Consider the following 115,343-nt stretch of genomic DNA (forward strand, 5'->3'; position numbering starts at 1 on the left):
GAAGGCCTGGGTCGCGGCGGCCAGCACGGTGAGAACCGACAGGCCCGCGGCCGCCAGGGCGCTGAGCCGCGGCACCATCAGGCCGATACCGCCCGCGACCTCCACCACGCCGATGAAGATGAGCAGCCCGAAGGGGAAGCTCAGGTTCTGGGGTGCGTTCTCGATCAGCGTGTTCGGCATGACGAGCTTCGGGCCGCCGGAGGCGATGATGAAGAACAGGCCGAGCACGATCTGCAGGGTCCACAGGACACGGTTGCGGGTCTTGCCGGGGCGGTAGGTGGCGGCGGCGAAATCGGCGGAAGCGTTGGCGGTGGTCATTTCTAGTCCTTCTGGTCGGTCGCGCCGGGTTGGTAGCGCGTTCAACAGATAGGACGGACCGTCCGCCGGGAACTCATCGCTGTCCCGGAAATTTTTTGGAAACTGCTGTCACGCCATCGGTTTGGCGGCGCGCGGGCTGCGACGATACACCGAAACCGCAGGTGAGTCTGGCAGCCAGAAGCGCCACGGCTGATCTGCCGCGGTGCTCACCCCCACCCGGGGACCGCTGGCGATGTCGGCCGGGTCCAGCATTCCGTCGAGTTCGAGGCGGATGGGCGCGGACGGATCGAACAGGTCGGTGCCGTAGTCGGCCAGCGTGATACCCAGGGCGCTGCCGAGATTGCCCGGCCCCCTTGCCAAGTCGGCATCGGTGCGCGCCGTGGGACGACGGGCGCGAGCCTCGCCGATACCCGCGATCACCTCGCCGGAGCGGAGCAGGACCGCGCTGGCCGTGCCGTCCGGGCCACTGGTGACGTTCACGCATTTGTGCATGCCGTAGCTGAGGTAGACGTACAGCACGCCCGCCGGACCGAACATCGCCGCGTTGCGTTTGGTCCGCCCGCGACCGGAGTGCGAAGCGGGGTCGGGCCACGGACCGGCCGGGTCGCCGCCGTAGGCCTCGACTTCGACGATGCGCACGCCCACGGGACCGGACCAGAGGGTGGCACCGAGGACTCGACGGGCGGCTACAGGTGGTTCGACAGCTAGTTCATCAGCGGACACGGCTACCTATTGTCCCGGAACCCTCGGAGACCGGAGTCACGGTGCCCGGAGCGCACCGGGGCATCGAGAATGAGCGCGATGCGACCGCGCGGTCAGCCGAGGGTTTCCTCAGGGTCGAGGTAGAGGCCCTTGAGCTTGTTGGGGTTGACCTGGAACCGCAAATTCTGGATTCGGCCGTCGATGATGTCGTAGGTGAACGCGCCGCCGGGGTTGTCGCCGATGCCCGCCAGGGTGCCGAGCTCGCCGTTGATGTGCGCGGGCATCAGGCGGACGCCCGCGACCGTGGGTTTGGCGAGGACGCCGAGGATCCAGCGCGCCACGTGGTCCGGGCCGTACAGCGGGCGGCGCGCCGCGGTGACCACACCGCCGCCGTCGGACCAGGCGGTCACATCCGGGGCCAGCAGGTCCATCAGGGCGTTGAGGTCGCCGCCCGCGCAGGCGGCGATGAAGCGTTCGGTGACGCGGGTGCGCGCGGCGGTGTCGGTGTCGAAGCGCGGACGGCGGGACTGCACGTGCGCACGGGCGCGGTGGGCGATCTGCCGGACGGTGGCCTCGGGTTTGTCGAGGGTGTCGGCGATTTCGGCGTGCGTGTAGCCGAAGACTTCGCGCAGCACGAAGACCGCGCGTTCGATCGGGCCCAGGGTTTCCAGCACCACCAGCATCGCCGTGGAGACGGTCTCGGCCAATTCGGTGTCCTCCGCGATATTCGGGGTGGTCAGCAACGGCTCGGGCAGCCATGGGCCGACATAGGTTTCGCGCGTGGCCCGGGCGGAGGTGAGACGGTTCAGCGCCAGGTTCGTGACCGTGCGAACCAGGTAGGACTTGGGATGGCGCACGGTCGACTGGTCGGTGGCATGCCACTTGAGCCAGGTGTCCTGCAGGATGTCCTCGGCATCGGTGACCGTGCCGAGCATCCGATAGGCGGTGGCGAACAGCAGACGCCGGTGTTCGATGAAGGCGTCTGCTGTCGGCGTCTCGTCGATCATCCGCTCATGCTCCACAGTGTGCGTCGCGTTGGCAATCATCGAGCGGCGGCCCGGGTCGCTGTGCCGCCTTTGGACAACTGCACCGAGACCGTCATCTTCTTGCTCATCTTGAAGCTCAAAGGCGGTGTGCTGCTGACGCTTTCCTTGTACAGGACGGCCGCGCGCCCGGTAAGACGGAACCGGCCCGGGGTGTCGTCGGCCTTGGTGAATTGGATGACCGCGTCCTTGCGGCCCAAGCTGACCGGCTGATGGAAGTAGCCGAACCGGAAGGGGCGCACCGTCTTTCCGCGCAGCCGGCGGGCGATGGTGTCGGCGGCATAGGCCGCGGTGGGCAGGCCGGACTGGCACGTGCCGTGGATCTGGCCCCAGGCCTGGCGGACCGCGGCGGCGTCGCCGACGGCGTAGATCGCCGGATGCGAGACCGAGCGCAGTGTCGGATCGACCACGATCAAGCCATGCGCATCGGTTTCGATACCGGATTCGGTAGCCAGCGGCGAGACGCGCACGCCGGTGGTCCACAGTGTCAGATCGGCCGGAATCAGTTCACCGCCCGCGAGTTCCACCGCGTCGGGCAGCACTTTGGTGATGGCACGGCCGATCTCACGCACGATGCCCAGCCGGTCCAGTGCCTTGTTCAGGTAGGCACGGGCCGGATCGCCCATCATCGCGCCGGGGACTCCGCTGCTGATCAGCGTGACGGTCGAACCTGGGTGCTGCTCGGCGATTTCGGTCGCGGCCTCGATACCGGTGAGGCCGCCACCGCACACCGCGACGGTGCCGCCGCTGGCCTCGACGAGGGCCAGCTGTTCCGCGAAACGGCGGGCAGCGCGCGGATCGTTCAAGGTCCAAGCGTGGTCGGCGGCGCCGGGGACGCGGGAGGTGTCGGTGCTGCTGCCGAGGGCGTAGACCAGTTCGTCGTAGGGCAGCGTGGCGGTTCCGTCCACCACAACGCGCCGCGCTTCCGGATCGAGGGAAGTGACCCAACCCTGGACGAATTCGACGCCCGAGCCGTCGAGGATGGCCGGGATGCGGTAGTCGGCCAGCTCCTGACCGGCCGCGACCTGGTGCATGCGCAGGCGTTCGGTGAACCGGTCGGCGGGGTTCACCAAGGTGACCTGTACATCCAGCTTGCGGGTGCGCCGGGCCAGCCGGATCGCGGCCAGCATGCCCGTGTAGCCCGCGCCGATGACGACGATCCGGTGCGTGGTGGTGTTGGTGCTCATGATGGTGGCTCCCGATGGTGTCGTGGTTGCTGACGACCATGGGACAGGTGACCGGCACCGGACGTGACACCACCGAAAGTGACATGCGTCACATCCATGGATGGTTCAGCGTTTATCCAGCGCTTCACTTCGGATCAGTTGCAGCATGCTCGGATTGCCGGTGGTGGTAACCACGCCGACGACCTTGCGCACGAACGAACCCTCCTCCGCGAGCCGCAACAGACTCGCCGCCAAGTCGACGCGTGCGGTGAAGCGATGGTCCGCATGCCCCGCCACCATCGTGTAATCCGTGACGGCGGGCAGTTCGTACAGCCCGCTCGGCCGCACGATGGTCCAGTCGAGATCGGTGGCGGCGATCAGCGCTTCCATGCGGCGCATGTCGTCGTAGAGCGTCTTGCCCATGACGCGCGCGACATAGGGCTGCAGCACCCGGTTGAAGAAGAATCCACCGTCCGAGTAGGGCCGGGGATCGACCGCGCTGGAAGAGACCACGGCGATCCGGCGCACCTGATGCCGGCGCATAGCGGCCACGATATTCGCGCTGCCGACGGAGTAGGTGTTGATTTCCGCTTTGCCGTACGGCACCCCGAGGGTGGACAACACCGCGTCCGCTCCGGCGACGGCGGTTTCTACCGAATTACGTTGCAGCACATCGCCTTCGAAGACAGTCAGCCGATCGTGGGCGAGGGGGAACTCGTCGGGCCGGCGCGTGACCGCGACGACGTCGTGGCCCGCGTCGAGGGCTTGGCCGGCCAACAGTCGGCCGGTGGGCCCATTGGCGCCGAAAACGATGATCCGCATGACTTCCTCCAGATGAAGCGGTGTGCCAGCGACGCCGTTCGGGCGCGACGTCGTATCATATGAGAACCATAACATCTATTTTGAAAGCCATACTATATGAGTGACGTAAGGAACAGGGCACATCGGCGGGCCGCCAACGCCGTCAAGGAGTCGCTGCGCGAGCTGAATACCCAACTGGCCCTGCTAAATCGGCAGTTCGGCACAAAACTCGAACTCAAGGACGCGGACTGGAACTGCCTGGACATGATCAATCGGCACGGGCCGATCGGGCCAGGCGCCTTGGCGAAGCTGGCGGGACTGCACCCCGCGACGATGACCGGAGTGCTGGATCGGTTGCAGCGGGGCGGGTGGATCACGCGCGAACGCGATCCCGACGCCACCGATCGGCGCGCGGTTACCGTGCGTGCGGTGCGTGACCGCAACCCGGAGCTATATCGCGTGCTGTCCGGCATGAACACGCGCATGGACGGTGTGTGCGACCAGTACACCGAGGAGCAACTCGACCTGATCGCCGATTTCCTGCGCCGTACCACCGGCGCGAGCCACGACGCGGCCGAAGAACTCACTCAGGGCTAGACCAGGGGCGAAATGGGGTCGCTCCCCGATGCACCGCGGCCGCTCGGGTTTCTACCGTCGGTGCATGTCTTCGGTTTCCCGGCCACGTCGGTTGCGGCGGTTGCTCCTGAGTGTCGTATCCCTGGCGCTGCTGGTGCCCACCCTGGTCGGTGGATGCTTCGCGTGGGTGTACACCGGCGCTGCCGTATCAACGGTCGGGACAACCGATTTCCGCCATCGGCTGGCGATACCGCCCTTGGCCGAGGGCACACCCGGAACAGGCGGAAAACGGGTGTTCGACCTCGAAATGCGTTCCGGGCAAAAGGAATTCCGGCCGGGTCAGGTCACCGAAACCTGGGGTTTCAACGGCGATCACCTGGGTCCGACGCTGCGGGCGCGCCGCGGGGAACGGGTCGAGATACGGGTGCGCAACCAACTGCCCGAGGACTCGACCGTGCACTGGCACGGCATGCATGTGCCCGCGACCATGGACGGCGGCCCGCACCAGATGGTGCGGGCAGGCGGTAGTTGGACGCCGGAGTGGACTGTGGATCAGCCCGCCGCGACGCTCTGGTACCACCCGCATCCACACGGACGAACCGAACAGCACGTCCGGCGCGGGCTGGCGGGGATGTTCCTGCTCGACGACGAGAACTCCCGGTCACTCTCGCTGCCGAGCGACTACGGCGTCGACGATCTACCCGTGATCGTGCAGGACGTGACGTTCAGCGGATCCGGCTTCGACAATTCCCACAAGATATTTCGCAACGCCGGATTCCTCGGCGAGCGAATTCTGGTCAACGGCACGCTGACGCCCTACCAGGAGGTCGGCGACGAACTGGTGCGCTTGCGCCTGCTCAACGCCTCGACGGCGCGCACCTACAACTTCGCGTTCGGCGACAATCGCACCTTCGCGTTGATCGGAACCGATGGCGGCCTGGTCGAGCACCCGATCACCCTGGACCGATTGCAGTTGTCCCCCGGCGAACGCGGTGAGATCGTGGTGCGGATGCGCGCCGGCGAACGCACCGTATTGCGCAGTAACGCGCTCGAGGCCGGGTTGGACTTCTGGAATCAGCGATTCTCCGGCGGGGACGACCGATTCGACATCCTGGAACTACGGGCCGCCGCCACGCTGCGCCCGTCGCCCGATCTGTCCGCGACATTGGCCGCCCCCGCCACCCCCGACGGTTCGGACGCGGTGCTCGAGCGGCAGTTCGACCTGAAACTGGCTGGGATCAACGACATTCCGATGGCGATGGATCGGATCGATCTGACCGTTCCCCGGGGCAGCACCGAGATCTGGGCGGTCCGCAATCCCGAGGGGATGCCGCACAACTTCCATGTCCACGGCGTCCAGTTCCGCGTGCTCTCGGTGAACGGCGCCCCGCCACCAGCACAGCTCTCGGGCGCCAAGGACACGGTATTCGTCGCGCCGAACAGCACGGTGCGCCTCGCGCTGCGGTTCGACGGGCCGGCCGACCCGCAGACGCCGTACATGTATCACTGCCACCTGCTCTGGCACGAGGACCAGGGCATGATGGGCCAGTTTGTCGTGGTCGAGCCGGGCCAGAGCGCGGGGACGCCGCACCGGCACGGCCACTGAGTCTTGCGGGCGGTTCGACGGCGCGCTAAATTCATCACATAGTGAATTCAACGCTCGATGAATTGAGCGCCGCCGCAGAATCGAGGCGACCATGTCGCAAACCTCAACTCCAGCCGTCGAAGTCCGGGATCTGACCGTCCGGCGTGGAAAACGCGAAGTGCTGCACCAAATCTCGATGGGCGTGCCGGTCGGCTCGATCACCGGCCTCCTGGGTCCGTCCGGCTGCGGGAAGACCACGCTGATGCGGTCCGTCGTGGGCACCCAGATCGTGGCATCCGGCGAGGTGCGGGCCCTCGGCCTGCCCGCCGGTACCGCCGAACTGCGCCGCCGGATCGGGTACGTCACCCAGTCCCCCAGCATCTACTCCGACATCAGCGTGCGCGAGAACGTCGCCTACTACGCGGCGCTCTACGACCGTGATCGGGCCGCGGTCGATGCCGCGATCGACGCGGTCGGGCTCGGCGAGCACGCACGACAACGCGGCGACGAACTCTCCGGCGGGCAGAAGACCCGCGCCTCGCTGGCGTGCGCGCTGGTGGCGCGGCCGGATCTGCTGATCCTCGACGAACCGACCGTCGGCCTGGACCCGGTGCTGCGGGTGGACCTCTGGCGGCGGTTCCGTGAATTGGCCGCGGGCGGAACGACTCTGCTGGTGTCGAGCCATGTCATGGACGAGGCCGAACACTGCGACCGGCTGCTGCTGATGCGCGAGGGCCATGTCCTCGCCGAGTCGACCCCCGACGAGCTGCGCGAGCGCACCGGTGAACAGAACCTGGAACGCGCCTTCCTGACCCTCATCACGATGGGAAACCCCACATGACCTCCGCCCCGCCGCGTCGCGCACTGCGGCCGTATCTCGCGACGACAGAACGGATTCTGCGCCAGCTGCGCAACGATCACCGCACCGTCGCGATGATCCTGGTGGTCCCGGCCCTGCTGATGACGTTGCTGTTCTTCATCTACGCGGAAGCACCACAACCCCCGCTGTGTTCACCCACCCCGTCGGCTGCCCCTCCTGCCGTCCCCTTTTGCCCCACCCTGTTCGACAAGGTCGGAATCAGCATGCTCGGCATCCTGCCGTTCATCGTGATGTTCCTGATCACCGCGATCGCCATGCAGCGCGAACGCACCTCGGGCACGCTCGAAAGACTGCTCACCACACCGCTGTCCAAGCTCGACCTGCTCGCCGGATACGGCACCGCGTTCTCGCTGGCCGCGGCCGCCCAAGCCGGGGTGGCCTGCCTGGTGTCGTTCGGTCTACTCGGGCTCGACGCCGCCGGAAATCCGGGCTGGGTGGTGCTGATCGCCATGGTCGACGCGGTGTGCGGTGTGGCGCTCGGACTGCTGGCAAGCGCGTTCGCGCGCACCGAGTTCCAGGCGGTGCAGTCCATGCCGGTCGTGGTCGCGCCGCAGATCTTCCTGTGCGGCTTGCTGGTTCCGCGCAGCGAATTGCCGAGCTGGCTGGAGCCGATCAGCAATGTGCTGCCGCTCAGTTACGCCGTCGACGCGCTGCAAGAGGTTTCGCGCTCTCCGGAGGCGACCGGGCAGATGTGGCGAGATCTGGCGGTGGTGGCCGGTTTCGCGGTCGTCGCCCTGGGTCTGGGCGCGGTGACGCTGCGGCGGCGCACCGCATGACCGCGAAAGACGCTGGGGCGCAAGCGCGTAACGGAAGGTCCGGGCGCAGGCCCGGGCACTCCGGTGCGCGCGAGGCGATTCTGGCCGCGGCCCGGACGCGGTTCGCGGAGGCCGGTTTCGACAAGACCTCGATCCGCGGGGTCGCCACCGACGCGGGCGTGGATCCGGCGCTGGTGCACCACTACTTCGGCACCAAGCAGAAGTTGTTCGCCGCCGTGGTCGAGTTACCGGTGGACCCGGAAGCGACGCTGCGGCTGATCGAGGCCGCGCCGATCGATCGATTGGGCGCGACGATTCTGCAGGCGGTCGCGACGGTGTGGGACTCCCCGGCCGGTCCGGGCCTGATCGCGGCCGTGCGCACGCTGCTCGGCGGGGGCGATGCCGAATTGGCGCGCACCTTCCTGCTCGAGGTGGTGCTGGAGCGGGTGCGGGTGCGCATCGCGACACCCGCGGACGACGGCCGGACCAGGATCGCGCTGGTCGCCTCGCAGATGATCGGTGTTCTGGTGGCACGCAAGATCGTCGGTGTGGAGCCGATCGCATCCATGCCGATACCCGAGTTGGTCGCGGCGGTCGGACCGACGTTACAGCGCTACCTCACCGGGGAGATCGACACCGAGAGCTGACGCTCAGGCCGAGGTGTGCTGACCGGTGAAGGCCTCGTGCTCGGCGTCGGTGGTATCGCGGGCCTCGTCGATCAACAGCACCGGGATGCCGTTCTCGATCGGGTAGACGCGGCGCAGGCGCGGGTTGTACAGCAGCGATTCGCCACCCGCTCGAACCAGCAGCAGCGGGCCCTTGTCCTGCGGGCAGGCCAGCAGGCTCAACAGGGTGGCGTCCAACGCGGTTTCCTCCGGCATGTCCGAAAACTTACCCGACGGCTAATCCAGCTCCGCGGCTCGCTCGGGCTGCCGTGCCGCACGGCGGCGGCCACGGACATACATCCACTGCAGCACAGCCAGCCCGGCGACACCGGTCAGCGCGGCGGCGGCGCCGATCTTCCAACCCGGCGGTCGCCAGGTCACCACCAGCTCACCACCGTCGGTTCCAGCCGGAATCTGCACGGCGACAAAGGATTTCGCTACCACCGAAATCGGCAGCGGGCGGCCGTCGAGAGTGGCCCGGTAGCCGGGCCAGCCCAGGCGCGCGAACACCACCCTGGCCCCCGCCGGCGCCGTCACCAGGACGCGGCTGGTGGTGGCGGTTTCGGAGATCGAGGTCGCCTGCCCGGCGTCGATATCGGCGACCCGGCCGTTCTGGGTGGAGATCGGGCCGTGCACGCGTTCCAGCACCAGGATGTACTTCTCGTGACCGGGATAGTCGACCCACTTCCAGCCGGCCGGCGCCGGCTGGTTCCGCGCGTCGGTGAACAGCGCGCGCTGCAGCACCACCCGGTCCAGCTTCATCAGATCGACCAGCGGCCGCTTGGTGGATTCCTCCGGCGCGAACAAGCGACGAAACGCGTCGGGGCAGACGCTGGAATCCCAGCGCATGCACAGCAGCTCACCGAAGTAGAAGTGGCCGGTCGGGGTGTATCCGTTGACGTAGCTGAGGTCCAGGGACTTGGCGTAGTTACCGAACACCAGCGATCCGTAGGCGCCGTCGAGGCTCTTGTCGCCCGGCTGTACCAAGCCGCGTTCGGCGAGCTGAATGGTGTTGCCGGGAAAATCCGGGAACGCGGCCTTGGCTTCGGATCGATTCGTCGGGTAGTTGTACGACATCGGCGTCGGCTGCGCGGCTTCCACCTGCCAGAACGCGATCGGGAACATGGCGGCGATGGTCATCAGGCACACCGCGGCCACCCCCCGGTGCTGCCCGAGCCACACCGCGGCCGCCACCAGCGCGCCCACCAGTAGCACCGCGAGCAGATGCCGCACGAAGTTGTGCGGATCCGCGGAGAACGAACGCAGCCACAGCGCCGCGATCAGCACACCGGCCGCGATGCCGCGGGTCCGCGGACTCGCCACGGTGCCGTAGCGCGAGAGCAGCACACAGACCAGCACCAGCAGGCCGATGGCCAGCATCGGCAGCACCCGCACCGGCCAGCGCAGCGGGCCGATGGTGCCGGGCCCGGCACTCCACATCAGCACCAGCACCGAGAACACCGCCACTGCGGACAGTTCCCGCCAGGATTCCCGGGCCCGGCGCCAGTCGACGAATGCCAGCGCGGGAATCAGGAACCACGCGATATAGGTGACCGGCAGCGGCTGTACATAGCCCCACCAGGAGGTGAACGCGGGCAGGGTGCTGGGCAGGCTGGCGTTCAGCGACTCCGACCACGGGATGGTCAGGAACTGATCGTTGATCACCGCGGAGGTTCCGCGCCAGGTCACCTTCGCCGACAGGATGCTGGGCAGGAAGGTGAGCAGACCCGCCAGACCCGCACAGCCCGACACCGCGACCAGCTTCGGCACGTTGGTCCAGCGGCGCTGATACAGGATCTCGCCGAGTGCCACCGCGGCCAGCATCAGTACGGCTTCGACGGCGGGAAAGATGTATTGCGTGCTGATGGTCAGGTACAGGAAGAGGAAAACCGGGATGGGCCCGGACCTTCCGCGCATGTAGCGCACCGCGGCGGCCCACGCGTGCACCAGCCACGCGGTGCCGGTCAGCGCGGTCATCCAACTCGCCTGGTCGAAGAACAGGAAGAATCCCGACAGCGGGAACGCGACGCCCGCGACCGCCGACCACCACGGTTTCGCGCCGTAGGCCAGGCAGATCCGGTACACCCCGAGCGCGGCGATGATCGAGAAGATCAGCTTCACGACGGTCGCGTAGAGCGCCATATTGTCCACCGACGGCGCGATCAGATCGATCAGCAGCTGCGGCGGATTGAACAGGCCCGCGTCGTCCATCGTGTTGTTGCCCGACATCCAGCGCTCGGGCACCAGCACCGGGAATTCGCCGTTGCGCAGCGATCGGCCGAGTCCGATCCAGAGCCCGGTGTACTGGGATTCGGTGTCGTCGGTGTAGAAGTGACGAGCATTGGCCAGCAGCACCGCGAGATAGCCCAGCACGACGCCGACCGAGGTGAGTACACCCCAGCGGAATACGTCGCCGCGAAGGAAGTCCCAGCGGCCGGCGGCCGGTTCCGCCGCGGGCTCGGGGGCGCGAACCCGGTCCTCCGATGCCACTGCCACTGCACTGTCCGTCACGAGTTCCGTACCCTACCGTGCAGCACCCGTGAGCGCCGAAAGCCGCGAACCCGCACCGTGTTAGAGTTCGGCCGCTGGCATGCACCGATAGCGAAAGTCGATTCAGCTGATGCCGCTCTTAGGAGAGTCCCCGCACGCCGAACACAATGGCGATGGCGGCCGTCCGGGTGCGGATCGGCCGCACACCGTGTCGGTGGTGGTGCCGATCTATCGCGGCGAGCACACCATCGGTGATCTGGTCGCCGAACTGCATCGGATGACTCAGCCCAGCACCAGCCCCGGCGGCACGTCCTACGTGATCGACGAGATCGTGCTCGTGCACGACCACGGCCCCGACCGTTCCGATGTCGTGTTGCGGGAACTGGAACAGACCTACGCCGAAGTGCGGGTCATCTGGCTCAGCCGCAACTACGGGCAGGACGCCGCGACCATCGCGGGTATGTCGGCCGCACGCGCCGACTGGATCGTCACCATGGACGAGGACGGCCAGCACGATCCGGCGGCCATCGGCGCGTTCCTGGACGCGGCGCTGAGCGAACGCGCCGATCTGGTCTATTCCAAGCCGAGCAATACCCGCCCGCACGGGTTCCTGCGCAATATCACCTCGCGCGGCGCGAAAATCGTGTTGGCCACCGTGTTCGCCTTCCCCGATTCCACCCGGTTCGAGAGCTACCGGCTGATCCGCGGCGATATCGGCCGCCAGCTGGCCGGGGTCGCCTCCAACGGCGTGTACCTGGATGTGGCGCTGACCTGGGTGGTCGGCACCGTCGCACAGGTGCCGGTGGCGTTGCGCGCCGAAGGCCGCGAGGAATCCGGCTACAACTACCGGCGATTGTTCTCGCTGTTCTGGAAAATGGTGCTGTGCAGCGGGACCCGGGGTCTGCGTCTGGTGAGCCTGCTCGGGGTCACCCTGGCGCTGATCGGTGTGGCGCTGGCCGCCGTCTTCGCCTTCGAAGCGCTCACCCGGGACAACTGGGCTCCCGAGGGCTGGACCTCGCTGATGGTGGTGCTGCTCCTGGTCTCCGGTGCGATCCTGTTCTCACTGGGTCTGATCGCCGAGTACCTCGGTGTCGCGCTACACGTGCTGGTAGGTAAACCCCTCTACCTGACGGTAGATTCGCCGACACCGCGCCCCGCGACCGAAGTCGCGCGGGAATTGTCCAGCACCGTCGCCAGTAGGGGGACCGATCGTGTCGAGCACTGACCGTGTCATCTTCAGCCGGCCCTATCGCGCGCGCCGCGAACTGGCGAATCTGGAGACGGTGCTCGCCTCCGACCACAGCCACGGTGACGGACAGTTCACCGCCTCGGCGACCGCGAAGCTCAAGGCGATCACCGACGCGCCGCACGCGCTGCTGACCACCTCCTGCACGTCCGCGCTCGAAATGGCCGGGCTGCTGCTGGAACTCGGGCCCGACGACGAAGTGATCGTGCCCAGCTTCGCGTTCACCTCGACCGCGACCTCGATGGCGTTGCGCGGGGCGACCTGCGTGTTCGCCGATATCGATGTGTCGACCGGCAATCTCGATCCGGCGGCGGTGGCGGCCGTGGTGAGCCCGCGCACCAAAGCTGTGGTCGTCATCCACTACGGCGGCGTGGCCGCCGATATGACCGGATTGCTCGCGATCGCAAACGAATACGGCCTGGCCGTCGTCGAGGACAACGCGCACGGCCTCGGCGGCAGCTGGCAGGGTCGCAAGCTCGGCACCATCGGCACACTGGGCACGCTGAGTTTTCACGACACCAAGAATGTGCACTGCGGCGAGGGCGGCGCGCTGCTGCTCACCGACGAGATCCTGATGGCGCGCGCCGAGATCATCCGGGAGAAGGGCACCGATCGGGCCCGGTTCCTGCGCGGCGCGGTAGACAAGTACTCCTGGCAGGACATCGGTTCCAGCTATCTGCCCAGTGAGCTGAACGCGGCGGTGCTGGACGCGCAACTCGATGAATTCGACCTCATCCAGGCCGGACGGCACCGGGTGTGGAACGCCTATGCCGCCGCGCTGCCGGAATGGGCCGCGCGCAACGACGTCCAGCTGATGACGGTGCCCGCCGATCGCGAGCACACCGCGCATCTGTACTACCTGCGCACGCCCACCGAGGACCGCCGCGACGACTTGATCACGCATCTGCGCGAGCGTGGCATCGTGGCGCCGTTCCACTATGTTCCGCTGGATTCCAGCCCAGCCGGGCTGAAACTGGGCCGGACTCCCTTACCGTGTGTGCGCAGCGCCGAGTTCTCCTCGACCGTGGTGCGGTTGCCACTGTGGCCGGATCTGGCCGACGCGCAGATCGCGCGCGTGGTGGACGCGGTCACCGCGTTCACGGTGTGAGCGAGCAGTTCTCAGGTGCGCTCGAAGTAGAACGGGCAATGTGAGCCGCCGAGCCCGATCGTGGTCGCGCGGTCGAACCGGAAGCGGTGCGTCGGCGGGTCGATCGCACCGATCCAGTTCGCGTCGAACTCGCACATCACCGGCGTGAGCTCCGGCGCCGAATGTGCCCGCAGCACATCGTGATAGAAGCAGCGCACGATATCGACGTGATAGCGGTGCTCGTCATCGATCGGGCGGGCGAGGGTGAAGCCCGCGCCGAAAGCTTGCTCCTCGCGCACCTTGGAGACCGCGACCATGGCCGCGAAAGGATCCTCGGCGGAGTCCAGCATCGCCAGGGTGCTGTCGCGGACGATGTCACCCAAGGGTTCCACAAAGGCCGCGCGCACCCGCGCTATCGCCTCGTCACGGCCGAGGCGAGGTCGGAGCGCACGATAGGCGACCACGAGCGCGAGTGTCATCCGCAGGTTGTATCGGGCTGGTTCATCGACGACGCGATCCGCGTTCGCCGCCTCCAATTCTGTTAGGCCCGAGCGCATCTCGGCGACGAATCCGCCCGGAAGGTCGGGCAGGTCAGCGGCGAGGTGGTCGAAGAAACCATCGATGACGGCCCGCGAGTCATTGTCGGGATCGGGTGTGTAATCGTCTTCGGCAAGGCCGAATCGGTCGGTGTGCACAGCTGTCCTTTCGAGACGGAGTCCGGTCCCGGGATACAGCTGCGCCGTCATCATCAGGGCGAGCCGTGCTCGAAACCGAACGAGCACGCCAGCACGCTCCACCGACCTACCTGGCGCTGACGATATTTGGTTGATACTGACGCTTCGAGGATGCCACAACTACGCCGAGAGGACGTAGAGTTTTTCGCGGCCGCCCGCGATCACCTCGCTGCGTACGATGCGCGATGCGTAGCGGGCGAAGAACGCGTCGAGGGTGTCTTCGGTGAATCGGTGCGCCTGCGCGCCGGTGCCCGCGTTGGTGAACCGCTGACCGATGGTGGCGAGCAGGCGGTTCTCACTGGTCGCCAAGTTGCGGATCGGCTCGGCGACGACCACCTCGACACGCGCTGCGGCGAGCATGCGGTCGACCACGTCGGCCGGGTCGGGCAGGAAGTGGTACAGGCTGGCCTGCATCAGCACGTAGTCGGCCGCGGGCAGGGGCGCCTCGGACTGCAGATTCCACACCAGGCCGCGGCCGCCCGCTCTGCCGAGATCGGCGATGAAACCGTCGTTGAGGTCGAGCCCGGTGTAGTCGACGGATTTCTGGCGGAGGTACCGGGTGTAGAGCGTCGCGGGCCCGCAGCACACGTCCACGACACTGGCGCCGGCCGGAATCGACCCGGCGACCGCGCGATAGCGGGCGGTGTAGTACCGGCCGTACAGTCCGCGCATCAGCACCTCGTAGAGGGTGCGGTTGCGGTAGATGAGGCTGGTACTCACGAAAAAACCCCTGGACAGTCGTCGGACATCGGCTGCGGCATCGGTGACAACTATGCCAGGTGAATCCAATTGGTCCGCACCGAGTTCCGGCCCGCTCGAATCTCGAGGCGGGCCGGATCACTCGGTGGGGACTACTCGATGACTTCGATGATGTCGCCGGGGTTCACGTGGTGGTACAACCGCTCCGCGCCCTCGGGGACCATCCGGATACAGCCGTGCGACTGCTCTTCGACCGGCCCGATGTGGGTGGCGATGTCCCCGTTGAAGAACACGGCCCACTTCATCGGCACATGGTGCATGGTGCTCCAGTGGTCCTCGCGTTTGAACGCGACCTTGAACACCCCGGGCGGAGTCTCGTAGCCCGGACGGCCGTGTGAGATCGGGGTGGGACCGTAGGTCACCTTCCCGTCCTCCATCAGCCACGCCTCATTCATGGACTTGCTCATACACACCTTCGCGCCGGCCGCCGTGCACGGCGCGATCACCGGCGGCGCCGGTGGCGGCGGAACGATGGCCGGTACGCCCGGGACGTCGGGGCCGCCGGGCCAGAGTGGATCGGCGTGTGCCGCCGGTGCCGTGAGAAATCCGGCTGCGGCGATGCCCGCTAACAGGGCGTATCCGGCCGATGCTCTTCGTACACGAGTGCTGCTCATCATCACGCCGACCTCCTGGCCTTGCCGCTGCGGCGTCCGCGCCACGAGCGGCGTCTATGGCGGTTCAGGGCCCCTGTCTCGACCCCTCGCGCCGGGGTTGATCAAACAGTCGAGATGTTGACGATCCTTACCGACGCGCAGCAATACGGTCAACGCCTCTTGCGAGTGCGTAACCGTTCTGTTGTGGGGCAAACTCCGCCGTGATCAGGTCGCGTCGGGTTGGGGAACCGGCTTGCGGCGGAACGAGATGTGCCGGTGACCGAAGAAACTGACGACCGCGACCAAACCCATGACGACGACCGCCGAGGGAATGTCGGGCAGGTGCAGCACCGACACGGCCAGTTGCAGCAGCACCATATTCATCAGCAGCCCACCGGAATTCACCCCGCAGAAGGCGAGGAAGTCGCGCAACAGGTGCCCGCGCACCCGGAATACCAGGGTGCGGTGCAGCACGAAGGCGATCACGATGCTGACCGCGTAGGCCGCGGCGGGGGCGAGCGCGGCGGGCACGCGGTCGCCGAAGACCTTCAGCCACATCACCGTAAGCGCCACGCCGAGCCCGGTGTTGACGACGCCGACCATCGCGAACGCGATCTCCTGGCGCCGCACCAGCCGCAGCAGGGGCCCCGGATCGGGGGCGGTCGCGATCGTGTTCACCGCTCTACTCATATCAGACCGCGCCTACCGGTTCCGGCTCAGCCTCTTCGGGTCGCCGCGGTTCTTCCGGCTCGCTGTCGGCACGCCGCTTGCCGCGCAGGTGGATCCAGTGCAGCAACGCGACGCTGAGCACCGCGAACAGCCCCGCGCCCGCGCCGAGCGGCCAGCCCGGCGGACTCCAGGACAGCACCAGTTCACCGTCCCTGGTGCCCGCTGGAATACTCACGGCCGCAAAGGTTTTCCCGATCTGCTCGACCGGGATCTCGGCGCCGTTCAGGGTGGCCTCGTAGCCGGGCCAGGCCAGCCGCGCGAAGACGACCTTGCCGCCGGTGTCCGAACTGACCCGGACCCGGCTCTCCGTATCGGACTCCGATTCCGAGGTGGCGGTGGCGCCGGAAACCGCGGAGATGCGGCCGTTCTCGGTGGAGATCAGTCCGTCGACCCGCTCGAGCACGTCGATGTACTTCTCGTGGCCGGGATAGTCGACCCACTTCCAGCCGTCGGGCGCGGGCTGCCGGCGGGCCTCGGGGAACAGCGCCTTCTGCACCACCACCCGGTCGATGTTCATCAGGTCGACGATGGTCTTGCCGGTGCTCGGTTCGGGCGCGAACGCGCGGCGGTAGGCATCGGGACAGACGCTGGTGTCCCAGCGCATGCACAGCGTCTCGCCGAACCAGAAGTGGCCGTTCGGGGTGTAGCCGCTGACGTAGGTCTTCTCCAGGTTCTTGGCGTAGTTGCCGAACACCAGCGACCCGTAGGCGCCGTCGAGGGACCGCTCCCCCGGTGGTATCAGCGCACGGTCAGCGAGTTGCAGTGTGGTGCCAGGGAATTCGGGGAACGCGGCCTTCATCGCCGAACGGTTTTCGGGCAGATTCCAGCCCAGCGGGGTCGGCTGGGCGTGCTGCACCTGCCAGAACGCGATCGGCGCGACGGAGATCATCACCAGCGCGGCGGCAGCGGTCAGGCCGCGGTTGATGCCGAGCCAGACGGCGGCCGCGCCCAACCCCAGCACCACGACCACGGCGACCAGATGCCAGACCAGCTGATTCGGGGCGGCGGAATAGGAACGCACCAGCAGCAATCCGACCAGCAGTGCGGCCGCGATGGACCGGTGCCGCCAGTCGCGGGCGGTCGCGAACCGGCCCAGCAGCACGCACACCACGATCAGCAAGCCCAGCGCCACCATCGGCAGTACCCGGGCGGGCCAGCGCAGCGGGCCGATGGTGCCGGGTCCCGCGGTCCAGAACAGCACGAGCACCGAGAACAGAATGGGCCCGGTGAGTTCCCGGAGGTGCTCGCGCGCGCGGCGCCAGTCGACGAACGCCAAGCCCGGAATCAGGAACCAGGCGATGTAGACCACCGGCATCGGCTGCACGTAGCCCCACCAGGAATTGAACGCGGGCAAGGTGCTGGGCAGGCTCGCGTTCAGCGACTCCGACCACGGCACGGTCAGCAACTGATCGTTGTTGATCTGCGCGGTGCCGCGCCAGGTGCTCTTCGCCGACAGTGCACTCGGCAGATAGGTGGCCAGCCCGGCCAGTGCCGCGCATGCCGCCACCGCGGCCAGGCGCAGTGCGGGCAGCCACTGCCGCTGATAGATCCACTCCCCGAGCACGACGGCGCCGATCATGATCGCGGCTTCGACGGCCGGGAAGACGTACTGCACCGAGATGGTCAGATACAGGAACACGAACGTGGGGATCGGACCACTGTCGCCGCGGGCGTAGCGGACACCGGAAGCCCACGCGTGCACCAGCCAGGCGGTGCCGGTCAGCGCGGTCCACCAGGTCGAGGAATCGAAGAACAACATCCAGCCGGTGAACGGCATGCAGATACCGGCGACCGCGGCCCACGGGGCTTTCGCGCCGTACACCAGGCAGACCCGGTAGACGCCGAGCGCCAAGATGATCGCGAAGATCAGCTTGACGAAGGTCGCGTACAGCGCGAGGTCGGGCACCGACGGTGCGATCAGATCGATCAGCAGCTGCGGCGGATTCAGCAGCCCCGCTTCCTCGATGGTGTAGTTACCGGCCATCCAGTGCTCGGGCACCATCGTCGGCAACGTGCCCTCACGCAGCCGCCGGCCCAGCATCACCCACAGTGGGGCGTACTGGGATTCGGTGTCGTCGGTGTAGAAATGCCGGACATTGGCCAGCAGTACCGCGATATAGCCCGCGACGACGCCGAGCGCGGTAATGCCGCCCCACTTGTACACGGCTCGCGGATCGCGAGTTCCACTGTCCACCACGAGTTCCAGACCCTACACGGCGACGCCGGGTGCGCGCCCGAAAGGATCGTTCAGTCGGTCAGGATCTCGTAGGCATCGGTTTCCGGGTTGTACCACCAGGTGTCCGGTCCCGGCTGCGGGCGACCGGCCGCTTGCACGGCGCGGGTGGACGGGCGGTACGACGAACTGCGCGGAATCTCGTCGACGACGTAGACGATGTCGGGGCGCTGCTCCGGATCGAGCGCGCGCAGGCCCTCGGTGACATCCTTGTGGTCCAATCGCATGCCCGCCCGGACGCTGACCGCGGCCACCGCCAGGCAGCGCTTACCCATCCCACCGGCTGCCTTCCCGGGGCGATCAGCGACCTGCAGTCCGTAGGCGACCTCCATGTCGACCGCCGCGATGTCGTTGAGCGCGTCCACGATCGGCTGGGCGTAGACCGGGCCGCGGCCGGTCTGGATGACGGTGTCCTTGTGGTCCATCAGCCAGTAGTCGCCATCGCTGTCGCGGCGGAAGAGGTTCTCGGTCGGCATCCAGGAGTCGCCGCGGCTGAACACACCGCGCAACCCGCCCGCCGACAGGTCGATGTGTTCGGAGGCTTTGCCGATGAGCAGACCCACCTCGTTGTCGGCGCAGCGTCGCGCGAAACCGGAATCGTCGGTCTGTACCTGCCCGGTCACCGGGTCGTAGGCGACGAGTTCGACTTTCGCGGTGCCCGGCACCGGACGGCCCTTGCAGCCGATCTTCGCGCCGGTCACGTTCGCCAGCACCACATCACCCTCGATGGAGGCGTAGAACTCGAGCACGCGCGCCGGGGCGAACTGCTCGGTGGTGCGCCGCCACAGGCCCGCGGGAATACCGGAACCGATGAACAACCGGATCGGATGGGAATGCCCGGCCGGGAACACGCCGGCGTCGAGGATGTCGCGCAGCATGGTCCAGGTGTAGGTCACGACGGTGACGCCGTAGCGGTGCACCTCCTCGGCGAACCGCGCCGGATCCAGCGAGCGGGCCAGCGCGATCCGGCTGCCGCCCGCGATCGCGCCGCCCAGACTCACCAGCAGTCCGGACGAATGATGCAGTGGCGCAAGGCAATACACCGTGTCCCGGCGGTCCAGGTCGGCCGCGCTCGCGGTGCCGAACGCCGACAGCGCCCAGCGATGGTTGCTGATGTACTTGGTTTCCAGGCGGTCACCGGTACCGGTGACGAGCACGAACGCGAGTTCGCGCGCCAGACCCGGATCGGGCCGATACCAGTCGGGCAGGCGCACCCGCGCCGGATCGATCTGCTCCAGGTCGATCACCCGATCGCTGGTGGGCAGATCCAGTTGGCGCGCGTTGCCGCCGCCGAGCACCAGGACCCGCGTCCCGGTGGCCTCGGCGTGCCGCAGATTCTCCGGGTCCGTGACCAGCGTGGTGATGCCGGTGAGTTCGATGGCGCGCTTCAGATCGCTGCCCGGCGGCAGCAGCACCGCCACCGCGCCGAGCCGGGACAGCGCGGCGACCGTGGCCAGCGCGCTGGGACGGGTTTCCATCAGCACACCGACGCGTGCCACCGGGCGGATGCCGGCCGAGATCAGGCCGCGCACCACGTTGTCGATGCGGGCGTTGACCGCGGCGTTGGTGTGCACGCGGTCGTCGAACAGGAAGCATTCGCGCAGCGGCGCGCGCCGGGCCTGCTCGGCGAGCAAGCGGCCCAGCGAGATTCGGGTGTTCGGCTGAATCATGCCGAGGCGGGTCAGCCGGGGCAGTGCCCGCGCGGCCTCACCGGCCAGTTCGATGGAACCGCGGACCGTGTTGCCGGCGATCCCCTCCAGCGCTTTGCCGACGCCCGCGCCGGCCTCGGCGAGACTGGCCGCGGTATGCATGACCCGGGTCGCCGCGGTGCGCGGACCGGTGACCGGCACGTGCTCGGCCATCCGGAAGATCTCCTCCGGCAGCGCCTTGTCGCGATCCATCCAATCGATCCACTGCCGCACCAGCGGCCAGGTGTGGTTGGTCGCGGTGCTGCCGGCCACCAGACCGAAATGCCCGGCGACCAGGGTGGCCTCGTACACCTCGGCATTGGGCGCGGCGCGCACGATGCCGCGCACCGCCGCCGGCTGGCCGATATCGTCGACCTCGCCGACGAAGGCCAGGATCGGCATCTTCAACTCCGCGAGCGAAATCGGCTGATCGCGAATCACGAAGCCGCCCAGCATCATCCGGTTGTGCACGACGAACTGCCGGAGCAGGTCCGCGGCCGCCGGGCCCGCGTAGCCCACCCAGCCGTCGTTGTTGAGGAACCGGCGCTGGCGCTCCTTGGGCAGCAGCGCCTCGCGGTCGTGCAGCTGGCGCAGGAAATCGACGCGCGCCTTGGCCGTCTTCACCGGATCCAGCATCTGGAATCCGAAACGAACCATGGAATCGGTGATCGGCAACCGGGTGACGACATGGTCGGCCAGAAAATCCGCGACCTCCCGGACCAGGCCGTAGGGCAGCCCGAACGGCATGCCCGCGACCACGTCGACCGGGCTGCCGAAGGTGACGATGCTGGCCACGCCCTTGCCGTAGCGGAACGCGGCGGTCTGATAGGCGAACATGCCGCCTTGCGAGTAACCCATCAGGTGCACGCTCGACCCGGTCGCTTCGGTGACCGTGTCGATGGCACTGCTCACCGCCAGCACATGATCGGCGAGGTCGCGTTCCCAGCCGCCCTCCTCCGAGGCGGGCGAACCGAAATCGACCACCCAGCAATCGACTCCGCCGCGGTGCAGAATCCCGACCGCGCCGTCCTCGGCGTTCACGTCCCAGATGTCGGCGTTGACCATCAGCGGCGGCACCAGCAGCGCGACCGGGCGGCGCCCGGAATCGACAGCCGACCCCGCCGGCGTGGCGTCGTCGGGGAAGTAGCGCCGCAACCGATACATCCGCCGCCGCTCGACCACTTCGAACGGGGACGACTCGACGTCATGGGTGAGCCCGCCGAAACGGATCACCTCGAGACCGTTCTGCGCGGTCGCCATCAACCGCTGCACCGATCCCACCACGTCTTTCGTACTGAACTTCACGATTGCTCCTGGCCCTACCCTGCACGCATGCCACGCACTGCGGCGCGGCGCACCGGCGAGAACTTCTCGCCGGCCCCCGAAGACGCACGCCGTCTAAGTGTTGCCAAGAGCTTCCCACATCGGGTGACCGCCATGTGGCGGCTGTGACAGGTTGCATGGGTCCCCGTGGCCGAGTCAGCGCCCCATCACGTTGGCGTACATGCTCTGGAACGGTTGCGGGCTCACGCTCAACTCACCGCGGAACGGATAGTCCAACGCCGCGATGAGGAAGAGCATGGTGCCGAGAAAGAACGCGAACAAGCCGCCGAGCAGCAAATGCGCGCCCCGCTGCAGGCTGAACAGGCACAGCAGCACCAGATTGATCGCGGCGCCGACCAGGATGACCCACCACAGCACGTCGGGAATGCCGCCCTGACTGGCGTTGATCCGGTGCCGGCGGTCGGAGTCGAAGCGGGCGAACTGCTCGATGGTCGCGGCGTGCACGATCTCCTCCGCCGGAGTGGCGGGCTGGAAGGCCAGCAGATCTTGCTGGAAACGGGTGACCAGCGCGGTGCCGCCGTAGGGTTCCTCGCCGACCCGCAGCTTGGGGAAGACCACGGTCAGCACGTCGTCGGTATAGGCGACGAGATCGTTCTGCAGCACTGTGCGCTGCGGCTCCGGGTACGCCGCCACCTCACGGTAGAGCGTGCCGACCGCGGCGGCCTCGTCGGCGATCAAGCTCTGGGCGTGATCGTTGGACTCGTAGGTCGCGGCGGCGATCAGGCCGAGTAGCAGACCGTAGAAGACGCCGCCGACGGTGAGCACCATGATGACGGTGTCGTTATTGCCCGGCTCGGGGCCGAAGATCCGCAGCACTGTCGGCCGGGCCAGCACGATGCCCGCGCAGGTCAGCAGAACCGGCACGCCGGTGATGATCACGAACACCAGCCAGATGGGCAGCCCGTAGATCCAAGTGAACATGAGCGGCAACATTAGCTACCGCCCGGCAGGCTGCGATTCATCCCAGGACGTTATTCGGCGGTGTCTCGATCGAGCACGTTTCGTTACCATCCGAATTCGATCTCGGCAATCTTCGAATTCCGCTGCGCACCTTCGAGTTCCCGCCCTATATTTCATGCCGTTCACAAGCCCTGCCGCGTAGATCGGCCGCCCCATCGCCGATCCGCAGGTTGTTCCAGGCCTGCCGTTCGACGTGAACCCGGTGCAGTTTCAGCACCACCCGTATGACACCTGCTCCACCCTGTGCGCTCGCGCTGAGCCGCGCAAATGCAACGAATTGTTCAGTGGAGGAAGATGATTCACCTAAGCCGTACCGAGGGCCCGAAGTACCGACTATCGACGATCCGCCGCCGCGCGGTACCCCGATCGTCGGCCGCACGCAGCCATCGCTGCCGATCCGGACGGGCCAGTGGCTGGCACCTATCCAGCGCATCCTGAGCCGCCGATCAGGATGCATTCGCACCGCACGTCCGGAATGTCCGTCCCAGCGCGACATTCCGGGCGTGCGGTTTTTTGTTTCGACCCGAGTTACCCGAATCGAGCGCATGTCGTAACCATCCAAAATGAATGTCGGCCGATGTTCGAATTCCGCCGCATTACCGGAGATCTTGGCCTTAACATCGGAGCATCTGAAACGCACTGTCGCGTAACTCAATTCGCTCGACCCGACTGATTTGAGGATGGCGCATGACTATCGAAGAGATGCCCGCCCGTACCGAAGAACAGCGCAAGAGCCTCAGTACCACCGCAGCCCGTCAGCTGACGACCACCACCAAATCCATTCCGCAGATGCAGTCCATCAGTTCCCGATGGCTCACTCGCGCCCTGCCCTGGATTCAGGTCAACGGCGGCGTCTATCGCGTCAACCGCCGCCTGACCTACACCGTCGGCGACGGCATCGTCACCTTCGCGATCGACGGGGGCAAAGCCCGAGCGATCCCGATGGAGCTCAGAGAACTACACCAACTCCGCGACCTCGCCGACGACGACGCCCTCGACGAACTCGCGCGGCGATTCGAGCAGCAAGACCTCGACCCCGGCACGGTGATCGCCGAATTCGGCAACCCCATGGATCAAGTCGTGCTGATCGTGCACGGCAAGGTGGATAAATACGGCACCGGCCAGTACGGCGAACAGACCAAGCTCGGGCAGCTCGCCGACGGCGACCACTTCGGCGACGGTGCGCTCACCGACCCCTCCGCGATCTGGCCGGTCACCGTCAAGACGGTCACCCCCACCACGATTCTGACGCTGTCCCGCGCGGCGCTGGATCAAACCCTCAGCCGCGCACCGGCGCTGCGCCGGCACCTCGAACAGGTCGCCGGCGATCCCGCTCCGCCCCAGAACCGACACGGTGAGGCGAGTATCGAGATCGCCTCCGGCCACGTGGGCGAACCGGAACTGCTGGGCACCTATGTCGACTACGACATCGAGCCCCGGGAGTACGAGCTCAGCCTCGCGCAGAGCGTCCTGCACGTGCACTCCCGGGTCGCGGATCTGTTCAACGATCCGATGAACCAGGTGGAACAGCAGCTCCGGCTGACCATCGAGGCACTCTATGAGCGGCGCGAGCACGATCTGGTCAACAATCCGGACTTCGGTCTGCTGCACAATTGCGACCTGAAACAGCGGATCTACACCGAAGCCGGGCCACCCACCCCCGATGACATGGACGAGCTGCTGAGCATGCGCCGCAGCACGAAACTGTTTCTCGCACACCCGAAAGCGATCGCGGCGTTCGGCCGCGAATGCAGCAAGCGCGGCCTCTACCCCGATCCGGTGGAGGTGAACGGGCACCGCGTCCCCGCCTGGCGCGGCGTGCCGATCTATCCGTGCGGCAAGATTCCGATCAGCGAGACCCAGACCACCTCGATCCTCGCCATGCGCACCGGCGAGCAGGACCAAGGGGTGATCGGTCTGCATCAGACCGGCATACCCGACGAATACGAGCCCAGCCTCAATGTTCGATTCAAGGGCATCGACGATCAGTCGATCATCTCCTATCTCGTGAGCTGCTACTACTCCGCGGCGGTCCTGGTACCGGATGCGCTGGGGATGCTGGACAACGTCCAGGTCGCCCGGCAGGCCGACTGAGCCGGGGGTGCCTCGATGTCGGTGCTCTCTCGCGCCGGCGCGCCTGCTGCCACCCACGAGGTGGCGGCAGCCGTTGCCGCGCTCCTGACCAATCTCGACACCACCGCCCCCGCAACGCTGCCGCTCACCGTCACGTTGAAAGACGCAGCGGCCGAGCGGAATCCCAGCGCGACCGATCGTGCGGGGCCACCGCGCCTACTCGGGCCGACCGGACTGGGCGCGGCCGGGTTGCGGATACCGAGATCCGCCACGGTAACCGCTCCCCCGCCGGTCGCACAGCCCACGACGCCGCGGTCGATTCCCCTGGGACCCAGCGGATTAGGGTCCGGCTCACTCCGACTCCGGCAACCCGCCGCACCCATTCCGCCGCTCTATTGCCCGCCACCGGTACGCGACAACCCGGCCCTCGGTGCGGCGGTGAACGACGGCTTGATCGACTGGGCGGCTGAAATCGGTTTGTACGAAGGGCGATTGGACGAACTACGCGATGCCGACTTCGGCCGGCTGATCATGCTCGCCCATCCCGACTGCGACGATGCCGACCGGCTATTGGCCGCGGCCAAATGCGCGGTCTCCGAATGGTCGGTCGACGACTACTACTGCGAGGAAGGAGCAGACGACCGCGCACCCGACGGCACTCCGTCCGATGCCGAGGCCGAGCTCGGACCGCGGCTCGAATTAGCCGCCGCGGCAATGGATCCCGCGTACCTGCCCGGCCGGTACGCGCCGTCGCTGGAGCGGGCGATGCAGGCCGACCCCATCCTGCGTGCCTTCCGCACCAGTTTCGAGCACCTGTCCCGCTATGCCACCACCGCCCAGCTCGCCCGCCTGCGTACCGAAATCGCCGGCTGGTTCATCGCTCTGGGCGCCGAAGCGGGCTGGCGCGGCGCCGGACGGATGCCTCCGGTGTGGGAATACCTCACCAACCGCCAACCGCACAGCTTCCTGCCGTGCATGGCGCCCATCGATGTGGTCGGCGGATATGAGCTCCAGCCCGCCGAGTACACCGACCCCCGCGTGCGTCGCGTGGTCACCACCGCCGCACTGGCCAGTCAGATGGTGAACGACCTGTACTCGATGGCGCGCGAAGACCGTTCCCAGGGCCGGGAATTCAACCTGCCCACGGTCCTCGCCGCCGAAGAGAACTGCAGCCGGCGCGAAGCCGTGCTGCGGACCGCCGCGATACACGACGAACTGGTGCATCGCTTCGAAACAGAGGCCGCACCGCTGGCCACCACGGGCTCGGCGGAACTGCGCCGATTCCTGATCGGCCTGTGGGCATGGATGGGCGGCAACCGCGCCTGGCATGCCGACAGTAAGCGCTATGACGTTACCGAGAGAGGATGATCCCCAATGACCATGCTCGACCCCGACGCAGTCCTGCGCACCCGGTATCAGAAGTCCGTCGCCGAATACTGGAACAACAATCCCAACGACGACCGCGTCAACACCAAACTCGGTGAGGTCGATGGCCTCTATCACCACCACTACGGCGTAGGCACCCCCGACCTGTCGGTGCTCGAAGGCCCCGAGGAGACCCGGCAGCAGCGCCTCGTCACCGAACTGCACCGCCTCGAGACCGCGCAGGCAGACCTGCTCCTCGACCACCTCGGTGACGTCCGCCCCGGAGACCGGCTGCTCGACGCCGGGTCCGGCCGCGGCGGCACCAGCCTGATGGCCAATCAGCGATTCGGCTGCCAGGTCGACGGCGTCACCATCTCCCAGTACCAGGTGGATTTCGCCAACGAGCAAGCCGCGCAGCGCGGCGTCGACGACAAGGTGCGCTTCCACTTCCGCAACATGCTGGAGACCGGATTCGACAGCGGCTCCCGACGCGGCATCTGGACCAACGAGACCACCATGTACGTCGACCTTTTCGAACTGTTCGCGGAATTCTCCCGCCTGCTGGAGCCGGGCGGCCGGTACGTCTGCATCACCGGCTGCTCCAACGACGTCACCGGCGGGCGGTCCTCCTCGGTCAGCTGGATCGACGCGCACTACGGCTGCATGATCCATCCGCGCGGCGAGTACTTCCGGGCGTTGGCCGCCAACAACCTGGTACCGATCAACGTCGTCGACCTGACCCCGGACACCATCCCGTACTGGGACCTGCGCACCCATTCGGAGCTGGCGACCGGCGTGGAGAAGCCCTTCCTGACCGCCTACCGAGAGGGGAGCTTCCAATACCTGCTGATCGCCGCCGATAAGGTGGGACGGTGAGTGATCACCCGCAGCGACCGCTGACCGACCGCGAAGCCCTGCCCGTCGAGCTCGTCGACGACGCGGGGCGCGCGGTCGGCGCGTGCCCGGTGGCCGAGGCGCACACCGCGCCCGGCCTGCTGCATCGCGCGTTCTCGGTGCTGCTGTTCGACGACGCCGGCCGGGTGCTGTTGCAGCAGCGCGCGGCGGTGAAGACGCGGTTCCCGATGCTGTGGGCCAACACCTGCTGCGGGCATCCCGCGCCGGGCGAACCGGTCGAGGCCGCGGCCTCGGTGCGCCTGGCCGAGGAACTCGGCCTGGCGACCGCGCTCAGCGAGGCGGGCGAGTTCGTCTACCAGGCGCAGGATCCGGTTACCGGGCGCGTGGAATACGAATGGGATCACGTGCTCGTCGGCAAGCTGGTGACGGGTGTGCCGCAGCCGGATCCGGCCGAGGTCGCGGCCTTCGCCTGGGTGTCGCCGGAAGATTTGCAGACGGCTATCGCAGCGGACCCGCAGAGCTACACCCCCTGGCTGGGGGCCGTCCTGAAGATCGCGAGCGAAGCGGGCGTCTGATCCCTTCTCGTCAATGCTGTTCTAGACAGTCAGTATTCAGCTAACTCTGAGCGCCGCCGAGGAGGGTGCTCGACATAGTTAGATGCGCATATCTAGGTAGAGGGATGTCTGTAACAATTGCACAGTCGTTCGCGACAACACCACTGTCCCGCCCAGGCCGAACGCGTTCTCCGTGCTAGAAACCTTGGGCAATTCACAGGTGCGGCACAGCGTCCCGCCAGCCCGATGGCGGATTGTTATCGGCGTACCGCAATTTCCGGCAAGTGAGGTGTGCGATGGTCGAAGTCGAAGTCACGGACGACACGGTGAAGGTCCATGTGCTCGGTGGACATCGCCTCCTGGCTCTGCGCGACGAAGTCACCCTGGATGTGTCCCACATCAAGGAGGTGAAGATCGCCGAGGTCGATTTGCGTCCGCCGTGGATCCGCACCCCCGGCGCCTTCTTCCCCGGCGCGATCGCCGCCGGCACCTTCCGCGGCAAGGGGCGGAAAGAGTTCTGGGACACCAACTTCAAGGGCCATGCCATCCGCATCGACCTGGACGGCCCCGGCTACACCCGGCTTGTCATCGACGTCGCGGATCCCGGCGCCGCCCTCGCCGAACTGACTTCCGCCGTCGCGGCCTGACTTTCCGCCCTCGCGCCTGCCCTCCGTCGTCGCGGCCGTCCTCCGTCGTCGCGGCCGTCCTCCGTCGTCGCGGCCCGTCCTCCGTCGTCGCGGCCCGTCCTCCGTCGTCGCGGCCCGTCCTCCGTCGTCGCCGCCCGTCCTCCGTCGTCGCCGCCCGTCCTCCGTCGTCACGCCCGACTTTCGTCGTCGCGCCTGACTTTCGCTATCGCGACCCGAGCCACTCCCCCAGCCTCCCACCCGTTCCGCATCGCGACTTCGCGTCGTCACACGGGCTCGCGGTCGCTCCCATCGGTTGATTTACGCTGTACGGGAGACGGGAAGGCTGATCGACGATGACCCAGACTCCGACCAGACAGTTCGTGGACCGGCGCTACGTGCGCTTGGTCGCCGAGTTCGACCGGCTGTTCCGCAAGCCAGAGGATGGCGGCGGTGCGCTGACGATCTATCAGCACGGCGAGCCGCTCGTGGATGTGTGGGCCGGATTCGCCCGGCCCGGACAGGAATGGCGGCACGACACCGTGGCCATGGCGTACTCCACCGGCAAAGGTGTCGCCTCCACGCTGCTGCATCGCCTCGCCGAACGTGATCTGCTGCACTACGATTCGCCGGTCGCCGAATACTGGCCCGAGTTCGCGGCGGCGGGCAAAGAGCACATCACCGTGCGCCATCTGATGAGCCATCGAGCGGGCCTGCACCGACTGCGGGGCCTGCTCCCCGGTCCCGCCGAGGGATTTCTCGACGACGCGGCGGTGACCTCGGCCCTCGCCGCGAGCCCGCCCGATCCGCGCCACCGCGTGACCAGCGGATATCACGGCATCACCTACGGCCATCTGGTCGCGGAGCTGATCCGGCGGGTGAGCGGCTCGAAATTCACCGAGCTGCTACGCACCGAGATCGCCGAACCTCTCGGCGCCGACGACCTCTGGTTCCGGGTGCCGGAGAGCGAACGGCACCGCATCGCGCCGAACTTCCCCCGCCTCACCATCGCCGGCATGAGCTGGGACCGCAGCAGCACCCTGCTCGGGCGCACCAAATTCGCCGCGGCCGCCGACACCACCCCCGCCGGTTTCGCCGAACTCGTCGCCCATCCACGCCTGCACGATTCGGTGATGCCCGGCGTCAACGGCGTCTTCTCCGCCCGCTCACTCGCTCGCATGTACGGCGCCCTCGCCAACGGCGGGGAGCTCGACGGCTACCAGCTGCTCCGCCCCGAAACCATCGAAAAAGCCAGGGAGCGCCAGGTTTTCACCCCTGACTACGTCCTAGCCTTCCGCATCCCGTGGGCGCTCGGCTACCACGGCGTCCCCATGAAACCGTCCAAATCCGATCCGATCTCGGCGTTCGGCCACTTCGGTCTCGGCGGTTCCGGCGCGTTCGCCGATCCCGCCACCGGCATGTCCCTGGGCTTCGTCACCAACCGGCTCGGCGGCAGGCTGACCCCGCTCGGCGACGCTCGCCTGGCCCGCCTCGGGGCCATCGCACACAACATCGCCAAACGCGAGTGATCCGGTGGCGCAAGCCACCGGCCGTCGCCACGTAGGGTCGGCCGTATGACCGTGCGAGCCGTGCTGTGGGACGTCGACGACACCCTCTTCGACTACTCGGAGTCGGACCGCGCCGGGGTGCTGCGGCATCTCGCGGCCGAGGGGCTGCTCGACGCGCACGGCGGACCGGAGCCCGCGGTGCGGCGGTGGCAGGCGATCATGGAAGCCGAATTCGCCCGATTCCTGGCCGGCGAGGTGGATATTTTCGAGCACCGCCGCTGCCGTGCCCGCGTGTTTCTCGGCATCGATCTGCCGGACGCCGAGGCCGATGCCTGGTTCAACCGTTACATCGCGCACTATCAGGACTGCTGGACCCTCTTCCCCGATTCCGCGGCGGCGCTGGCCACCCTCGCGCCGCGGTTCCGGCAAGCGGTGCTGTCGAACTCGTCGGTGGTCAACCAGGAGCGCAAGCTCCAGACACTGGACATCCGTGGGTATTTCGAGGCAGTACTGTGTGCCGACGAGTTGGGGTATGCGAAACCGGACGCCGCGGCGTTCCATGCCGCCTGCGCGGCGTTGGATCTGCCGCCGGGTGAGGTCGCCTATGTCGGTGACCGTCTCGACATCGACGCACTGGGTGCCCGAGATGCCGGACTGACCGCCGTCTGGCTCGACCGGGCAGGCAGCGGCGTGGGCGTGCCGGCCGGCGTGCTGCGGATCACGAGCCTGAGTGAGTTGTCGGAGTTGTTGCACTTCAACTCTTTACGAGCATAGGCGGTACTCGATCGCGGGAGGCGGCGTGTACTCACCCCACGGCCGCGGCTAATGCCGCACCCGCACTGGTACGGCGACGAGGCGCGGTGGTGTCGCGTGGGGAACCTCGCCGAGTCGTGGGACGAATCGGCGTGGGGGTGGCAGCATGTGCCGTATGGAGTTGCTCGGGCTGGAAGAGATCGAGGCGGCGGCGGAGAAGTTGGCGCCCGTGATTCGCCGGACGCCGATGGTGGCGTCCCGGGTTCTGTCGGAGCGGGCGGGCTCCGAGGTGTTCTTGAAGTGTGAGAACCTGCAGCGGACCGGGTCGTTCAAGCCGCGCGGGGCCTACAACCGGATCGCGAATCTGGCAGAGGCGGACCGATCGCGCGGCGTGGTGGCGGCCAGTGCGGGCAATCATGCGCAGGGAGTGGCGTGGGCGGCCGGCTCATTGGGGATCGAGTCGACGGTGTTCATGCCGGTGGGCGCGTCCATTCCGAAGCTGGCGGCCACCAAGGCGTACGGGGCCCGGGTGCGGCAGGTGGGCGAGACCATCGACGAGGCACTGGAGGCGGCGCAGGATTTCGCGATGCGTACCGGGGCGACGCTGATCCATCCGTTCGACCATCCGGACATCGTGGCCGGCCAGGCGACGGTGGCACAGGAGATCTTGCAGCAGTTGCCCGAGGTCGGGACGGTGCTGGTGCCCACCGGCGGCGGCGGGCTGCTGGCGGGTATCGCGATCGCGTTGCATCATCTCGCGCCGGACGTCCGGGTGATCGGTGTGCAAGCCGCCGAAGCCGCGGCCTGGCCTGATTCGCTGAGCACCGGTAAGCCCGTACGGGTCGCGCGGATGTCGACGATGGCCGACGGTATCGCGGTGGGGTTGCCGGGCGAGGTTCCGTTCGCGCATGTCGCCGCGCACGGTCCGAGCATCGTGACGGTGGACGAGGAGTCGCTGTCCACCGCGTTGCTGCTGTGCCTGGAGCGGGCGAAGTTGATCGTCGAACCGGCGGGGGCGGCGGCCGTGGCGGCGCTGATGAGTTGTGCCCCAGCGGAATTGGCTCTGCGCGGCCCGGTGTGCGCGGTACTGTCCGGCGGCAATATCGACCCGCTGCTGCTGACCCGGCTGATCGGGCACGGGCTCAGCGCGGCCGGCCGCTACCTCGAGCTACGGGTCACCATTTCCGATCTGCCCGGGGCATTGAGCAGCCTGTTGACGGTGGTCGGCAAGACCGGGGCCAGCGTGGTGGACGTGGCGCATTCCCGGACCGGTACCTGGCTGGCGGTCAATGAGGTCGAGGTGTCGCTGACGCTGGAGACACGCGGACCCGATCATCGAGGCCAGGTGCTGGAGGCTCTCATTCACGCGGGATACGCGGTGCGCGTAGAGGATTGACGCCTCCACGCGCCGGACCGCAGTCAGCACTTACGCTTGTAGAAGTACTTCGAATTGGCGTCCATATCCGCCTGGGTGATCGCGACCATGTCGGTTTGGATGGTGCGGGTCACCGGCTTGCCCTCGATCGCGGCGACCGCCTGCTCGACGCCCTTCTCGCCGATACCGGCCGGGTCCTGGGCGATGAGTGCTTGAACGGTGCCGGCCTTCAGGTCCTCGACCTGCTTGGGGCTGGCGTCGAAGCCGACGAGTTTCACCTGACCGAGTTTGTTCGCATTGCGCAGTCCGGTGGCAGCGCCCTCGGCGGAACTCAGGTTGGTGGCGAAGATACCGGCCAGATCGGGGTGCGCCGCGAGGGTCGCGGTGACGATGGAGGCGGCCTGCGCGGCTTCGTTGTTGTTGTATTGCACGCCGAGGGAGGTGATGCCCGGGAAGGCTTTGACCGCGTCTTGGAAACCTTGGGCGCGCGCGTCGGTGGTGGAGGTGCCCGCCTTGGTGTTGATCACCAGGACCGGGCCCTTGTCGCCGATCAGTTTCGCCAAGGTCTGCGCGGCCAGCTCACCGCCCTTCTTGTTGTCGGAGGCGATGGAGGACACGGCGACAGAAGTGTCGTCGAGGGCGGTGTCGACTTCGACCATCGCGATGCCGGTGTCGCGGGCCTGCTTCATCGGGCTGGCCATCGCGGTGGCGTGCGTCGGGGCGATCAGGATGCCGCCCGGCTTGTTGGCGACCACGCCGCTGAGAATCGGAGTCTGCTGTGCCGCATCGAATTTCGTGGGCGCCTGGGTGCCGAGTTCGTAGCCGAGCGCTTCGGCTTTGGCTTCGGCGCCGCACTGCATGGAAATGTAGAACGGTTCGTCGGCGACACCGGGGATCAGCACCAGCTTCTTGCTGTCGCCGCCGCCCGAATCATCCACGCTCCCCGAACAACCCACCACCAGCACCCCGGCCAGTACAGCACCGAACACCGTCCCGAGTCTTCTCATCCTCGAACCTCCTTGTTGCTACGGACCTCTACTTCCGGTCCCGCGCCCGGCGGCGCGCCTGGTCGAACCAGACCGCCGCCACGAGAACCACACTCACCGCGATGGGCTGCCAGAACACCGGCACTCCCACGATCACGAAACCCTTCTTCAGCACCGACGGTATGAACACGCCGATCACCGTGCCGAGCACCGAACCGGCGCCGCCGAAAAGACTGGTGCCGCCGATGACCACCCCGGCGATGGCGTCCAGGTTGTCGGTGGTGTGCCCGCCGATCGTGGTGGTGCCGAAGTACGCCAGATTCATGAAACCCGCGAGCCCGGCGAGCAATCCGGTCATCAGATACACCAGCACCAGATGCCGGGTGACCGCGATACCGGAACGCCGGGCGGCCTCCGCGCTGGAACCGATGGCGTAGGTGTAACGCCCGAATCTGGTGGTGTGCAATAGCCAGGCGGCCAGCACCGTCACGACGGTCGCGACCAGTACCAGGTTCGGGACACCACCCAGCGAAGTGCCGAAACCCAGTGTGTCGCGCAGGTTGTCGGGCACCGTGCGGGTGTCGACGCCGCCGGTGATCAATTGAGCCGCCCCCAGCGCCGCGCCGAACGAACCCAGCGTGACGATCAGCGGCGGAATCTTGGCTTTGGCCACCAGCATCCCGTTCAGCAGGCCCCAGATGCCGCCGCCCGCAACGGCTCCCACGAATCCGAGGCCGATGATGCCCCAGCCCGCGCCGGTCGCGTCCTCGTCCGGGCTGAGCCACTCCATGGTTTTCGCGCCGATCACCCCGGCGAAGATCAGCACCATGCCGACGGACAGGTCGATACCGGAGGTGATGATGACGAAGGTCATGCCGACCGAGAGGACGAGCAGCACCGAGGTTTCGATGAGCAACGTCTGGAAGGTGAAGCGGGTCGGGAAGGCCTCGGGGCGTAGGACACTGAAGATCACGCACAGCGCGACCAGCACGACAGCGATCCATACCGTACTCAGACCCAGAAGCCTCTGCAGCGCAGTGCGTTCCGGAATATCGACGCCGTTGTCACCGTGGTCCCGGCCCGGCGCTCCGCGCTCGTCCGGCTGCTCGCTCACGGCGCCTCCTCCTGCGACAGCGCGCCCGTCATGGCGGCGACCAACTGCTCCAATGTGGCTTCGGCGGCGGTGAATCGGGCCACGCGCTTGCCGAGCCGCAGCACTTCGATCCGGTCGGCCACGGCCAGCACCTCCGGCATGTTGTGGCTGATCAGCACCACGGCGATGCCTTCGTCACGGATCCGGCGGATGACATCGAGCACTCGTTCGCGCTGCACGACGCCGAGCGCGGCGGTCGGTTCGTCCATGAACACGACCTTGCTGGCCCACATCACGGCCCGGGCCACCGCGACGCTCTGCCGTTGCCCGCCCGAGAGTGATCCGATCGGCACATCGGCCCGCTGCAAGGTGACTCCGAGACGCCGGAAATGCTCCACCGCTTGGCTTCTCATCGCCGCCTTGTCGAGCATGCCGAGCTTGCCGGGTAGCCCCCGGCGCAGCAACTCGCGCCCGAGGAACAGGTTGGCCGCCGGATCCAGATCGGGAGCGACCGCGAGATCCTGATAGACGGTTTCGATGCCGAGTTCGCGCGCGGCGGTCGGCGTATTCAACACCACCGGCGCACCGTCGAGCACAATGGTGCCGCCATCGGGTTGCTCGGCGCCCGAAAGGCATTTCACCAGAGTCGATTTCCCGGCGCCGTTGTCCCCGATCAGCGCGACGACCTCACCGGCCCGCACCTGAAAGTTGGCTCCCCGCAACGCCGCGACGCCGCCGTACCGCTTGACCAGCCCCGTGGCCGCCAGCACGACAGCATCACCACCGGCTTGCGGCGGCGGTTCCTCCGACGTCATCGTCCGTCCACCCCCCGTGGACTCGGCTGACCGAACGACCAGTCCATCGCCCGATCCTACGATCACCCGCTCCCCCGCCGGGGTGATTCACCAAAAGTGCACTCTCAGTGCGCGCCACCGAGTTCCAGCGCCAGCACGCCGAGGATGACCAGGCCGATCCCGCCGATCTGAATCAGCGTCAGCCGTTCGTCCAGGAACAGCGCGCCGATCGTGGCGACCGCCGCGACTCCGATAGCCGACCAGATGCCGTAGGCGATCCCGATACTCATCCCGCGCTTCAAGGCTTGGGACAGGAAGAAGAACGCCGCGCAGTAGCCGATCACCACAATGATCGACGGCACCAGCTTGCTGAAGCCCTCGGACAGCTTCAGCGAGATGGTCGCGGTGATCTCGGACACGATGGCCAGCGCCAGCAACAGCAGGGTCATGGCGGCAGAATAGCCGCCCCGGCGCCCGCCTCCGGTCAGCGACGGGCAGGCTGGAACGCGCCACGGCAGCCGCGGTCCGAGTTACGGGCCGCGGCTGCCGAACAGGGCTGTCAATAGCGGAAGTGCCGCAGGATCGGCCCGCAGACGTGCCATTCGTCGCCGCCGTCGTGCGCCACGTGTGCGAGGTGCGCGACGTACCACATGACGACGTCCTGGCCGTCGATGTTCTCGTTGTTGACGTGCTGCAGGATCTGGTCGTCATGGGCGGTGCCGAGCCCGCCGCGCAGGTCCTCCGCGCCGCGGTACGCGGTGACGGCCACGTCCCGGGGCCCGAACCAGTCGCTGAAGCCGTCGAATGGGCCCTTGTCGACCAGGAATCCACGATTGCCGGCCTTGTTCAGGACCGCCCAGCGACTTTCGCCGGTGTGCACCGTGGACACCTCGGTCGTCTTCGGATGCCAGCCGGGACCGTACCCATAGTCCTGGCCGGTCGGCAGATGCTGCAACGCCAGATTGTTTGCCGCGCCCTCGATGTCGAAATCGAATCGCCAGTACACGTGGTGCCGATGGTTGTACGGATGTTGCAGTCCCGCGCTGTACATCTGCGGCAAAATGATGCCGTCGTCGCGGAAGATCCAGCGATTGAGCAACCGGTACCGGCCGATCTCGTGGTAACTCTCCACGACCAGGAATCGGAAACCGCCCCCCGGACTTCCTTCGTACACCGCGACCGGCCGGCGCATATTACCGATGCTCATCTGATCTTTGTACGGGCCGCCACCCTGGTCGTAATGCACCCTGATCATCGGCACGCTCGCCTTGTGCAGCACCTTCTTACCGCGGTACGCGACATTGAGGAATGCGATCGCTTCGCTGTCCCCGTCGACAACTTGCCAGACGAAATTCCATGCCGGTGCCTCCGGCGGCCAGTTCACCTGTCCGGACACGCTCATAGCAGTCCCTCCGAAATCAGGCCGACCTCGACGACGTTTTCGGCGCTCAGGTCGACAATGGCGAACGCGGTGGGCAGCCGCCGGTCCGCGGGTCCGAAGCGCAGATCGACGAGCCGATGCCCATAGCGCGGGCTGTGGAAATCGGTTTCGTCGACGATCAGACCGCGGCCGGTACCGATATCGACGCCGCTATCGGGCAGTCGTCCGTCTCGACGGACCAGGTCCAGCGCCCGGTCGGCTTCGGGGTCGGTGACCGGGGGTTGATTCGCCGTCGTGCGGATCTGCCGGACCTCCTGCCGCGACGGGTCCACGATCGCCTCCACCGTGACGTTGTCGTCGTAGTCGTAGATGACGACCACCGGGAATTCGGTCTCCCGATCCAGCGCCCGGGTGCCGACGCTGAGGATCTCGTATCGCTTACCGCGGAGCAGATCGGCCACACCGGATGCGGCCAACGCGATATCGGGCGCCGCCGCGGCCGCCGCGTCCAGAGCCGCCATACCGATTTCCTGGACAGCGACCGGCCTTGTCTCGACGACCGGCATGAATTCGTTCCAGTCGTTCGCATCCGCGAATTTCGGCTCCATGACCGGACCCAGGTTCATAATCTCGGTTCTCAAGAATCCCGGGGGCGGGAGCGTGAATTTTTCAGGCATCGGAATCTCCAATTCGTACGGTCATGCGCGATTGCGCACGCTCCGATCCTGAGCTGCTCCATCGGCCGGATCGCGAGTATTCCGGTACCCGAATCCGTCGCCGCGTCACTTCCGGCGAATAGGGGGTAACGATCGCGGTCCGTCGGACGAGCCGGCTATGGATATCGAACGACTATTTCTGACCGCGACCCCAACCAGCTCATAAGGAATCCGAAAGGTCCAGCGGGAGAATTGATTCCATTACCGAGGGCTACCGGAGGGGAGAATATGGATGCCTTGTCGCTGCTGCTCGGACTGCCCTGTGTGGGTCTCCTGGCACTCCTGGCCGTCCTGGTGCCGTTGCAGATCCGAGCCGAGCGGGAACGGAAGGACGCAGTGCGTCACTGGGCCGCGCGCAACGGCTGGCAGGTCGCCGAGCAGACGCGTCAGCAATGGACCTCCCGGCTCCCCGGACGGAATTCCAACGGCGTGGGGATGACGCTGACCGGACCGGTCGGCGGCCGATGGGTGACCGTCGCCGAGTACTACTACGAGACGACCGACAGCGACAACTCGACGACCCGTCATCACTTCGTCGTCGTGGTGGTGCGCCTGGACCGGCCGCTGCCACCGGTCAAGGTGGCGACCCGCGGCGCGCTGTCTCAGCTGGGACGTTCACTGTTCGGCGACAAACCGACCGCGACCGGGCATCCGGTGTTCGACAGCCGTTTCCGGGTCATCGCCCCGGATGAACGCGCCGCGCACCAGTTGATCGGCCCGCCCCTGATCGAGGCGCACCTCACCGGCGCCGTCCCGCCGTGGAGTGTGCTCGGGCATGATCTGCTCGTCCACTATCCCGGCCGCTTGCGGGCCCCCGAGACGATCCCGGCCTACCTGGCACCCGTGCTGCGCGTGGCCGGTCTCCTCGGCGCCGGCCACCGGCCGTGGGTGACGGTTCCGCCCCGGCGGTGACCGCACCGGCGGACTTCAGCGCAGCCAGGCTCGGAGTTCGATGACGTCCGTGCGGATTTCGGCCAACTGGGCGGCGACCTGGACACCCGCGGTGCCGCCGCGGGCGTTGCGGGAGGCGATGGAACCCTGAACCGTCAGCACCTCGCGGACCTGCGGCGTGAGGGCGGGGTCGATGGCGGCGAACTCGGCGTCGGTGAGTTCGTCGAGGCCGACACCGCGGGACTCGGCGGCCCGCACGCAGGCCCCGGCCGCCTCGTGCGCCACGCGGAACGGAACACCTTGCCGGACAAGCCATTCCGCGATGTCGGTGGCAAGGGTGAAACCGGCCGGGGCGAGTTCGGCCATGCGCTCGGTGTGAAAGGTCAACGTGGAGACCAGACCGGCGATCGCGGGCAGCAGCAACTCCAGCTGGGCGACCGAGTCGAAGAGCGGTTCCTTGTCTTCCTGGAGGTCGCGGTTGTAGGCCAGCGGCTGCGCCTTCAAGGTGGCCAGCAGGCCGGTGAGGTTGCCGATCAGACGGCCCGCCTTGCCCCGCGTCAGCTCCGAGACGTCCGGGTTCTTCTTCTGCGGCATGATCGAGGAACCGGTGGACCAGGCGTCGGCGAGGGTCACATAGCCGAATTCGGGTGTGCTCCAGAGGATTACCTCTTCGGCCATGCGACTCAAGTCGACGCCGATCATGGCCAGGACGAACGCGGCCTCGGCCGCGAAATCGCGCGAGGAGGTGGCGTCGATCGAATTCGCCGCCGACGCGTCGAAGTCGAGTTCGGCCGCGATCTGCTCAGGATCCAGGCCGAGCGAGGAACCGGCGAGCGCGCCGGAACCATACGGGGACACCGCCGCTCGCTTGTCGAAGTCACGCAGCCGATCGATATCGCGCAGCAGCGGGTGCGCATGCGCCAGCAGATGATGGGCCAGCAGCACCGGCTGCGCGGCCTGCAGGTGGGTCTTGCCCGGCATCACCGCGTCGGGATGCGCGGCGGCCTGCGCGACCAGTGCGTCGACCACCTCCAGCAGACCGAAAGCGACGCGGCGCACGGCATCTCGCAGCCACATCCGGAACAGCGTGGCGACCTGATCGTTGCGCGAACGTCCGGCGCGCAACCGGCCGCCGAGTTCGGTGCCGACCCGATCTATCAATCCGCGCTCCAGCGCGCCGTGCACGTCCTCGTCGGATTCCACGGGACCGAAGGCACCCGAATTCACGTCGGAGGCAAGCTGTTCCAGCCCGGCGAGCATGCCGGACAGGTCGCTGTCGGAGAGCAGCCCGGCCTTGTGCAGCACGCGCGCGTGCGCCTTGGAGGCGCGGATGTCATACGGGGCCAGTGCCCAGTCGAAGTGCGTCGACTTGCTCAACGCCGCCATCGCCGCCGCCGGACCGGACGCGAAACGCCCACCCCAGAGCGCACCTTCGTTGGTTCCCTGCGTGGTCATGGCGTGCTGTCTCCTCCGGGTCGGATTGCGGTCAACAAGGTATGCCTGGCCATTTCCGCGACGGCCGCCGCGGGGACGTCACGGCCACGGCCGGTCAGGACTTCGATCGGGTCGCCGAGCCGTACCTGCCAGCCGTGCCGAGCGAACCAGTCGGCGGGCTGGGCTCGGCCTTCCTCGGGATACAGGAGTTTGTCGACGTCGAGCTCGATGCCCTGTCCGGCCAGCTGCGCGACCCGCCGCCGGGACTGCTCCGCGGCCACGGGGGACGGGGAGTGCCACGTATTCAGCGCCACCCGGCTGCCGGGCGCGCTGACGGCGACGATTCGTTCGAACAACAGATCCTGGCCTGCAGCGGGAAGGTAGCGCAGCAGCCCCTCCGCCAGCCAGGCTGTCGGCTCGTCCGGCTCGAAACCGTTGTCGCGCAGAGCTTCCGGCCAGTCCTCGCGCAGGTCCGCCGCGACGGCGCGACGGTCGGCCACCGGCCTGTCCGCGGCCAGCGCGGAAGCCTTGAATTCCAGCACCTTCGGCAGGTCGACCTCGAAAAGCGTGCTACCGGAGAGCTCTTGGAGCCGGTACGCGCGGGCATCCAGCCCCGCCGCGAGGACCACGAACTGCCGGATGCCCGCCGCTACGGCGGCACGAAAGTAGTCGTCGAAATAGCAGGTCCGCGCGGTCATGAAGGAGAGCAGGGGGTTGAAAGCCTGCGCTTCGGCCTCGTCGGCGACCTCGGCCAGGGCGGCGATCCCCGTGTCCAGCAGCCCATCCCACGAGGAAGAGCCGACCGCGCGCACCAACCGGGCGGCGAACGGATCAGGACACACCGTATCGGGGCGCGCGGTTTCCACCGCCCGCAGAACCGTCACACCCAGCGCGGTCGCGCCGACACTCGATTCGATGTCCCAGCTGTCGCTGTCACTGCGCATCGCCTGCTCCTGATCCGAAGACGACCGGTCGAGGTCGAGCCTACGACCGGTCGCCCCGGTCGCTACTTCTGGTTCAGGTCGCGGCGCGCGGCGACCTTCGAGGACAGGCCGTGGATCTGCACGAAGCCCTTGGCCAGCGACTGGTCGAAGGTGTCGCCCTCGTCGTAGGTGGCCAGGTTGAAGTCGTACAGCGACTGCTCGGAGCGACGGCCGTTGACCACCGCGGAGCCGCCGTGCAGCACCATCCGGATGTCGCCGGAGACACTCTGCTGGGTGTCGGCGATGAACGCGTCCAGGGCGCGCTTGAGCGGGGAGTACCACAGGCCGTCGTAGGCCAGCTCGCCCCAGCGCTGCTCGACCTGGCGCTTGTAGCGGCCGAGCTCGCGCTCGATGGTGACGTGCTCGAGCGCCTGGTGCGCGGTGATCAGCGCGATCGCGCCCGGGGCCTCGTAGATCTCACGGCTCTTGATGCCGACGAGCCGGTCCTCCACCATGTCCAACCGGCCGATGCCCTGCCGGCCGGCGCGATGGTTCAACTCGACGATGGCCTCGAGCACACTGACCGGCTTGCCGTCGATCGCGACCGGCACGCCCTTGTCGAAGGTGACGATGAGCTCGTCGGGCGCCTCGAAGTTGACCGTCGGATCGGCGGTGTAGTCGTAGACGTCCTTGGTCGGGGCGTTCCACAGGTCCTCGAGGAAGCCGGTCTCGACGGCGCGGCCCCACACGTTCTGGTCGATGGAGAACGGCGACTTCTTGGTGACGTTGATCGGGAGGTTGTTCTCCTCGGCGAAGGCGATGGCCTTCTCCCGGGTCCAGGCGTAGTCGCGAACCGGGGCGATGACCTCCAGGTCGGGCGCGAGCGCGCCGATGCCGACCTCGAAGCGGACCTGGTCGTTACCCTTACCGGTGCAACCGTGCGAGACGGTGGTGGCGTTGTGGAACTTCGCCGCCTCCACCAGGTGCTTGACGATCAGCGGGCGGCTGATCGCGGACACCAGCGGGTACTGGCCCATGTACAGGGCGTTGGCCTGAATGGTGGGCAGGCAGTACTCGTCGGCGAACTCGTCGCGCGCGTCGACCACGATGGCCTCCACGGCGCCGCAGTCCAGCGCACGCTGGCGCACCACGTTCATGTCCTCGCCGCCCTGGCCCAGATCGATGGCGACCGCCACGACCTCGGCGCCGGTCTCCTTCGCGATCCAGCTGATGGCGACGGAGGTGTCAAGCCCACCGGAGTAGGCGAGTACGACGCGCTCGGACATTTTCTCTGTGCTCCTCGGATGTGGTTGGTGGCGGCGCCCCCGTGCCGTTCTGCAAATGATTATGCACGATGCTGCAATCCCATTCATAATCGGGGTGCGGGGTTCGGGCGTTAACTCGCTGGGAGTGTCACGAGGCATCCCCTCTTCGCCAGCGTGGGCTCCGGTCCGGCCTCGTGGTCCTCGGTGCTGCGTTCTACCTGGCATGGTGGAGCAGGGTCCTGGTGACCGAGTAGATCTCGATCAGGACCCGCAACATTTTCGCCGGCCCGCGTAGCCGCCGCGTGCGTTGTCGCTCTTGATCTCCGGGGATGGCAATATTTCTCGCGATCGGATGGAACCGCCTCGACGCTGGTTGCGTCTTATCCAGATGTAGGCAGGTTCGGAGCCCGGAACGACGGGCGGCGTTGCGGGGAGGGTTGTCCGGGTGGGGATCGAGATTCCGGATTCGTTGCAGTGGGTCGCCAAATACGTCGTCGGGGCGGGCGACTGGCCCGAAGGCGACGAAACCGCCATGCGACGCGTCGAGGATGCCTGGACCGGCCTGGCCACCACCCTCACCGATCTCGATGACGAAGCCACGCACGCAGTCCAGCAAGCCATCGCGCAACTCGACGGCGCCACCGGCCAAGCCTTCGCCGCGCACTGGACCAAACTCGGCGGCGGACAGGGTGCTTTCGACGGGCTTACCAAAACCATCGAAACCCTCGCCGACGAAATCGGCGACGGCGCCGCAGACATCGAACACACCAAGCTGGTGATCATCGCCTCCCTGGTGATCTTCGCCATCGAAATGGCCGCCGCGCTGGCCGCCGCCGCCACCGGCGTCGGCGCGCCCGCGGGTGCCGCTGCCGGAGCCGCCGCTCGCACCGCCACCCAAATCGCCATCCGCGTCGCCATCAAAGCCCTGCTCAAACGCATCATCTCCAAAGCCGGCCTCAAAGCCGCGGCCCGCGCCGCCCTGAAAGGCGCCTGGTCAGCAGTCCTGGAAGAAGGCTTCCTCGAAATCGGGCTCAAACTCGCCCAAGTCGCCGCCGGCAATCGCGACACCCTCACCAAAGAAGAATGGCTGCAATCCGGAGCCACCATCGCCGCGGCCGCCGCGGCCGGCGCCACCGAAGGCGCCCTCACCTCCGGCACCGGCAATCCCAACAGCAGCAAACTCGCCAGCGCGGTCAAAGAAGGCGCCCAGGAAACCGTCGCCGGCCTCGCCGGCGAAGTAGCCGCCGCCGCGACCACCGCCGCCCTCACCGACCAGCCCTTCGACCTCTCCGAAGCGTTGTCGCTGGAGAACATCACCTCCTCCGCAGTCGGGGCCGGGCAGAGCGCACTCGAGAACAGCGGCAACGGCAACCCCGGCACCACCGATCCTGGTGACACCGATCCCGGCGGCAACGGCAACGGGGATGGGGACGGCAACGGCAACGGCAACGGCAACGGCAACGGCAACGGCAACGGGGATGGTTCCAACCCTGCCAGCCAAAACCAAAACACCGGCAATCAAGCCAATCCGAGCCAAAACCCCTCCAACCCAACGACTCCCGCAAACACAAACCCGGCCGCTACCAACCCCGCTGGCACGAACCCCAACACCGGTGACAACCCGAACCCGTCGACCCAGCAGCAATCACAAAGCCAGCAGCCGACGCAGCAATCGCCAGACACCCAGCCCAGCCAGCAACAGCAAAACCAGCAGTCACCCGAAACTCCCGCAGCGCAACAAAACCCAGCGCAGCAAGCGGCGAGTCAACCGGCGGACACGCAACCGACACAACAAAACCCGGCTCAACAGTCGCCCAGCCAGCCCTCGGACACACAGCCCACACAACAAAACCCGGCCCAGCAGTCGCCCAGCCAACCGACGGACACACAACCCACACAGCAAAACCCAACCCAACCGTCACCCAGCCAGCCCTCGGACACACAGCCGACACAGCAAAACCCAACCCAACCGTCACCGAGCCAGACCACGGATGGGCAACCGGCACAACAGGTTTCGGCGCAGCAGTCACCAAATCAGCCGTCGACGGACCAGCCAGCCCAACAACCACAGCCGACGGAACAGCAGGGCCAGCCCGCCAGCCCCCAACCCGCCACTCAGCAATCGGCGACCCCAGCTCCGACCACCGGTAACCCCGCTCCCTCGGATACCGGCGATACCCAAACCCCCACACGCGCGGAGACCAACCCGACTTCCCAACAGCCGGCGGCAACCAACCCATCTCCCACCACGCCGGCACAACCGAGCACTCCCGCAGCGGGAATCCCGACAGCCCAAAACCCGTCGGCACCCACCCAAACCGCCACTCCGGCAACGACGACTCCGTCCGAGCCCACCTCCACCCAGCCCGTCCCGAGTACGACCGCACCCGCGCCCACCACAACGTCACCGACAAACCCCGCCACCCCAACGACACCCACAACCTCCACGCAGCCGGTTTCGACCGACACCACCACTGCGGCCGCCACGACTGCCCCCGCAACCAGCACACCCCCGGTCACCGGTTTCCCAGCCACATCCCAACCGGACACACCCCGCTCGACCACACCACAACACGGCGACCCCGGCACCCCAGCCAGCTCCGCCGCTCCGCGATCAACCCAAAACCCTTCGTCGGCCACCCGTCCCGACGCGCCCCCCGCCCGATCGCCTCACAACCCGTCTTCCGCCACCCGCCCCGACACCACACCCATCCACCCCGGCAATAGCAGCTCTCCCACAACCGGTTCCGGCAACACCTCCAACCAGCCCGCCAACAACCTCTCACCCACGACCCGCCCCAACACGACACCCACACAACAGACCAACAACCCCACTCCCGCAGCGCGGTCCACTACCTCAGCTCGACCTGCCGAGGTCTCCCCTCCCACAACGAGTTCCGTATCGAACCCGACACAGCCCAGTGACCGTCAGCAACAGGTGAACTCTGGCCACCCCTACAGCGCCACTCGTTCCCAGCAACCAACCCCGAGCACCAATCCCACTAGCCCGGGATCGGCCAACCCCGCTCCGAACACACAGCGCCCCAGTCGCTTCGAAGACCAGCGCCCCTTCCGCAACCTCCCCGACACCCGAGCTCCGGAATCCAACCCTCCGTCGCACAACACCAACCCCTACGCACCCCGGCCCGACTCCCGGGCATCTACGTCGAACCCGTCCACCCACCCGGGCAACTCGACCACACCGCACTCAACCCCCCAACCGGCCCCGAACACCCACAACCCTCGCTCCAATCAGGAGTTCCGCGACTGGCTGGCCGAAAAGCAGCGCCAGTTCGATCCGCTCTCCACCCCGTGGAACCCCGCCGCCGCCAACCCGGTCCCGAACAACACCCACCCGACGACCCAACCCCAAACGCCGCCAGTTTCAAACCAACCGCAGCAGCCGTCGCCCGCAAGTCAGCCTCAACGCCTGCCTCCCACCACCCAGCACCAACAGCAGTCACCCCAATCGCGGCAGCAATCCCCCGCCTCTCAATCCCCCCAGCAAGCGACCGCCCCCCAACACCAACAGCAACCGCCGACCTCGCGACAAGAACCGCCAACCTCCCAACCCCATCAGCAATCACCCACTCCCGAAACTCAACAGCAACCCCCCACTTCCCGTCCCCATCAGCAGGCACCCACCACCCAGCCTCAACAGCACGCGCCCACCGCCCACCCCCAACAGCAAGCACTCAACCCTCACCCCCAACAGTCACCGACCAACGACCCCCCGGCGAACCAGCCTTCAACTCTGAACACCACCCCCTCCGACACCCCGCCGCCCAACACCCACCACACCCCCACCGGAACCTCGATCGGCGACGACCCCGCCACCCAACGCGTCGCCCGAAACCTCCGCAACGAGGGCCACTTCGACGTCGTCTTCCACGCCGATCGCAACGGCCGCCCCCTCGGCGGCCTCACCGAGCAACAAATAGTCGCCGCCATCCGCTCCAATCCCAATTTCACCCCCGGCACCCCCATCCGCCTCGTCGCCTGCAACGCCGCCAACAACCCCGGCATGGCCCAACGCCTGGCCAACGAACTCGGCTCCCCCGTCCACTCCGCCACCGACGCCGTCGGCGTCCCCGCCCGCCCCAACTCCCCCGCCCACATCCGCGGCAACGGCACCTGGCAAACCCACACCCCCCAAACCGCCTCAACCCCAACAACTCCCACCAATTCCCTCACCCACCCCGAAGCAAACCCCACCCCACCCACCAACGCAAAGCCCACCGACGACACTCCCGTCGATTACATGGGCGACACCCCACCAACCGATCCACCCAAGGACGACCCCGGCGAGCCCGAACCGGGCAGCTTCAGACCCGACCCAGGAAAGTCGGAGTCGGAACCGAACCAAAAGAATCCTGCCGAAGAAGATTCAAGGCAGAAGAAGGCCGATGGCGACGAGCCATCGCCGGACGAATCAGACCAGCGCGGGGCTGATGAGCACAGCGCCGTCGAGAAGACAGCAGACCAGAACGACGATTCAGACGGGGATGCCTCCGACCCAAGCCAGGCCGACGAGAACGACTCCGGCCAAGAGAAATCGAAGCAACCGGATCCTAACAACCCCTTCGTCTATACCGACAATACGGCGGTCCAGACCGACGATCTCGTCCACCCTGATCTCGAAGACGCCGAGCTCCAGCGCCTGCGCGAACTCGACAAGAAGCTGCAAGCGATCTCCGATGCGCACTGGGCAGAGCATGGCTCGTGGCCGCCTGCGCCGCCCGGGGTCGGACCCGGCCATCCAGTTGTAGATGCCCTGCTCCCCGCCGATTTCGATCCCTTCCACGGTATGACTCGTGACGAGTGGATGAACGGACTGAAGAACGAAAATGGTGGCCTGAACTGGCCCGATGAAGATCTGTTTCCCCAGGGCTTCTCGAGCCCGACCGATCGCACCCCGGCTGTGCTTCCGCCCGGGGAGATCATCGACCGATTCGGTGGCCCCAACGGCAGGTTCACCTCTCCGCCCGGCATCCCTTATCCCGACCGAGCCCTCCCACCCACCAACCTCGACGGCGAGCAGTACCACCAATACGAGGTCCTCGAGCCTCTTCCCGTTTGGGTCGGCAGCATCGCCCCCGCCATGGGCGAGGATGGCGGGGGTACCCAGCACTACCTCCCCGCGTCGGTGCAAGCCTTGATCGACGAGGGCTACCTCCGCGAAGTCCCTTTGGCATCGAGACCTGCTCCGGGAGATGGCGCTGCCGGAGCACCCGGCCCAGATGGTCCGGACACCACCACCCCTCCTGACAGTCCAGACGGTGCACCGACCGGACCCGATGGCACACCGCCGTCTCGCGAGCCCGACAACGACGATCGCAACCCGCCTGGGGAAGGTCGAATTGAAGCGACCGCAGAGTCCGATCCAGATGTGTCCACTGATGTCACCGTCCCGGATCAGAAGACCGACACGAGCCCCACCAACCAACCACAGGCCCACGACGACACCGCGACCGACGATCCGCAACCTCTGCGTGAGGACAGCTCCCGACCGGATCAACAAGCCGCCCAAAAGCCCGAAACCTCAATATCGGACGACGCGGACAAACCGGCCCAGCAGCTGGAGTCGACAGCGAAGCCCGACGATTCCACGCCGGAAGGGCCTGCGAACGAAGGTGATAACAGCCAACTTCCCGCCGCTGCGCACACATCGGATGGCACCACCGCAAGTACGACGACCACCCCCGCAGTCACTAGTTCGGACAGCGCTCGCTCTCCCGAACCAAGCCAATCGCCTCGTGCCACGGCACAAGATTCCACGCCTAGTAACAGCACGCAGAGTCCACCGTCAACCGAACAGCGAAACGAAACATCTGATTCGCGTTCCCACGGAACAGGCGCCGCGCCAGTTGGGCTCGACCCCTCGAATCCTGCGTACCAAGCAACTCGGGAACAAGATTTCACCGAGTTGGCGCAGCGCAATAGAGAGCTCCGAGAAGCCGGGATTGCCAACGCGGCGCAAGTCGCCGAGCAGGATCCGCCCGGCAAGGAGGTCGCTCGCAAAGCCGACCGGCGCACGATTACCGCCATGCGCTACCGCTTCGACAATGGGGAAACCGGAGACCTACATGCCTACAGTGGGTCGCATCCTGATTTCGACCCCGGGGACAAAGGGCCGAGAACACCGCCGTCCGACAGGCGAGTCTTCGAGACCAAACCGGTCACCCCGCACGGCAGCACCGTTCCCGGCGACCGCACGAACGACTCGGAGGTGAAACTACTCGAGGAAGTGGTCCATCGGGCGATCCAGCAAGCCACCGGCGCCAAAGATAAGGATATCCATCGCGCGCTCCGACGTGCGAGCGAGGAAATAAAGAATAGTGGCCGCCAGTATTCGGAAGGTCCGCTCGGTGAGGCCGAAAGAACGAGAGAGCGGATCGAAAAAACCCTCGACAATCTCAATCAAAAGGCCCAGTTAAAGGCGAACCACCAAAATACGGAGTACACGCCGGCATCAATAGACGACATCCGCGGCGAAATCCGTATGGTCGTGGATTACCCAGCGGGGCGGGATATCCCGCTGGATGAAGTCGTTTGTGAATCCTGCACGGATATGATGGACTCTCTGCAACTGGCTTTACCGGGCCTACGCCTTGAAGTTCGCAACCTCGATCAGGAGAGCCTCTACTGATGACAACCAGTGATGCCCAAGCTGCGATCAACTCGATTCGCGCGATCTTCTCCCGCACGGCGGAAGCTGGTTGGAAGCCAGATTCGGTAGTGCCGGCCACGGATGCGCAGATCGACGAGTGGGCCAGAGCTCAAGGATGCGAAGACATTCCCGTGGCTGTTCGCGAAGTTTTGCGCGTTCTGGGAACAGATCCCGGGATATGGCTGAAAGGCAGTTCATTCGGCATCGGTCGCGTGACGCCCGAGTCGAAGAATCATGCTTTGGCCACCATCTCCCAGCTTGATGATGAGCTATTCGACTCATCAGGAATGCTTGTCATGGTCGACCATCAAGCATACTTGTACAACGTTATCGACGGCGCCGATCTCGAGGATTCGAATCCACCGGTGTGGATAATCAGCGAGGGCCAGCCAGTAAGAATTGGATGGCCATCCGTAACCACGTGGCTCGATAGCGCTGCCCCGTCCATCAGCGATTATCGATCACGTTTGAAATTGAAACGCCAGATAGGCAAAGATGTCCCGAGCTGGTGGGGTAAGCACTTCGATCTCGATCGACTGAGTTCACCTGAGTAGGCGGCTCGAGAATCAAGGAAGGCCGATTATGAATTTTGGGGAGTTGGAGACTATCGCCCGGGCACTGGGCATGCCCGAGTCAGAGGCTGGGATCGGGAGGAGGCGCGAGGACGCGTTCTGCGTCACCGAAGAAGACGGCGTCTACATGGTCTATTGGTACGAGCGCGGAAGCAAGATCGACCGCTGCGTCTACGAGACCGAGGCCTCGGCGTGCTACGGGTTCCTAGGCTTGATCGGTGGGGCGTTGCGCGGTTCGCAGCCGCTGGAGCCAGGTCGGGGGACGGCGGGATCGGTTGGCGGTGTGCCATTTTCACATTCGGCAGTGCAAGCTTTGGTCGATGGTGATGTTTATGGCGGGTTGGGGGAACAGCCTTGGGTTCAGCAGTTCGTGGTCCCCGAGGACGTTGCCGAGCCCGTAGGGCAGCGTCGATTGATTTGGCCCGACCGCAACCGGCATCCCGATGGTTTCGCTGCTTCGGACGGCCGTGCACCCATCCGCTTGGAACCCGGCCGGATCGTGGACTCGTTCGGCACTACGTTCAGCAAGTTGCTCTACGACATCTCCACCCCGCTCAGCGCTCGCTCCTTGCCGGTCGACTATCTACATTCCGGCTACCGGCGCTGGCAGGTGAAGACGCAGACTCCTGTGTGGGCGGGACCGGTCGCCCCGTGGTTCGGGCAGCCCGGCGGCGGCGAACAGTTCTTCACACTCATGCCGATCGTCGACTTGGTCGGCGCCGGATTCATCGAGGAGGTCGCGCTGTGACCAGCGGCGGAATTTTCGACCAGAACCCCACCAGCCAGCTCACTACATTCTCCCACGTTCCGACCCCCGAATCCCTTGTCTCCGAAGGCAAACTCCAAGAACAGTCCTGGTGCCTGATCCAGGGCGACGACGGCTGGTGGAGCGTCTTCTACTACGAACGCGGTTCTCGCACCGAGAATCTCGGTCGCGCCAACGACCGCCGGGCCGCGCTCCGGCTGCTCGGCGGGCGTCTGCTCTATACCGACATTCTCAACCGAGCTCCCCGGGCTTGATCGAGGCCGGTCGACCGGGTCAGAAGTCGAGGCGATAGGAGATGGCCATGCGGCGGAGGAGGCCGATGCGGCGACCGACGGCCATGGACAGGCGGTAGCTGAGGTCGAGCTTGGAGGCGTCGAGGTCGAAAGCGCTGAGGGCGGTGCGGACCCGCAGGCGGGGGTGGATGGCTTCGAGGTCGGCGGGGGTGTCGATGCCCCAGTGCAGCGTGGAGCCGGATTTGCGGACAACCGCGTTGATCTTCTGGAGTTTGATGCCGGTGCGGCTGAAGCCGTCGAAGAGGAACTGGCCGGCGGGGAAGCGGTCGACGATGCGGCGGAAGAGGTCTCGGCCCGGTTCCTCCGCCAGATACATGGTGACGCCCTCGGCGATGACGAGCACGGGCAGGTCGGCGGGGATCCGCTCGACCCAGTCGGCTGGGGTCAGTGCGGTGGCGATCAGTTCGTAGCCGGGCCGTTCCGGGTAGAGCTCGGGACGCAATTCGATGACATCCGGGAAATCGATGTCGTACCAGCGGATTCCAGGGCCGGGGTCGATGCGGTAGACGCGGGTGTCGAGGCCACAACCCAGATGCAGCACGGTGGCTTCGGAGTGTTCGGCGAGGAATTCGCGGGCCCAGGTGTCGAAGTGCAGGCTGCGGAGGGCGACGGTCGCGGCGTCGGATTTGCGCAGGCCGGTCTCGGATTTGTCGAAGTCGATCTGCTCGACGGCGCGTAAGGCCATGGTGTCGTGCAGAACCGAGTTCGGGGACTGGGCGTCGAGAGCCTTGCCATAAAGGGTCGCGAGCATGGTCGCCTGCGGCCCGGACAAACTGATCTTGGCCATGCCGCCACGGTACGCCGCGACGGCGGAGGCGGTCGACTACCGCGCTACCAACCCGAGCGCCATGGCCGCGACAGCGTCGGCGTGCCCCGAGAGTTCACAGTGCTTGTGCGTCGACCGGCAACAGGCCGGATTCCCTCGGCACGATCGGAATTCAACTATGCCAGAGTTCAGATGAGCGAAATCGATCATGCTGTAGTAAATTCAGGCCAGTGCCTCGATCTTCGCGGCCAGTTCGGCACCGGTGAGGGGTTCGCGGGCGATGACGGCGATGGTGTCGTCGCCCGCGATGGTGCCGACGATGAACGGGAGCGAGGCACGGTCGAGGGCGCTGGCCAGGAAGTGAGCGGCGCCGGGCGGGGTGCGCAGCACGGCGATATTGCCGGAGGCGTCGGTGGAGACGAGCAGATCACCCAGCAGTTTCGACAGGCGGTCGGTGCCGCCGGTGACGCCGCGGACAGGACTGCCGTCCTCGGGGACCACATAGACCCCGGCGCCGCCGTCCGCGGCACGCAGCTTCACGGCGCCGAGTTCGTCGAGGTCACGGGAGAGGGTGGCCTGGGTGGTCTCGATGCCTTCGGCGGCGAGCAGCGCGGCCAGTTCGGTCTGGCTGCGGACGGCGTGCGCGGACAGCAGTTCGATGATGCGGGATTGTCGCCCGGCGCGGGTTCGGGCGATCGCGGGCCCCTTGCCCGGATCGGCCGTGGCGGCGCTCACGCTCGTACCTCGAGGGCGCCGAGATCGGATTCCTCAGCGCCCCTGGTTCGCTTAGGCACTCGCCGCACCTCGCTTCGCCAGCAGCCAGACCAGCAGGGCCTTCTGCGCGTGCAAGCGGTTCTCGGCTTCGTCCCAGACGACGCTGTGCGGTCCGTCGATCACCTCGTCGGTGATCTCCTCGCCGCGGTGCGCCGGAAGACAGTGCAGAACAACGGCATCCGACTGGGCACGAGCAAGTAGATCGGTGTTGAGCTGGTACGGGCGGAACGGGCCGACACGGTCCAGGCCGTCGTTCTCCTGCCCCATGGAGGTCCAGCAGTCGGTAACCAGGGCGTCGGCCCCTTCGGCGGCGGCGCCGGGGTCACTGGTGAGGGTGATGGTCGCCCCGGTCTCGGCGGCGCGCTTGCGTGCGGCCTCCAGGATCCAGGGCAGCGGCTCGAAACCCGAGGGAGCGGCGACGGTGACGTTCAGGCCCGCCGTGACGCCGCCCAGCAGCAACGAGTGCGCCATGTTGTTGGCGCCGTCACCGAAGTAGGTGAGATTGCGCCCCGCCAGGTCGCCCAGGCGTTCCCGCAACGTCATGAGGTCGGCCAGCACCTGACACGGATGGAATTCGTTGGACAGTGCGTTGATCACGGGAACCGTTGCGGCCGGGGCCATTTCATCCAGACGCGCCTGTTCGAAAGTACGCCAGACGATGGCGTCGACATAGCGGGAGAGCACCCGGCCGGTGTCGGCGAGCGTTTCCTCGCGGCCCAGCTGGGTGTCGCGCCCGTCCACCACGACGGCGTGCCCGCCGAGCTGGGCGATGCCGACTTCGAAGGAGAAGCGGGTGCGGGTGGAGTTCTTCTCGAAGATCACGCCGACCCCGCGCGGGCCGTCCAGAGGACGGTGCGCGAACGGCGCGGCCTTCAATTCGGCCGCGAGGGTGAGGATTTCGGCCTGCTCGACCGGGGTGACGTCGTCGTCCCGGAGGAAGTGCCTGAGCTCGGTCATTTGGTTCCCTTCGCGTCTTCGGCCGCACCGTCGAGAATCTGGGGCAGGTCGGCGACGAAGTTGTCGGCCTGGGTCTCGGTGAGCACCAGCGGGGGTGCGAGCCGGACGGTATCGGGCTTGGGCGCGTTGATCAGGTATCCGGCCGACCGCGCCCTGGCCTCCACCTGAGCCGAAATATCTTGGGTGAGAGCGATTCCCAGCAGCAGGCCGGCGCCACGCACGTGGTCGATCAGCGGATGGTCCAATCCTTCGATGCCGTCGACGATGTGCTTGCCCAGCGATTCGACGTGGGCGAGCAGATCTTCGGCGTCGATGGTGCGCAGCACCGCCAGCGCGGCCGCCGCGCACACGGCGTTGCCGCCGAAGGTGGTGCCGTGCAGGCCCGGAGTGAGCAGATCCGCGGCCGGTCCGGTGGCCAGTACCGCGCCGATCGGCAGTCCGCCGCCGAGCCCCTTGGCGAGGGTGATCACATCGGGCACGATGCCGAAAGCCTGGTGCGCGTAGAACTTTCCGCACCGGCCGATGCCCGTCTGCACCTCGTCCAGCACCAGCAGCGCGCCGTGCCGAGCGGTGATCTCGCGGGCCCGCGCCAGATAGTCCAGCGGGGGCACGATGACGCCGCTCTCCCCCATGATCGGCTCCAGGAACACCGCGGCGGTGTCGGCATCGACGACGGCCTCGAGCGCGTCGGCGTCACCGTAGGGCACGTGCACCACACCGGGCGGCATCGGCTCGAACGGCGCCCGCTTGGCGGGCTGCCCGGTCAAGGCCAGCGCACCCATGGTCCGGCCGTGGAAGGCTTCGGCACACGCGACGATCTTGCTCCGCCCGGTCAACCGCGCCATCTTGAACGCGGCCTCGTTGGCCTCGGTGCCGGAATTGCAGAAGAACGCGCGCCCGTGCCCGTCGCCGAAGTGCGACAACAACTTTTCGGCCAGCTCCAGCGCGGGCTCGGTGACATACAGGTTCGACGTGTGCCCCAGCGTGCCCAGCTGGGTGGTGACCGCCTCGATGATCGCCGGATGCCCGTGCCCGAGCGAGTTCACCGCGATGCCGCCGAGGAAATCGACGTAGCGGTTATCGTCGGCGTCGTAGACCACCGCGCCCGAGCCGCGCACCAGCGCGAGCTTCGGGGTGCCGTAGTTGTTCATCATCACGGTGTTCCACCGCGCCTGCAATTGCTCGACATTGCTCATGATTTCGTTCCGTCCGGTGCGCCGACCGGCGTCACCATTGTTCCGATTCCTTCTCCGGTGAACAGTTCCAGCAGTACCGAATGCGGCACCCGCCCGTCGATGACGTGCGCGGTCGGCACGCCGCCCTGGACGGCGCGCAAACACGCTTCCATCTTCGGCACCATGCCCGCATCCAAGCGCGGCAGCAACTTCGCCAATTCGTCGGCGTCGATGCGCGAGGTCAGCGAGGAGCGGTCCGGCCAATCGGTGTAGAGGCCCTCGACATCGGTCAGCACGACCAATTTCTCCGCGCCGATGCCCTCGGCCAGCGCGGCGGCCGCGGTGTCGGCGTTGATGTTGTGCACCACACCGCCGGCGTCCGGCGCGATGGTGGACACCACCGGAATCCGGCCTGCCGCGATGAGATCCAGCACGGCGTCCGGATTCACCTCGGTCACGTCGCCGACCAGGCCGATATCGGTGGCGATGCCCGCCACATCCACGGTGCGCCGGGTCGCGGTGAACAGATGCGCGTCCTCACCGGAGATACCTACCGCGTACGGGCCGTGCGCGTTGATCAAGCCGACCAGTTCCCGGCCGACCTGACCGAAGAGCACCATCCGCACCACATCCATGACCTCGGGTGTGGTGACCCGGAAGCCGCCGCGGAATTCTCCTTGCAGGCCCAGCTTTTTCAGCATCGCGCTGATCTGCGGGCCGCCACCGTGCACCACGACCGGGTGCACCCCGACGGTGCGCAGAAAAGCCATGTCGGCGGCGAAGGCCCGCTTGAGTTCATCGTCGATCATGGCGTTGCCGCCGTACTTCACCACGACGATCTTGTCGCGGAACTTCTGCAGCCAGGGCAGGGCGCCGGCCAGGACATGTGCCTTGTCCAGCGCCGAAAGGCTGTGCAGCACATCGGTCATGAGCTGTAAGCCGAATTCTCTTCGACGTAACCGTGCGAGAGATCGGTGGTGCGCACCATCGCCTCGCCGGACCCCACGTTCAGCTCGACGAGCACGTCGATGTCCGCGCCGGACAGATCGACCTGACGAGCACCCGGCGCACCGACGCTGTCGACGCAGACCGGATTCCCGTTGAACGACACCGAGATCCGGTTCGCGTCCAGGGTGATCGGCGCGATTCCCACGGCGGCGAGCACCCGGCCCCAGTTCGGGTCGGAGCCGAAAAGCGCTGTCTTGACCAGAGAATCGCGCGCGATGGCGCGGGCCGCGATCAACGCCTCGTCCTCGTCGGCCGCGCCCTTGACGAAGACCCGGACCCGCTTGGTGACCCCCTCCGCATCGGCCATCAACTGCGCCGCCAGGTCGTCACAGACCGCGAGCACCGCGGCGTCGAGTTCCTCCTGCGACGGCGTGACCGCGCTGGCGCCGTTGGCCAGCAGCAGCACGGTGTCGTTGGTGGAGCAGGAACCGTCCACGTCGAGCCGGTCGAAGGTGAGCCGAGTCGCCTTGCGCAGCGCGGAATCCAACTGTTCCGCGGTAGCGACGGCGTCGGTGGTGAGGACGACCAGCATGGTGGCCAGCGAGGGGGCGAGCATGCCCGCGCCCTTGGCCATGCCGCCGACGTTCCACTTGTCCCGGTGGTGGAACGCGACTTCCTTGGGCACGGTGTCGGTGGTCATGATGGCGTGCGCGGCGTCGGTGCCGCCGGAGATGCCGCCGCCCATCTCGTGCACGATTTCGGTGATCGCGGGGAGCAGCTTGTCCATCGGCAGCCGGTCACCGATCAAACCTGTTGAGCAGACGGCGATCTCGCCCGCACCGGTCTCGGCGCCCCAGTTGCTCAGCACCTTCGCCAGTTCCTCGGCGGTCTGATGGGTGTCCTGGAAGCCGCCGGGGCCCGTGCAGGCGTTGGCCCCACCGGAATTGAGGATGACCGCGCGCAGCCGCCCCGAGCTCAGCACCTGCTGCGACCACAGCACCGGCGCGGCCTTCACCTGGTTGCGGGTGAATACGCCCGCCGCCGCGTACTCGGGCCCCTCGTTGAGCACGAGCGCCAAGTCGGGCTTGCCGCTGGCCTTGATGCCCGCGGCGAGACCGGCCGCCCGGAAGCCGAGCGGGGCGGTCACGCCCTGGGTCCGAACCAGCTTGCCAGAGGTGGTTTCGGTCGTCACGGTGCCACTCCTACGGTGGAAAGTCCTTCGGTCTCTTCGAATCCGAGGGCCAGGTTCATGGATTGCACCGCGGCGCCCGCGGTGCCCTTGGTCAAGTTGTCGATCGCGCCGATCACCACCAGCAGGCCGGCGTCGTCGTCCACCGCCACCTGGAGGGTGATGGCATTGGAACCGAGCACCGAACCGGTCTGCGGCAGTACACCTTCCGGCAGCAGGTGCACGAAAGGTTCTTCGGCGTAAGCCTTCTCGTAGACCGCGCGAGCCGCCGCGGCGTCCACGGTGGTACGCGCGGTGCAGGTGGCCAGGATGCCGCGCGGCATCGGAGCGAGCACCGGGGTGAACGACACCGTGACGTCTTGTCCGCCGGCCGCCTTCAGGTTCTGCGCGATCTCGGGGGTGTGCCGGTGCGCGCCGGCGATGCTGTAGGCGCGGGCCGAGCCCATCACCTCCGAACCCAGCAGGGCCACATCGAGTTTGCGACCCGCGCCCGAGGCGCCGCTGACCGCGACGACATGCACCGCGGGCTCGATGATGCCCGCCGCGACGGCCGGAGCCAGCGCCACACTGGACACGGTCGGGTAGCAGCCGGGGACGGCGATCCGGTTCGCGCCGCGCAAAGCCGCACGGCCACCGGGCAATTCGGGCAGACCGTAGGGCCAGGCGCCCGCATGGGCGCTGCCGTAGTGCTTTTCCCACGCGGCCGCGTCGCGCAGCCGGAAATCGGCGCCGCAGTCGATGATCACCGTCGATTCCGGCAACGCCTCGGCGATGACGGCGGACTGTCCGTGCGGCAGACCCAGGAAGACCACGTCGTGCCCGGCCAACTCCTTGACGGTGGTCGGACCGAGCACGCGGTCCGCGAGCGGCAGCAGATGCGGCTGGTGCGCGCCCAGCGTGGTTCCGGCATTCGACCCAGCGGTCAGCGCCCCGATCTCGAGGCGCCCGTCTCGGTATCGGGGATGCGCCAGAAGTAGTCGGAGTACTTCACCGCCCGCATACCCGCTCGCACCCGCGACTGCGATCCGGGTCACCCCGTTTGCCGGGGCTCCGTCACCAGAGGAATCAGCCATGAAATGATTATGCATGACTATGCAAGCTCATTCATACGCGGGGCTCGACGGTCGATAGCTCTCGCTCGCCGATCACGCGGGCCAGCAGCGGGAACAGCAGGACCGTCGTCGCGCCGGCGGCCACCAGAACCGACGCGAGATCGGCTCCCATCAAACCCGAACCGGTCGCCACCTGGGTAACCGCGACGATGATCGGCAAACCGGTCGCCGCGTACAGCGCCAGTTGCGCCCGCTCCCGCGCAGTCGGCAAATTCGCGCCGTGCGGGACATACCGCTCGCTCAACCACACCGGCAGCCCGCGGGCGATCGCGATGGAGAGCACGAACGACGCCCACAGCACCGGATGGCTCAGCACCGCGGAGATATCGATGCCCATTCCCGACACCACGAAGAACACCGGGATGAGCAACCCGAATCCGATGGCCTCCAGCGCGGAATCGACCTCCGGATGCGCGTCGGTGATCATCCCGCGCAACACCACACCCGCCGCGAACGCACCGAGCACCACATCGAGGTCGAAGGTCTCGGCGACCGCCATCAGCACCAGCAGCAACAGAAACACGCCACGCACCGGCAACTGCGCGGTGCCGCCGCCCATCCCGCGCAATGCCCGGCCTAGCCACGGCGACTTCTGGAAGACACGCTGCGGCACGAACCCGATCCACGCGGCAGCGACGGCGAATATCAGCAGCACCACGACCGCGGCCAGCGGACTGCGGCTGGTGAGCAGCACCGACATCGCCACGATCGGCGCCAGCTCGCCGACCGCGCCGTGCGCGAGCACCGCCTGCCCCAGTGGCTGGTCCAGGAAACCGGCCTGCTTGACGATCGGCAGCAGCGTGCCGAGCGCGGTGGAGGTCATCGCGATAGCCACCGCCACCTTGGCGGTGAACCCGGTCTCCGCGCCGGAATCGAGCAGCACCGCCGCGCTCACCAGCAGGAACGCGAAGATCAGACAGCCCGCCCACACCAGCCACGCGGTACGTCCCGGCTTGCCGCGCAACAGCTTCGGATCGAGTTCGTAGCCTGCCAGCAGGAACAGCATGCCGAGCCCGAGTTCACTGAGCAGATCGACGCCGCCGCCGGTACCCGCCCACGCCAGGGCGTTCGGGCCGATGATCGCGCCGAGGAGCAGCAGGATCACCACGTCGGGGATATAGCCGTGCAATAACCGGGAGACGATCGGACCGAGGACGGCGATCAGGGCGATCAAGAACAGCGAGGTGATCGCCGTCGGGTGCACTACCTCCTGAGCCGCGCCGAGCAGGTCCATTGACCGATACTGGCATATCGAGCGGGGGAATCGGCGGCTGCGACATCAGGCTGAGACCGATTTTGCTGGACAATAGCCATCGAATCTCCTCGTCCAGACCGGCGCAGTCGGGTCGACGCACGCGTTGCCGTTGCCGTTGCCGTTGCCGTTGCCGTTGCCGTTGCCGTTGCCGTTGCCGTTGCCGTTGCCGTTGCCGAAGATCGTTCAACGTAGCGCCGCAGACTGGATGTCCAGCAGCTCCGCGAGGCCGTCCGCACCGCGGGGCGTGACCCGGACCGCGCGGCCGGTCCCGCTCCCCTGCACCCAGTCCAGGTCACGCAGGCGGCGGCAGAGCTGCGCGCCTGCCGCGCCGCCGAGATGGGTGCGGCGTTCGGTCCAGTCCAGGCATGGTCTCGCCAGCGGACGGCGGCCCTTCCGGAGTTCGGCGGCGTCCACGCCGAGCGGGCCGGTGAACCAGGCCAGGCCCGCGTCGGTGAGCGCGAAGCCGGTGCCCGGATCGAGCAGGTCGCGGGCGATCATGGCGTCGGTGATCGCGACGCCGAGGCGTCCGGCGAGGTGGTCGTAACACGTGCGGCCACGAGCCAGGGCCGCGGTGGCAGTGGCCGCGCGCAGCGAGGACACCGTCGGCCGCGGCGGCTCGAACTGCCCGACCATCGCCTCCAGGAGTTCGGCGACCCGAGGACCGGCCAATTGGACGTAGCGGTGTCTACCTTGGCGACGTTCGACCAGCAGACCACCCGTCATCAACCGATTGAGATGTTCGGTCGCGGTCGACGGTGCGACTCCGGCGTGACGCGCGAGTTCGCCCGCGGTCCAGGCGCGGCCGTCCAGCAGCGCCAGGCAGATTTCGGCCCGGGTCGGGTCGGCCAGCAGGGCGGCCAGTCCGGCCAGGTCAGCGCCGCGAGTGTGCATGCGTCCAGGATGCGACGCCGATCTTTCGGCCGCCACCGAAACAACGTCGAGCTACGTTCACGACATGGACCCGACGCTGCCGCTGATCACCGACCCCGAGCGAGCACGCGAGGTGCTGACCCACTGCCCCATGCCCCCGGTCCGTCCCGATGCGGCAAGTGGGATCGCATGGCTGCGGGCCCAGGTTCCGCGCTTCAGCAATGGTGCCGAGCACCGGCGCAGACATGCACTGGTGCTGGCGGAACTGGATCGGCTCGACCCGTCCGCACTGCGAATCGCGGCCCGGACCGCCGAGGGGCCACTGGCGCACGTACAGGTGCTCGCTGACGCACTCGGGTTGCGAGGCGTTTCCGTCGCGGCGGTGGAAGTCGTTGCCGCACACTATCAACCGCATATTCCGCCGACTCCCGAGGCGGACGCGGCGGTCGCGGAACTCGTCGCGGCCTGCGGGGGTGTCGCCGACGAGACGACCGCGGCGCGTATCTCCCTGCTGGTGCAGGCCTGCCCGGCTACGGCGGCCTTGCTGGCGAACGTCCGGACCGTGCGCGCAGACATCGCCGAGCACGGCTGGGCGACGAAAGCGCTCGAATCCGCGCTCGCCCAGCGACCTCCGGTACCTCGGACCCGTCGCGTCGTCGACGGCAACCTGGTCGACATCGATCTGACCCGAGACGGGCTGAGTTTCGGCGCGGGACCACATATGTGCCCGGGGCGAGCGCACGCGCTGGCGATCGCCGCGGGCATTCTCGAAGCGGCACCGCCGCGCATTTTCGATCCGGCCGGGCCCGTTGTGCCCGGAGCACCCTCCGAAACGAAAAGGTAGACATGGCTGCCAAGACAACGCTCTTCCGGGCGCTACACCACCGAGACCGGCCGCTGGTCCTGCCCAACGCGTGGGACTACGCCTCCGCCGCGTTGCTCGCCGCCGAGGGTTTTCCGGCGGTCGGCACCACCAGTCTCGGCGTGGCGGCCGCCGCCGGGCTGCCCGACGGCACCGGCGTCACCCGTGCCAAAACCTTGTTGCTGGCAACACGTCTCACACAGTTGACCGTTCCGGTCACCGTCGATATCGAGGGCGGGTTCAGCGACGATCCCGCCGCGGTCGCCGAATTCGCCTGGCAGCTGGCCGAACTCGGAATCGCCGGGGTCAATCTGGAGGACGGCCGTTCGGACGCCGCACTCGCAGATCCCGGTCATCAGGCGGAGTTGATCAGGGCGATCAAGGGCCGCGCACCCGAGTTGTTCGTCAACGCGCGCGTCGATACCCACTGGCTGGGCCTCGACCACGATTCCACCCTGACCCGCGTCGCCCGGTATGAAAAGTCCGGCGCGGACGGCATTTTCGTGCCCGGACTGGCCGAACCGGAGCAGATCCGTACCGTGGTCGGTGCGACCGGACTTCCGGTCAACGTCCTCTACCTCAGCACCGGTCCCTCGGTCGCCGAACTCGCCGCCTTGGGCGTGCGGCGCGTCAGCACCGGTTCTCTGCTCTACCGTGCCGCTCTCGCCGCGACCCTCGACACAGCGCGCGGAGTCCGCGACGGAACGGCGATAGCAGGCGGAATCCCGACCTATCAGGAGGTCCAGGCACAAACACCGTCGTAGTGAGTGGCGCGCCCGAATTGCTGAAAATGCCCCGCTGTCCGGCGCGGAGCCGCGGCATCCGGTCCCGTTCCAGTAATCTCGAATTCGGTTCGCGTGCAGGGGACGCGTCCGCGACGGGAGGACAGGTATGCGACTGGTCTTGGTGGGACCGCCCGGCGCGGGCAAGGGGACACAGGCCCAAATCCTTTGCGAGCGCCTGGATATTCCGCAAATTTCGACCGGGGACATGCTGCGCGCCGCTCAGGCGGCCGGTGCGCTTCCCGAGCATTTGGCGCGGCAGATGTCCGAGGGCGGGTTGCTTCCGGACGCGGTGGTGCTCGAGCTCATCGGTAAGCGTCTGACCGAGGCGGATTGCCGATCCGGGTTCTTGCTGGACGGCTTTCCGCGCACCGAGGCGCAGGCCACCGGACTCGATGACATTCTCGCCAAGCAGGGCGCCGCACTGGATGTGGTGGTCGCGCTCGAAGTACCGGCGGAGCAGTTGATCGACCGTGCCGTGCACCGCCGCGTGGACAAGCGCACCGGAAAGATCTACCACCTGAAATCGAATCCACCGCCGGAGGACGCCGAGCTGGAACACCGCTCCGACGATCACGAAGACGTGGTGCGGCAACGGATCGAGCACTACGCGGCGATGACGGCGGAGTTGCTGCCCTTCTATGCGGAACGCGGACTGCTGCGGCGCGTGGACGGAGTGGGCGAGGTGGCTTCGGTGGCGGAGCGGGTGCGCGCAGCGCTGTCCTGACAATCGCCCCCGGTCCGGGGCACGGCGTGCCGGAACCGGATACCGCTGAGGCCGTGGGTTAATGAGCGAATGGTGATTCGCTGGATTGTTGCCTTACTCGGGCTGGCACTGGCTGCGCTGCTCGCGGTAATCACGTTCGTGATCAGCTGGGCAGCGATTCCACCACGACTTATTCCGCTTTCACTGCTGGTCAGCAATGGGGGACTGTATGTGATTCCGGCGGCGCTGCTCGGGCTCGGCATCGCCGCGATCCTGCGGCAGCAACGCAATGCCACTCTCTTGCGAATACTCGGCAAGATAGTCGGAATCGTCTGCGTCACAGCGACGGTCGCCGCGTGTTTCCCGCTGGTCGCGTCATGGCGCGAAGCACATCGGCGCGGTGCGGACTTGTCGGTGCTGGATTACCTCACCGGCGGATCGAATACCGGTGCGCCGATGGCGGCGATGTCGACCACCTACGCCACCGTCGACGGCACGAATCTGCTGCTGGATCCGAAACTTCCGTCCAGTGCGGCGGCGAGCCCGCGGCCCGCGGTGGTGTGGGTGCACGGCGGCGGATGGTCCGACGGCGACCGCGGTGAGGCGCCCGAATGGCATCGCTGGTTGAACGACAAAGGGTATGCCGTCTTCGCGATCGAGTACCGGCTGGCGCCGCCACCGCGCTGGAATCAGGCGCCCGGTGATGTGAAGTGCGCGGTGGGCTGGATCAAACTCCACGCCCGCGAATTCGGAGTAGATCCGGAGCGAATAATGCTGGCAGGCGGTTCCGCGGGCGGGAATCTCGCGTTGCTGGGCGCCTACGGCGACGATCGGGTGGCACCGAGCTGTCCGGCGGGCGACACGTCGGTGCGCGCGGTCGCGGCGTTCTACCCGCCGAACGACCTGGCGCTCGGCTACCACAACTCCGGCGACCCCGAATACGCGCGAAAGGTGTTGCGGGACTACGTCGGCGGGACACCCGAGGAGTTCCCGGACCGGTATGCGGCAGCCTCGCCGATCACCTACGCCCGGCCGGGCGTCCCGCCGACGCTGCTGCTGCACGGAACCCGGGACCACGTGGTCGCGTACGAGCAGTCCGAGCTACTGGCGGCGAAGCTCGAAACCGCTGGCGTGCAGCATGATCTGCTGCCCATCCCCTACGGTGAGCATGCCTTCGACCTCAGCTGGGGCGACTGGGGCGCGCAGCTCTCGCGGGAAGTGTTCGCCCGATTTCTCGACCGCCACTTTCCCGCTTCCTGACCCGCTCACTTGCGCACGACGCGCTCGCCCTGACCCGGCTTCCAGATCGTGATGGCGAGTTTGTCGTCGCCGATCTCGACACACGAGGCCCCGGTGAGGTCGGCGATGTAGAAGTGGTCGAACTCCATGCCGCGGATATCGAATCCCGATTCCTCGAACAACTCCTGGGCGAAGCGGGCGTGCACCTCCTTGTCCGGCAGATCGGTGACGGTGCCGAAGAGTTTCGCGTCACCGTCACCGACCATGGTGTCGACAGTGGCGGTGTGCAGGCAGAACCGGGGGTCCCGGGCCAGGTCCTTGAACTTGGTCGTATTCGGCATGCCCGCGAGCACCAGCGTGCCCTCGAAGACGCGAGGTTCGATCGGGCTGATGCGCGGGGAACCGTCGGCGCGCACGGTGCCGAGCATGCACAGATTGCCGGTCGCCTTGTGCCGGCGGTTGAACACGGTCGCGATTTTCGGTGCTTCCTGGGTGAACTCGCTCCAAAGGGTCATACCACCGACAGTACGAGCCATCCTTGCCATCTTCTGTCAGGTTTTCTGGTTAGTGTCGGACCATGCGTGCGAGCCGACTGGTCCAGTTACTGCTGCTGTTGCAGACCCGCGGCGGCCGGGCCACCGCGCCGCAGCTGGCCGAGGCGCTGGAGGTCTCGGTCCGGACGGTGTATCGCGACGTCGAAGCGCTGTCGGAGGCGGGCGTTCCGGTGTACAGCGAACCCGGCCGGTCGGGCGGCATCCGGCTGGTCGACGGCTACCGCACCCGGTTGACCGGTTTGACCTCGGAAGAAGCCGACGCGGTGCTGCTCGCCGGGCTGCCCGGGGCGGCGGCCGACCTCGGGCTCGGCACGGTGCTGGCCACCGCGCAACTCAAAGTGCTCGCCGCGCTGCCGCCGGAATTGCGGGGGCGGGCCACCCGGGTCGCCGAACGCGTGCACATCGATGTGCCCGGCTGGTTCCATCGGCCCGATGAGACGCCGACGTTGGCCGTCATCGCCGACGCGCTGTGGCACGACCGCAGGTTACAAGTGCGCTATGGGCGCAAGGATCGCGAAGTCGACCGCCGGCTGGATCCGCTCGGACTGGTACTGAAAGCCGGCACCTGGTACCTCGTGGCCCGGCACCGCGCCGACATCCGCGCCTATCGGGTGAGCCGGATCGTCACGGCCGAACAGATCGAGGAAACATTCACTCGCCCAGAGCATTTCGATTTGGCCGCGCATTGGGTGGAGGCACAGGAGGAGTTCGCGCAATCCATGCTGCGTGTGCGGGCGCACTGCCGTATCCGGGCCGATCAGGTCCGGCTACTCCGGTTGAGTTTCGAACCGGCCGCCGTCACCGCGGCCATGGCTTCGATGAGCGAACCGGACGCGCAGGGCTGGGTGCGGGTGGATCTCGCGTCGGAGTCGTATCCGGTGCTGTTGCACAGCATCCTGCCGCTCGGCGCGGGCGCGGAAATCCTCGATCCGCCGGAACTACGGGCTCAACTCGCCGCGATCGTGTCCGCCATGGCGGACAACTACCGTAGCTAGCGCGCACGCGACGAGGTAGCTATTAGGACAGAGCCGTTCCTAAGCATCTGGCATTCTCGAAGTCATGTTGGAAACCTCGGCGCGACTACTCAAGCTGCTGGCGCTGCTGCAGACCCATCGCGATTGGACCGGCACCGAGCTCTCCGAACGCCTGGGCGTCACGGGCCGCACGGTCCGCCGGGATGTGGAGCGGCTGCGGGAACTGGGTTATCCCGTGCACGCCAATCAGGGCACGGCCGGTTACCGGCTGGGTGCGGGCGCGGCGCTACCACCGCTGTTGCTCGACGACGAGGAGGCCGTGGCCGTCGCGGTGAGCCTGCGCAGCGCGTCCGACGGCAGTGTCGCCGGTGTCGAGGAGGCGTCGGTGCGGGCGCTGAGCAAGTTGGAGCAGGTACTGCCGCCTCGGTTGCGGCATCGGGTCCGCACGCTCCGGGGCGCGACGGTCCGGGTCGGCAGCCCGCGGCCCACAGTCGAGCCGGACACGCTGATGGCCATCGCCGAGGCCTGCCAGCGCCGGGAACAGTTGCGTTTCGACTATCGCGCCCACGGCGGGTCCGACAGCATCCGAAAAGTGGAGCCGCACAGCCTGGTTCACTTCAGCAGACACTGGTATCTGGTGGCCTGGGATGTCGACCGCGGTGATTGGCGCACGTTCCGGGTGGACCGGCTCACTCCACGGATCCCGACCGGACCCCGTTTCACGCCGCGCGAACTACCGGAACCCGATGTGGCGACCTACCTTTCGCGGCAACTGTCCGTGCGCACCTGGCCGTATCAGGCGACGGTACTGCTGCACGTCGGCGCCGACACCGCCAGCGCGCGGGTGTGGCCCGGGATGGGCGTGGTCGAAGCGGTCGACGAACACAGCTGCCATGTGCATGTCGGTGCGGACACTCCCGAAGCCCTGGTCTGGATGATCACTTCCTTCGACCTCGATTTCACTCTGCTCACCGGCCCGCCCGAACTCGCCGCGGCCCTGCGCAAGCAAGCCCAGCGCTGTTCGAACTCGGTGCGCGAGTTTCCCCGGTAACTCTCGCGTCGCTGAATCCGGGGGCGGTGAAACAGATCCGCACTACGATGGAACCGCCGACAGCTTCCGGATTGGGAGGCGCAGTGTTCGAGAAATTCACCGACCGGGCTCGCCGGGTGGTCGTGCTCGCCCAGGAAGAGGCGCGGGCGCTGAACCATCACTTCATCGGGGCCGAACATCTCCTGGTCGCGGTGCTGCGGGAAGCGGAATCCGAAGCGGACGCACCGACCGCGAAATCGCTTGCTCAGCACGGTTTCACGCCATCCGAGGCGATCGAGCGGGTGGGGCTGACTCCGGACGCCGGCACCGCTCCCGCACCGCAGTTCCTGCCCTTCACCGAGGGCGCCAAGGAGGCATTGCAGGCCGCGCTTCGGGAGTCACTTGCTTTGGGACACACCGCGATCACACCGGACCACGTCCTGCTGGGCGTCATCCGCAGCGAAGCCGCACACGCCGACTCCCCCGCCGCCGCGGCCGTCACCGCGCTCGGCCTCACGGCCGAGGACCTGCGTCATCCCCCCGCACCGAGCCCGCTGCGACTCGCACCGCTGGTCCGCACCGCGCTGCTGCACGCGCACACCGAGGCCCAGCGGGCGGGCAGCGAGGTCGTGGGCACCGAGCACATGCTGCTCGGGCTGCTCGACGCGGACCCGGCGCTGGCCCAACGCGTCTTCGGGGCACTGGGCGTGCCGACCGAGGAGGTCACGGCGAAGGTGCGCGGCGCCGTCAGCGGCACCGACTAAGGCGTCCAGTCCAGGACGGGCGCCATCGCCTTCACCTGCACGGAGGCCGGTATCAGCCGAATCGCCAGGTCGCGCAACGCGACCAGGGGCGGCCACGACAGCTGCGCCACCGCACCCGCCCGATTCGAGCGGGCAGCGATCATTTGGGTGCGGGGCCGGCGCAGTCGGTCGTAACCGCGCAGATCGCCGTCCTCCCGCAGCACCCTGGCGAGCACCACCGCATCCTCCAAGGCCTGGCAGCCACCCTGCCCGAGGTTCGGGGTCATGGCGTGCGCGGCATCGCCGAGCAGCGCGATCCGTCCGGCGACGAAGGTTCGCAACGGCGGCAAAGAGTAGAGGTCGTTTCGCAGGACCGCGGATTCCCGCGCCGCAGCGAGCAGGCCGGGGATCGGCGCGTGCCAGGCCCCGAACCGGCGTTTCAACTCCGCCAGCCCGCCGGTCTCGGTGCCCGCGGGCAGGTTCGCGGTGGCGTAGGCATAGACACGCCCGTCGACCAGTGGCGCGAATCCGAATCGTTCACCGCGGCCCCAGGTTTCCCCCAGCTCGGTCATCGGCTCGGCAGGTGTGAGCACCAGACGCCAGGCGGTCGCACCGGCGTATTTCGGGGCGATCTCGCCGCACACCGCACGCCGGACCACGCTGTTGATCCCGTCCGCGCCGACAACCAGATCACCGGTGGCAGTGCCCGCGGCATGCTCGACACTGCCGTCCGTCCTCGCTTCGAGCACCGAAATACCTGTCCGCACAACGTGTTCCGGGAGGGCACTGCGCAAGATGGCGACCAGGTCGGCGCGATGCAACAGGATCGGCAAGCCGTAGCGATCTCGAACAGCGGCGGTGTCCGGGCGGGTGAGCCAGCGGCCCGCGCTGTCGCGGAGCCCGACCGCGCCGTGCTCTCGGGCATGCGCGCGGACCTCGTCACCGAGACCGAGCGCGTCCAAGGCCCGCAGCGCGTTGGGGAACAGGGACAACCCCGCGCCGATCTCGGTGATCCGCGGCGCTCGCTCCAGTACTTCGACATCCCAGCCCTGCCGGTGGAAGGCGACCGCGGTGGCCAGACCACCGATACCGCCGCCGACGACGATCACTTTCGACATGTCCACTCCCGCGCTCTGGGACCATTCGGACCGAGAGTAGGCCGCGGACCCTCACTTCAGTGGCGCTCAGCGCGGATCAGCCGAGACGTAGACCAGCGCGAGATGCTCGGCAGAAACGTCAGTACCAGCAGCGTGCTGCTGAATGCCACGCCGAGCGATGACACTCGGAGGAAATCGAAGGTTACCGGAACCGAGTTGCCGACTCGAATGGTGATGATCGACAACGCGAAGATGCCGACGCCACCCACTCCCAGCAGAACACGCGCAGGCTTCTTGCGCAGAAACATCCCGATCCCCCCGACCGCCAGCAGTAATCCGAAGACCCCGAGCAGCAGGTCTTCGGGAACGTAGGCGAAACCGCGTGGGGCACTCGGTGGGTCGTAGGTGCTGTCCAAGTCCAGCCGTAAGAGCATGGGCAGATACCACAAAATGGTGAGCCCGCCGAGGAGGGCCAGGACGCCCGCGATGAACAGGGTGACCCCGAGTTCGGGTTTCCGATGGATCCGAGAGTCGATCAACTACTTCTCCAAACCAACTGTTCAGCACATGCCCTGGCGGGCTCGGCACAGAATCGAGACGGTGCCGATACTTCAGGCTACGCGGCGGCTCTGTCCAACAGTATTGTTCGCTGGTCAATCCTGTGCCACACGTGGCCGAAGATGCTCACTCAAAAGAACGTGTGGACGAGGTCGACGACCCGGGGGCGCGGTGCGTCGGCGTCGTCGATGACGGGGATGAGACGCCACTTGTCGAAGGCGGTACAGGGGTGGGACAGACCCAGGCGGACGACGGTGCCGACCGGCAGATCGTCGGCGGTGCCGTTCGGCAGGTCGAGGAAGGTGTGCTGATCGGCCAGTTTGACGACGGCCATCGGCTCCAGCGGGCGGTGAGCCTCGGAAAGCTGTTGCGCGACAATACGTTGCGGTACCGGGAGACCGGAGTCGTAGGGCACGTCGCGACGGCCCGCGTCCAGGAGCGCGAGCCGAGGCTCGGGCCGGGAGAGTGTGCGGGCCCAGGCGTGCATGGCGGCGCGCAGCGGGCGGGCGCTGCGGGCCTCGGTCAGCGGGGAGATGTTCGCGTACAAGCCGTCATCGTGGATGAGGTACGCGCCCGAGCGGAGCACGACGGTGGTCGGCACACCCTGTGCGCCCTGCTCGTCCGCGAGATCGGCCAGATGTTCGAGGACCAGGTCCTGGTACGAGCTGCCGCCCGCCGTGACGATCGCGGCCTCCGGATAGCGGTCCGCGGCGGCGAGTTCGCCGTGCAGGCGGGCGATATCGTCCAGGTAACGCCGCAGGGACGCGATCGACTCGGGTGTCCGGTCACGGGCCAGGGCACCCTCGTAACCGCCCACCCCGGCCAGGGTGAGACGCTCGGAGCGCTCGATCGCGGCGGCGATGGCATGCCCCTCCGCCAGCGTGCGGGCTCCGGTGCGCGCGTGCGCGCCGCCGAGTTCCACGAGAACCCGGATCCGCTCGGTGCCGGGCACCGACCGCAGCTGCCGTTCCATCAGCTCGACCGTCGCGACGCTGTCGGCCCAGCAGACGAACTCGAACGACGGATCGCACGCCAATTCCGCCGCGATCCAACGCAATCCGAGTGGATCGACCAGCGCGTTGGCGAGCACGATGCGCCGCACCCCGAACGACCGCGCCACCTGCACCTGCCAGGGAGTCGCGAAGGTGATGCCCCAGCAGCCCGCCGCCAGCTGCTGTGCCCACAGCCGCGGAGCCATGGTCGTCTTGCCGTGCGGGGCCAAGCGCACCCCGGCGGCGTCGGCCAACTCGCCCATGACGGCGAGGTTGTGGGTCATCGCCGACCGGTCCAGCGTCAGCAGCGGTGTCTGGAAATCATCGAGATGTGGCTCCGCGTCGAGGAATTCGCGGGCCGTGCATCCCCAGGCGGACGCGGGGACGCTCTTGTGCTCCGGCCCGAGCACCCGATCCCCCAGCGCCGCCACCGCCTCGTCGTCGATTCGCACAACGCTCCTTTCGCCGGACTCGACCGAAGGTCACACCCTAGCGGGCAGGCTTCCGGCCCTGGTCAGCCCGAGTTGCGCAGGGCGGTGGCGAGGCCGTTCATGGTGAGCAGGATGCCGCGCTTCACCAGGTCGCTGTCGTCGCCGGAGCGCAGGCGGCGCAGCAACTCCACCTGCATCTGGTTCAGCGGTTCCAGGTAAGGGAAGCGGTTGTGGATGGACTCGGCCAATGAGGCGTTGTCGGCGAGCAGGTGATCGTTGCCGGTGATCGCGGCGTGCATGCGGACGGTGCGGGCATGCTCGTCGCGGATCATGCCGAAGATGGTGTCGCGCAAGGTTTTGTCGTCGACGAGTTCGGCGTAGCGAGCGGCGATGTCGAGATCGGTTTTGGCCAGCACCTGGGCCAGGTTAGACAGCACCGTGCGAAAGAACGGCCAACGCCGGTACAGGTCGGACAGGGTGGCCAGGCGTTGCGGATCGCCGCCCACCCATTCCTCGAGCGCGGTGCCGGTGCCGTACCAGCCGGGCAGCATTACCCGCGCTTGGCTCCAGGACATCACCCACGGGATGGCCCGCAGGTCCGAGACCGAATTGGTGGGTTTGCGGGAGGCGGGGCGACTGCCGATATTGAGGTCGCCGACCTCCGCGACCGGAGTCGATTGACGGAAATACTGGACGAAGCCCGGCGTTTCGTGCACCAGGCGGGCGTAGGCGGCGCGGGCGCGGGCGGCCAGGTCGTCCATGAGCTGGTAGGAGGGTTCGGCATCCGCGCCGAGACCTTCCACGTCCAGCAGGGTCGATTCCAGTGTGCCCGCGATCAGCGATTCCAGATTGCGATGTGCCGCACCAGGTTCGGCGTACTTGGCGGCGATCACCTCGCCCTGCTCGGTGAGGCGCAGCGCACCGCGCACCGCGCCGGCGGGCTGGGCGAGAATGGCGTCGTAACTGCGTCCGCCGCCGCGACCGACGGTGCCGCCGCGACCGTGGAACAGCCGCAGGCGAATTCCCGTCTTACGGGCCACCTCGACCAGGTCGAGTTCCGCGCGATACAGCGCCCAGTTGGCGGCGAGGTACCCGCCGTCCTTGTTGGAGTCGGAATAACCGAGCATGACCTCTTGCCGCATTCCCCTGGCCGACACCAGATCTCGATACACCGGCACCTCCAGGGCAGCCGACAGGGTGGCCGCGCCCGCGCCGAGATCCTCGATGGTCTCGAACAGCGGCACGATTCCCACCGTGCAACTCGGCGCACCGTCGGGCGGACCGGGATCGAGCAGACCGCCCTCCTTGAGCAGCAACGCCGCCTCGAGCATGTCGCTGACGGAGGTGCACATGCTGATGATGTAGTTCGGTATCGCCTCCGCGCCAAGGGTTTCCACCATCTCGGCGGCGGCACGGACGATGCCCAGCTCCTTGTCCGCGAGCTCGCTCAGGTGCGCGTGCGGGCCGAGCAGCGGCCGACGGGTGCGCAGCTCCGTGGCGAGCAGCTGGACGCGTTCGGCTTCGGACAGGCTCGCGTAGTCCGAATGCACGCCCGCCCAAGCGAAGATCTCCGCGACGACCTGCTCGTGCACCTCGGAGTTCTGGCGCATATCCAGGCCCTGCAGGTGGAATCCGAAGCTCTCCACGGCATTGCGCAGCGCGGCCAAGCGGTCATCGGCCAGCAGGTCGTCACCGCCGGCGCGCAGCGACGCGTCCACGGCGTCGAGGTCGTCGAGCACCGCGCGCGGGTCCGGATAGGGCTCGACACCGTCGATCCGGCCGGTCAGCCCCTCGGCCGGCACGCTGCCGAGCGCATGCCGCGCGGTGACGGTGAGCCGAGCTCGGATCGCGTGCAGCGCACGGCGATACGGCTCGTCGGCGTGGACCAGCGGATCCGCGTAACCGGCGTCGGCCAGCGCCGTCACCTCCGGGGTCACCACGGCCAGCCGGGCCGACAGCGACAGCGACTTCTCCAACTCCACCAGTTCCCGCAGGTAATGCCCGAACGCCACGCCCGCGGCCTGCTGGGTCGCCTGACGCACCACTTCCGCTGTCACGTAGGGGTTTCCGTCGCGATCGCCGCCGATCCAGGAGCCGGGCCGCAGGATCGGGCGCGACAACAGGTCCGCCCCCGGCCACCGGGACCGCAGCGCCGACCGGACTTCGGCGTTGATCGCCGGGATCACCTCCAGCAGCGTGAGCTCGTAGTATCGCAGGCCCACCGCGATCTCGTCCTGAATCCGCAAGCGCGCCAACCGGATCAGCGCCGTCCGCCACAGCGTCAGCACCTGTCGGCGGATCTGCACCTCGAGCTCGGCCCGCTCGGCCTCGGTGTCGTCGTAGCGCTGCCGCATCCGCATGAGATCGGTGATGCGGGTCTGCACGTCGAAGACGGTGCGGCGACGGGTCTCGGTCGGATGCGCGGTGATCACCGGCGACACCAGCGCGTCCACCAGCAGATCGGCGACCTGGTCACCGTCGAGACGGGCCGCGTCGAGCTTGCGGTAGGTGGCGGCCAGCGACGAATCCTGCGGCGGCTCACCGGCGGCGACGTGCACGGCCCGGCGGCGGTCACGCTGGATGTCCTCCGCCAGGTTCGCCAGCAGTACGAAATAGCTGAAGGCGCGGATCAGCGGGAGCGCGGTGTCGATATCGACTCCCGCCAGGATGTCCGCGACCGCACTGCGTTCCACCTCCTCGCGCCGCACCCGGAAAGCCTCGATGCGCACCCGCTCGATCAGGTCGAACACCTCCGGACCCTCGTGGTCACGAATGGTGTCGCCGAGCACGCCACCCAGAAACCGGATGTCGTCGCGCAGCGGCCGGGTCGCGTCCTGGGCTGATTCGATCCGCGATTCGGTCATGCCCTCGACCCTACTGCGGTTGATCTTTCCGGCCGGTGCGGCCACGCCTGCGCGCCCGGCCGGAGACACCGGACCCGTCGGCTTCCTCAGCCCAGAACTTGGGAGAACCGCAGGTGGTTGCCCCACGGGTCGACGAAACCGCAGTCGCGCATCCCGTACGGCTGGGTGATCGGCTCCTGCGCCACCACGGCGCCCGCGTCCCGCAGCCGCGCGAAGGTGGCCTCGCAATCGTCGGTGGTGAAGATGAGCGTGCCCTGCGCACCGCTGGCCAGCCGCGCCTGCGCCGCCTGCCGGCGAGCCTCGTCCGGCACGAGTTCCGGCACCTCGAGCAGGAACTCGATGGTCGGCTGGGCGGCCGGGCCGACAGTCAACCAGCGGGCACCGGCGAACGGCATGTCCTGGCGCACCTCCAGACCGACCACGTCGCGATAGAACTCGAGGGCCGCCTGCTGATCACCGACCAGCACGGAGACGTGGGTGAGGGCGAGGTCTTTGCCGTTGCTCATTGCTTTCTCTTTCTGTCGAACCGGAACGGAACTGTACTGATGACGTGGCACCGATGACGAACTCATCGGTGTCCGCGGCGATCGTGGCATCGGGACGAGCTCGGTCGCTAGCGTTTGGGCCAATGCCAGGCGGGGGCGTCCAGCAAACCCTGATCCCGTACGGTCGTCGCGCCCTGCTCCTTGACCAACTCGATGGTGTTGAGCTCGGCGCCACTGTTCTCCAGCGCGGCGATGAGCGGCTGTGAGTGGGTCACCACGACGACCTGAGTGTCTGCGGCCGCCGCCGCGATGAGTGCGCCCAGTGGCCGGACCAGTTCGGGATGCAGGCTGTTCTCGGGCTCGTTGAGCACCAGGAGTTCGGGCGGACGCGGGGTCAGCAACGCCGCGACCAGCAGCAGATACCGGAGGGTGCCGTCGGAGAGCTCCGCGGTCGCGAAGGGACGCAACAGCTCCGGCTGGTGCAGCAGGAGTTCGAATCGGCCGTCGCGATCGGCGATTTCGACTTCGCTGCCGGGAAAGGCCAGATCCACCGCATCCGCCAAGGCTTCGGCATCGCCGATCTCGCGGATCGTCTGCCAGGCGGCGGCCAGGTCCGCCCCATCGTGCGCGAGGACTACGGTGCGCGTGCCGATTTGGGGTGTCCGGGCGGGAGCGTCGGTGTCCGTGCGCAGGTGATCGTAGAACCGCCAGGAGCGAATCCGCTCACGCAGCACCAGCAGATCCGGCGCGCTCTGCGGGTCGGCCAATTCGGCCAGCATGCTGTCGAAGGGCCGCACGGTGTGCGACACCATCCCCCAGCCGCCGTCGGCGCCGCGCAACCGCACCACCGGACCGCCTCGTTCGGCGAGCAATGTCGCGGGTCGCAGCACCGGGCCGGCCCAGACCGCCTCGGCCTTGATCTCGGGGTCGCGGTCGAACATCGACTCGGGCGCGGCCGGAACCGGAACCCCGAGATCGGCGGCATAGCCGAAATCGTCACCCGCGAACCCCAATCGCAGGGCCAGCGGCTCGTTCCGCGGCGTACGCCCCGGCCCGGCCCACAACGTGGAATCCAGCCCGCCCTCCCGCGCCAACGCCGCCACCGCCCCATTGCCGGCGAAATTCGCCAGCAACCGCAGCACCCGATACAGACTCGACTTCCCGCTGCCGTTCGACCCGGTCACCACGTTCAACTGCCCCAACGGCACCACCAGCCGCCGCAACGACCGATAGTTCTCGACAGCCACCGTCCTCAGCACGCCCCCAGGCTAACCACGACCCCCGACCACTGCCGCTCGGCAAGCGCCGGGGACGTGCCTACAGTTCCCGGAGGGCGCGGGCGGATTGCCCGGTTACGAACCCGTAAGAAGAAGCCGGGGCCCGGACGAGAAATCACCGGGCCCCGGCTGGGGCCGGAGAGTCTTATGCGGGTAGGTCGGCCAGGATGCTCAGCACCGCGTCGGAGGTGTAGAAGGGCTCGAGGCGTTCGCGGATCAGGTTGGCCAGCAGACCGTTTCGCTTGGCGCCTTCGATCACCGCGGGGCCGTAGCGCAGGATTTCCCGGGCGATGTCGTCGCCGGACAGGCCGAGTTCGGGGAGCATCGCGGCTAGGGTGTAGTCGCCGTACTTGGTGAAGAAGACCTCGACGCACTCGTCGACCAGTTCACCGAAGAATTCCTTCTCGCGGGTGGTCACGGCGATTTCGTAGCAGATCAGGACCAGTTCGTTGAGGTCCTTCCGAGTGAGGTATTCGCGCAGGCCGCTGACCGGCTCGTCGGCGTGCAGGTCCCAGAATTCCATCGCCGCGGAGTGCACGGGCGCATCGCGCAGCATCTCGCGGATGGCGTTGTTGGTGCGCTTGAGCGCGAACAGTGCGCCCTTGCCGGCCAGATCACCGACGAAGGTGCTGTCGGCGACCTTCTTGGCCCGGTTGGCGGCGGACTGACCCAGCGACATCAGCGAGGAGACACCCGGAATCTTCTCCGCGCGTTCCCGATTGGTGGCCATGAAGTCGTTGATCAGTTTGTCGACGAACTTGGAGGCGACGGTGGCGACGAGAGGGCTCTCGGTGAGCCGGTCCAGGATGCGTTCCTGGGCCTGGTGCATGCCGAAGATCTTCTCCAGCAACGCTTCCACGGGCTCGCGGTCGACCACCTGACCGAGGGTGTAATCGTGGTTCTCCGCGATGTTGTCGTAGATCGAATCGGCGAAGACGCCCACCATATCGGCGAGGACGGGGCTGCCGCCGATCAGCTCGATGATGGTGCGGACGGTTTCCTTGGCGTCGGCGATCCGCACCACGTCACGGAAGACGAGGGTGTCGGCTACCCCGAGCACGGCCTCGGTATCGCGAGCGACGACCTCCGCGAAACGTTCGCCGGTCACCTCGGCGAGCAGGAACTCCACCTGGGCATCGAGTAGTCGATCGGCGACTTCGCGCGGCTCGCTCATAATTTTCCTTCGTCCGGTACGACCGGACCACGATTACGGATTGTCGTTGCCGTGCATTGATTTCCGTATCTGGTCCAGACGCTCACGCGCGGCCTTTTCGCGCGCCTCCCACTGTTCGTCGGCGCTGCGGCCCGCCGGGGTCTGCCGGTCGAGTTCACCCATCCCCTGCGCGGTGCCGAAACGCTGCTCGACCTTATCGCGAACTGACTCGAAAGTAGGGACTCCACCGCTGGAATATCCGCTCGTAGCGGGCGGCGCGGGGATACCGGCGGGGTGTACCGGTACCGCCGGTACCGAAGAAGCGGCTCCGACCTGGCCCGATGCACCCCCGCCCGCGCTCGGGTCATGCGATGGTGACGATTCAGTGGCAGGACTCACATCGCCACTCGGCGACGCATCGCCCGCCCCGGCCATTTCGTCGAGTGCCGCGCGCACCGCCCGGAACGCGGGCCGACCCGCCGTCGCGGCCTGCAGCACGATGATCAACTCCGCGTCCGACAACGCCGCCAGCCGGGCGGAGATCTCGCTGTACTCAGTCATAAAGCCAGGCTACGCACGCGCGAGCAAGCCGGGCTATCGATCCACGACGCTCTTCGCCCAGGTGCTGACGAGATCGATCCAGCGTGCACCCGCGGAGAAGATGAGGTCGTTGTGCCCCGCTCCGGCGAAGACCTCCAGTTGCTTGGGTTCCGAAGCCGCCTCGTACAGCCGCTCGGCGTGCTGCAACGGGAGCAGTTCGTCGCGATCCCCGTGGGTGATCAGCACGGGTGCCCGGACTTCCCGGATACGCCGCAGGCTCGGATAAGCGTCGGGCACCAACGGCGCGGGCACGAACGGATATATCCCGCGCGCCGCGTCGCGGATGCCGGTGAAGGTGGATACCAGGATCAACCCGGCCGGCGGATATTCGGTGGCCAACTCCAGCATCACCCCGCCGCCGAGCGACTTTCCAAGGTAGACAACGCGTTCCGGGTCGACGCCGGGCCGGTCAAGCAGCGCCTGCCGGGCCGCACGGGCATCCAGGTAGGTGCCGTGCTCACTCGGCCGGCCGGTACTGCGCCCGTACCCGCGGTAGTCGAAGGCGAGAACATCGAATCCGGCGTCGGTGAGCAGCGCGTAGATCGGCACGCGATCGCCGATGTTCCCGGCATTGCCGTGCGCGAACAGCACATGCCCGACCGACCGGCGCGCCGGTAGCCACCAGGCATGCACTGTCTCACCGTCAGCGGTCGCGATCGACAGGTCCTGGTAGGCCAGACCGAGTACCGCCGGTGTCTGCGAGATCCGCCGATCGCGCATGTAGGTCAGCGCGTTCAGGATCGGGGCAGCGGGATGTCGCATACCCCCGTTCTTACCCGGTGGCGGATTCGACGACGTCGACGCCCTTCCAGAAGGCGACCCGATCGCGCACCTGCTCGGCCTCCGGTTTCGGATCCGGGTAGTACCAGGCCGCGTCGGGGTTCTTCGCGCCGTCGACCACCACCGTGTAGTACGAGGCCGTGCCCTTCCAGGGACAGTACGAGTGCGATTCGCTGGCCTCGAAGTACTCCTGGTTGACCGACTCGGGCGGGAAGTAGTGATTGCCCTCGACGACCACCGTGTCCGCACTGTCGGCCAGCACGACACCATTCCACACAGCCTGCACGCTCATCGCTCCTCCTTCGAGTCGTCCCCACCAGACCAACACTCATCCCGACTACCCGATTCCCCGCGAGTGTCACCGGGAATCGACAGTGCGCCCGCAGGCCTTGAGCCTTGGGCCGCCCGCCAATAAGGTCGTGCCATGCTCAGACAGTTGCGGTATCCGATTTCCTTGCGGCGCTTGGCCGGTGCCGCCGTCGCTGCCCTGGCGGTGGCGGGCGTGCCCGCGGCCACCGCCTACGCCGACGACTCCGTCGACTGCGGCGAAGTGCGAGTCGTCAACGTTCGAGGCACGTTCGAGCCGCAGTTCGGCAGCCTCCTGCTGACACCCTTGGCCATGCGAATCGCACAGGAGAACGGCGGCGAGTTCACCGAACTGCAGTACCCGGCGAATCGCGATCCGGACAGCTCGACCCGAGGGGTCACGAGTCTGATCGACGTGCTGAACACCGCCGCGGCCACCTGCCCGGAGCAGCGGCTGGTCGTGCTCGGCTACTCGCAGGGCGCTCGGGTCACCGGCGAAGCGCTCAGTTCCCGGCACCGGTTGTCCGACCGGGCCGCAGCCCAGATCTCCGCTGTCGCCCTGTTCGGTAACCCCAATTTCAACAACGCGGAACCCTACAACCGCGGCAGTTTCGACCCGGGCCAGACCGGTCTGCAGCCACGCCCCACCGGCGCACTCGCCGAATTCGCCGACCGGCTGCGCGACTATTGCAGTGCCGGGGACCGCGTCTGCAACGGCGGCGACCCGGCGGCCGGGTTCTCGAACGCCTTCAGCTCCGGGCATTTCGCGTATTTCTTCGACGGCAGTCGCGAACAAGCCGCGGCCTTCGTCCAGGACCGCCTCCGCTGACTTCGGAAACACGAGACCCCTGCGGCATGCATGCCGCAGGGGTCCCGGTGTCTCAGCGCAGGACCGCGCCGACCGACGCCGACGCCGCGGCGACCGCGGCGTCCCGAGCGGCGGAGGCCTCGTCCTCGGTGAGGGTGCGATCTGGAGCGCGGAAACGCAGGGCGTAGGTGAAGGACTTGCGGCCCTCGCCCGCCTGAGCGCCTTCGTAGACGTCGAACAGCGCGATGTCTTCGAGCAGGTCACCACCACCGGCGCGGAGCGCGGCTTCGACCGAGGCGGCCGGAACGGACTTCTCGACGCTGACCGAGACGTCCTGTAGCAGCGCCGGGAACGGCGAAACCGTGGGCACCGGGCGGTTTTCCCGCAGCGGAAGGGCATCGAGATCGAGTTCGACGGCGCAGGTGCGCTTGGGCAGACCGGACCGTTCCAGCACCGCCGGATGCAGTTCGCCGGCGTGACCCACGACGACACCGTCGACGACCAGCTCGGCGCAGCGGCCCGGATGCCACGGCAGATGCGCGGCGGCGCGGCGTTCGAGCCGGACACCCGCCGCGGCGGCGACGGCATCGGCCAGGGCGAACGCGTCGGCGGCTTCGGCCGGACGGCCCTGACCCCACGGACCTCGAGGTTCGCGGCGGCCGGTGAGAACCGCCGCGACATGCACCGGCTGCTGCGGGAGCGAGTCGTTCAGTTCGGCGATCTGCTCGTCGGTGGGACGGCGGTCGACCGGGAGAGCGTCGATCGCGCGGGTCGTCGCACTCGGCCGCACGACCTGCGCCACGGTGTAGAGGGCGAGGTCGCGTGCGCCACGGGAGATATTGCGGCCGGCCACTTCCAGCAGGCCCGGCAGCAAGGTGGTGGGCAGGTCGGCGCGTTCCACGTCGAGCGGATTGAGCACCTTCATGGTGTCGCGGCGCGGGTCGCCGGCCTCGAGGCCCCACACGTCGAACACGTTGCCCGCCATGAAGACCGGGGACGGAACCTCGACGGCTCCGGCGAAGGCCAGCGCCCGGCTCACCGCGCGGAGCCGGCGCTGAGCCGCGGTGAGTCCGCGACCCGCGGGCGCGGTGGGCAGCACGGACGGGATCTTGTCCAGGCCTTCCAGCCGCAGCACCTCCTCGACCAGGTCGGCGGGCTGCGTGAGATCGGCGCGCCAGCTCGGCGGCGTGACGATCAGCTGTCCGTGACCGGCGTCGCTGACACCCACCTCGACCTGACAGCCGACCTGAGCCAGGCGGCGGGCGGCGGTGCCGGTCGGGTAGGTGATGCCGGCGGTGCGGTCGGGCAGATCGATATCCATCCGGATCGGGGCCGCGGGCGGCACCGGGACCCGCACGTCGGTCACCGCGGATTCGACTGTGCCACCGGCGATTTCGGCCAGCAGCGTGGCGGCGCGATCGAGCGCGGCCAGGTTCACCTCGGGGTCGACGACGCGCTCGAAACGCTTCGCCGCCTCGGAGGGCAGCTTGTGCCGGCGCACGGTGCGGGCGATCGCGACCGGGTTCCAGGTCGCCGCCTCCAGCAGGATGTCGGTGGAGTCGTCGCTCACCTCGGTGGTGGCGCCGCCCATGGTGCCGGCGAGGGAGATGACGCCGGAATCATCGGCGATCACCACGTCCTCCGCGTCCAGCACGCGTTCGGCGTCGTCGAGGGTGCGCAGCGTCTCGCCCCGGTTCGCGCGGCGAACCACCAAGGTGCCGTTGATCTTCGACGCGTCGAAGGCGTGCAGCGGCTGACCCAGTTCCAGCATCACGTAGTTGGTGACGTCCACGGCCGGGGAGATCGGGCGTACCCCGGCCAGCAGCAGGCGCCGTTGCAGCCACCACGGGCTGACGGCCGCCGGATCGATGCCCGTGACCCGGCGCGCGGCGAAGCGGGTGCACAGCGACTCCGGCTCGAGCTTCACCGCCCACGCCTCGTCCTGACTGTCGGGCAGCGTCCGCACCGCCGGATCGGCATACTCCAGGTCGTAGCGGCACGCCAGCTCGCGGGCCAGGCCACGCACCGAGAACGCGTAACCGCGATCCGGGGTGATGGCCAGTTCGATCACCGAATCACCCAGGCCCAGCAGCTCGTTCGCGTCGGCCCCGGGCTCGGCGGTGCCGGGCCGCAGCACCAGGATGCCGTTGTGCTCCTTGCCGATACCCAGTTCGGCGAGCGAGCAGATCATGCCGTTGGAGACATGACCGTAGGTCTTGCGCGAGGAGATCTGGAAGCCGCCGGGCAGCACGCCGCCGGGGAGCACCACGACCACCAGGTCGCCGACCTGGAAGTTGGTGGCGCCGCAGACGATCTCCTGCAGGTGATCCGGCTTGCCGATATCGACCTTGCAGAACCGGATCGGCTTCTTGAACTCGGTGAGTTCGGTGATCTCGGCGACTCGGCCGACCACCAGGTGCGGCCCGTCGCCGTCGCCGGTGATCGGCTCCAGGGTCTGGACCTCCTCGACCTCCAGGCCGACCCGCACGAACGCGGCGTCGAGCTCCTCCGGCGTCACGGCCCACTCGGGGGTGGTGCGCCGCAGGATTTCGGTCAGCCAGGACTGCGCTACTCGCACTGTTTCGCTTCCTCGATCGATTGTCTGGGGGTCAGGACTGGATGCCGAACGGCAGCGTGAAACGCACGTCGCCCTCGATGATGTCGCGCATATCGGGCAGACCGTTCTTGAACTGCAAGGTGCGTTCCATACCCATGCCGAAGGCGAAACCGCTGTACACCTCGGGATCGATACCGCTGGCGATGAGCACCTTCGGGTTCACCATGCCGCAGCCGCCCCACTCGACCCAGCCGGCGCCACCCTTCTTGTCCGGGAACCAGACATCGACCTCGGCCGACGGCTCGGTGAACGGGAAGAAGCTGGGCCGCATCCGGGTCTCGGACTCCGGGCCGAACAGCGCCCGGGCCAGCAAGTCCAGGGTGCCTTTCAGGTGGGCCATGGTCAGGCCCTTGTCCACGGCCAAGCCTTCGATCTGCGAGAACACCGGCGAATGGGTGGCGTCGAGTTCGTCGGTGCGGAAGGTGCGGCCGGGGCAGGCCACGTAGATCGGCAGGTCGCGGGTCAGCATGGAGCGCACCTGCACCGGCGAGGTGTGCGTGCGCAGCACCTGCCGCGAGGTTTCCGGCGCGATATAGAAGGTGTCCTGCATGGCGCGCGCCGGATGATCCGGCGGGAAATTCAGCGCGTCGAAATTGAAGTGCTCGGTCTCGACCTCGGGGCCTTCGGCGATCTCCCAGCCCATGGCGACGAACACATCGGCGATCTGCTCGGAGATCACCGTGATCGGATGCCGCGCACCCGTCGCGGTCCGGGTGGCGGGCAGCGTGACATCGATCGACTCGGCCACCAGCACCGCGGCGTCCCGTTCGGTCTGCAACTCGCGCTGGCGCGTCTCGAATGCCTGCGACACGCGCTGCCGGGCCACGTTGACCCGCTTGCCCGCGTCGGCCTTCTCCTCCTTGGGGAGGGTGCCGAGGGATCGCTGGGCCAGCGCGATCGGCGACTTGCCACCCATGTACTCGGTCTTCGCGACCGCGAGCGCGTCCAGATCGGCGGCGGCCGCGAACGCCTTCTCGGCCTCGGCCGCGGCGGCCGCGAGGGCCTCCTCGGTCAGCGCGTTGCCGGTCTGCTCGACTGCGTCGTTGTCGGCCACGATGGTTCGACTCTCCCCTGGGGATCGGCGTGCATATGGGACAGCAACCGGCCCGGCTCATCGCCTAGCCACATTGCTGCTGGTCGCAATCGTATTCGATGCCCGGTGGTCACTTCATCCGGATTACCGCTCCGCGCTGGGGTAGCGGTGGCACGGTCGAGCTCGGCGAGGTGGTCGAGCGGCTGGATCAGGCGATACGCGACGCCGCGGCCGGAATCAGCAGGGGTCGGGTGACTCCTGGATGTCGTCGAAGATCTCGGTGGCCCAGGTCGCCGGGATGGCGTCGTGGCCGACCACGCGCATGGCGCTCATGACGGTCAGGAGCATGCCCGTCGCGATGAAGCGGCGGGCTTCGCTGACCGACGCTCCGGTCAGTTCGCGGACCAGGTCGTAGATATCGCCGAAGCCGGCGCGGACCGCGTCGCCGATCACCGGGTCGCCACTGGCGGTGAACCCGTGCAGCATGCCCAGTGGCGGGTCACGTTCCTCGAGGAAAGTGTCGTAGGCCTTCCCGAGGGCTTGGATCGCTTCGGCCGGGGTCGCGCCTGGGTCGAGGTCGACGACGGCCGCGCGGAAGATCTCCTCGATACGTCCGCACACCTGTTGGATCACCGCGATGAACAACTGCTGCTTGGTGCCGAACAGCCGGATCACGTACGGCTGCGAAACGCCGGCGCGGCGCGCGATCTCATCGGTTTTGGTTGCGGCATAGCCGGATTCGGCGAAAGCGGAGACGGCGGCGGCAAGCACTTCGGCACGGCGATCCGTCGCGGTCATCCGAGTTCGTGTGGAACTCACGGGGCTCCTTTCCCAGGGTGTTGACATGTTATCAGCCGATGCATACTGTTCGGACAGTTAGTTATCAGTCAATTACAACCAAGGCTGGACAATGACCGGAACTCTTGCGCCGAAGCTCGATTCGACGGACGCGCCACCCCGCCCCCTCGCCGCGGTCCTCGCCGCGGTCGGCATCCCCATGTTCATGGTGGTGCTGGACAACCTCGTCGTGACGAACGCGCTACCGGTGATCCGCACCGAACTCGGCGCCTCGCTGACCGACCTGCAGTGGTTCGTCAACGCCTACACGCTCTCCTTCGCCTCGCTGCTGCTCACCGCCGCCGCCATCGGCGACCGGCTCGGCCGCCGGCGCGTCTTCCTGGCGGGCATCGCGCTGTTCACCGTGGCCTCGGCCGCCTGCGCGCTGGCCACCGAACCGTGGATGCTGATCCTGGCTCGGGCGATTCAGGGCGTCGGCGCGGCCGGTGTTCTGCCGCTGTCGTTGACGCTGCTGTCGGTCGCGGTGCCGGAAAAGATGCGCAGCGCCGCCATCGGCATCTGGGGTGGGATCACCGGACTCGGGGTGGCGCTGGGCCCGCTGGTCGGCGGCGCGGTGGTCGAGGGCCTGAGCTGGCAGTGGATCTTCTGGCTCAACGTGCCGATCGGCATCCTCGCGATTCCGTTCGTGGCTCGCGTGCTGCCCGAATCCTTCGGCGGTGCGCGGAAACTCGATCCACTCGGCCTGGTGCTGGCGGCCGGCGGCGTGCTCGCCGTCGTGTGGGGCGTGGTGCACGGCGCCGACGACGGGTGGACCTCCGGCACGGTGCTCGGCGCACTGATCGCGGGCGGAATTCTGCTGGCCTGCACGGTCGCCTGGGAATTGCGGACGCCGCATCCGATGCTGCCGCTGCGGTTGTTCCGTTCGCGCGCGTTCCGCGTCGCCAACGCCACCGGATTCACCTTCTCCATCGGCGTGTTCGGCACCATCTTCCTGCTGGCCCAGTATTTCCAAGTGGTGCAGGGCTATTCACCGCTGGAGTCGGGCGTCCGGACCATGCCGTGGACCATGGCGCCGATGGTCGTCGCCCCCATCGCGGGCCTGATCGTCGACAAGGTCGGCGCCCGCACCTTGCTCGCCACCGGGCAGTTCCTGCTCGTCGCGGCACTGGCCTGGATGGCGGCCGTCACCACCGTCGACGCCGCGTACAGCTCGTTCGTCGGCCCGTTCCTGCTCGGCGGCATCGGCATGGGGCTCACCTTCGCACCCAGCGCCACCGTGGTCATGGCCAGCGCGGGACCCGAGGAGCAAGCCATGGCTTCGGGCACCAACAGCACGGTCCGGGAAGTCGGCGTCGCCATGGGGGTCGCGATTCTGGCCTCGGTCTTCGCCTCCTACGGCTCCTACACCGACCCGCAGTCCTACGTCGACGGCCTCGTTCCGGCGATCTGGGTCGGCTCCGTCATCGTCGCCGTCGGCGCCGTGACATCCCTGTTCGTCCCCCGGGTGGTGTCCGCCGATCGCTGACCGGCGCCAACCATCGAAGCGTCGAAGGCATCGATCTCGGGTGCAAAAAATCTGTCGTGGCGAGTGTAGACATTCTGCGAGAGTGGGTATACAGTCGCTCTCGTTCGAAAAGAGAAGATCCAGTGGCCGGGCAGGTGAACTGCCTGGAACATGAGGTTTACCGCCCCTCCGGCGGAGAAGAGAATCCGGTGCAGTCGGCCGGCCCGCCGGAGGCGGCGAAGCAGTTCAGCAGTACCGAGTACAGCAGTACCGAGATCGACAAGACACAGGTAAACCGGCAAACCCAGGAGGTGGTGGTCACTGAGTAGTCGCCTACCAGTTACGCGTCCCGGGAAGTGCCGGGCGCGATGTACGGCACCGGCCCCCATGGCCGGTGCACAGAATTGAAGTCAAATCCCCCCTCTTTGTAAGATCCCAGGCCCCGGCGCTCAGCGCCGGGGCCTGCCGACGTTGACTCCCGAGAGGTGCCGTGCAACAACCGAATACCCACTCCGCCGACGCCCTCAGCGCCGGCGACAGACTCGAGGACGACAACTACCCCGCCTACAGCATGGGGCGTGCCGCAGAGATCCTCGGCGTCACCCAATCATTTCTGCGCGGCCTGGACGCCGCCGAACTGCTGACCCCGCAACGCTCCCCCGGCGGACACCGCCGCTACTCCCGCTACCAGCTCCGCCTCGCCGCCCGCGTCCGCGAACTGGTCGACAACGGCAACACTCTCGAGGCGGCCTGTCGCATCGTCATCCTCGAAGACCAACTCGCCGAAGCCCAGCGGATCAACACCGATCTCCAGCGTGCGCTCGACGACCGCCCGCCCGCGCCCTGACCGGCGCTATCGAGATCGGTAGTAGGAGTTCACGGCGGGCTGGCCGGTGTAATTCGGGCCCGCCTGATCGTCGGCACCGGCATAGTCGAACGGCAGGGCCACCGCGGCACGACCCCGGCGGGTGATCCGCCGTCGACGACCGTCGTAGTCGAAGCCCTGCGCGCGCAGCACGGTACGCAGGCGACGATCCAGCGGACGAGCATCGGCCGAACGCACGCTCGCGAGGTCCAGATTGGCGGCGAACAGCCCGTCGGCCGCGAGCCACGAAGCCGTCGCCGCGAGGACTTTCAGTTTGTCGCCGAGGTAGTGCAGGCCGTGCACACAGGTGATCAGGTCGAACGGCCGATCCGGCGCCCAGGTGGTGACCGAGGCCGTGACGAACTCAACTCCGCGATCCGGAGCGCTCGCGAAAGCGTCGACCAAGTCGACGCCGGTGATTTGGAGCCGGGTGTCATCGATCAGCCGCGCGCATTCCAGCAGCGCTGTGCCCGAGCCGCAGCACAGGTCGAGCCACCGGAAGGTTTCCACGCCGGTAGCCAGCCGTTCCCGGATCAGCTCGGCCACATCGATGCCGAGGTCGCGCCCGTAGCCGTTGCTCCCGGTCAGCCGCCGTTCCCGGTTCATCGCGTTGTTGGCGACCACCGAGGAACGTTCCAGCGCCACATCATCGAGCAACCGCACGTCATCCACCCTCGAACTCTATGCCGCACAGGACCGCCGAGCCAGCCGCGAGAAGATCTGCGGCGCGGACTATTTCGCGTACTGGGCCTGCTCGATCGCGTCGGATTCGACGATCTCGTCGGTGGGCCGCGGCAGTGCCCGCGCCAGGACCTCCCCGCGGAAGAACGGCGGCATCCGGCGGGCTAGAACCAGGTACAGCGGGACGCCGGCGAGCAGGGTGCCGACGCCGAGCAGAAAGATCGAGCCGATCTGCCAGTGCGGCGCGAACGGCAGTTGCCAGTAGGAGCCTTCGTCGTCCGGCCGCCAGGAGGTGACGGCGGTCCAGGCCGCCGCGAACAGCAGCATGCCACCGCCGAGCGCGGGTAACAGACCCTTCATGACCAATGCCCTGCGGTCGGCGGCGAATCGGTTTCGATAGAGCCAGGCACAACTCAGGCCGGTGAGCCCGTAGTAGACGCCGATCGACATGCCGATCGCGGTGACGGCCTCGGCGATCAGGCGGCCGCCCGACGCGAAATTCAACGCCACATACAGCGCGACCGAGCACGCGCCGAAGACGACGGTGGATACCACCGGCGTGCGGAAGCGCGGATGGATGCGACCGAAGGCCTCGGGCAGGGCGCGATGCAATGCCATCGAATAGGTGGTGCGCGCGGTCGGGAGGATGGTGGTCTGGGTGGAAGCCGCGGCCGAGGTGAGCACCATCAGGAACAGCAGGTGCACCGCGACGCTGCCGATCGCGCTGTCGCCGAACACCGCCGCGCCGAGTGCGCCGAGCACGTCGTCCACATGATCCGGATTGGCCAGGCCCAGCCCTGCGGTGCCGGTGCCCGCGAAGGCCTGACCCGCCACCGTCACCAGCAGGTACAGGGCGACGAGGGTGATAGTCGACAGCACCGCCGCGCGACCGGGTGTCCGGCGCGGATCAACTGTTTCCTGGTTCACCGACACCGCCGAATCCCAGCCCCAATAGATGAAGGTCATCAGCAGCAGCGCGTTGACGAATGCGGAGAACGACCCGATCGCGAAGGGGTTGAACCACTCCCACCGCGGCATGCTCGCACCCGCCGCCGCGTGCCCGAGCGCCACCCGGATCAGCGCGACCAGCGAGAAGATCACCAGCAGTCCGAACTCGATCGTCAGCAACACCGACTGCAATCGCGCCGACACGTCGATCCCCGCCACCGCCACCGCGGTCATCACGACGAGGTAGCCGATGCCGACCAGCAGCACCCAGGCGCTCGTCGCGTCGGACCCGATGCCGTCCGCGCCGAACAGATGAAAGGTGTACTGGGCGCTGACCTGAGCCAGGCTCGCCATCACCAGCAGATCCGACACCACGATCGCCCATCCGGCCATCCACCCGGTGAACGGACCGAACGCCCGGGTCGCCCACACGAAGGTGGTCCCCGGATCCGGCTCCACCGCGTTCAGGTCTCGATACCCGATGGCCACCAGCAACATCGGGATAAAGGCCAGTACCACGATGATCGGCGCCTGCAACCCGACGGCCGCCACGACGAGTCCGAGGGTGGCGGTAATGCTGTACGCGGGCCCGGCCGAAGCCACGCCGATCACCACCGAGGAGACCAGGGAGAGCGCTCCGGACCGCAGGGTGCTGGGCGATGTCACCGGACAAGGCTACGGGCAACTTTCCAGCACACCGAATCGGCCCGCCGCCCCCTTCGAGCCGAGGGCGCAGGCCGCTACTTCGCGTAGCGGACGCGGGAGTTCGCGTAGAGGCAGATCGCGGCGGCGGTGGCCAGGTTGAGGCTCTCGGCGCGACCGCGAATCGGGATGCGGATGCGGTGGTCGGCGCGGGCGGCGACCTCGCGGTCGAGGCCGTGCGCCTCGTTGCCGAACAGCCAGGCGACCGGGGCGGTGAAGAGGTGATCCGCGTCGTCCAGGTCGATTTCGCCGTCGGCGGCGGTGGCCAGGATCGTAATGCCCGCTGCCGCAATCGAATCCAGCGTTTCGGTGACATCCCGGCCGCGTGCGACCGGCACATGGAAGAGGCTGCCCGCACTGGCGCGGACGCATTTACCGTTGTGCGGGTCGACGGTGTCACCGGCCAGCACGATTCCATCGGCGCCGACGGAATCGGCGACCCGGATCAGGGTGCCCGCGTTGCCGGGCTCGGAAATCTGCACCGGGACGGCGAGGATGCGGGGATCGCGGTCGAGCACCTCGGTCAGCGGCACATCGATCAGATCGCAGACGGCCACCAGGCCGGGCGCGGTGACGGTTTCGCCGAGTTGCTGCGCCGCACGCTCACTGACCAGCGTGGTGCGGACACCGGACGCGGCGGCTCCCGCGATGAGCGCGTGCGCACGGGTGGCGGCGTCGAGCGAGTAGAACAACTCGCGCACCCTTCCGGTGTCCAGCGCCGCGGCTACGGCGTTGGCCCCCTCGGCGAGGAACTGCCCGGTCTTGCGGCGTTGCGCCGATCGGTGCAGCTTGACAGCGGAAACGACCCGTGGATTGCGCTCGGAAAGCGCGTCCACGGGTCGTTCCGGGGAGTTCGTCAATTACGCGGCGGGCGCGTTGACATCGGCCGGCAGCGCGGCCTTGGCGATCGCGACCAGGCCGGCGAAGGCTTCGGCGTCGGAGACGGCGAGCTCGGCGAGGATCTTGCGGTCCACCTCGACACCCGCGGCCTTAAGGCCCTGGATGAAGCGGTTGTAGGTGATGTCGTTGATGCGCGCCGCGGCGTTGATGCGGGCGATCCACAGCTTGCGGAAGTCACCCTTGCGCGCCCGGCGGTCCCGGTAGGCGTAGGTGAGCGAGTGCAGCTGCTGTTCCTTGGCCTTGCGGTACAACCGCGAGCGCTGGCCCCGGTAGCCCTTGGAGGCCTCGAGGATGGAACGGCGCTTCTTCTGAGCGTTGACGGCCCTTTTGACGCGTGCCACTGGTCAGTCCTTTAGTCGAAATAGGGGGCGCGGCGTGGCGCCCGGTTGGTCGGTGTCGGCGTCCGGGAGAACCGGATCGCGCGGGATTGCTGCGAGAGGTCTTTACAGACCCAGCAGCCTCTTGACGCGAGGGACGTCGACGGCCGCAACCGACTCCGTGCCGTCCAGACGACGAGTCCGGCGGGACGACTTGTGCTCGAGCAGGTGGCGACGGTTGGCCTGCTGGCGGAGCAGCTTGCCGCGGCCGGAAACCTTGAATCGCTTCGAGGCGCCGCTGTGGCTCTTCATCTTCGGCATGGGTTCCTCTATCTGGTCGTGCCGGTACTCCGTAAGAGAACTACCGGTGTGCTGATCGGTATTACTGCGGTGGGGCCGGCGCCGAAGGCTCAGCGGCCGGTGCTTCCGCAGGGGCGGGAGCCGCAGGCGCCGGGGCGGCGGCGGGGCGCGGTGCAGCTGCCTGCGGCCGCGCGGCCGACTCCTCCTGAGCCTTAACCCGCGTCTTCGCACCCTTGTGCGGGGCGAGGACCATGGTCATATTGCGACCGTCCTGTTTCGCGGAGGTCTCGACGAAACCCAACTCGGCGACGTCGGAGGCCAAGCGCTGCAACAACCGGAAACCCAGTTCGGGACGCGACTGCTCGCGGCCACGGAACATGATCGTCACCTTGACCTTGGACCCGGCTTCGAGGAAGCGAACCACGTTGCGCTTCTTGGTCTCGTAGTCGTGATCGTCGATCTTCGGCCGGAGCTTCTGCTCCTTGATCACGGTCTGGACTTGGTTCTTGCGAGACTCGCGCGCCTTCTGCGCCGTCTCGTACTTGAACTTGCCGTAATCCATGATCTTGCAGACCGGCGGACGGGCATCCGGGGCCACCTCGACCAGGTCGAGGTCGGCTTCGAGGGCGACGCGTAGTGCATCTTCAACACGCACGATCCCAACCTGCTCGCCGCTGGGTCCGATGAGCCGAACCTCGGGAACACGGATGCGATCGTTGATGCGGGTCTCAGTGCTGATGGGGCCTCCTAGGTCAAGCGGTGTCGTCGGACGACCGCAGGCAATAACTGCAACCCCTTTTCAACACAAAGACCCCGAGCGATATTTCTATCGCCACGGGGCCCGAGTCGACCGATCCGCAAACGCACGCGACGTACGTCTGCCCTGTGCACGAGACATGCTCCGCACAAGACCCGCTCGAACCGAGCGGATGACCGGACCGTTTGACCTCTGCGATCGCTCGCGGGCAACGGTGGGAGTCGGGCTCCACTTATCTGCCCCAGGATGTACTCACAAAGAAGAACGACCCGGGGCGGTCGTCAGCGAATAGTCTAACAGTCCAGACGGCTATAACCGAAATCGTGGCGTGTTCACCTGCTGAGCAGGGCCCGGGAGCGATCTGCACCATATCCGAGGACAGCCGCTCGATGCCCGGCCGGGCGCGCAGCCTAGGGTTTCGACCATGACTGAAGAGCCCGACACCGCCATTCGCGACCTGGCCGACATCCCCGCCGTCGAGGTGATCAGCCGCGCCGCCGTCATGCTCATGAGCTCGGCCGCGGAGAAGCTCGGGCTCGCCGACGAGGACCCGGACAACAGCCCGCGCCGCGACCTGGACGAGGCTCGCCGGGTGATCACGGCGCTGGCAGGGCTGGTCACGGCGTCGGTGGAGTACCTGGGTCCGCACGCGGGCCCGATCCGCGAGGCGCTGCAGTCACTGCAGCGAGCGTTCCGCGAGGCCTCGGCACATCCGGACGAGCCGGGCAAGGGGCCGGGCGAGAAGTACACCGGTCCGGTGTACTGAGCGGAGGACCTGACCATACGAGAACGGGACCGGCTGCGCGCCGGTCCCGTTCTGTCGTTTTGCCCGGTACTACGCGGGCGGCGGAGTCACCGAAATGGATGAGCCGCTGGAGATCAAGTTGGCGAGCGCCGTGAAGAGGGCGCCGAAGCCCGCGCTTCCGCTGTCCATAGTGTGATTCCTTCCGAGTTCGCCCGCGCCTATTTGCCCGGCGTGTAGTTCAGCGACGAGCCGGTGATCAAGCCCAGGATCTGGGTGATGATGGCACCGATATCCACGCCTTCCATCGCGTGTTCCTTTCTCACTACTGTCCGGTCTGCCGCGAACAGGTGAGCAGATCGTACACACGAGTGTTTCACTTTCGCGCCGGTTTCGGGCATACCCACGAAAGGCCAGGTCGGTGCGCGAAAAGCACTGCGGCGCCGCCCTTTGGGGCGGCGCCGCAGCGATCCTCTGGTCAGCGCAGCGCGGCGGCCTTGCGGGACAGGCGCTTGGCGGTCTGCTCCGGGGTCTTCTTCGCCGGCTCCTTCGGGGCTGCCGTCTTCTTCGCAGCGGCCTTCTTGGCGGGGGCTTTTTTGGCCGCGGCCTTCTTGGGCGCGGCCGGCTGCTCGAGCACTTCCTTCAAGAACTGCCCGGTGTAGCTACCGGCAACGGCCGCGACATCCTCCGGCGTACCTTCCGCGACCACGGTGCCGCCGCCGGAACCGCCCTCGGGACCCATATCGATGACCCAGTCGGAGGTCTTGATGACATCCAGGTTGTGCTCGATGACGATCACCGTGTTGCCCTTGTCGACCAACCCGTTGATCACCTTGAGCAATTTGCGGATGTCTTCGAAATGCAGGCCGGTGGTCGGCTCGTCCAGGATGTAGACGGTGCGACCGGTGGAGCGCTTCTGCAATTCCGCCGACAGCTTCACCCGCTGGGCCTCACCACCGGACAGGGTCGGCGCGCTCTGGCCCAGCCGTACGTAACCCAGGCCGACATCGACCAGCGTCTTCAGATACCGGTGGATCGAGGTGATCGGCTCGAAGAACTCCGCGCCCTCCTCGATCGACATGTCCAGCACCTCGGCGATGGTCTTGCCCTTGTAGTGCACCTCGAGGGTTTCCCGGTTGTAGCGCGCACCCTGGCACACCTCACACGGGACGTAGACATCCGGCAGGAAGTTCATCTCGATCTTCAAAGTGCCGTCGCCGGAACAGGCTTCGCAGCGCCCGCCCTTGACGTTGAAGGAGAACCGGCCCGGCTGGTAGCCACGCACCTTCGCTTCGGTGGTGGCGGCGAACAAGGTGCGGATCTTGTCGAACACTCCGGTGTAGGTGGCCGGGTTGGAGCGCGGGGTGCGCCCGATCGGCGACTGATCGACCTGCACCAGCTTGTCCAGATGGTCCAGGCCCTTGATCCGCAGGTGCCGGCCCGGCACCTGCCGGGCGCCGTTCAGCTTGTTCGCCAGCACCGTCGCCAGGATGTCGTTGACCAGCGTGGACTTACCGGAACCGGAGACGCCGGTGACCGCGGTGAGTACGCCCAGCGGGAAGTTGACGTCGACATCGCGCAGATTGTGCTCGGTGGCGCCGACGACGGTGAGCTGGCGCTTCTTGTCGACCGGACGCCGCACCAGCGGCAGCTCGATCCGTTCGCGGCCCGAAAGATACGCGCCGGTCAGCGAATTCGGTTCGGTGAGCAGCTCCTGGTACGGGCCGCTGTGCACCACCTGGCCGCCGTGCTCACCCGCGAGCGGGCCGATGTCGACCACCCAGTCGGAGGCGCGGATGGTGTCCTCGTCGTGCTCGACCACGATCAGCGTGTTGCCCAGATTGCGCAGGCGCGTGAGGGTCTCGATCAACCGGCGGTTGTCCCGCTGATGCAGGCCGATGGACGGCTCGTCCAGCACGTACAGCACACCGACCAGCCCGGACCCGATCTGAGTGGCCAGCCGGATACGTTGCGCCTCACCGCCGGACAGCGTCGCGGCGGCCCGGGACAGCGTGAGGTACTCCAGGCCGACGTCGAGCAGGAAGCCCAGCCGGGCCTGTACCTCTTTGAGCACCTGTCCGGCGATCGCGGCTTCCCGCTCCCCCAAGGTCAGGGCGTTGAGGAACTGCGAGCAATCGCCGATGGACAGATCGCTGACCTCGGCGATGGACTTGTGATCGCCGCCCGCGCCGAGCGTGACCGCGAGAATCTCCGGGCGCAGCCGGGCGCCGTCGCAGACCGGGCACGGCACATCGCGCATGTACCCGTCGTAGTGCTCCTTCATCTGCTCGGATTCGGTGTTCTCCATGCGCCGCTGCAAGAACGGCATGACGCCTTCGAAATCGGCGTAGTAGGAGCGCTTCCGGCCGTAGCGATTGGTGTAGGAGACGTGCACCTGATCGGAGCTGCCCTCGAGCACCGCCTTACGCGCCTTCTGCGGCAGCTCCTGCCATGGGGTGTCCATGGAGAATCCGACCGATTCGGCGAGGCCGGACAGCAGCCGGGTGAAGTACTCGGCGGTCTGACCGCGCGACCACGGCGCGATCGCGCCCTCGGCCAGGCTCAGTTCCGGATCGGGCACGACCAGATCCGGATCGACCTCCTTGCGGATGCCGAGGCCGGTGCAGTCGGGGCAGGCGCCGTAGGGCGAGTTGAACGAGAACGAGCGCGGCTCGAGATCCTCGATATCCAGCGGATGGCCGTTCGGGCAGGCCAGGCGCTCGGAGAAACGCCGCTCCCGATCGTGCGCGTGCTCGTCGCGATCGACGAAATCGAGCACGACGATGCCGTCGGCCAGGCGCAGCGCCGTCTCGATCGAATCCGTCAGGCGCTGTTTGGAATTCGGCTTCACCGCGAGCCGGTCGACGACCACCTCGACGTCGTGCTTCTCCTGCTTCTTCAGCTTCGGCGGGTCGGTCAGCGGGTACACCACACCGTCTACCCGCACGCGTGAGTAGCCCTGGGTGTTCAGCGATTCGAACAGATCGACGAACTCGCCCTTGCGGGTGCGCACCACGGGCGCGAGCACCTGGAACTTGATGCCCTCTTCCATGGCCAGCACCTGATCGACGATCTGCTGCGGCGTCTGCCGCGCGATCAGCTCGCCACAGGTGGGGCAGTGCGGTGTGCCCGCACGGGCGTAGAGCAGACGCAGGTAGTCGTAGACCTCGGTGATGGTGCCCACAGTCGAGCGCGGGTTGCGGTTGGTCGACTTCTGATCGATCGACACCGCGGGCGAGAGCCCTTCGATGAAGTCGACGTCGGGCTTGTCCATCTGCCCGAGGAACTGGCGCGCGTACGCCGAGAGCGACTCCACATAGCGCCGCTGACCCTCGGCGAAGATCGTGTCGAAGGCAAGACTGGACTTGCCCGAACCGGAAAGACCGGTGAACACGATGAGACTGTCGCGGGGCAGGTCGAGGTCGACCCCCTTGAGGTTGTGCTCCCGAGCTCCGCGCACAGTGAGGCGTTCCGCCACCAGGTGAGTCCCTTCTCGAACGTGTCGGCTTGCGTACAGACTGACCCCCGCCGTCATGCTAGGCCGACCCACCGACAAGTTTTGCCGAGCGACTGCCCCGCCCGTCTGACCTCCCCTTTTCAACAGCATGCCGCACGCGCCGATTCCCCGCATCGGCGATGCGGGGTGACAACGGGATGACCGGGTCAGCGCCCGGTTCGGTCCCCATCCTGGGACAGTCCGTGCACGCGGAAGCCGGCGTCGTTCACCGTGACGGTCAGCACATCGTCGCCGACCCGCAGCCCGCTCACCCGCAGCGGCAGATACCGCTGCGGAACCACGGGATCGACCACGTGCTCGCCGCTACCCGGCTCCAGCCGCAGCATGGTGCGCAGGAACAGCAGCGGCGTCGCCGAGGCCCAGGCCTGCGGTGAACAGGAGGTCGGATAGGGCACCGGGGAGGCGAACTCGGAGCGATCGAAACCACAGAACAGTTCCGGCAGCCGATGCCCGAACCGGACCGCGGCGTCGAGCACGCCGTCGACGATGCGGTTGGCGTGCTCGGCGAAGCCGTAGCGCATCAGTCCGGCCGCGCAGATCGCGTTGTCGTGCGGCCACACCGAGCCGTTGTGGTAGCTGACCGGGTTGTAGGCGCCCATATTGCTGCCGAGGGTGCGAATCCCCCACCCGGTGAACATCTCCGGAGACAGCAGATGGTCGGCGACCGCCTGCGCCTTGTCGTCGTCGATGATGCCGGTCCACAGGCAGTGGCCCATATTGGAGGTGAGCGCGTCGATCGGGCGCTTGTCGCGATCCAGTCCGATGGCGAACCAGCCCCGCTCCGGCAGCCAGAACTGTTCGTTGAACGCCGTCTTCAGCCGCGCCGCCTTCACCCGCAGTTCCGCCGCCAGATCGTGCTCGCCGGTGTCGGCGGCCAGGTCGGCACGCGCCAGGTAGGCCGCGTACACATAGCCCTGCACTTCGGCCAGCGCGATCGGCGCGTGCGGCATGCTGCCGTCGATGAAGTTGACCCCGTCCCAGGAGTCCTTCCAGCCCTGATTGGCCAACCCGTGCTCGGCGGCGCGCGAGTATTCGACGAAGCCGTCGCCGTCCATGTCGCCGTACTGCTCGATCCATGCCAGGGCGCGATCGGCGTGGGGCAGCAGTTCGTCGCGGGTCTTGGCGTCCAGGCCCCAGCGGTGCAGTTCGCCGAGCAACATCACGAACAGCGGTGTGGCGTCGGCGGTGCCGTAGTAGACGGTGTCACCGCCCAGCAGCAGCGTCGCGGCGCGGCCGAAGCGCACCTCGTGCGGGATGCGCCCGGGTTCTTCCTCCTGCAGCGGGCGGATCTCGCTGCCCTGCATCCCCGCCAGACTCTGCAGCGTGCCGACCGCCAGCTGACGATCCAGCGGCAGCACCATCCACGACGTGAGCAACGAGTCCCGTCCGAACAGCGCCATGAACCAGGGCGCGCCCGCGGCGACGACCGCCCGTTCGGGGTGGCCGGGATCGAAGATGCGCAGCGCGCCGAGGTCGCCGACCGCGCGCTGCAAGACGGCGGCGAGGGTTTCGTCCTCGGTGAGCACGGTCGGCGAGTTCGAATACCAGTCCCGCAGCCGCTGATACGGCGCGCTGTGCGAGACCGGGCTGCCGCAGCCGTACCGCGGCGTCACCGGCACCGAGTCGAGCGCGGGCTGGTACTGGATGCAGGCCGACCACTCGCCGCGCGCGGGCAGCATGACCTGCCAGCGCAATTCCCGCTCGGTCGCGGTGGCGCCCGATCCGGCGACGATCACCGCCAGCTTCAGGTCGGGACGGCTGATCTCGAACGCGCCGGCGTCGACCACTCGGTGCTGGGTGACCACGCCTTCGCCGATACGGCCTTCCTTCACCTCGAACAGATCGGCGAAGTCGGCGTCCAGTTCGAGCGCGACCGTACAGGTGATCGGGTCACCGGAGAGGTTGCGCACGGTCAGGTCTTCCCGCATACCGTCGCCGACGTGCCGGCCCAGCACCACCAGGGCGGTGCTGTCGGCACGGCCGGGACGCGGGGGCGTGCGGGCCAGCAGCGTGGCGCTGTACGGGTCGGCGTACTGCACCGTAAGTGGTTGCGGCGGTAGACCATCCACGGTCAGCCGCCAGTAGGACACCACCCGGGTGTCACGTACGAACAACCCCTCCGGGCGGGTCGGATTGATGACGCCGCCGCTTTCGCTGATGCAGAAGGTCGAGCCTTCCACCAGCGTCACACCGGCGCCGACCACACTGGGCTCGCCCACCTCACCGGCGGCGTCACCCCAGGGATTGTTCACCACGGCGCCGCACCGGCGCACGGGCGTGCGGAGGTAGTGCCTACGACCCGCTCGCGCCGTCGCGGCGAGTCTTCGGCTCCTGCAAGGACTTCGGGTCGCGCATCGCCCTCTCTCACGACACCGTTTCGGGCACCATCGCCCGGGTCGTCCGTTCACCGGTCAGAATGCGGCGGTAGAGCCGCTCATGGTCACGGGCCATGCGGAGCAGGCTAAACCGTCGCTCCGCCGAATTTCGGCAAACGCGCCGATCTATGGTGCCGACACGCTCCAGAGCATCGGCCATGTCCCAGATATCGCGGCAAAGGAACCCGGTACGGCCGTGCTCCACGATCTCCGGCGCGGCGCCGTTCGGGAACGCCAGAACCGGTGTGCCGCAGGCCAATGACTCGGCCATGACCAGACCGAAGGGTTCGGGCCAGCCGATGGGGTTGATCAGCGCGTCGGCGTGCCGGACGAGTTCCACGCGGGCCGACAGGGGTTCCTCGCGCGGCTCCGGATCGTCGGGCGCCATCAGCGGGCGCACCCGCTCCTCGTAGTAGGCCCACTCCTCGGGTTCTCTGATCTTGGTGATCAGCAACAGCTTTCGCTTCGCCAGGCGTGCCACCTGTACCGCCCGATGCACGCCCTTCTCCGGGTTCATCCGGCCGACGAACACCACGTAGCCGCCGTCGCCGGGACCGTACCGGTAGGCGTCGAGGTCGATGCCGTGGTGGATCACCGCGTCGATGGGCACCTTGGCGCCCGCGGCCCGCTTCTGCGACTCCGAGATCGCGACGATGTGCGCGTGCTGTTCGGCCATGGCGCGGAACATGTCCTGGCGCATGGGCGTGAAGGGGCCGTGGTTGGTCACCACCACCGGTGGACCGCCCGCCGAGGCGCCGATGAACGGGCCGAGGGAGGTGTGGTCGTGAATGATGTCGCAATCGCTGAGCGCCTCGTAGGCGTGCAGCACGTGCATCAATTCGGCTTCGCCGACGCCGATCTGCGCGGTCGGATGTTCGAACAGATACGAACATTTGACCGGGCAGGTGGACTCGCCGACGGTGAAAAGGTGAACGTCATGACCGATTTCGGCCAGACCGATAGCCAGGTTTCCGACTACGGCTTCGGTGCCGCCATATGCGGGCGGCGGGACCGGAACCCAGGGCGGAACAATTAATCCGATCTTCATCGGGCCGCCCGAATGCCGTTGTCGCCTTCTCCGATCAGGGATTCCACAATCGTCCTCCCGTGCGATAGTCGCCAGCGCGCACCGCAGTCGAGGCAGTGGAATCGGGCATCCCGCTGGTCGTCGTAGCTACCGACAGCACCCGAACCACAACCTGGACAGTTGCGCGGTGGACCGAAAACATTACTGAAATCAAGAGTTGCTGAATATGCCATTTTCCGAGATTACTGTGCACGGGCCCCGCGGCTCCGCTGCCATAAGCCCTCTTTGAATGACTTCGGTCCTATGATACTCGAAACCACAAAGCGGGCACGGTTTTTTGCGAGCAAGATTCTTTCGGGCGAGATCACGGCCGAGGAGTCACATAATTCGAGTCGGCATTACTCGAAATTCACCGATTGATCTCGAGACGGCCTCGCCCGGGTGTAGCCGCGGCCACCCGCGACGAGATATCTTGGCGTGGTAGCCCGTTCGCCGGTTGGAGGTCGTCGTGCTCAAAGTGTTCCTGGTCGACGATCACGAGATCGTCCGTCGCGGCCTTATCGACCTGCTGGAAAGCGATCCGGAACTCTCGGTGATCGGCGAAGCGGGCGATGTCGCGCAGGCCATGGCCGGGATCCGCGCGCTGCGTCCGGACGTGGCGGTGCTCGATGTTCGCCTGCCGGATGGCAACGGCATCGAACTGTGCCGCGATCTGCTCGCCGAAAACGACGGATTGCGGTGTCTCATCCTGACTTCCTACACCGACGAGCACGCCATGCTCGACGCGATTCTGGCGGGCGCGGGCGGCTATGTGGTGAAGAACATCAAAGGGATGGAACTGGCCGAGGCGATCAAGGCGGTCGGCTCCGGCCGCTCGTTGCTGGACACCCGGGCGGCGGCCGCGCTGAAGGCGCGGCTGCGCAGCAGCACCGAGAACGACGGCCCGCTGGCCGGGCTCACCGACCAGGAGCGCCGCCTGCTGGCGCTGCTCGGCGAAGGCCTCACCAACCGGCAGATCGCCGCGCGAATGTTCCTGGCGGAGAAGACCGTCAAGAACTACGTCTCCCGGCTGCTGGCCAAGCTGGGCATGGAACGCCGCACTCAGGCGGCGGTCCTGGCCTCGAAACTGCGGGAGAGTTAGGCCGGGACCACAATGCTCAGATCGCCGTCGTAGCGGCGGTAGAGCAGCCGGCCGCGGCCGCTGTCGGCATCGGTGAAGAACAGGTAGGGCAGGCCGGAACGGCACAGCCAGGCCGCCGCGTCGAGCTCCGTGAGCTGGGGCGCGGGTTCGGAATCCACGGTCAGGGGAAGCGAATTCACCGTCTGCTCCGCCGGCTCCTCGGTGCTGTGCTGACGCGCCACCCCGACGCCGAGCAATTCGCACCAGTGCACGATCGCCTCCTCGCCCGTTTCCTGATCGATGAAGAGGTACGCGTCGTAATCCATCGCGTCGAGAATCGCCATCGCTTCCCCGGGAGTGCCGGTGAGCAGCGAGACCGACTTGCGGCGCACGATCGGGCGCGGTTCGGTGACCCGGGCCAGCGGCGGACGAGCCGGATCCGGCCAGGCCCGAGACTGATTGGAGGCCAGCCGCGCGATCTGACGATCCAAACGCTCCACCGCGAAGGTGACCGCGAACCCGCGCGGCCCGGTGACCTGCACCCGCGCGGGAGTGTCGTGCAGCCGGACATTGGCCTGGACCACCGTCGGCTGATCACCGTCGGCCGGCGCGGTAACCCGAACGCGCGCCGGAACATCCAAGTGATGCCGGCGCAGTACGCGCCCGATGGCCCGCACCGCCCGCGTGACATCCGCCGCGGGTACCGCACCGCGGGTGGTGACCGCGAGACCCGGATCGGCGGCTGTCGTCCACTGCTCCGAGTTGCCCCGCGCGTTGCCGCGCTCCGAATACAACGCCTGCGACGAATTCATAGGACACCTCTGCTCTCTATTCACCTGGTGCTCCTATCCCACTCCCGCAACGCTGCCGCGAACAGGGCCGAAAGTCCTTGATACGCGAATTAGACTGGGACCAACGCACTTCGCGCCCCGCTCAGGAGAGAAGTCGAGATGCCCGACGACCGCGGCAACGACCTGTACTCAGTGCGCGACACGCTGTCCCAGCTACGTCTGCGCGAGCTGCTCAGCGAGGTCAAAGAGCGGGTAGAGCTCATCATCGACTCGCGCGACCGGATGGACGGCCTGGTCGAGGCGATGCTGACCGTGACCTCCGGGCTGGACCTGGACGATACCCTGCGCGCCATCGTCCGCACGGCGACCAGTCTGGTGGACGCCCGCTACGGCGCGCTCGCGGTGCTCGGCCACGACCTGCAGGTAGCGCAGTTCCTCGACGAGGGCATGGACGAACAGCTCCGGGAACGCATCGGCAAACTCCCGCAGGGCCACGGCGTGCTCGGCGCGGTATTCCATCGCAGCAAACCGCTGCGCCTGGACGACCTCACCACCCATCCGGAGTCCGTGGGCCTGCCGCCCGGCCATCCGCCGATGCACACCTTCCTCGGCGTCCCGGTGCGGATCCGCGACGAGGTCTTCGGCAGCCTGTATCTCACCGAGAAGGCCGGCGGCCAGCCCTTCACCGAAGACGACGACGTCCTGGTGCAGGCGCTGGCCGCCGCCGCGGGCATCGCCGTGGACAATGCCCGGCTCTACGAATCCGCGCGCACCCGGCAGGCCTGGATCGAGGCCACCCGCGATATCGCCACCGAGTTCCTCGCGGGCGCCGAATCCGAACAGGTCCTCGCGCACGTCGTCGACCACGCGCGCACGCTCACCGGTTCGCACCGCGCGTTCCTGGCCGGCGCCACCGGAATTCAGCGCCGCACCGGGGAGGTGAGCGAGCTGATGCTGACGCAGTGGTCCGGACCGGGCGCCGGGCACGAGGGCTGGCTGGTGCTCACCGAGGGCACCGCGCTGGGCGAGGCGTTCCACCGTCGCACACCACTGCGATTCGACGACGCGGGCGGCATCGACCTCGGTGTGCCGCTGGCCGACGTGGGCCCGGTGCTGATCCTGCCGCTGTGCACGCCCGACGCGACGCTGGGCGTACTGGTCGCGGTGCGCCCGTGCGGTTCCGCGCCGTACGCGGACGAACTCGTCGAACTCACAGCGGCTTTCACCGACCAGGCGGCGCTGGCCATGCACCTGGCCGGCACCCAGCGCCGGATGCGGGAGATCGACATCCTCGCCGACCGGGACCGCATCGCCCGCGACCTGCACGACCACGTCATCCAGCGGCTCTTCGCCATCGGCCTGAGCCTGCAGGCCGCGGTGCCGCAGGCGCAGGTGCCCGAAGTGCGGCAACGGATCTCGACGGGCGTCGCGGATCTACAGGAGGTGGTGCAGGAGATCCGCACCTCCATCTTCGACCTGCACGGCGGCGACGCGCAGGTCAACCGGCTACAGCAGCGACTGGAACACGCGGTGCGCCAGCAGACTTCCGACACTCCGTTGCGCGGCAGCCTGCAGGTGACCGGGCCGCTGTCGGTGCTGGAGGCCGAACTCGCCGACCACGCCGAGGCAGTGGTGCGCGAGGCGGTGAGCAACGCGGTGCGCCATTCCGGCGGCAGCGTCGTGACGGTGGAGATCAGCGTCGACGACAACCTGACCATCATCGTCGTCGACGACGGCTGGGGCATTCCCCATCACGTCATCCGCAGCGGCCTGCGCAACCTGGAACAGCGGGCCGAGAAAGCCGACGGCGAGTTCATCATCGGGCCCGCCCAACGACCGAGCGGCAATCCGGACGAGCTGCCCGGCACCCGGCTGTGCTGGTCGGTGCCGCTGCCGACGGGTTAGCCGGGCTCCCCGAGCAGGAGCATGGAGTTATGACCGCCCATACCGAGCGCCGCCTTGAGGGTGTAACCGCCCTGGAACGGTTGCGGGCCGTCCATGAGCCGCGGATGCGCTTGCGCGACGATCGGCGCGGCCGGAACGATCCGCCGCTCGTAGCCCATCGCCGCCGCGGCCACCTCGACCCCGGCGGCCGCGCCCTGACTGTGCCCGGCCAGCGGCTTGAGCGCGTAGAACAGCGGGCCGTCGTCGAACATCCTTGCCATCAGGTCGGTTTCGGCGGCGCCGCACTGCCGGGTGCCGGTGCCGTGCGCGTTGAAGTAGGCGATGTCCGCCGGCGCCAGCCGGGCCTGCGCCAGCGCCCGGCGCGCGCACTCGAAGATCTGCGTGTGATCCGGTTCGACCGACACCACGTGATAGGCGTCGTTGGTCATGGCGCCGCCGACGATCGTGGCGTAGGGCCGATCCACCGCCCGGCTCAGTACGAATGCCATCGAGGCCTCGGCCATGCTGAAGCCGCGGCTGCCGCGCTGGAACGGGCGGCAGGCGTCCATGGGTTCGGCATCGGCCACCGCCGCGCCCATCTGCACGAAATGCTCCAGCATGTCCGGTGTGGCGGACATGTCCGAGGCCACGCAGATGACGTCATCGGCGACGCCCGCGTCCAGCCAGAGTTTGGCCGTGATCAGTCCCACATTGGCCGAACTACAGGCGGCCGAGACATTCATGGAGGGACCGTGGAAACCGAACTCCTGCATCAACATCGAGATCGGCGTGGAGGGCAGCAGCGGCAGATAGTCACGGGAGCGGCGGTGGCCCTGGTCGATCAGGTAGAAATCGCGCCAATTCACCACGTCACCGAGCACGATCGCGTGCACCATGCCGACGGTGCGGCCCGGGCGCCAACCTCGTCCGGTGGCGTCGGCGATGGCTTCGCGCGCCGCCTCGTGGACGGCGCGGCCGTAGCGGCTCGTGCTGATCGCCGGGTCGCCGCCGTCGGGAACCAGCGCCACCCAGGCCTGCTCGTCGCGGCCGGGGCCGTAGCCGGACTGCGGTGTGGCCGCGGATTTGCCGCTGAGCAGCCCCTGCCAGAGCGCCTCGCGACCCCAGCCGTAGCCGGTGACCGCGCCGATCCCGGCAATCGTCATATGATCTTGGTGCTGCACCGTTCTCGCATCGACTGCTGGCATAGCCATGCTCCTCGGCCTGCGCTGTGGTTGTTCGACAAACCTGTAATGATCTTCGGGCAGCGCCCGATGAAGAGCCGGACTGTGATCGAACAGCCTCGAAAGCTACCGCTATACCGACGTGATCTTGTTCATGTCGATACCAGGATAATTCCCATGTTCCAATGGCCATGAGTCGGTCGAACGATCGGGGGTTCGAAGTTGGGTTCGGAAGGGATAGGCGGCGAGCACACCCCGGCCAGCGCGTCTGAGGCCGAGGAACTCGCGCAGCGGTACCGGTCGCTGGTCGATCACACCCCGGACGGGATCTGTGTGCACCAGGACGGACTCGTCGTCTACGTGAACCGCGCCATCACCCGCCTACTCGGGGCCGCGAGCGCCGAGGACATCCTCGGGAAACCGGTCACCCGGTTCGTCCATCCCGACTCCGTGCCCGGCATGATCGCCCGTATCGGCCACCTGACCACCGCGGGCTCGGCCTCCCAGCCCACCGAAATGCAACTGCTGCGCCTGGACGGGCGCACGGTGCCGGTGGAGACGGTGTCGGTGCTCACGCCGTGGCAGCACCATTTCGCCTATCAGGTGGTCATCCACGACCTGACCGCGCAGCGGACCGCCGAGCAAGCTCAGCGGCGCGCGGAGGAGTACTTCACCACGGTGGTTTCCCAGCTCGAAGAGGGCGTGGTCGTCATCGATCGGGACGGCCGCATCGAATCGGCCAATCCGGCCGCCGGGCGGATCTTCGGTAAGCCCGAGCACGCCGAGGAACTGGTCGGCCTGAGCATTCACGAACTGCCGATGGTGCTGCTCGACGCGAACGCGCAGCCGCTGCCGCCCTCGCGGCACCCGATCGCGCGCACCCTGGAGACCGGCGAGACGATCACCGGCTACACCTTCGGAGTGGACCGCGCCGACGGGCAGCGCCGCTGGCTGTCCGGCTCCAGCCGCCTGCTGAATCCGGACGACCCGCACTCCCCCGCGGTCTCCTCGTTCGCCGATGTCACCGAATTCCGTGCCAGCCGCAGGCAATTGGAGTATCAAGCCACGCACGACTCGCTGACCGGGCTGGCGAACCGGTCGCTGATCCTGTCCCAGCTCGCGGCCGCGCTGGCCACCTCGGGGACCAACACCGGCATGGCGAGTAGATCCGGTGCGGACCAGCCGGTATCGACCGTGCTGTTCATCGACCTGGACGGATTCAAAGCGATCAACGACACCCTGGGCCACGCCATCGGCGACACCGTCCTGCAGATCGTGGCGCAGCGGCTGCAACGGGCCCTGCGCGGCAACGACGTGGTCGGACGGCTCGGCGGCGACGAATTCCTGGTGTTGCTGGCCGGGCCCACCCTGCCCGAAGATCTGGAGGCCCTGGTCCAGCGGCTGCGCTCCACCATGTCCGAGCCGATCGTCGCGCGCGGACACCGCATCGAGGTCAACGCCTCCATCGGTGTCACCGAACTGATCCAGGGTGACCACCGCACCCCGGAGGCGGTGCTGCACGACGCCGACGTGGCCATGTACCGAGCCAAGCCGGTCGGCGACCGCGAGGCCACCGTCAAGGGCCGCCGCCCCAACAACACCCACGCGTCATGATCGCCCCGGGCGGGTCGGCACAGCGCGACCTGCGGTGGCGGCGAGGGCGGGAAAACCGCAGTAGACTCGACAACCTTGTTTTCACGCGGTGACCCAAGGAGTTCAGTTTGCCCGACCCCCGCGCTCAGGACCGCGAGATCGAACAGGAACAGGCCTACTTATCGGTCCTGTACGACCGGCTCGACGGTATGCGCGCCTACGCGAAGAAGCGACTCGAGACCGTGCTGCTGGAGAGCGGCGGCACGCCGCAAGCCCGCAGTGAACGGGAGTCGTTCAGCCAGCTCTACCACGAGGACTTGGCCAAATATGATGCCGCCGAGCACGGCTTGTGCTTCGGGCGGATCGACCTGACCGGTGACGAAGCCGCCCGCTACATCGGCCGGCTCGGCATCCTCGACGAGCAGGACGACTACGAGACGCTGCTGCTGGACTGGCGCGCGCCGCTGGCGCGTCCCTTCTATCTGGCCACCACGGCCGCGCCGGACGGGGTGACCCGGCGCCGGCACCTCCGCACACGCAACCGGCGGGTCACCGCCGTCAACGACGAGTACCTGGATCTCGCCGCCGCCGAACGGGACGGCATGGTCGAGGGTGACGGTGGCGTGGGCAGCGAGAGCGCGCTGCTGGCGGCGTTGAACGCGGCGCGCACCGGGCACATGAACGACATCGTGGAGACGATCCAGTCCGAGCAGGACGCGATCATCCGCTCCGAGCACAAGAGCGTGCTGGTGGTGCAGGGCGGGCCGGGCACCGGCAAGACCGCGGTCGCGCTGCATCGCGCGGCCTTCCTGCTCTATACCTATCGGCAGCAGCTGGCCAAGAGCGGCGTGCTGATCATCGGGCCGAACGCGACCTTCCTCGATTACATCGGGCAGGTGCTGCCCTCACTCGGCGAGACCGGTGTGCTGCTGTCCACCGTCGGCGATCTGTACCCGGGCGTGAAGGCGACGCGGGAGGACTCACTGCGGGCCGGGGAGATCAAGGGTTCGCTGCGGATTCTCGAGGTGCTCAAGCAAGCGGTGCGGGATCGGCAGGAGGCGCCCGCCGAGCCGATCCAGCTCAGCTTCGACGGCTACCCCGTCACACTGGACCGCAAGATCGCCACCAAGGCCCGGGGCCGGGCCCGGTCCTCGCGGCGGCCGCACAACCTGGCCCGGCCGATCTTCGCGAGTTCGGTCATCGACGCGCTCACCGATCAGGTCGCCCAAACGATGGGCGCGGATCTCTCGGGCGGAAACAGCTTGCTCAGCCGCACGGATATCGCCGAGATCCGGGACGAGATGAAGTCCGATCCGGCGGTGCAGGCGGCCATCGCGAAGCTGTGGCCGATCCTGTCGCCGCAGGAGGTTCTCGGTGAGCTGCTGGCCGATCCGAAGCGACTGGAGCGGGTGGCGTCCGGTTTGTCCGCCGAGGATCGGGCCGAATTGGTGCGACCGCACACCGGCGAGTTCAGCGCCGCCGACGCGCCTCTGCTGGACGAGCTGGCCGAACTGCTCGGCGTCGACGACAGCGAGGAACGCGAACGGGCGCGCCGCCGCCGGCACGCGCAGATCGCGGAGGCCCAGGAGGCTCTCGACATCCTGGCCGGTTCCGCCGCCGCCGAGGTGGAGGACGCGCTCGACGCCGACGAGATCCTGATGGCCTACGACCTGATCGACGCCTCCCAGCTCGCCGACCGGCAGGCCTACCGCACCAGCCAGACCACCGCCGAACGGGCGGCGGGCGACCGCACCTGGACCTACGGGCACGTCATTGTCGATGAGGCGCAAGAGCTTTCGGAGATGGCGTGGCGAATGGTGATGCGGCGCATCCCGAATCGATGGATCACCGTGGTCGGTGACGTCGCCCAGACCGGCGATCCGGCGGGCGCGTCCTCCTGGCAGCGGATGCTGGAACCCTATGTGGCACAGCGGTGGAAGCTGACCGAGCTGACGGTGAACTACCGCACCCCCGCGGAGATCATGGCGGTGGCCGCCGATGTGCTCGCCGCCATCGACCCGGCCGCGACGGTGCCGCGGTCGGTGCGCGACAGCGGGCATCCGCCCGCGGCGCACCATGTCTCGGCGGATGAACTGGTCGCCGCGGTGCGGGAAGCGGTGGCGCGGGAACAGGGTCCGGGCACCAGCGCGGTGATCGTGCCGCATGAGCTGCTCACCGAGTTGTCGGTACTAGCCGGCGAATCGGTGTCCGTGCTGACCGTGCACGACGTGAAGGGCCTGGAGTTCGACGCGGTGTTCCTGGTGCAACCGCAGGGGATCCTGGACGAGTCGCCGCGCGGGCTCAACGATCTCTACGTCGCGCTGACCCGCGCGACACAGCGGCTCACCGTGTTCCACACCGGGGAGCTGCCCGCGGTCCTGGGCGCACTGCACCGATAACGCGCGAAAGCCCCGTCGCACACCGGTTTCCGGTGCGCTACGGGGCTTCGGCTACCGCCGTACCTAGCGAACGGTGTGCACGATCAGCACATCGGAGCGCGACTTGCGGGCCACATCCGAGGGCACCGAGCCGAGCAGGCGACCGGCGAGGGTGTTGAGGCCGCGGTTACCCACCACGAGCAAGTCGGCGTCCACTTCGCGCACCAGGGTGAGCAGGGATTCGACCGGCTCGCCGACGACGGCGCGCTCGACGATCTCCTTGGCGCCGGCCTCGGTGGCGCGGTCGCGGGCGACGCGCAGGATCTCGCTGGTCGGCGCGGAGCCGCGCACCTGGTAGGCCTCTTCCTTGAGCACGTCGGCGGCGGCGGCTACGTCGCGGTCGTCGGTCGGGTAATAGGCGCAGGCGACGATCAGCGTGGCATCGGCGGCGCCGGCCAGCGCGGCGGCCTTCTCGACGGCGACATACGACGAGTCCGAGCCATCGGTACCGACAACAATGGTCCGGTAGGCGGTCATCTTTCCTCCAACGTGGGTCGGGTTGCCTACGTACGGCGCATCCGGACAAGTCGGAGCACCGTCGCGGCGACTGCGGTCGACCATAGCCGCAAATCGAGGGGAAATATCAGAAATCGCAACACATCACACTCGGCGGTGCCCGGCTTTCAGAGCACGTGCCGAGCGCGGGAATGGCGCCGGGGCCGAAGCTACCAGCGCCGATCCAATTCATCCCGGCCATTTCTGTGACGCATCACAACTTCTCGCGAACGCGCTTGCCGCGCTGGGAGATTCATCACAACGCCATTCGGATGGGTCAGCCCCGATCGAAAAGGGGACCGGTCAGGGTGAGACCGAGTTCGGGCGTGCGGGCGAAGAAGGCGAACAACATCAGTGCCGCGCCGATCAGCGCGAGGTTCTTGTTGAACTGGATCATCTGCGTCTGCTTGGCCTCCGGATCGGTGTCCTTCCAGAACGCGTGCATCATGAAGGTGACCGGCAGCAGCACGATAGCCAGCAGGAGCATGCCCGCATCGGCCCAGATCCCGAGCAGCACCATCAGCGCGCCGAGCACCATCAGCGCGCCGGAAGCCAGCACACCGGCCTTGGGCGAGGGGACCCCTTGGCTCTGCGCGTATCCCGCCATCGCCTCGGTATTCGTGAAATGCCCCATTGCCGAACCCAGGAACAGCACCGAGAACAACACCCGGCCGATCAGCACTACTGCGTCCACAGTCAACACCTCTCCGAGTATTTACCGAACTTCCTCGGCCGAGCGTAACGAATTGCGGGCATATTCCAGCGGAGGCATTCCGACCTCGGCGGCGAACTCTCGGGAGAAATGCGCTTGGTCGAAATAACCGAGTTCCACGGCGAGTGCGGCCAAATCCGCGGTGCGCCCTTTGGCGAGCAGGTCGGCACCGTCCTGCAACCGGTAGCGGCGCAATACCCATTTCGGTGCGGCGCCCACATAGCGGCGGAACAGGCGCTGCAGGGTGCGGACCGGGATATCGAAGCGCTCGGTGACCTGGTCGACGCGGGTGAGGTCCGGATCCTCGGCCATGGCGGCGATGATCTGGAGCACCTGCCGGTAGGCCTGGTCGTCCTGGACGGCGCGCGGGGCCAGGTACTGCTCGACGAGCGCGCGGCGCTGTTCGTCGGTCGACGCGGCGAGCACCTGCTCGGTCAGCTCGGCGGCGTCGGGCAACACCTCGGTCAGGCCGACCACGCGGTCGCGCAGCGTGCCGACGTCCAACCCGGTGCAGGCGCCGAATCCGCCCGCGCGGAATCGGATCCCGAAAGTATCTCCAGCACCGGACAATTCGCGAATGTACTTGGTGGTGCAGACGCCGTTGACGAAACCGCCCACGCGCGCGCCGTCCCGTTCGAAGGTGACGTTCACACACGGGAAGGACAGCACCTCGGCGCGGTACGGCGGTTTCCCGCGCAGATCCCAGCGCACCGACCAATACCAGTCGACGAAAGACGCGACCGCCGGTCCGGCAGCCAACCGGTGCAAGGTCCGGTGCCGCGCTTGCTCATCCGGGTGCAGGATGCCCTTGACGTCGTCGAGCGGTGCCGTCGCCGGCGTCCACTTCGGCATCAGCGCACCCGCCGGTCATGGTGTCGCGTTCTTACAAGACCATTTCCGCGTCGCCGAGAAGACTTGTGCCCATGACGAACACCGTGAATCCCATCCCCGCCGACTACCATTCGATCACCTGTTTCCTCGCGGTCGCCGATGCGAACAAGGCCATCGAGTTCTATCGCGCAGTGTTCGGCGCCGAAGTCATCAGCCGCAATGATCTGCCCGACGGGCAAGCCGCCCACGCGGAGCTGAAGATCGGCGACTCCACACTGCAGATGGGCATGCCCATCCCCGACAACGGCGTCCAGGCCCCCAACGGCGAATGGGTGCACACTTCGATCGTGCACTACTGCCCCGACGTCGACGCCACCATCGCCCGCGCCCGCGAGCACGGCGCCCGGACCGCCGAGGACCCGCAAACCTTCGTCAACGGCGACCGTTTCGGGGTGGTCATCGATCCGTTCGGCCATCGCTGGGCGGTCCTGACCCGCGTCGAGGACATCTCGCGCGAGGAAGCCGGGCGCCGGGTCAACGAGTGGATGGCCCAGCAGAACTGAGCGAGGTTGCGCGAATCCGCCCCGGCGGAGCGCACGAACGGGCCCGATCCCGGACAGGGATCGGGCCCGCTGGTGTCGGCGATTACCGGCCGTCGGTGGGCGGCTGGGTGCCGAGCTGGTCATTGAGCTTCTGCTGAGCCGTGTCGACCTGGGCTCGATGTTTGTGCTGGGTCTTGGCATCGACAGCGTCGCCCGCTTTCTCGACACCCTGCCTCCCCTGATCCTCATGGCCCTTCAGCAAACCCTTGAGCTTGTCGAGCATGGACATAACCGCGCCTCTCGTCGAACTTGCTGTGATCCAGATCACATGCTACGCCGAGACCGCGCCGCGGGTGCGGGTCCCGGCTCAACTCAGGCCGGCGGCATCCATGCCGCGCAGTTCCTTCTTCAGATCGGCGATCTCGTCGCGGAGACGACCCGCCAACTCGAACTGCAACTCCCGCGCCGCGTTCATCATCTGGGCGGTGAGTTCCTTGACCAGATCCGCCAGTTCGGCACGCGGCATCGACTTGATGTCGCGACCTTCGTAGACGCCGGCGCTGACGGCCCGGCCCGGCTCGCCTTGAGCGCGCCGACCGCGACTGGCATTGCGGCCCGAACCGCCGACGGCGACTTCGGAATCGTCGGCCTCCTGATACACCTGATCCAGGATGTCGGCGATCTTCTTACGCAGCGGCTGCGGGTCCAGCCCCATCTTCTCGTTGTAGGCGACCTGCTTGGCGCGGCGGCGATCGGTCTCCTCGATGGCGTGCTGCATCGAGTCGGTGATCTTGTCCGCGTACATATGGACCTCACCGGAGACGTTGCGCGCGGCGCGGCCGATGGTCTGGATCAGGCTGGTGCTGCTGCGCAGGAAGCCCTCCTTGTCGGCGTCGAGAATCGCCACCAGGGAGACCTCCGGCAGGTCGAGACCCTCACGCAGCAGGTTGATGCCGACCAGCACGTCGTATTCACCGAGGCGCAGCTGGCGCAGCAGTTCCACGCGGCGCAGCGTGTCGATCTCGGAGTGCAGGTAACGCACGCGCACACCGAGACCGAGCAGGTAGTCGGTGAGATCCTCGGACATCTTCTTGGTCAGCGTGGTGACGAGCACCCGTTCGTCGCGTTCGGTGCGCAGCCGGATCTCGTGCAGCAGGTCGTCGATCTGGCCCTTGGTGGGTTTGACGACGACCTTCGGATCGACCAGACCGGTCGGGCGGATGACCTGTTCGACGACCTCACCGGCGGCCTGGCCCAATTCGTAAGGACCGGGGGTGGCGGACAGGTACACCGTCTGCCCGATCCGGTCCGCGAATTCCTCCCAGGTGAGCGGGCGGTTGTCGATCGCGGACGGCAGCCGGAAGCCGTACTCGACCAGATTGCGCTTACGCGACATATCGCCCTCGTACATGCCGCCGATCTGCGGCACGGTGACGTGCGATTCGTCGATGACGAGCAGGAAGTCGTCGGGGAAGTAATCGAGCAGGGTGGCCGGCGCGGAACCGGCGGGGCGGCCGTCGATATGGCGGGAGTAGTTCTCGATGCCGGAGCAGAACCCGACCTGCCGGATCATCTCGATGTCGTACTGGGTGCGCATGCGCAATCGCTGCGCCTCCAGCAGCTTGCCCTGGCGCTCGAATTCGGCCAGGCGCTGCTCGAGTTCGGCCTCGATCTCCTTGACCGCGCGTTCCATCCGATCCGGACCCGCCACATAGTGGGTGGCCGGGAAGATGCGCAACCGATCGACCTGGCGCACCACATCGCCGGTGAGCGGGTGCAGATAATAGAGCGACTCGATCTCGTCGCCGAAGAACTCGATGCGGATCGCGAGTTCCTCGTAGGACGGGATGATCTCGACCGTGTCGCCGCGCACCCGGAACGAGCCGCGCACGAAGGACATGTCGTTACGGGTGTACTGCACGTCGACCAGCAGCCGCAGCAGCGCGTCGCGATCGATCTCGTCGCCCACTTCCAGCGCGACGGACCGATCCAGGTAGGACTGCGGGGTACCGAGGCCGTAGATGCAGGACACGGAAGCGACCACCACCACATCGCGCCGCGACAGCAGGCTCGACGTGGCCGAGTGCCGCAGCCGCTCGACATCGTCGTTGATCGAGCTGTCCTTCTCGATATAGGTATCGGTCTGCGCGATGTACGCCTCTGGCTGGTAGTAGTCGTAGTACGAGACGAAGTACTCGACCGCGTTGTTCGGCAGCATCTCCCGCAGCTCGTTCGCCAACTGCGCGGCCAGCGTCTTGTTCGGCGCCATCACCAGGGTGGGCCGCTGCAATTTCTCGATGAGCCAGGCCGTGGTGGCCGATTTACCGGTACCGGTGGCGCCGAGCAGCACCACATCGCGCTCGCCGGCGTTGACCCGCCGCTCCAGCTCGGCGATGGCGGCGGGCTGGTCACCGGCCGGTTTGTGCTCGCTGACCACCTGGAAACGCCCATCGGTGCGCTCGATCTCCCCGACCGGGCGGAATTCCGAATGCGCGAGCGGCGGCTGACCCTCAGCGGGGATCTCGGTAGCGAAAGCCATGTACCCAGCGTAAGCGCAGCCACCGACAAGTTTCGCGGCCGCGAGCGACGGCGCCCGGGCCACCGGCCACGGTCCGTAGGTCGCCGGCGGCAATCCAGCTAATTCCCGCGCTGGACTCGACGCCGCGCGCGTGACGGTAGATTCTGGGTGCATGACACAGGCACCGGCAGTGGACTTGCACCCGCCCAAGGTCGAGTACTTCGATCTCGCGGGGCTGACCAATACGGACCCGAAGGGGTTCGTGCGCGAGGTCGACAGCTATCAGCTAGCGCCCTGGGGCCTGTACATGGCGCGTTCCTCGGATCACGTGGAGTTCCACTACATCGAGTCCTGGCTGCTGCCGGAACTGTCGTTGCGGGCTACCGTCTTCCACTTCAACCCGGCGCACCGGCGTGATCAGGATTACTACCTGGATCTCGGCGAGTACAGCCAGGTGGGCGCGCAGCGCTGGAAGTCGATCGACCACTACCTCGACATCACGGTGCGCACCGGGCGCGACAGTGAACTGCTCGACGTCGACGAACTACTGGCCGCGCATGCCGCGGGCTATCTGGGCCTGTCCGAGGCACAGGCGGCGATCGAACACGCCGCCGTCACCATGGACGGCATCGCCGCCCATGGTTATTCGCTGGAACGCTGGCTGGCCACCAAGGGCATCGAGCTGACCTGGCGCTGACTCAGCGCAGCCGGTCGTAAGCCGTGTCGAACCAGGGCTCCTTGACGCCGTAGTAGGCCTCGGCGGCCGCGGCGCCGGAGAGACCGGCGGCCGCGGCCTCGGCGTCGCGCTTCAGTCGCAGGTATTCGGCGCGGGCGGCGGCGTCCGAGCGCAGCCAATCCCGGAACTCCAGCGCGAACCGCTGACCGGGTGCGCCCGCGGCGCGCAGGTGCACGTTGGCCGGGCGGCCCGGGTCGGCGTTGCCGTGCAGCCGTTTGGACCACAGGTCGCGGTCCGTGCCCACCGGATCGGCCTCGGTCGGCTTCGGATTGTCGTAGGTGATGTGCTCTTTGCGCGGGAAACCGGCCTCCGCCAACGCATTCGCCAAGCCGTCGGCCGCGGCCATATCGGCCACGGTGATCTGGATATCGATGACGTCCTTGGCGTCCAGGCCGGGTACCGCGGTGGATCCGATGTGGTCGATTCGCGCGGCCGAGGCACCGCAGGCCACCCACAGTCGAGCGATGAGCCGCTGCGCCTGCGCGGCCCACTCCGGATCGGCGGGTACCAGCCGCAGCTCGCCCTTCGCCGATGTCCCGCCGCGCTTGTTCCGCTCGAACGGCACCAGCCGCTCGTCCCACAGCCGATGCACGACGGCGTCGATCTCGCCGGGCGCACCGTTGTTGTCCAGCAGCACATCCGCGACCGCGCGCCGCTGCTCGTCGGTGGCCTGCGCCGAGATACGGGCGCGCGCATCGCTTTCGGAAACGCCGCGGAATTCGACCAGCCGGCGCACGCGCGTTTCGGCGTCGACATCGACTACCAGAACCAGATTCATCAATGGCGCGAGACCATTCTCGACCAGCAATGGAATATCTTGCACCAGAATCGCATCCGCCGGCGCGGCGGCAATCAATTCGCCGGTTCGTTTACCCACCAATGGATGGGTGATGGAATTCAAAGTGGCGCGGGATTCGTCATCGGCGAACGCGCGCGCGGCCAGCGCCGGTCGGTCCAGACTGCCGTCGGAGGCGAGGATGTCCGGCCCGAATGCCGCCACCAGAGCGGCCAGCCCCGCCGTGCCGGGCGCCACCACTTCCCTGGCTATCACGTCGGAATCAATGAGGACCGCGCCGCGTTCGACCAGAATCCGCGCCACCGTCGACTTGCCCGCTCCCATGCCTCCGGTGAGGCCGATCCGCAACATCCGATCAGTCTCGCATCCACCGTCCCCATGGCCGCGCACCACCCGTCACCGGGTGCTCCGGTGGTGCTTATTACCCACCGCCGCAGGCGGATTCACCTCCCTGGCAAACCCTTGCCCGATCCGTGACGCCGCCGAGACCATTTCGCAACATTTTCGGCAGAAGTGGCCTCCGACCCGCGAACTTTCCGACACGCCACGCCAATTACTTCCGCAAAATACTCTGCCCGAGCCATTTCTTCGGCTAATCTTCGGCGCAGGCGATCCAGGCCAGAGAACCAGCTAGCAAAGGAACACCATTGAGCACCAGAATCCACCCGACGGGTCGCCACCGTTTGGGTATGGCCGGGGGCGTGCATTGCACCCAGATCCCTGCCGTAGCGGCCGCGCTCGCCGAGCATCGCCGCTCATGGTTCACCGCATTGCTCAGTCCCGCCCGGCACAGCTTCGCCGCTATGCGCAAGCGTTCCACGGCGGCCGTCTATTGGGCTCCGGCGCCCGCTACCGCCGGCTGACCCGCCTTCGGCACACTGCGCAGAAAAGTGCGCCACACCAGCGCCGCGGTCGTGCCGAAGCCCAGACACAACCCGAGCCAGATGCCGGGCCCCCGCCAATCCAGCACATAGCCGAACAACCCCATGGCCGGAATTCCGACGGCGAAGTAGCCGATCAGCGTGTTGCGCAGTCCGGCTTTGGTATTCCCGATGCCGCGCAGCAGTCCGATGCACAGGTTCTGCGAACCTTTGCAGTACTGCTGCGCGATCGCGAACCACAGCAGCGCCGAGGCCGCGGTCACCACCGCGGTGTCGTCCTGGTGCGCACCGAGGAACGGGGCCAGCACCGTCCGCGGGAACAGCAGGTAGCAGGCGCCGACCACGGTCATGAAGCCGAATCCGAGGGCGAAGGTTCGCTGCGCGACGCCGCGCACCCGCTCCCATTCCCCCTGGCCGATGGTCCGGCTGACCAGGATCGACGAGCCCTGGGACAGGCCGATATTCACCTGATAGACGATGTAGGCCAGCTGGTTCACGATATTGCTCGCCGCCAGGGCCACCGGTCCGAAGCCGCCCATCAGCAGGGTCGCGACCGAGGTGACGGCCGCTTCCGCGCCGTAGGTGAGCGAGATCGGCGTTCCCATCGCGACGATGCGGCGCATCAGGGCCCGGTCGGCCCGCCAGGCCTGTAGCGACAGCAGCGCGCCCAGCACCGGGTCGCGGCGCACGGTGGACAGGTAGGTGCCGAAGGTCCAGAGCTGAACCATGGTGGTGGACAATCCGATTCCGGCCAGGCCGAGCTCAGGCAGGCCGAACCAGCCGAAGATGAACAGCGCGTTCAGCCCGGCGTTGACCGCGATGGACAACAACGTGACCCGGAGCAGTGATCCAGCCCGGCGCATCCCGACCGCGTACTGGCGCAGCACGTTCAGCCACAGCATCGGAATCAGGCCCGGCGCCAGCGACCAGATGATCGGGCGGGCCAGCTCCAGCACGGCCGGATCCTGGCCGAGCCAGGCCAGCGCGAACCCGAGGCCGCTCAGGATCAGCGCGCCCGCCACGCCGGTCAGCGTCGCGACCGCGAGGGCCGCGCGCAGGTATCCGCGCACTTCCTCCCGTGCCTGCGCATCCAGTTCGGTTGTGCCCGTGCGCTTCTCGCCCCGGCCGACGGCCGCGGCCACCATATTGCCGACACCGGTGACCATGCCGACGCACATGGTGCGAATCTGGTTGTAGAGCAACAGGGCCAGGCCGCCCGCCGCCACCGCGGCGATGCCGAGCAGACCCATCATGGCCAGATCCACGGTGGTCAGCGCCACCTGAGCGAGCTGAATACCGGCGATCGGCGCGGCCAGCGCGACGATCGCGCGATAGCCGCGGACGCGCTGTGCCGTCTGCGCGAGTGTCATGGTTCCCTCAGCTTCCCGTCTTGGCCAGCGCGCGGTCGTCGTCGAACTCGGCCCGCCGGGCATCGGCGGCCGCCAGTCGCAACGATGCGTCGTAGGCATCGAACAGCCGGTGAACACGCTGTTGCGCCGCTTCGGAATACAGCCCGCGGGCCAGCAACCAGTCCTCGTCGTACACGGTGTCGAGGTACTTCTCCCCCGCATCGCAGACCAGCACCACCGCGGTACTGCCCGCCGGCAACTGCACCAGCCGGCGCAAGGCCGCGAACACCGCCGCACCGGCGGTGCCGCCGATCAGGATGCCGATGCGCCGCGCCACCACCCGTGCGGTGGCGAACGCGTCCACGTCACCGACCTGGCAGGCCTCGTCGATGGCGGCGTATTTCACGTTGCCGCCGACGGGGAACCCGGCGGGACTGCCCGCGCCGGTCTGCCAGTACCGGCCGGCCGGGCCGCCGAAGATGATCGATCCGACCGGTTCGATCGCGATCGCGCGCACCCTGGAACCGAGCCGGCGCAGCTCTTCGACTGTGCCGCAGAGGGATCCGCCGGTGCCGACCGCACCGAGCAGATAGTCGACGTCGGTGCTCAGGTCGGCGCGGAGTTCGCCCGCGAGTTCGCGGTATCCCGCGTTGTTGTGCGGATTGTTGTGCTGATCCGGACGGTAGGCGCCGGTGGCCGCGGCGATCTCCGCCGCGACCCGGCGGCGCTCGACTGTGCTCGGGACATCGGTATCGGCGCTGTCCACTCGAACCAGCTGTGCGCCCATGGCTTTCATGGCACGCACCTTGTCCTGTGCCGCGTGCCCGTCGACGACGGCGGTGAAGGTGTAGCCGCGTTCCAGCGCCATCAGCGCCAGGCCGGTCCCGGTATTGCCGGAGGTGGGTTCGACGATGTGCCCGCCGGGCCGCAGCGCACCGTCCCGTTCGGCCTGCAGCACCATTTCCCGCGCCATCCGCACCTTGGCCGAGCCGGTCGGGTTGAATTGCTCCAGCTTGAGCAGCAGCCTGCTGCCCGCACCGGTGCGGGTGAGTTCGAGCAGCGGTGTGGCGCCGATCAATTCGGAGGCGTGCCGGACGACGTTCTCCCGGACCCCGAGCCGCGTCACCGGTCCAGCCTCCAGCTCAGCCGGTCGCCGTCGTCGGTGACCACCACTTTGGGCGGCAACGGCAATTGATGGAATTCGCTCTCGTTCTTGTCCATCTGATAGCCGGCGGTATTCGGATACAGCAGCAAGTCACCGAATTGCGGAGGCTGCGGCAGGATGATCTTGCGCCAGGTGAGCACGTCGTATTCCATGCAACTCGAACCACCGACGCAGGAGGCGGTCGGTGCGGCGGCGGGATCGACGTTGCGGGGCAGCAGGATTGGATCCGGCAGGAATTCGCTGCCTTTCCATTGCTCGGACACGCTCATACTCAATCCCTGGACCGTGGTAATTCCGTAGTCGGCGTTGCGTTTGAAGCCGAGCACCGGGAAGGCGGTGAAACCGGCGTCGATGAGCAGCGCCCGGCCGGGCTCGAGGAATAGCTCGAGGTCGTTGGCGGGCAGATGTTCTGCCAGGGCGCGGCCGTCGAAGGCCGTGCTGAGGATCGCGTCGAGCATGGCCGCACCGTTGGGCCCCTGGGCGTAGGGATAGAACTTGTCGAATCGCTTGCCCGCGTGGAACAGCTCGTCGGTGCCGCGTTCGGTGAAGGCCGCCCAGTCCGCCGCACTCAGATAACTGCAGGCGAAGCCGCCGCCGACCGAGATCGCAGAGATCGGGTGACCTTGCGCTTTAGCCTTGGCGCACAGAGTGATCAGGTCGTAGGCGAGTTCGGCGCGGGGCCGCACCTGATAGCCGT

General features: G+C 67.4%; 105 protein-coding genes (2 of these 105 only partly in view). 39 read left to right on the forward strand and 66 right to left on the reverse strand.

Annotation, left to right across the window (positions count from 1 at the left end; genetic code table 11):
* The 5 genes from BJ987_RS31435 to BJ987_RS31455 form a co-directional block, all read right to left on the reverse strand.
* Positions 1-318 carry the 5' portion of a DoxX family protein gene (locus tag BJ987_RS31435; RefSeq protein WP_209896684.1) on the reverse strand. The gene continues 117 nt to the left of window position 1, outside the view, so 318 of the gene's 435 nt are visible here — the first part of the coding sequence; its start codon is at positions 316-318; the stop codon falls past the left edge of the window.
* A gap of 108 nt (positions 319-426) precedes the next feature.
* Positions 427-1,041, reverse strand: a complete 615-nt coding sequence (locus tag BJ987_RS31440) for a DNA-3-methyladenine glycosylase (RefSeq protein WP_209896685.1) — start codon at positions 1,039-1,041, stop codon at positions 427-429.
* Between the two features lie 92 nt (positions 1,042-1,133).
* Positions 1,134-2,027, reverse strand: coding sequence for an RNA polymerase sigma-70 factor (locus tag BJ987_RS31445; RefSeq protein WP_209896686.1), 894 nt, complete (start codon positions 2,025-2,027; stop codon positions 1,134-1,136).
* A gap of 35 nt (positions 2,028-2,062) precedes the next feature.
* Positions 2,063-3,250: an NAD(P)/FAD-dependent oxidoreductase gene (locus BJ987_RS31450; RefSeq protein ID WP_209896687.1), complete on the reverse strand. Its 1,188-nt coding sequence runs from the start codon at positions 3,248-3,250 to the stop codon at positions 2,063-2,065.
* Between the two features lie 105 nt (positions 3,251-3,355).
* Complete coding sequence (locus BJ987_RS31455) at positions 3,356-4,051, reverse strand: NAD(P)-dependent oxidoreductase (RefSeq protein ID WP_209896688.1); 696 nt, start codon at positions 4,049-4,051, stop codon at positions 3,356-3,358.
* Between the two features lie 96 nt (positions 4,052-4,147).
* Between BJ987_RS31455 and BJ987_RS31460 the strand changes: the two genes are divergently transcribed.
* From BJ987_RS31460 to BJ987_RS31480, 5 genes are all read left to right on the forward strand, one after another.
* Complete coding sequence (locus BJ987_RS31460) at positions 4,148-4,627, forward strand: MarR family winged helix-turn-helix transcriptional regulator (RefSeq protein ID WP_209896689.1); 480 nt, start codon at positions 4,148-4,150, stop codon at positions 4,625-4,627.
* Between the two features lie 64 nt (positions 4,628-4,691).
* Entirely contained in the window at positions 4,692-6,212 is a 1,521-nt protein-coding gene (locus tag BJ987_RS31465) for a multicopper oxidase family protein (RefSeq protein ID WP_209896690.1), read from the forward strand.
* 91 nt (positions 6,213-6,303) lie between these two features.
* Positions 6,304-7,032: an ABC transporter ATP-binding protein gene (locus BJ987_RS31470; protein ID WP_209896691.1), complete on the forward strand. Its 729-nt coding sequence runs from the start codon at positions 6,304-6,306 to the stop codon at positions 7,030-7,032.
* Positions 7,029-7,847 (forward strand): ABC transporter permease, encoded by an 819-nt coding sequence (locus BJ987_RS31475; protein ID WP_209896692.1) that lies wholly within the window; start codon positions 7,029-7,031, stop codon positions 7,845-7,847. The genes BJ987_RS31470 and BJ987_RS31475 overlap by 4 nt, the downstream gene beginning before the upstream one ends.
* The gene (locus BJ987_RS31480) at positions 7,844-8,473 is read left to right on the forward strand and encodes a TetR/AcrR family transcriptional regulator (RefSeq protein WP_209896693.1); all 630 of its coding nucleotides are present in this window, start codon (positions 7,844-7,846) and stop codon (positions 8,471-8,473) included. The genes BJ987_RS31475 and BJ987_RS31480 overlap by 4 nt, the downstream gene beginning before the upstream one ends.
* Positions 8,474-8,476: 3 nt before the next feature.
* Here the strand turns inward: BJ987_RS31480 and BJ987_RS31485 are convergent, their stop codons facing one another.
* Positions 8,477-8,707: a Trm112 family protein gene (locus BJ987_RS31485; protein ID WP_209896694.1), complete on the reverse strand. Its 231-nt coding sequence runs from the start codon at positions 8,705-8,707 to the stop codon at positions 8,477-8,479.
* A 21-nt stretch (positions 8,708-8,728) separates the two neighbouring features.
* A complete protein-coding gene (locus BJ987_RS31490) occupies positions 8,729-10,864 on the reverse strand; it encodes a hypothetical protein (RefSeq protein ID WP_209899426.1) in 2,136 nt (711 codons plus the stop codon).
* Positions 10,865-11,111: 247 nt separating this feature from the next.
* Here BJ987_RS31490 and BJ987_RS31495 point away from each other — a divergent pair, with 247 nt between their 5' ends.
* A complete protein-coding gene (locus tag BJ987_RS31495; protein WP_209896695.1) occupies positions 11,112-12,206 on the forward strand; it encodes a glycosyltransferase in 1,095 nt (364 codons plus the stop codon).
* Positions 12,193-13,335 (forward strand): dTDP-4-amino-4,6-dideoxygalactose transaminase, encoded by a 1,143-nt coding sequence (gene rffA / locus BJ987_RS31500; protein WP_209896696.1) that lies wholly within the window; start codon positions 12,193-12,195, stop codon positions 13,333-13,335. The genes BJ987_RS31495 and rffA overlap by 14 nt, the downstream gene beginning before the upstream one ends.
* Before the next feature lie 11 nt (positions 13,336-13,346).
* On the opposite strand, the gene BJ987_RS38130 is transcribed toward rffA, so the two are convergent.
* From BJ987_RS38130 to BJ987_RS31535, 7 genes are all read right to left on the reverse strand, one after another.
* Positions 13,347-14,096: an L-2-amino-thiazoline-4-carboxylic acid hydrolase gene (locus tag BJ987_RS38130; RefSeq protein WP_209896697.1), complete on the reverse strand. Its 750-nt coding sequence runs from the start codon at positions 14,094-14,096 to the stop codon at positions 13,347-13,349.
* 72 nt (positions 14,097-14,168) lie between these two features.
* Positions 14,169-14,768: a class I SAM-dependent methyltransferase gene (locus BJ987_RS31510; protein ID WP_209896698.1), complete on the reverse strand. Its 600-nt coding sequence runs from the start codon at positions 14,766-14,768 to the stop codon at positions 14,169-14,171.
* A 131-nt stretch (positions 14,769-14,899) separates the two neighbouring features.
* Positions 14,900-15,421, reverse strand: coding sequence for a L,D-transpeptidase (locus BJ987_RS31515; RefSeq protein WP_245366216.1), 522 nt, complete (start codon positions 15,419-15,421; stop codon positions 14,900-14,902).
* A gap of 204 nt (positions 15,422-15,625) precedes the next feature.
* On the reverse strand, positions 15,626-16,078 hold the full coding sequence (locus BJ987_RS31520; RefSeq protein ID WP_372446909.1) for a GtrA family protein: 453 nt from the start codon (positions 16,076-16,078) through the stop codon (positions 15,626-15,628).
* Between the two features lie 13 nt (positions 16,079-16,091).
* Positions 16,092-18,326, reverse strand: a complete 2,235-nt coding sequence (locus BJ987_RS31525; protein ID WP_307869817.1) for a hypothetical protein — start codon at positions 18,324-18,326, stop codon at positions 16,092-16,094.
* A 50-nt stretch (positions 18,327-18,376) separates the two neighbouring features.
* A complete protein-coding gene (locus BJ987_RS31530) occupies positions 18,377-21,355 on the reverse strand; it encodes an AMP-binding protein (RefSeq protein ID WP_209896701.1) in 2,979 nt (992 codons plus the stop codon).
* A gap of 174 nt (positions 21,356-21,529) precedes the next feature.
* A complete protein-coding gene (locus tag BJ987_RS31535; RefSeq protein WP_209896702.1) occupies positions 21,530-22,315 on the reverse strand; it encodes a bestrophin-like domain in 786 nt (261 codons plus the stop codon).
* Between the two features lie 726 nt (positions 22,316-23,041).
* Here BJ987_RS31535 and BJ987_RS31540 point away from each other — a divergent pair.
* The 8 genes from BJ987_RS31540 (at position 23,042) to ilvA (ending at position 31,481) form a co-directional block, all read left to right on the forward strand.
* The gene (locus tag BJ987_RS31540; RefSeq protein WP_209896703.1) at positions 23,042-24,448 is read left to right on the forward strand and encodes a family 2B encapsulin nanocompartment shell protein; all 1,407 of its coding nucleotides are present in this window, start codon (positions 23,042-23,044) and stop codon (positions 24,446-24,448) included.
* 15 nt (positions 24,449-24,463) lie between these two features.
* On the forward strand, positions 24,464-25,795 hold the full coding sequence (locus BJ987_RS31545) for a family 2 encapsulin nanocompartment cargo protein terpene cyclase (protein ID WP_209896704.1): 1,332 nt from the start codon (positions 24,464-24,466) through the stop codon (positions 25,793-25,795).
* A 6-nt stretch (positions 25,796-25,801) separates the two neighbouring features.
* Positions 25,802-26,668 (forward strand): geranyl diphosphate 2-C-methyltransferase, encoded by an 867-nt coding sequence (locus BJ987_RS31550; protein ID WP_209896705.1) that lies wholly within the window; start codon positions 25,802-25,804, stop codon positions 26,666-26,668.
* Positions 26,665-27,222 carry an isopentenyl-diphosphate Delta-isomerase gene (gene idi / locus BJ987_RS31555; RefSeq protein WP_307869818.1) on the forward strand — a complete coding sequence of 186 codons (558 nt, stop codon included), beginning with the start codon at positions 26,665-26,667 and terminating at the stop codon, positions 27,220-27,222. Before BJ987_RS31550 ends, idi begins: the two co-directional genes overlap by 4 nt.
* A gap of 275 nt (positions 27,223-27,497) precedes the next feature.
* The gene (locus tag BJ987_RS31560) at positions 27,498-27,848 is read left to right on the forward strand and encodes a hypothetical protein (RefSeq protein ID WP_209896706.1); all 351 of its coding nucleotides are present in this window, start codon (positions 27,498-27,500) and stop codon (positions 27,846-27,848) included.
* A gap of 332 nt (positions 27,849-28,180) precedes the next feature.
* A complete protein-coding gene (locus tag BJ987_RS31565; RefSeq protein WP_209896707.1) occupies positions 28,181-29,353 on the forward strand; it encodes a serine hydrolase domain-containing protein in 1,173 nt (390 codons plus the stop codon).
* 45 nt (positions 29,354-29,398) lie between these two features.
* Positions 29,399-30,106 carry an HAD family hydrolase gene (locus BJ987_RS31570; protein ID WP_209896708.1) on the forward strand — a complete coding sequence of 236 codons (708 nt, stop codon included), beginning with the start codon at positions 29,399-29,401 and terminating at the stop codon, positions 30,104-30,106.
* A gap of 145 nt (positions 30,107-30,251) precedes the next feature.
* A complete protein-coding gene (gene ilvA / locus BJ987_RS31575; RefSeq protein WP_209896709.1) occupies positions 30,252-31,481 on the forward strand; it encodes a threonine ammonia-lyase in 1,230 nt (409 codons plus the stop codon).
* 23 nt (positions 31,482-31,504) lie between these two features.
* Here the strand turns inward: ilvA and BJ987_RS31580 are convergent, their stop codons facing one another.
* The 6 genes from BJ987_RS31580 to BJ987_RS31605 form a co-directional block, all read right to left on the reverse strand.
* Positions 31,505-32,467, reverse strand: coding sequence for an ABC transporter substrate-binding protein (locus BJ987_RS31580; protein WP_209896710.1), 963 nt, complete (start codon positions 32,465-32,467; stop codon positions 31,505-31,507).
* Between the two features lie 28 nt (positions 32,468-32,495).
* Positions 32,496-33,560, reverse strand: a complete 1,065-nt coding sequence (locus BJ987_RS31585) for an ABC transporter permease (RefSeq protein WP_209896711.1) — start codon at positions 33,558-33,560, stop codon at positions 32,496-32,498.
* Positions 33,557-34,354, reverse strand: coding sequence for an ATP-binding cassette domain-containing protein (locus BJ987_RS31590; protein WP_209896712.1), 798 nt, complete (start codon positions 34,352-34,354; stop codon positions 33,557-33,559). The genes BJ987_RS31585 and BJ987_RS31590 overlap by 4 nt, the downstream gene beginning before the upstream one ends.
* 104 nt (positions 34,355-34,458) lie before the next feature.
* On the reverse strand, positions 34,459-34,782 hold the full coding sequence (locus BJ987_RS31595; RefSeq protein WP_209896713.1) for a DMT family transporter: 324 nt from the start codon (positions 34,780-34,782) through the stop codon (positions 34,459-34,461).
* A gap of 110 nt (positions 34,783-34,892) precedes the next feature.
* Positions 34,893-35,735 carry a hypothetical protein gene (locus BJ987_RS31600; RefSeq protein WP_209896714.1) on the reverse strand — a complete coding sequence of 281 codons (843 nt, stop codon included), beginning with the start codon at positions 35,733-35,735 and terminating at the stop codon, positions 34,893-34,895.
* A complete protein-coding gene (locus BJ987_RS31605; RefSeq protein ID WP_209896715.1) occupies positions 35,732-36,355 on the reverse strand; it encodes a hypothetical protein in 624 nt (207 codons plus the stop codon). Before BJ987_RS31605 ends, BJ987_RS31600 begins: the two co-directional genes overlap by 4 nt.
* A gap of 303 nt (positions 36,356-36,658) precedes the next feature.
* Between BJ987_RS31605 and BJ987_RS31610 the strand changes: the two genes are divergently transcribed.
* Positions 36,659-37,342 (forward strand): hypothetical protein, encoded by a 684-nt coding sequence (locus BJ987_RS31610; protein WP_209896716.1) that lies wholly within the window; start codon positions 36,659-36,661, stop codon positions 37,340-37,342.
* Positions 37,343-37,357: 15 nt separating this feature from the next.
* On the opposite strand, the gene argH is transcribed toward BJ987_RS31610, so the two are convergent.
* The 3 genes from argH to BJ987_RS31625 all read right to left on the reverse strand — a co-directional run bounded on the left by argH (position 37,358) and on the right by BJ987_RS31625 (position 40,964).
* A complete protein-coding gene (gene argH / locus BJ987_RS31615; RefSeq protein WP_209896717.1) occupies positions 37,358-38,776 on the reverse strand; it encodes an argininosuccinate lyase in 1,419 nt (472 codons plus the stop codon).
* Positions 38,773-39,699 (reverse strand): SAM-dependent methyltransferase, encoded by a 927-nt coding sequence (locus tag BJ987_RS31620; RefSeq protein WP_209896718.1) that lies wholly within the window; start codon positions 39,697-39,699, stop codon positions 38,773-38,775. The genes argH and BJ987_RS31620 overlap by 4 nt, the downstream gene beginning before the upstream one ends.
* A 62-nt stretch (positions 39,700-39,761) precedes the next feature.
* Positions 39,762-40,964, reverse strand: coding sequence for an argininosuccinate synthase (locus tag BJ987_RS31625; RefSeq protein ID WP_209896719.1), 1,203 nt, complete (start codon positions 40,962-40,964; stop codon positions 39,762-39,764).
* A 424-nt stretch (positions 40,965-41,388) separates the two neighbouring features.
* On the opposite strand from BJ987_RS31625, the gene BJ987_RS38135 reads away from it, so the two are divergent.
* The 4 genes from BJ987_RS38135 to BJ987_RS31645 are packed head-to-tail and all read left to right on the forward strand — an operon-like array spanning position 41,389 to position 49,205.
* A complete protein-coding gene (locus BJ987_RS38135) occupies positions 41,389-47,592 on the forward strand; it encodes a glycohydrolase toxin TNT-related protein (protein ID WP_209896720.1) in 6,204 nt (2,067 codons plus the stop codon).
* Positions 47,592-48,167 (forward strand): hypothetical protein, encoded by a 576-nt coding sequence (locus BJ987_RS31635; protein ID WP_209896721.1) that lies wholly within the window; start codon positions 47,592-47,594, stop codon positions 48,165-48,167. The genes BJ987_RS38135 and BJ987_RS31635 overlap by 1 nt, the downstream gene beginning before the upstream one ends.
* Positions 48,168-48,195: 28 nt before the next feature.
* A complete protein-coding gene (locus BJ987_RS31640; RefSeq protein ID WP_209896722.1) occupies positions 48,196-48,933 on the forward strand; it encodes a TNT domain-containing protein in 738 nt (245 codons plus the stop codon).
* Positions 48,930-49,205, forward strand: a complete 276-nt coding sequence (locus BJ987_RS31645) for a hypothetical protein (RefSeq protein WP_209896723.1) — start codon at positions 48,930-48,932, stop codon at positions 49,203-49,205. Before BJ987_RS31640 ends, BJ987_RS31645 begins: the two co-directional genes overlap by 4 nt.
* Before the next feature lie 19 nt (positions 49,206-49,224).
* Here BJ987_RS31645 and BJ987_RS31650 read toward each other — a convergent pair whose 3' ends face one another.
* The 9 genes from BJ987_RS31650 to BJ987_RS31690 form a co-directional block, all read right to left on the reverse strand.
* On the reverse strand, positions 49,225-50,031 hold the full coding sequence (locus tag BJ987_RS31650; protein ID WP_209896724.1) for a class I SAM-dependent methyltransferase: 807 nt from the start codon (positions 50,029-50,031) through the stop codon (positions 49,225-49,227).
* 201 nt (positions 50,032-50,232) lie between these two features.
* On the reverse strand, positions 50,233-50,745 hold the full coding sequence (locus tag BJ987_RS31655; protein ID WP_307869819.1) for an arginine repressor: 513 nt from the start codon (positions 50,743-50,745) through the stop codon (positions 50,233-50,235).
* A 51-nt stretch (positions 50,746-50,796) separates the two neighbouring features.
* Positions 50,797-51,741, reverse strand: a complete 945-nt coding sequence (gene argF, locus BJ987_RS31660; RefSeq protein ID WP_209896725.1) for an ornithine carbamoyltransferase — start codon at positions 51,739-51,741, stop codon at positions 50,797-50,799.
* Complete coding sequence (locus BJ987_RS31665) at positions 51,738-52,937, reverse strand: acetylornithine transaminase (RefSeq protein WP_209896726.1); 1,200 nt, start codon at positions 52,935-52,937, stop codon at positions 51,738-51,740. The genes argF and BJ987_RS31665 overlap by 4 nt, the downstream gene beginning before the upstream one ends.
* Positions 52,934-53,845 carry an acetylglutamate kinase gene (gene argB / locus BJ987_RS31670; RefSeq protein WP_209896727.1) on the reverse strand — a complete coding sequence of 304 codons (912 nt, stop codon included), beginning with the start codon at positions 53,843-53,845 and terminating at the stop codon, positions 52,934-52,936. Before argB ends, BJ987_RS31665 begins: the two co-directional genes overlap by 4 nt.
* Positions 53,842-55,056, reverse strand: coding sequence for a bifunctional glutamate N-acetyltransferase/amino-acid acetyltransferase ArgJ (gene argJ, locus BJ987_RS31675; protein ID WP_209896728.1), 1,215 nt, complete (start codon positions 55,054-55,056; stop codon positions 53,842-53,844). The genes argB and argJ overlap by 4 nt, the downstream gene beginning before the upstream one ends.
* A complete protein-coding gene (gene argC, locus BJ987_RS31680; protein WP_209896729.1) occupies positions 55,053-56,126 on the reverse strand; it encodes an N-acetyl-gamma-glutamyl-phosphate reductase in 1,074 nt (357 codons plus the stop codon). The genes argJ and argC overlap by 4 nt, the downstream gene beginning before the upstream one ends.
* 31 nt (positions 56,127-56,157) lie before the next feature.
* The gene (locus BJ987_RS31685; RefSeq protein ID WP_209896730.1) at positions 56,158-57,399 is read right to left on the reverse strand and encodes a cation:proton antiporter; all 1,242 of its coding nucleotides are present in this window, start codon (positions 57,397-57,399) and stop codon (positions 56,158-56,160) included.
* A gap of 204 nt (positions 57,400-57,603) precedes the next feature.
* The gene (locus tag BJ987_RS31690; protein WP_209896731.1) at positions 57,604-58,311 is read right to left on the reverse strand and encodes an ArsR/SmtB family transcription factor; all 708 of its coding nucleotides are present in this window, start codon (positions 58,309-58,311) and stop codon (positions 57,604-57,606) included.
* 64 nt (positions 58,312-58,375) lie between these two features.
* Here BJ987_RS31690 and BJ987_RS31695 point away from each other — a divergent pair, with 64 nt between their 5' ends.
* From BJ987_RS31695 to BJ987_RS31710, 4 genes are all read left to right on the forward strand, one after another.
* On the forward strand, positions 58,376-59,134 hold the full coding sequence (locus tag BJ987_RS31695) for a hypothetical protein (RefSeq protein ID WP_209896732.1): 759 nt from the start codon (positions 58,376-58,378) through the stop codon (positions 59,132-59,134).
* Between the two features lie 2 nt (positions 59,135-59,136).
* Entirely contained in the window at positions 59,137-59,916 is a 780-nt protein-coding gene (locus BJ987_RS31700; RefSeq protein ID WP_209896733.1) for an isocitrate lyase/PEP mutase family protein, read from the forward strand.
* Between the two features lie 127 nt (positions 59,917-60,043).
* Positions 60,044-60,661, forward strand: a complete 618-nt coding sequence (locus BJ987_RS31705; RefSeq protein ID WP_209896734.1) for an adenylate kinase — start codon at positions 60,044-60,046, stop codon at positions 60,659-60,661.
* A 69-nt stretch (positions 60,662-60,730) separates the two neighbouring features.
* Complete coding sequence (locus BJ987_RS31710; protein WP_209896735.1) at positions 60,731-61,900, forward strand: alpha/beta hydrolase fold domain-containing protein; 1,170 nt, start codon at positions 60,731-60,733, stop codon at positions 61,898-61,900.
* Positions 61,901-61,905: 5 nt separating this feature from the next.
* Here the strand turns inward: BJ987_RS31710 and BJ987_RS31715 are convergent, their stop codons facing one another.
* Complete coding sequence (locus BJ987_RS31715) at positions 61,906-62,394, reverse strand: pyridoxamine 5'-phosphate oxidase family protein (RefSeq protein ID WP_209896736.1); 489 nt, start codon at positions 62,392-62,394, stop codon at positions 61,906-61,908.
* Positions 62,395-62,456: 62 nt separating this feature from the next.
* On the opposite strand from BJ987_RS31715, the gene BJ987_RS31720 reads away from it, so the two are divergent.
* From BJ987_RS31720 to BJ987_RS31730, 3 genes are all read left to right on the forward strand, one after another.
* On the forward strand, positions 62,457-63,428 hold the full coding sequence (locus BJ987_RS31720; RefSeq protein WP_209896737.1) for a helix-turn-helix transcriptional regulator: 972 nt from the start codon (positions 62,457-62,459) through the stop codon (positions 63,426-63,428).
* A gap of 64 nt (positions 63,429-63,492) precedes the next feature.
* Positions 63,493-64,458, forward strand: a complete 966-nt coding sequence (locus BJ987_RS31725) for a helix-turn-helix transcriptional regulator (protein WP_209896738.1) — start codon at positions 63,493-63,495, stop codon at positions 64,456-64,458.
* Between the two features lie 83 nt (positions 64,459-64,541).
* A complete protein-coding gene (locus BJ987_RS31730; RefSeq protein ID WP_209896739.1) occupies positions 64,542-65,201 on the forward strand; it encodes a Clp protease N-terminal domain-containing protein in 660 nt (219 codons plus the stop codon).
* Here BJ987_RS31730 and BJ987_RS31735 read toward each other — a convergent pair.
* The 10 genes from BJ987_RS31735 to BJ987_RS31780 all read right to left on the reverse strand — a co-directional run bounded on the left by BJ987_RS31735 (position 65,198) and on the right by BJ987_RS31780 (position 75,709).
* The gene (locus BJ987_RS31735; protein WP_209896740.1) at positions 65,198-66,298 is read right to left on the reverse strand and encodes an FAD-dependent monooxygenase; all 1,101 of its coding nucleotides are present in this window, start codon (positions 66,296-66,298) and stop codon (positions 65,198-65,200) included. The two genes, BJ987_RS31730 and BJ987_RS31735, sit on opposite strands and share 4 nt — an antisense overlap.
* Before the next feature lie 56 nt (positions 66,299-66,354).
* On the reverse strand, positions 66,355-66,816 hold the full coding sequence (locus tag BJ987_RS31740; RefSeq protein ID WP_209896741.1) for a hypothetical protein: 462 nt from the start codon (positions 66,814-66,816) through the stop codon (positions 66,355-66,357).
* A 149-nt stretch (positions 66,817-66,965) separates the two neighbouring features.
* Positions 66,966-68,273 (reverse strand): type III PLP-dependent enzyme domain-containing protein, encoded by a 1,308-nt coding sequence (locus BJ987_RS31745; RefSeq protein ID WP_443677979.1) that lies wholly within the window; start codon positions 68,271-68,273, stop codon positions 66,966-66,968.
* Between the two features lie 68 nt (positions 68,274-68,341).
* Positions 68,342-71,122 carry a phosphoenolpyruvate carboxylase gene (ppc, locus tag BJ987_RS31750; RefSeq protein ID WP_209896743.1) on the reverse strand — a complete coding sequence of 927 codons (2,781 nt, stop codon included), beginning with the start codon at positions 71,120-71,122 and terminating at the stop codon, positions 68,342-68,344.
* An 86-nt stretch (positions 71,123-71,208) separates the two neighbouring features.
* On the reverse strand, positions 71,209-71,628 hold the full coding sequence (locus BJ987_RS31755) for a VOC family protein (protein WP_209896744.1): 420 nt from the start codon (positions 71,626-71,628) through the stop codon (positions 71,209-71,211).
* Positions 71,629-71,735: 107 nt separating this feature from the next.
* Positions 71,736-72,866, reverse strand: a complete 1,131-nt coding sequence (locus BJ987_RS31760; RefSeq protein ID WP_209896745.1) for an AAA family ATPase — start codon at positions 72,864-72,866, stop codon at positions 71,736-71,738.
* Between the two features lie 163 nt (positions 72,867-73,029).
* Complete coding sequence (locus BJ987_RS31765) at positions 73,030-74,058, reverse strand: hypothetical protein (protein WP_209896746.1); 1,029 nt, start codon at positions 74,056-74,058, stop codon at positions 73,030-73,032.
* Positions 74,059-74,091: 33 nt separating this feature from the next.
* Positions 74,092-74,598 carry a hypothetical protein gene (locus BJ987_RS31770; protein ID WP_209896747.1) on the reverse strand — a complete coding sequence of 169 codons (507 nt, stop codon included), beginning with the start codon at positions 74,596-74,598 and terminating at the stop codon, positions 74,092-74,094.
* 33 nt (positions 74,599-74,631) lie between these two features.
* Positions 74,632-75,399: an alpha/beta hydrolase gene (locus BJ987_RS31775; protein WP_209896748.1), complete on the reverse strand. Its 768-nt coding sequence runs from the start codon at positions 75,397-75,399 to the stop codon at positions 74,632-74,634.
* A 10-nt stretch (positions 75,400-75,409) separates the two neighbouring features.
* A complete protein-coding gene (locus BJ987_RS31780) occupies positions 75,410-75,709 on the reverse strand; it encodes a DUF427 domain-containing protein (RefSeq protein WP_209896749.1) in 300 nt (99 codons plus the stop codon).
* Between the two features lie 132 nt (positions 75,710-75,841).
* On the opposite strand from BJ987_RS31780, the gene BJ987_RS31785 reads away from it, so the two are divergent.
* Entirely contained in the window at positions 75,842-76,552 is a 711-nt protein-coding gene (locus BJ987_RS31785) for a cutinase family protein (RefSeq protein ID WP_209896750.1), read from the forward strand.
* Between the two features lie 52 nt (positions 76,553-76,604).
* Here BJ987_RS31785 and pheT read toward each other — a convergent pair whose 3' ends face one another.
* From pheT to BJ987_RS31800, 3 genes are all read right to left on the reverse strand, one after another.
* Complete coding sequence (gene pheT, locus BJ987_RS31790; RefSeq protein WP_209896751.1) at positions 76,605-79,109, reverse strand: phenylalanine--tRNA ligase subunit beta; 2,505 nt, start codon at positions 79,107-79,109, stop codon at positions 76,605-76,607.
* A gap of 31 nt (positions 79,110-79,140) precedes the next feature.
* The gene (pheS, locus tag BJ987_RS31795; protein ID WP_209899438.1) at positions 79,141-80,205 is read right to left on the reverse strand and encodes a phenylalanine--tRNA ligase subunit alpha; all 1,065 of its coding nucleotides are present in this window, start codon (positions 80,203-80,205) and stop codon (positions 79,141-79,143) included.
* Between the two features lie 213 nt (positions 80,206-80,418).
* Positions 80,419-81,000 carry a TetR/AcrR family transcriptional regulator gene (locus tag BJ987_RS31800; RefSeq protein WP_307869820.1) on the reverse strand — a complete coding sequence of 194 codons (582 nt, stop codon included), beginning with the start codon at positions 80,998-81,000 and terminating at the stop codon, positions 80,419-80,421.
* 91 nt (positions 81,001-81,091) lie between these two features.
* Between BJ987_RS31800 and BJ987_RS31805 the strand changes: the two genes are divergently transcribed.
* The 3 genes from BJ987_RS31805 (at position 81,092) to BJ987_RS31815 (ending at position 83,330) form a co-directional block, all read left to right on the forward strand.
* Positions 81,092-82,504 carry an MFS transporter gene (locus tag BJ987_RS31805; protein ID WP_209896752.1) on the forward strand — a complete coding sequence of 471 codons (1,413 nt, stop codon included), beginning with the start codon at positions 81,092-81,094 and terminating at the stop codon, positions 82,502-82,504.
* Positions 82,505-82,626: 122 nt separating this feature from the next.
* The gene (locus BJ987_RS31810; RefSeq protein WP_209896753.1) at positions 82,627-82,812 is read left to right on the forward strand and encodes a hypothetical protein; all 186 of its coding nucleotides are present in this window, start codon (positions 82,627-82,629) and stop codon (positions 82,810-82,812) included.
* A 161-nt stretch (positions 82,813-82,973) separates the two neighbouring features.
* Positions 82,974-83,330, forward strand: coding sequence for a helix-turn-helix domain-containing protein (locus BJ987_RS31815; protein ID WP_307869821.1), 357 nt, complete (start codon positions 82,974-82,976; stop codon positions 83,328-83,330).
* Positions 83,331-83,336: 6 nt separating this feature from the next.
* On the opposite strand, the gene BJ987_RS31820 is transcribed toward BJ987_RS31815, so the two are convergent.
* From BJ987_RS31820 to infC, 6 genes are all read right to left on the reverse strand, one after another.
* Positions 83,337-84,020: a class I SAM-dependent methyltransferase gene (locus BJ987_RS31820; protein WP_307869822.1), complete on the reverse strand. Its 684-nt coding sequence runs from the start codon at positions 84,018-84,020 to the stop codon at positions 83,337-83,339.
* A 60-nt stretch (positions 84,021-84,080) separates the two neighbouring features.
* Complete coding sequence (locus BJ987_RS31825) at positions 84,081-85,643, reverse strand: APC family permease (RefSeq protein ID WP_209896754.1); 1,563 nt, start codon at positions 85,641-85,643, stop codon at positions 84,081-84,083.
* Positions 85,644-85,717: 74 nt separating this feature from the next.
* Positions 85,718-86,515: a TrmH family RNA methyltransferase gene (locus BJ987_RS31830; RefSeq protein ID WP_209896755.1), complete on the reverse strand. Its 798-nt coding sequence runs from the start codon at positions 86,513-86,515 to the stop codon at positions 85,718-85,720.
* Positions 86,516-86,539: 24 nt separating this feature from the next.
* Positions 86,540-86,920: a 50S ribosomal protein L20 gene (gene rplT, locus BJ987_RS31835; RefSeq protein ID WP_209896756.1), complete on the reverse strand. Its 381-nt coding sequence runs from the start codon at positions 86,918-86,920 to the stop codon at positions 86,540-86,542.
* A 102-nt stretch (positions 86,921-87,022) separates the two neighbouring features.
* Entirely contained in the window at positions 87,023-87,217 is a 195-nt protein-coding gene (gene rpmI / locus BJ987_RS31840) for a 50S ribosomal protein L35 (protein ID WP_194820336.1), read from the reverse strand.
* Between the two features lie 61 nt (positions 87,218-87,278).
* Positions 87,279-87,980, reverse strand: coding sequence for a translation initiation factor IF-3 (gene infC / locus BJ987_RS31845; protein WP_209899449.1), 702 nt, complete (start codon positions 87,978-87,980; stop codon positions 87,279-87,281).
* A 397-nt stretch (positions 87,981-88,377) separates the two neighbouring features.
* Between infC and BJ987_RS31850 the strand changes: the two genes are divergently transcribed.
* A complete protein-coding gene (locus BJ987_RS31850) occupies positions 88,378-88,719 on the forward strand; it encodes a DUF1844 domain-containing protein (RefSeq protein ID WP_209896757.1) in 342 nt (113 codons plus the stop codon).
* 454 nt (positions 88,720-89,173) lie between these two features.
* On the opposite strand, the gene uvrA is transcribed toward BJ987_RS31850, so the two are convergent.
* From uvrA to BJ987_RS31865, 3 genes are all read right to left on the reverse strand, one after another.
* Positions 89,174-92,173, reverse strand: coding sequence for an excinuclease ABC subunit UvrA (uvrA, locus tag BJ987_RS31855; protein WP_209896758.1), 3,000 nt, complete (start codon positions 92,171-92,173; stop codon positions 89,174-89,176).
* A 185-nt stretch (positions 92,174-92,358) separates the two neighbouring features.
* Entirely contained in the window at positions 92,359-94,467 is a 2,109-nt protein-coding gene (locus BJ987_RS31860; protein WP_307869823.1) for an amylo-alpha-1,6-glucosidase, read from the reverse strand.
* A gap of 109 nt (positions 94,468-94,576) precedes the next feature.
* Positions 94,577-95,635, reverse strand: coding sequence for a glycosyltransferase family 4 protein (locus BJ987_RS31865; RefSeq protein ID WP_209896759.1), 1,059 nt, complete (start codon positions 95,633-95,635; stop codon positions 94,577-94,579).
* 487 nt (positions 95,636-96,122) lie between these two features.
* Here BJ987_RS31865 and BJ987_RS31870 point away from each other — a divergent pair, with 487 nt between their 5' ends.
* Positions 96,123-96,755: a response regulator gene (locus BJ987_RS31870; RefSeq protein ID WP_209896760.1), complete on the forward strand. Its 633-nt coding sequence runs from the start codon at positions 96,123-96,125 to the stop codon at positions 96,753-96,755.
* On the opposite strand, the gene BJ987_RS31875 is transcribed toward BJ987_RS31870, so the two are convergent.
* Positions 96,752-97,546: a sigma 54 modulation/S30EA ribosomal C-terminal domain-containing protein gene (locus BJ987_RS31875; protein ID WP_209896761.1), complete on the reverse strand. Its 795-nt coding sequence runs from the start codon at positions 97,544-97,546 to the stop codon at positions 96,752-96,754. The genes BJ987_RS31870 and BJ987_RS31875 overlap by 4 nt on opposite strands.
* Before the next feature lie 138 nt (positions 97,547-97,684).
* On the opposite strand from BJ987_RS31875, the gene BJ987_RS31880 reads away from it, so the two are divergent.
* A complete protein-coding gene (locus BJ987_RS31880; RefSeq protein ID WP_209896762.1) occupies positions 97,685-99,430 on the forward strand; it encodes a sensor histidine kinase in 1,746 nt (581 codons plus the stop codon).
* On the opposite strand, the gene BJ987_RS31885 is transcribed toward BJ987_RS31880, so the two are convergent.
* A complete protein-coding gene (locus BJ987_RS31885) occupies positions 99,427-100,572 on the reverse strand; it encodes a beta-ketoacyl synthase N-terminal-like domain-containing protein (protein ID WP_209896763.1) in 1,146 nt (381 codons plus the stop codon). The two genes, BJ987_RS31880 and BJ987_RS31885, sit on opposite strands and share 4 nt — an antisense overlap.
* Before the next feature lie 240 nt (positions 100,573-100,812).
* Here BJ987_RS31885 and BJ987_RS31890 point away from each other — a divergent pair, with 240 nt between their 5' ends.
* Positions 100,813-102,204, forward strand: a complete 1,392-nt coding sequence (locus BJ987_RS31890) for a diguanylate cyclase domain-containing protein (protein WP_245366225.1) — start codon at positions 100,813-100,815, stop codon at positions 102,202-102,204.
* Between the two features lie 107 nt (positions 102,205-102,311).
* Positions 102,312-104,582 (forward strand): HelD family protein, encoded by a 2,271-nt coding sequence (locus BJ987_RS31895; RefSeq protein WP_245366226.1) that lies wholly within the window; start codon positions 102,312-102,314, stop codon positions 104,580-104,582.
* 63 nt (positions 104,583-104,645) lie between these two features.
* On the opposite strand, the gene BJ987_RS31900 is transcribed toward BJ987_RS31895, so the two are convergent.
* The 3 genes from BJ987_RS31900 to BJ987_RS31910 all read right to left on the reverse strand — a co-directional run bounded on the left by BJ987_RS31900 (position 104,646) and on the right by BJ987_RS31910 (position 106,680).
* Positions 104,646-105,098 (reverse strand): universal stress protein, encoded by a 453-nt coding sequence (locus BJ987_RS31900; RefSeq protein WP_209896764.1) that lies wholly within the window; start codon positions 105,096-105,098, stop codon positions 104,646-104,648.
* A 295-nt stretch (positions 105,099-105,393) separates the two neighbouring features.
* Positions 105,394-105,810: a DoxX family protein gene (locus BJ987_RS31905; protein ID WP_209896765.1), complete on the reverse strand. Its 417-nt coding sequence runs from the start codon at positions 105,808-105,810 to the stop codon at positions 105,394-105,396.
* Positions 105,811-105,831: 21 nt separating this feature from the next.
* Positions 105,832-106,680, reverse strand: a complete 849-nt coding sequence (locus tag BJ987_RS31910) for an AraC family transcriptional regulator (protein ID WP_209896766.1) — start codon at positions 106,678-106,680, stop codon at positions 105,832-105,834.
* A gap of 71 nt (positions 106,681-106,751) precedes the next feature.
* Here BJ987_RS31910 and BJ987_RS31915 point away from each other — a divergent pair, with 71 nt between their 5' ends.
* Positions 106,752-107,222 carry a VOC family protein gene (locus BJ987_RS31915; RefSeq protein ID WP_209896767.1) on the forward strand — a complete coding sequence of 157 codons (471 nt, stop codon included), beginning with the start codon at positions 106,752-106,754 and terminating at the stop codon, positions 107,220-107,222.
* An 82-nt stretch (positions 107,223-107,304) separates the two neighbouring features.
* Here the strand turns inward: BJ987_RS31915 and BJ987_RS31920 are convergent, their stop codons facing one another.
* Both BJ987_RS31920 and uvrB read right to left on the reverse strand, forming a co-directional pair.
* Positions 107,305-107,490 carry an antitoxin gene (locus BJ987_RS31920; RefSeq protein WP_209896768.1) on the reverse strand — a complete coding sequence of 62 codons (186 nt, stop codon included), beginning with the start codon at positions 107,488-107,490 and terminating at the stop codon, positions 107,305-107,307.
* Between the two features lie 78 nt (positions 107,491-107,568).
* Positions 107,569-109,740, reverse strand: a complete 2,172-nt coding sequence (gene uvrB, locus BJ987_RS31925; RefSeq protein WP_209896769.1) for an excinuclease ABC subunit UvrB — start codon at positions 109,738-109,740, stop codon at positions 107,569-107,571.
* Between the two features lie 151 nt (positions 109,741-109,891).
* On the opposite strand from uvrB, the gene BJ987_RS31930 reads away from it, so the two are divergent.
* Complete coding sequence (locus BJ987_RS31930) at positions 109,892-110,416, forward strand: ribonuclease FAU-1 family protein (RefSeq protein ID WP_209896770.1); 525 nt, start codon at positions 109,892-109,894, stop codon at positions 110,414-110,416.
* A 1-nt stretch (position 110,417) separates the two neighbouring features.
* On the opposite strand, the gene coaE is transcribed toward BJ987_RS31930, so the two are convergent.
* Positions 110,418-111,602 (reverse strand): dephospho-CoA kinase, encoded by a 1,185-nt coding sequence (coaE, locus tag BJ987_RS31935; protein WP_209896771.1) that lies wholly within the window; start codon positions 111,600-111,602, stop codon positions 110,418-110,420.
* A gap of 296 nt (positions 111,603-111,898) precedes the next feature.
* On the opposite strand from coaE, the gene BJ987_RS31940 reads away from it, so the two are divergent.
* Positions 111,899-112,114 (forward strand): hypothetical protein, encoded by a 216-nt coding sequence (locus BJ987_RS31940; RefSeq protein WP_209899761.1) that lies wholly within the window; start codon positions 111,899-111,901, stop codon positions 112,112-112,114.
* On the opposite strand, the gene BJ987_RS31945 is transcribed toward BJ987_RS31940, so the two are convergent.
* The 3 genes in view from BJ987_RS31945 to BJ987_RS31955 are tightly spaced (at most 7 nt apart) and all read right to left on the reverse strand, a layout consistent with a single transcriptional unit that may run on beyond the window.
* Positions 112,081-113,502, reverse strand: a complete 1,422-nt coding sequence (locus tag BJ987_RS31945; RefSeq protein ID WP_209896772.1) for an MATE family efflux transporter — start codon at positions 113,500-113,502, stop codon at positions 112,081-112,083. The two genes, BJ987_RS31940 and BJ987_RS31945, sit on opposite strands and share 34 nt — an antisense overlap.
* Before the next feature lie 7 nt (positions 113,503-113,509).
* A complete protein-coding gene (locus tag BJ987_RS31950) occupies positions 113,510-114,607 on the reverse strand; it encodes a PLP-dependent cysteine synthase family protein (RefSeq protein ID WP_307869824.1) in 1,098 nt (365 codons plus the stop codon).
* Positions 114,604-115,343, reverse strand: the 3' portion of a protein-coding gene (locus BJ987_RS31955; protein WP_209896773.1) for an alanine racemase. The gene runs 598 nt beyond the window's last position; only the last 740 of its 1,338 coding nucleotides appear in the window; the start codon falls outside the window, past its right edge; it ends in the stop codon at positions 114,604-114,606. The genes BJ987_RS31950 and BJ987_RS31955 overlap by 4 nt, the downstream gene beginning before the upstream one ends.

It is taken from the genome of Nocardia goodfellowii, assembly GCF_017875645.1.
Classification (GTDB): Bacteria; Actinomycetota; Actinomycetes; order Mycobacteriales; family Mycobacteriaceae; genus Nocardia; species Nocardia goodfellowii.

Bases quoted from the DNA above. Each gene is read 5' to 3' on its own strand.
- BJ987_RS31445 (WP_209896686.1), bottom strand. From the start codon at position 2,027: ATGATCGACGAGACGCCGACAGCAGACGCCTTCATCGAACACCGGCGT.
- BJ987_RS31450 (WP_209896687.1), bottom strand. From the start codon at position 3,250: ATGAGCACCAACACCACCACGCACCGGATCGTCGTCATCGGCGCGGGC.
- BJ987_RS31455 (WP_209896688.1), bottom strand. From the start codon at position 4,051: ATGCGGATCATCGTTTTCGGCGCCAATGGGCCCACCGGCCGACTGTTG.
- BJ987_RS31460 (WP_209896689.1), top strand. From the start codon at position 4,148: ATGAGTGACGTAAGGAACAGGGCACATCGGCGGGCCGCCAACGCCGTC.
- BJ987_RS31465 (WP_209896690.1), top strand. From the start codon at position 4,692: ATGTCTTCGGTTTCCCGGCCACGTCGGTTGCGGCGGTTGCTCCTGAGT.
- BJ987_RS31470 (WP_209896691.1), top strand. From the start codon at position 6,304: ATGTCGCAAACCTCAACTCCAGCCGTCGAAGTCCGGGATCTGACCGTC.
- BJ987_RS31475 (WP_209896692.1), top strand. From the start codon at position 7,029: ATGACCTCCGCCCCGCCGCGTCGCGCACTGCGGCCGTATCTCGCGACG.
- BJ987_RS31480 (WP_209896693.1), top strand. From the start codon at position 7,844: ATGACCGCGAAAGACGCTGGGGCGCAAGCGCGTAACGGAAGGTCCGGG.
- BJ987_RS31485 (WP_209896694.1), bottom strand. From the start codon at position 8,707: ATGCCGGAGGAAACCGCGTTGGACGCCACCCTGTTGAGCCTGCTGGCC.
- BJ987_RS31495 (WP_209896695.1), top strand. From the start codon at position 11,112: ATGCCGCTCTTAGGAGAGTCCCCGCACGCCGAACACAATGGCGATGGC.
- BJ987_RS31515 (WP_245366216.1), bottom strand. From the start codon at position 15,421: ATGAGCAGCACTCGTGTACGAAGAGCATCGGCCGGATACGCCCTGTTA.
- BJ987_RS31535 (WP_209896702.1), bottom strand. From the start codon at position 22,315: ATGTTCACTTGGATCTACGGGCTGCCCATCTGGCTGGTGTTCGTGATC.
- BJ987_RS31540 (WP_209896703.1), top strand. From the start codon at position 23,042: ATGACTATCGAAGAGATGCCCGCCCGTACCGAAGAACAGCGCAAGAGC.
- BJ987_RS31545 (WP_209896704.1), top strand. From the start codon at position 24,464: ATGTCGGTGCTCTCTCGCGCCGGCGCGCCTGCTGCCACCCACGAGGTG.
- BJ987_RS31550 (WP_209896705.1), top strand. From the start codon at position 25,802: ATGACCATGCTCGACCCCGACGCAGTCCTGCGCACCCGGTATCAGAAG.
- BJ987_RS31560 (WP_209896706.1), top strand. From the start codon at position 27,498: ATGGTCGAAGTCGAAGTCACGGACGACACGGTGAAGGTCCATGTGCTC.
- BJ987_RS31565 (WP_209896707.1), top strand. From the start codon at position 28,181: ATGACCCAGACTCCGACCAGACAGTTCGTGGACCGGCGCTACGTGCGC.
- BJ987_RS31570 (WP_209896708.1), top strand. From the start codon at position 29,399: ATGACCGTGCGAGCCGTGCTGTGGGACGTCGACGACACCCTCTTCGAC.
- ilvA (WP_209896709.1), top strand. From the start codon at position 30,252: ATGTGCCGTATGGAGTTGCTCGGGCTGGAAGAGATCGAGGCGGCGGCG.
- BJ987_RS31580 (WP_209896710.1), bottom strand. From the start codon at position 32,467: ATGAGAAGACTCGGGACGGTGTTCGGTGCTGTACTGGCCGGGGTGCTG.
- BJ987_RS31590 (WP_209896712.1), bottom strand. From the start codon at position 34,354: ATGACGTCGGAGGAACCGCCGCCGCAAGCCGGTGGTGATGCTGTCGTG.
- BJ987_RS31595 (WP_209896713.1), bottom strand. From the start codon at position 34,782: ATGACCCTGCTGTTGCTGGCGCTGGCCATCGTGTCCGAGATCACCGCG.
- BJ987_RS31600 (WP_209896714.1), bottom strand. From the start codon at position 35,735: ATGAGCGTGTCCGGACAGGTGAACTGGCCGCCGGAGGCACCGGCATGG.
- BJ987_RS31610 (WP_209896716.1), top strand. From the start codon at position 36,659: ATGGATGCCTTGTCGCTGCTGCTCGGACTGCCCTGTGTGGGTCTCCTG.
- argH (WP_209896717.1), bottom strand. From the start codon at position 38,776: ATGACCACGCAGGGAACCAACGAAGGTGCGCTCTGGGGTGGGCGTTTC.
- BJ987_RS31620 (WP_209896718.1), bottom strand. From the start codon at position 39,699: ATGCGCAGTGACAGCGACAGCTGGGACATCGAATCGAGTGTCGGCGCG.
- BJ987_RS31625 (WP_209896719.1), bottom strand. From the start codon at position 40,964: ATGTCCGAGCGCGTCGTACTCGCCTACTCCGGTGGGCTTGACACCTCC.
- BJ987_RS31635 (WP_209896721.1), top strand. From the start codon at position 47,592: ATGACAACCAGTGATGCCCAAGCTGCGATCAACTCGATTCGCGCGATC.
- BJ987_RS31640 (WP_209896722.1), top strand. From the start codon at position 48,196: ATGAATTTTGGGGAGTTGGAGACTATCGCCCGGGCACTGGGCATGCCC.
- BJ987_RS31650 (WP_209896724.1), bottom strand. From the start codon at position 50,031: ATGGCCAAGATCAGTTTGTCCGGGCCGCAGGCGACCATGCTCGCGACC.
- argF (WP_209896725.1), bottom strand. From the start codon at position 51,741: ATGACCGAGCTCAGGCACTTCCTCCGGGACGACGACGTCACCCCGGTC.
- BJ987_RS31665 (WP_209896726.1), bottom strand. From the start codon at position 52,937: ATGAGCAATGTCGAGCAATTGCAGGCGCGGTGGAACACCGTGATGATG.
- argB (WP_209896727.1), bottom strand. From the start codon at position 53,845: ATGACCGATGTGCTGCACAGCCTTTCGGCGCTGGACAAGGCACATGTC.
- argC (WP_209896729.1), bottom strand. From the start codon at position 56,126: ATGGCTGATTCCTCTGGTGACGGAGCCCCGGCAAACGGGGTGACCCGG.
- BJ987_RS31685 (WP_209896730.1), bottom strand. From the start codon at position 57,399: ATGGACCTGCTCGGCGCGGCTCAGGAGGTAGTGCACCCGACGGCGATC.
- BJ987_RS31690 (WP_209896731.1), bottom strand. From the start codon at position 58,311: ATGCACACTCGCGGCGCTGACCTGGCCGGACTGGCCGCCCTGCTGGCC.
- BJ987_RS31695 (WP_209896732.1), top strand. From the start codon at position 58,376: ATGGACCCGACGCTGCCGCTGATCACCGACCCCGAGCGAGCACGCGAG.
- BJ987_RS31700 (WP_209896733.1), top strand. From the start codon at position 59,137: ATGGCTGCCAAGACAACGCTCTTCCGGGCGCTACACCACCGAGACCGG.
- BJ987_RS31705 (WP_209896734.1), top strand. From the start codon at position 60,044: ATGCGACTGGTCTTGGTGGGACCGCCCGGCGCGGGCAAGGGGACACAG.
- BJ987_RS31710 (WP_209896735.1), top strand. From the start codon at position 60,731: ATGGTGATTCGCTGGATTGTTGCCTTACTCGGGCTGGCACTGGCTGCG.
- BJ987_RS31715 (WP_209896736.1), bottom strand. From the start codon at position 62,394: ATGACCCTTTGGAGCGAGTTCACCCAGGAAGCACCGAAAATCGCGACC.
- BJ987_RS31720 (WP_209896737.1), top strand. From the start codon at position 62,457: ATGCGTGCGAGCCGACTGGTCCAGTTACTGCTGCTGTTGCAGACCCGC.
- BJ987_RS31725 (WP_209896738.1), top strand. From the start codon at position 63,493: ATGTTGGAAACCTCGGCGCGACTACTCAAGCTGCTGGCGCTGCTGCAG.
- BJ987_RS31735 (WP_209896740.1), bottom strand. From the start codon at position 66,298: ATGTCGAAAGTGATCGTCGTCGGCGGCGGTATCGGTGGTCTGGCCACC.
- ppc (WP_209896743.1), bottom strand. From the start codon at position 71,122: ATGACCGAATCGCGGATCGAATCAGCCCAGGACGCGACCCGGCCGCTG.
- BJ987_RS31755 (WP_209896744.1), bottom strand. From the start codon at position 71,628: ATGAGCAACGGCAAAGACCTCGCCCTCACCCACGTCTCCGTGCTGGTC.
- BJ987_RS31765 (WP_209896746.1), bottom strand. From the start codon at position 74,058: ATGAGCGAGCCGCGCGAAGTCGCCGATCGACTACTCGATGCCCAGGTG.
- BJ987_RS31770 (WP_209896747.1), bottom strand. From the start codon at position 74,598: ATGACTGAGTACAGCGAGATCTCCGCCCGGCTGGCGGCGTTGTCGGAC.
- BJ987_RS31775 (WP_209896748.1), bottom strand. From the start codon at position 75,399: ATGCGACATCCCGCTGCCCCGATCCTGAACGCGCTGACCTACATGCGC.
- BJ987_RS31780 (WP_209896749.1), bottom strand. From the start codon at position 75,709: ATGAGCGTGCAGGCTGTGTGGAATGGTGTCGTGCTGGCCGACAGTGCG.
- BJ987_RS31785 (WP_209896750.1), top strand. From the start codon at position 75,842: ATGCTCAGACAGTTGCGGTATCCGATTTCCTTGCGGCGCTTGGCCGGT.
- BJ987_RS31805 (WP_209896752.1), top strand. From the start codon at position 81,092: ATGACCGGAACTCTTGCGCCGAAGCTCGATTCGACGGACGCGCCACCC.
- rpmI (WP_194820336.1), bottom strand. From the start codon at position 87,217: ATGCCGAAGATGAAGAGCCACAGCGGCGCCTCGAAGCGATTCAAGGTT.
- BJ987_RS31850 (WP_209896757.1), top strand. From the start codon at position 88,378: ATGACTGAAGAGCCCGACACCGCCATTCGCGACCTGGCCGACATCCCC.
- BJ987_RS31865 (WP_209896759.1), bottom strand. From the start codon at position 95,635: ATGAAGATCGGATTAATTGTTCCGCCCTGGGTTCCGGTCCCGCCGCCC.
- BJ987_RS31875 (WP_209896761.1), bottom strand. From the start codon at position 97,546: ATGAATTCGTCGCAGGCGTTGTATTCGGAGCGCGGCAACGCGCGGGGC.
- BJ987_RS31880 (WP_209896762.1), top strand. From the start codon at position 97,685: ATGCCCGACGACCGCGGCAACGACCTGTACTCAGTGCGCGACACGCTG.
- BJ987_RS31885 (WP_209896763.1), bottom strand. From the start codon at position 100,572: ATGACGATTGCCGGGATCGGCGCGGTCACCGGCTACGGCTGGGGTCGC.
- BJ987_RS31900 (WP_209896764.1), bottom strand. From the start codon at position 105,098: ATGACCGCCTACCGGACCATTGTTGTCGGTACCGATGGCTCGGACTCG.
- BJ987_RS31910 (WP_209896766.1), bottom strand. From the start codon at position 106,680: ATGCCGAAGTGGACGCCGGCGACGGCACCGCTCGACGACGTCAAGGGC.
- BJ987_RS31915 (WP_209896767.1), top strand. From the start codon at position 106,752: ATGACGAACACCGTGAATCCCATCCCCGCCGACTACCATTCGATCACC.
- BJ987_RS31920 (WP_209896768.1), bottom strand. From the start codon at position 107,490: ATGTCCATGCTCGACAAGCTCAAGGGTTTGCTGAAGGGCCATGAGGAT.
- uvrB (WP_209896769.1), bottom strand. From the start codon at position 109,740: ATGGCTTTCGCTACCGAGATCCCCGCTGAGGGTCAGCCGCCGCTCGCG.
- BJ987_RS31930 (WP_209896770.1), top strand. From the start codon at position 109,892: ATGACACAGGCACCGGCAGTGGACTTGCACCCGCCCAAGGTCGAGTAC.
- coaE (WP_209896771.1), bottom strand. From the start codon at position 111,602: ATGTTGCGGATCGGCCTCACCGGAGGCATGGGAGCGGGCAAGTCGACG.
- BJ987_RS31945 (WP_209896772.1), bottom strand. From the start codon at position 113,502: ATGACACTCGCGCAGACGGCACAGCGCGTCCGCGGCTATCGCGCGATC.